Source organism: Emticicia sp. CRIBPO, from assembly GCF_009905725.1.
Lineage (GTDB): Bacteria > Bacteroidota > Bacteroidia > Cytophagales > Spirosomataceae > Leadbetterella.
Map to the genome: position 1 here is coordinate 519,042 of NZ_JAAAKV010000002.1, position 115,343 is coordinate 634,384.

Annotated in this window: 93 protein-coding genes (2 of these 93 cut by a window edge); 45 read left to right on the top strand and 48 right to left on the bottom strand. The window is 43.3% G+C overall.

Annotated features, from left to right (window positions below; genetic code table 11):
- Nucleotides 1–391, bottom strand: the 5' portion of a protein-coding gene (locus GVN16_RS06155) for a hypothetical protein (RefSeq protein ID WP_166562970.1). It extends 311 nt beyond the left edge of the window; the window shows 391 of its 702 coding nt (coding positions 1–391); its start codon is at nucleotides 389–391; its stop codon lies off the left edge, out of view.
- A 220-nt stretch (nucleotides 392–611) separates the two neighbouring features.
- The gene (locus GVN16_RS06160; RefSeq protein ID WP_166562971.1) at nucleotides 612–1,247 is read right to left on the bottom strand and encodes a Crp/Fnr family transcriptional regulator; all 636 of its coding nucleotides are present in this window, start codon (nucleotides 1,245–1,247) and stop codon (nucleotides 612–614) included.
- 237 nt (nucleotides 1,248–1,484) lie between these two features.
- Between GVN16_RS06160 and asnS the strand changes: the two genes are divergently transcribed.
- The 4 genes from asnS to proB all read left to right on the top strand — a co-directional run bounded on the left by asnS (nucleotide 1,485) and on the right by proB (nucleotide 5,685).
- Nucleotides 1,485–2,912 carry an asparagine--tRNA ligase gene (gene asnS, locus GVN16_RS06165; RefSeq protein ID WP_166562972.1) on the top strand — a complete coding sequence of 476 codons (1,428 nt, stop codon included), beginning with the start codon at nucleotides 1,485–1,487 and terminating at the stop codon, nucleotides 2,910–2,912.
- A gap of 76 nt (nucleotides 2,913–2,988) precedes the next feature.
- Nucleotides 2,989–4,077 carry a complex I subunit 1 family protein gene (locus GVN16_RS06170; RefSeq protein ID WP_166562973.1) on the top strand — a complete coding sequence of 363 codons (1,089 nt, stop codon included), beginning with the start codon at nucleotides 2,989–2,991 and terminating at the stop codon, nucleotides 4,075–4,077.
- A gap of 11 nt (nucleotides 4,078–4,088) precedes the next feature.
- Nucleotides 4,089–4,649 carry a hypothetical protein gene (locus GVN16_RS06175; protein ID WP_166562974.1) on the top strand — a complete coding sequence of 187 codons (561 nt, stop codon included), beginning with the start codon at nucleotides 4,089–4,091 and terminating at the stop codon, nucleotides 4,647–4,649.
- A 1-nt stretch (nucleotide 4,650) separates the two neighbouring features.
- Nucleotides 4,651–5,685: a glutamate 5-kinase gene (gene proB / locus GVN16_RS06180; protein WP_166562975.1), complete on the top strand. Its 1,035-nt coding sequence runs from the start codon at nucleotides 4,651–4,653 to the stop codon at nucleotides 5,683–5,685.
- Here proB and GVN16_RS06185 read toward each other — a convergent pair.
- Complete coding sequence (locus tag GVN16_RS06185) at nucleotides 5,682–6,296, bottom strand: YigZ family protein (protein ID WP_166562976.1); 615 nt, start codon at nucleotides 6,294–6,296, stop codon at nucleotides 5,682–5,684. The genes proB and GVN16_RS06185 overlap by 4 nt on opposite strands.
- Nucleotides 6,297–6,441: 145 nt before the next feature.
- Between GVN16_RS06185 and GVN16_RS06190 the strand changes: the two genes are divergently transcribed.
- The 16 genes from GVN16_RS06190 to GVN16_RS06265 all read left to right on the top strand — a co-directional run bounded on the left by GVN16_RS06190 (nucleotide 6,442) and on the right by GVN16_RS06265 (nucleotide 24,536).
- The gene (locus GVN16_RS06190) at nucleotides 6,442–7,122 is read left to right on the top strand and encodes a response regulator transcription factor (protein WP_166562977.1); all 681 of its coding nucleotides are present in this window, start codon (nucleotides 6,442–6,444) and stop codon (nucleotides 7,120–7,122) included.
- Nucleotides 7,119–8,534 carry a HAMP domain-containing sensor histidine kinase gene (locus tag GVN16_RS06195; RefSeq protein ID WP_205748793.1) on the top strand — a complete coding sequence of 472 codons (1,416 nt, stop codon included), beginning with the start codon at nucleotides 7,119–7,121 and terminating at the stop codon, nucleotides 8,532–8,534. Before GVN16_RS06190 ends, GVN16_RS06195 begins: the two co-directional genes overlap by 4 nt.
- A gap of 114 nt (nucleotides 8,535–8,648) precedes the next feature.
- Nucleotides 8,649–9,593 carry a hypothetical protein gene (locus GVN16_RS06200; RefSeq protein ID WP_166562978.1) on the top strand — a complete coding sequence of 315 codons (945 nt, stop codon included), beginning with the start codon at nucleotides 8,649–8,651 and terminating at the stop codon, nucleotides 9,591–9,593.
- Between the two features lie 31 nt (nucleotides 9,594–9,624).
- Nucleotides 9,625–10,809, top strand: coding sequence for an endonuclease/exonuclease/phosphatase family protein (locus GVN16_RS06205; protein WP_166562979.1), 1,185 nt, complete (start codon nucleotides 9,625–9,627; stop codon nucleotides 10,807–10,809).
- A 75-nt stretch (nucleotides 10,810–10,884) separates the two neighbouring features.
- Complete coding sequence (locus GVN16_RS06210) at nucleotides 10,885–11,256, top strand: hypothetical protein (protein WP_166562980.1); 372 nt, start codon at nucleotides 10,885–10,887, stop codon at nucleotides 11,254–11,256.
- Between the two features lie 240 nt (nucleotides 11,257–11,496).
- Nucleotides 11,497–12,306, top strand: a complete 810-nt coding sequence (locus GVN16_RS06215; RefSeq protein WP_166562981.1) for an MbnP family protein — start codon at nucleotides 11,497–11,499, stop codon at nucleotides 12,304–12,306.
- On the top strand, nucleotides 12,290–13,342 hold the full coding sequence (locus tag GVN16_RS06220) for a cytochrome-c peroxidase (RefSeq protein ID WP_166562982.1): 1,053 nt from the start codon (nucleotides 12,290–12,292) through the stop codon (nucleotides 13,340–13,342). Before GVN16_RS06215 ends, GVN16_RS06220 begins: the two co-directional genes overlap by 17 nt.
- Before the next feature lie 20 nt (nucleotides 13,343–13,362).
- Entirely contained in the window at nucleotides 13,363–14,271 is a 909-nt protein-coding gene (locus GVN16_RS06225) for a hypothetical protein (RefSeq protein WP_166562983.1), read from the top strand.
- 49 nt (nucleotides 14,272–14,320) lie between these two features.
- Complete coding sequence (locus GVN16_RS06230) at nucleotides 14,321–15,112, top strand: MbnP family protein (protein WP_166562984.1); 792 nt, start codon at nucleotides 14,321–14,323, stop codon at nucleotides 15,110–15,112.
- Nucleotides 15,113–15,118: 6 nt separating this feature from the next.
- Nucleotides 15,119–16,219, top strand: coding sequence for a cytochrome-c peroxidase (locus GVN16_RS06235; protein WP_166562985.1), 1,101 nt, complete (start codon nucleotides 15,119–15,121; stop codon nucleotides 16,217–16,219).
- On the top strand, nucleotides 16,185–16,808 hold the full coding sequence (locus tag GVN16_RS06240) for a DUF2911 domain-containing protein (RefSeq protein ID WP_166562986.1): 624 nt from the start codon (nucleotides 16,185–16,187) through the stop codon (nucleotides 16,806–16,808). Before GVN16_RS06235 ends, GVN16_RS06240 begins: the two co-directional genes overlap by 35 nt.
- 187 nt (nucleotides 16,809–16,995) lie before the next feature.
- The gene (locus GVN16_RS06245; RefSeq protein ID WP_166562987.1) at nucleotides 16,996–17,550 is read left to right on the top strand and encodes a DinB family protein; all 555 of its coding nucleotides are present in this window, start codon (nucleotides 16,996–16,998) and stop codon (nucleotides 17,548–17,550) included.
- A gap of 256 nt (nucleotides 17,551–17,806) precedes the next feature.
- Nucleotides 17,807–19,486: a tetratricopeptide repeat protein gene (locus GVN16_RS06250; RefSeq protein ID WP_166562988.1), complete on the top strand. Its 1,680-nt coding sequence runs from the start codon at nucleotides 17,807–17,809 to the stop codon at nucleotides 19,484–19,486.
- Between the two features lie 172 nt (nucleotides 19,487–19,658).
- Nucleotides 19,659–22,358: a TonB-dependent receptor gene (locus tag GVN16_RS06255; protein ID WP_166562989.1), complete on the top strand. Its 2,700-nt coding sequence runs from the start codon at nucleotides 19,659–19,661 to the stop codon at nucleotides 22,356–22,358.
- 48 nt (nucleotides 22,359–22,406) lie between these two features.
- Entirely contained in the window at nucleotides 22,407–23,402 is a 996-nt protein-coding gene (locus GVN16_RS06260) for a hypothetical protein (protein WP_166562990.1), read from the top strand.
- Nucleotides 23,403–23,438: 36 nt separating this feature from the next.
- A complete protein-coding gene (locus GVN16_RS06265) occupies nucleotides 23,439–24,536 on the top strand; it encodes a phytase (protein WP_166562991.1) in 1,098 nt (365 codons plus the stop codon).
- A 110-nt stretch (nucleotides 24,537–24,646) separates the two neighbouring features.
- On the opposite strand, the gene GVN16_RS06270 is transcribed toward GVN16_RS06265, so the two are convergent.
- Nucleotides 24,647–25,846: a porin gene (locus tag GVN16_RS06270; RefSeq protein WP_166562992.1), complete on the bottom strand. Its 1,200-nt coding sequence runs from the start codon at nucleotides 25,844–25,846 to the stop codon at nucleotides 24,647–24,649.
- 283 nt (nucleotides 25,847–26,129) lie between these two features.
- Here GVN16_RS06270 and GVN16_RS06275 point away from each other — a divergent pair, with 283 nt between their 5' ends.
- The gene (locus GVN16_RS06275) at nucleotides 26,130–26,957 is read left to right on the top strand and encodes a DUF2911 domain-containing protein (RefSeq protein ID WP_166562993.1); all 828 of its coding nucleotides are present in this window, start codon (nucleotides 26,130–26,132) and stop codon (nucleotides 26,955–26,957) included.
- Nucleotides 26,958–27,012: 55 nt separating this feature from the next.
- Here GVN16_RS06275 and GVN16_RS06280 read toward each other — a convergent pair whose 3' ends face one another.
- The 5 genes from GVN16_RS06280 to GVN16_RS06300 are packed head-to-tail and all read right to left on the bottom strand — an operon-like array spanning nucleotide 27,013 to nucleotide 30,966.
- Entirely contained in the window at nucleotides 27,013–27,675 is a 663-nt protein-coding gene (locus GVN16_RS06280; RefSeq protein ID WP_166562994.1) for a DUF2490 domain-containing protein, read from the bottom strand.
- A 1-nt stretch (nucleotide 27,676) separates the two neighbouring features.
- Nucleotides 27,677–28,300: a DUF4956 domain-containing protein gene (locus GVN16_RS06285; protein ID WP_166562995.1), complete on the bottom strand. Its 624-nt coding sequence runs from the start codon at nucleotides 28,298–28,300 to the stop codon at nucleotides 27,677–27,679.
- Complete coding sequence (locus tag GVN16_RS06290) at nucleotides 28,248–29,066, bottom strand: polyphosphate polymerase domain-containing protein (RefSeq protein ID WP_166562996.1); 819 nt, start codon at nucleotides 29,064–29,066, stop codon at nucleotides 28,248–28,250. Before GVN16_RS06290 ends, GVN16_RS06285 begins: the two co-directional genes overlap by 53 nt.
- On the bottom strand, nucleotides 29,056–29,538 hold the full coding sequence (locus GVN16_RS06295) for a hypothetical protein (RefSeq protein WP_166562997.1): 483 nt from the start codon (nucleotides 29,536–29,538) through the stop codon (nucleotides 29,056–29,058). The genes GVN16_RS06290 and GVN16_RS06295 overlap by 11 nt, the downstream gene beginning before the upstream one ends.
- Nucleotides 29,539–29,544: 6 nt before the next feature.
- Nucleotides 29,545–30,966: a CotH kinase family protein gene (locus GVN16_RS06300; protein WP_166562998.1), complete on the bottom strand. Its 1,422-nt coding sequence runs from the start codon at nucleotides 30,964–30,966 to the stop codon at nucleotides 29,545–29,547.
- A gap of 289 nt (nucleotides 30,967–31,255) precedes the next feature.
- Here GVN16_RS06300 and GVN16_RS06305 point away from each other — a divergent pair, with 289 nt between their 5' ends.
- Both GVN16_RS06305 and GVN16_RS06310 read left to right on the top strand, forming a co-directional pair.
- Nucleotides 31,256–32,080 carry a UDP-2,3-diacylglucosamine diphosphatase gene (locus GVN16_RS06305; protein WP_166562999.1) on the top strand — a complete coding sequence of 275 codons (825 nt, stop codon included), beginning with the start codon at nucleotides 31,256–31,258 and terminating at the stop codon, nucleotides 32,078–32,080.
- Nucleotides 32,081–32,089: 9 nt separating this feature from the next.
- The gene (locus GVN16_RS06310; protein ID WP_166563000.1) at nucleotides 32,090–33,202 is read left to right on the top strand and encodes a glycosyltransferase family protein; all 1,113 of its coding nucleotides are present in this window, start codon (nucleotides 32,090–32,092) and stop codon (nucleotides 33,200–33,202) included.
- A gap of 70 nt (nucleotides 33,203–33,272) precedes the next feature.
- On the opposite strand, the gene GVN16_RS06315 is transcribed toward GVN16_RS06310, so the two are convergent.
- The 3 genes from GVN16_RS06315 to GVN16_RS06325 form a co-directional block, all read right to left on the bottom strand.
- The gene (locus GVN16_RS06315; RefSeq protein WP_166563001.1) at nucleotides 33,273–34,970 is read right to left on the bottom strand and encodes an AMP-binding protein; all 1,698 of its coding nucleotides are present in this window, start codon (nucleotides 34,968–34,970) and stop codon (nucleotides 33,273–33,275) included.
- Between the two features lie 296 nt (nucleotides 34,971–35,266).
- On the bottom strand, nucleotides 35,267–37,225 hold the full coding sequence (gyrB, locus tag GVN16_RS06320) for a DNA topoisomerase (ATP-hydrolyzing) subunit B (protein WP_166563002.1): 1,959 nt from the start codon (nucleotides 37,223–37,225) through the stop codon (nucleotides 35,267–35,269).
- 120 nt (nucleotides 37,226–37,345) lie between these two features.
- On the bottom strand, nucleotides 37,346–38,242 hold the full coding sequence (locus GVN16_RS06325) for a LysR family transcriptional regulator (RefSeq protein ID WP_166563003.1): 897 nt from the start codon (nucleotides 38,240–38,242) through the stop codon (nucleotides 37,346–37,348).
- Nucleotides 38,243–38,380: 138 nt separating this feature from the next.
- Here GVN16_RS06325 and hppD point away from each other — a divergent pair, with 138 nt between their 5' ends.
- The 4 genes from hppD to GVN16_RS06345 all read left to right on the top strand — a co-directional run bounded on the left by hppD (nucleotide 38,381) and on the right by GVN16_RS06345 (nucleotide 42,653).
- Nucleotides 38,381–39,475, top strand: a complete 1,095-nt coding sequence (hppD, locus tag GVN16_RS06330) for a 4-hydroxyphenylpyruvate dioxygenase (RefSeq protein ID WP_166563130.1) — start codon at nucleotides 38,381–38,383, stop codon at nucleotides 39,473–39,475.
- A 166-nt stretch (nucleotides 39,476–39,641) separates the two neighbouring features.
- A complete protein-coding gene (locus tag GVN16_RS06335; protein WP_166563004.1) occupies nucleotides 39,642–40,796 on the top strand; it encodes a homogentisate 1,2-dioxygenase in 1,155 nt (384 codons plus the stop codon).
- A complete protein-coding gene (fahA, locus tag GVN16_RS06340; protein ID WP_205748795.1) occupies nucleotides 40,793–42,022 on the top strand; it encodes a fumarylacetoacetase in 1,230 nt (409 codons plus the stop codon). Before GVN16_RS06335 ends, fahA begins: the two co-directional genes overlap by 4 nt.
- 1 nt (nucleotide 42,023) lies before the next feature.
- The gene (locus tag GVN16_RS06345) at nucleotides 42,024–42,653 is read left to right on the top strand and encodes a flavin reductase family protein (RefSeq protein WP_166563005.1); all 630 of its coding nucleotides are present in this window, start codon (nucleotides 42,024–42,026) and stop codon (nucleotides 42,651–42,653) included.
- Between the two features lie 13 nt (nucleotides 42,654–42,666).
- Here GVN16_RS06345 and GVN16_RS06350 read toward each other — a convergent pair whose 3' ends face one another.
- The 4 genes from GVN16_RS06350 to GVN16_RS06365 form a co-directional block, all read right to left on the bottom strand.
- On the bottom strand, nucleotides 42,667–44,145 hold the full coding sequence (locus GVN16_RS06350) for a DUF4301 family protein (RefSeq protein WP_166563006.1): 1,479 nt from the start codon (nucleotides 44,143–44,145) through the stop codon (nucleotides 42,667–42,669).
- A gap of 158 nt (nucleotides 44,146–44,303) precedes the next feature.
- Entirely contained in the window at nucleotides 44,304–47,243 is a 2,940-nt protein-coding gene (locus tag GVN16_RS06355) for a DEAD/DEAH box helicase (protein WP_166563007.1), read from the bottom strand.
- 92 nt (nucleotides 47,244–47,335) lie between these two features.
- Nucleotides 47,336–47,830, bottom strand: a complete 495-nt coding sequence (locus tag GVN16_RS06360; RefSeq protein ID WP_166563008.1) for a dihydrofolate reductase — start codon at nucleotides 47,828–47,830, stop codon at nucleotides 47,336–47,338.
- Nucleotides 47,831–47,860: 30 nt separating this feature from the next.
- On the bottom strand, nucleotides 47,861–48,298 hold the full coding sequence (locus GVN16_RS06365; RefSeq protein WP_166563009.1) for a hypothetical protein: 438 nt from the start codon (nucleotides 48,296–48,298) through the stop codon (nucleotides 47,861–47,863).
- Nucleotides 48,299–48,495: 197 nt separating this feature from the next.
- Between GVN16_RS06365 and GVN16_RS06370 the strand changes: the two genes are divergently transcribed.
- Together GVN16_RS06370 and GVN16_RS06375 are read left to right on the top strand one after the other, a co-directional pair.
- Complete coding sequence (locus GVN16_RS06370) at nucleotides 48,496–48,831, top strand: PadR family transcriptional regulator (protein ID WP_166563010.1); 336 nt, start codon at nucleotides 48,496–48,498, stop codon at nucleotides 48,829–48,831.
- A 29-nt stretch (nucleotides 48,832–48,860) separates the two neighbouring features.
- Nucleotides 48,861–51,296 (top strand): PspC domain-containing protein, encoded by a 2,436-nt coding sequence (locus GVN16_RS06375; protein ID WP_166563011.1) that lies wholly within the window; start codon nucleotides 48,861–48,863, stop codon nucleotides 51,294–51,296.
- A gap of 56 nt (nucleotides 51,297–51,352) precedes the next feature.
- On the opposite strand, the gene GVN16_RS06380 is transcribed toward GVN16_RS06375, so the two are convergent.
- From GVN16_RS06380 to GVN16_RS06435, 12 genes are all read right to left on the bottom strand, one after another.
- Nucleotides 51,353–52,258 (bottom strand): TIGR01777 family oxidoreductase, encoded by a 906-nt coding sequence (locus tag GVN16_RS06380; protein WP_166563012.1) that lies wholly within the window; start codon nucleotides 52,256–52,258, stop codon nucleotides 51,353–51,355.
- A 349-nt stretch (nucleotides 52,259–52,607) separates the two neighbouring features.
- Nucleotides 52,608–54,311 carry a glycosyltransferase family 39 protein gene (locus GVN16_RS06385; RefSeq protein ID WP_166563013.1) on the bottom strand — a complete coding sequence of 568 codons (1,704 nt, stop codon included), beginning with the start codon at nucleotides 54,309–54,311 and terminating at the stop codon, nucleotides 52,608–52,610.
- Nucleotides 54,312–54,459: 148 nt separating this feature from the next.
- Nucleotides 54,460–56,208, bottom strand: coding sequence for an aspartate--tRNA ligase (gene aspS, locus GVN16_RS06390; RefSeq protein WP_166563014.1), 1,749 nt, complete (start codon nucleotides 56,206–56,208; stop codon nucleotides 54,460–54,462).
- A 153-nt stretch (nucleotides 56,209–56,361) separates the two neighbouring features.
- The gene (locus GVN16_RS06395; RefSeq protein WP_166563015.1) at nucleotides 56,362–57,114 is read right to left on the bottom strand and encodes an RluA family pseudouridine synthase; all 753 of its coding nucleotides are present in this window, start codon (nucleotides 57,112–57,114) and stop codon (nucleotides 56,362–56,364) included.
- 24 nt (nucleotides 57,115–57,138) lie between these two features.
- Nucleotides 57,139–58,185, bottom strand: a complete 1,047-nt coding sequence (locus tag GVN16_RS06400; RefSeq protein WP_166563016.1) for a cell wall metabolism sensor histidine kinase WalK — start codon at nucleotides 58,183–58,185, stop codon at nucleotides 57,139–57,141.
- A 61-nt stretch (nucleotides 58,186–58,246) separates the two neighbouring features.
- Complete coding sequence (locus tag GVN16_RS06405) at nucleotides 58,247–58,930, bottom strand: response regulator transcription factor (RefSeq protein WP_166563017.1); 684 nt, start codon at nucleotides 58,928–58,930, stop codon at nucleotides 58,247–58,249.
- Between the two features lie 94 nt (nucleotides 58,931–59,024).
- Complete coding sequence (locus GVN16_RS06410; RefSeq protein WP_166563018.1) at nucleotides 59,025–59,858, bottom strand: hypothetical protein; 834 nt, start codon at nucleotides 59,856–59,858, stop codon at nucleotides 59,025–59,027.
- A 1-nt stretch (nucleotide 59,859) separates the two neighbouring features.
- Nucleotides 59,860–61,416, bottom strand: a complete 1,557-nt coding sequence (locus GVN16_RS06415) for a putative maltokinase (RefSeq protein WP_166563019.1) — start codon at nucleotides 61,414–61,416, stop codon at nucleotides 59,860–59,862.
- Nucleotides 61,417–61,442: 26 nt separating this feature from the next.
- Nucleotides 61,443–63,794, bottom strand: coding sequence for a prolyl oligopeptidase family serine peptidase (locus GVN16_RS06420; RefSeq protein WP_166563020.1), 2,352 nt, complete (start codon nucleotides 63,792–63,794; stop codon nucleotides 61,443–61,445).
- A gap of 223 nt (nucleotides 63,795–64,017) precedes the next feature.
- Nucleotides 64,018–64,812, bottom strand: coding sequence for a ferritin-like domain-containing protein (locus tag GVN16_RS06425; protein ID WP_166563021.1), 795 nt, complete (start codon nucleotides 64,810–64,812; stop codon nucleotides 64,018–64,020).
- A gap of 14 nt (nucleotides 64,813–64,826) precedes the next feature.
- Nucleotides 64,827–65,531: a ferritin-like domain-containing protein gene (locus GVN16_RS06430; protein ID WP_229244084.1), complete on the bottom strand. Its 705-nt coding sequence runs from the start codon at nucleotides 65,529–65,531 to the stop codon at nucleotides 64,827–64,829.
- A 281-nt stretch (nucleotides 65,532–65,812) separates the two neighbouring features.
- The gene (locus GVN16_RS06435) at nucleotides 65,813–66,475 is read right to left on the bottom strand and encodes a hypothetical protein (RefSeq protein WP_166563023.1); all 663 of its coding nucleotides are present in this window, start codon (nucleotides 66,473–66,475) and stop codon (nucleotides 65,813–65,815) included.
- Nucleotides 66,476–66,691: 216 nt separating this feature from the next.
- On the opposite strand from GVN16_RS06435, the gene GVN16_RS06440 reads away from it, so the two are divergent.
- From GVN16_RS06440 to GVN16_RS06460, 5 genes are all read left to right on the top strand, one after another.
- Nucleotides 66,692–67,489 (top strand): SDR family oxidoreductase, encoded by a 798-nt coding sequence (locus GVN16_RS06440; RefSeq protein WP_166563024.1) that lies wholly within the window; start codon nucleotides 66,692–66,694, stop codon nucleotides 67,487–67,489.
- 320 nt (nucleotides 67,490–67,809) lie between these two features.
- Nucleotides 67,810–71,001, top strand: coding sequence for a SusC/RagA family TonB-linked outer membrane protein (locus GVN16_RS06445; protein ID WP_166563025.1), 3,192 nt, complete (start codon nucleotides 67,810–67,812; stop codon nucleotides 70,999–71,001).
- 27 nt (nucleotides 71,002–71,028) lie between these two features.
- A complete protein-coding gene (locus tag GVN16_RS06450) occupies nucleotides 71,029–72,456 on the top strand; it encodes a SusD/RagB family nutrient-binding outer membrane lipoprotein (protein ID WP_166563026.1) in 1,428 nt (475 codons plus the stop codon).
- A gap of 210 nt (nucleotides 72,457–72,666) precedes the next feature.
- The gene (locus GVN16_RS06455) at nucleotides 72,667–73,911 is read left to right on the top strand and encodes a metallophosphoesterase (protein ID WP_166563027.1); all 1,245 of its coding nucleotides are present in this window, start codon (nucleotides 72,667–72,669) and stop codon (nucleotides 73,909–73,911) included.
- Nucleotides 73,912–74,082: 171 nt separating this feature from the next.
- Complete coding sequence (locus tag GVN16_RS06460; protein ID WP_166563028.1) at nucleotides 74,083–75,441, top strand: MATE family efflux transporter; 1,359 nt, start codon at nucleotides 74,083–74,085, stop codon at nucleotides 75,439–75,441.
- A 33-nt stretch (nucleotides 75,442–75,474) separates the two neighbouring features.
- Here GVN16_RS06460 and GVN16_RS06465 read toward each other — a convergent pair whose 3' ends face one another.
- The 3 genes from GVN16_RS06465 to GVN16_RS06475 all read right to left on the bottom strand — a co-directional run bounded on the left by GVN16_RS06465 (nucleotide 75,475) and on the right by GVN16_RS06475 (nucleotide 77,377).
- A complete protein-coding gene (locus GVN16_RS06465; RefSeq protein WP_166563029.1) occupies nucleotides 75,475–75,999 on the bottom strand; it encodes a YceI family protein in 525 nt (174 codons plus the stop codon).
- 92 nt (nucleotides 76,000–76,091) lie between these two features.
- On the bottom strand, nucleotides 76,092–76,886 hold the full coding sequence (locus GVN16_RS06470; RefSeq protein ID WP_166563030.1) for a M48 family metalloprotease: 795 nt from the start codon (nucleotides 76,884–76,886) through the stop codon (nucleotides 76,092–76,094).
- A gap of 119 nt (nucleotides 76,887–77,005) precedes the next feature.
- Nucleotides 77,006–77,377 carry a Rid family detoxifying hydrolase gene (locus GVN16_RS06475; RefSeq protein ID WP_166563031.1) on the bottom strand — a complete coding sequence of 124 codons (372 nt, stop codon included), beginning with the start codon at nucleotides 77,375–77,377 and terminating at the stop codon, nucleotides 77,006–77,008.
- A gap of 329 nt (nucleotides 77,378–77,706) precedes the next feature.
- Between GVN16_RS06475 and GVN16_RS06480 the strand changes: the two genes are divergently transcribed.
- Both GVN16_RS06480 and GVN16_RS06485 read left to right on the top strand, forming a co-directional pair.
- Nucleotides 77,707–80,544, top strand: a complete 2,838-nt coding sequence (locus tag GVN16_RS06480) for an outer membrane beta-barrel protein (RefSeq protein WP_166563032.1) — start codon at nucleotides 77,707–77,709, stop codon at nucleotides 80,542–80,544.
- Between the two features lie 28 nt (nucleotides 80,545–80,572).
- Entirely contained in the window at nucleotides 80,573–81,325 is a 753-nt protein-coding gene (locus GVN16_RS06485; protein WP_166563033.1) for a GLPGLI family protein, read from the top strand.
- A gap of 80 nt (nucleotides 81,326–81,405) precedes the next feature.
- Here GVN16_RS06485 and GVN16_RS06490 read toward each other — a convergent pair whose 3' ends face one another.
- From GVN16_RS06490 to GVN16_RS06510, 5 genes are all read right to left on the bottom strand, one after another.
- The gene (locus GVN16_RS06490) at nucleotides 81,406–82,083 is read right to left on the bottom strand and encodes a GDSL-type esterase/lipase family protein (RefSeq protein ID WP_166563034.1); all 678 of its coding nucleotides are present in this window, start codon (nucleotides 82,081–82,083) and stop codon (nucleotides 81,406–81,408) included.
- Nucleotides 82,084–82,180: 97 nt separating this feature from the next.
- Entirely contained in the window at nucleotides 82,181–84,343 is a 2,163-nt protein-coding gene (recQ, locus tag GVN16_RS06495) for a DNA helicase RecQ (protein WP_166563035.1), read from the bottom strand.
- A gap of 31 nt (nucleotides 84,344–84,374) precedes the next feature.
- Nucleotides 84,375–84,728: a hypothetical protein gene (locus GVN16_RS06500; protein WP_166563036.1), complete on the bottom strand. Its 354-nt coding sequence runs from the start codon at nucleotides 84,726–84,728 to the stop codon at nucleotides 84,375–84,377.
- Nucleotides 84,729–84,813: 85 nt separating this feature from the next.
- Nucleotides 84,814–86,691, bottom strand: a complete 1,878-nt coding sequence (locus tag GVN16_RS06505; protein WP_166563037.1) for a monovalent cation:proton antiporter-2 (CPA2) family protein — start codon at nucleotides 86,689–86,691, stop codon at nucleotides 84,814–84,816.
- Nucleotides 86,688–87,278, bottom strand: coding sequence for an NAD(P)H-dependent oxidoreductase (locus GVN16_RS06510; protein ID WP_166563038.1), 591 nt, complete (start codon nucleotides 87,276–87,278; stop codon nucleotides 86,688–86,690). The genes GVN16_RS06505 and GVN16_RS06510 overlap by 4 nt, the downstream gene beginning before the upstream one ends.
- 250 nt (nucleotides 87,279–87,528) lie before the next feature.
- Here GVN16_RS06510 and GVN16_RS06515 point away from each other — a divergent pair, with 250 nt between their 5' ends.
- The 3 genes from GVN16_RS06515 (at nucleotide 87,529) to GVN16_RS06525 (ending at nucleotide 92,964) form a co-directional block, all read left to right on the top strand.
- Nucleotides 87,529–88,788 carry an aminotransferase class V-fold PLP-dependent enzyme gene (locus GVN16_RS06515; protein ID WP_166563039.1) on the top strand — a complete coding sequence of 420 codons (1,260 nt, stop codon included), beginning with the start codon at nucleotides 87,529–87,531 and terminating at the stop codon, nucleotides 88,786–88,788.
- Between the two features lie 106 nt (nucleotides 88,789–88,894).
- On the top strand, nucleotides 88,895–90,622 hold the full coding sequence (gene menD, locus GVN16_RS06520) for a 2-succinyl-5-enolpyruvyl-6-hydroxy-3-cyclohexene-1-carboxylic-acid synthase (protein ID WP_166563040.1): 1,728 nt from the start codon (nucleotides 88,895–88,897) through the stop codon (nucleotides 90,620–90,622).
- Between the two features lie 11 nt (nucleotides 90,623–90,633).
- Nucleotides 90,634–92,964 (top strand): metallophosphoesterase, encoded by a 2,331-nt coding sequence (locus tag GVN16_RS06525; RefSeq protein ID WP_166563041.1) that lies wholly within the window; start codon nucleotides 90,634–90,636, stop codon nucleotides 92,962–92,964.
- Between the two features lie 4 nt (nucleotides 92,965–92,968).
- Here the strand turns inward: GVN16_RS06525 and GVN16_RS06530 are convergent, their stop codons facing one another.
- From GVN16_RS06530 to GVN16_RS06545, 4 genes are all read right to left on the bottom strand, one after another.
- Entirely contained in the window at nucleotides 92,969–93,682 is a 714-nt protein-coding gene (locus GVN16_RS06530) for an AAA family ATPase (RefSeq protein ID WP_166563042.1), read from the bottom strand.
- Between the two features lie 2 nt (nucleotides 93,683–93,684).
- Complete coding sequence (locus tag GVN16_RS06535; protein WP_166563043.1) at nucleotides 93,685–96,003, bottom strand: BamA/TamA family outer membrane protein; 2,319 nt, start codon at nucleotides 96,001–96,003, stop codon at nucleotides 93,685–93,687.
- A complete protein-coding gene (locus tag GVN16_RS06540; RefSeq protein WP_166563044.1) occupies nucleotides 96,000–100,853 on the bottom strand; it encodes a translocation/assembly module TamB domain-containing protein in 4,854 nt (1,617 codons plus the stop codon). Before GVN16_RS06540 ends, GVN16_RS06535 begins: the two co-directional genes overlap by 4 nt.
- Nucleotides 100,854–100,970: 117 nt before the next feature.
- Nucleotides 100,971–101,702, bottom strand: a complete 732-nt coding sequence (locus tag GVN16_RS06545) for a hypothetical protein (protein WP_166563045.1) — start codon at nucleotides 101,700–101,702, stop codon at nucleotides 100,971–100,973.
- A 330-nt stretch (nucleotides 101,703–102,032) separates the two neighbouring features.
- Here GVN16_RS06545 and GVN16_RS06550 point away from each other — a divergent pair, with 330 nt between their 5' ends.
- The gene (locus tag GVN16_RS06550; RefSeq protein WP_166563046.1) at nucleotides 102,033–102,569 is read left to right on the top strand and encodes a hypothetical protein; all 537 of its coding nucleotides are present in this window, start codon (nucleotides 102,033–102,035) and stop codon (nucleotides 102,567–102,569) included.
- A gap of 37 nt (nucleotides 102,570–102,606) precedes the next feature.
- Here GVN16_RS06550 and pruA read toward each other — a convergent pair whose 3' ends face one another.
- The 4 genes from pruA to GVN16_RS06570 form a co-directional block, all read right to left on the bottom strand.
- Complete coding sequence (gene pruA, locus GVN16_RS06555) at nucleotides 102,607–104,232, bottom strand: L-glutamate gamma-semialdehyde dehydrogenase (protein WP_166563047.1); 1,626 nt, start codon at nucleotides 104,230–104,232, stop codon at nucleotides 102,607–102,609.
- 117 nt (nucleotides 104,233–104,349) lie between these two features.
- Nucleotides 104,350–104,742, bottom strand: coding sequence for a thiol-disulfide oxidoreductase DCC family protein (locus GVN16_RS06560; RefSeq protein ID WP_166563048.1), 393 nt, complete (start codon nucleotides 104,740–104,742; stop codon nucleotides 104,350–104,352).
- 90 nt (nucleotides 104,743–104,832) lie between these two features.
- A complete protein-coding gene (locus GVN16_RS06565) occupies nucleotides 104,833–105,267 on the bottom strand; it encodes a hypothetical protein (protein WP_166563049.1) in 435 nt (144 codons plus the stop codon).
- 118 nt (nucleotides 105,268–105,385) lie between these two features.
- Nucleotides 105,386–107,659, bottom strand: a complete 2,274-nt coding sequence (locus GVN16_RS06570; RefSeq protein WP_166563050.1) for a TonB-dependent receptor — start codon at nucleotides 107,657–107,659, stop codon at nucleotides 105,386–105,388.
- 269 nt (nucleotides 107,660–107,928) lie between these two features.
- Here GVN16_RS06570 and GVN16_RS06575 point away from each other — a divergent pair, with 269 nt between their 5' ends.
- Together GVN16_RS06575 and yidD are read left to right on the top strand one after the other, a co-directional pair.
- On the top strand, nucleotides 107,929–108,948 hold the full coding sequence (locus tag GVN16_RS06575) for a GTP-binding protein (protein WP_166563051.1): 1,020 nt from the start codon (nucleotides 107,929–107,931) through the stop codon (nucleotides 108,946–108,948).
- Between the two features lie 7 nt (nucleotides 108,949–108,955).
- The gene (yidD, locus tag GVN16_RS06580; RefSeq protein ID WP_166563052.1) at nucleotides 108,956–109,210 is read left to right on the top strand and encodes a membrane protein insertion efficiency factor YidD; all 255 of its coding nucleotides are present in this window, start codon (nucleotides 108,956–108,958) and stop codon (nucleotides 109,208–109,210) included.
- Between the two features lie 5 nt (nucleotides 109,211–109,215).
- Here yidD and GVN16_RS06585 read toward each other — a convergent pair whose 3' ends face one another.
- The gene (locus GVN16_RS06585; RefSeq protein ID WP_166563053.1) at nucleotides 109,216–110,373 is read right to left on the bottom strand and encodes an FAD-dependent oxidoreductase; all 1,158 of its coding nucleotides are present in this window, start codon (nucleotides 110,371–110,373) and stop codon (nucleotides 109,216–109,218) included.
- Nucleotides 110,374–110,529: 156 nt separating this feature from the next.
- Between GVN16_RS06585 and GVN16_RS06590 the strand changes: the two genes are divergently transcribed.
- Nucleotides 110,530–111,006: a Rid family hydrolase gene (locus GVN16_RS06590; RefSeq protein WP_166563054.1), complete on the top strand. Its 477-nt coding sequence runs from the start codon at nucleotides 110,530–110,532 to the stop codon at nucleotides 111,004–111,006.
- Between the two features lie 40 nt (nucleotides 111,007–111,046).
- Here GVN16_RS06590 and hemA read toward each other — a convergent pair whose 3' ends face one another.
- Nucleotides 111,047–112,312 (bottom strand): glutamyl-tRNA reductase, encoded by a 1,266-nt coding sequence (gene hemA, locus GVN16_RS06595; RefSeq protein WP_166563055.1) that lies wholly within the window; start codon nucleotides 112,310–112,312, stop codon nucleotides 111,047–111,049.
- A 177-nt stretch (nucleotides 112,313–112,489) separates the two neighbouring features.
- Between hemA and GVN16_RS06600 the strand changes: the two genes are divergently transcribed.
- Both GVN16_RS06600 and GVN16_RS06605 read left to right on the top strand, forming a co-directional pair.
- Nucleotides 112,490–113,686 carry a HAMP domain-containing sensor histidine kinase gene (locus tag GVN16_RS06600; protein WP_310587416.1) on the top strand — a complete coding sequence of 399 codons (1,197 nt, stop codon included), beginning with the start codon at nucleotides 112,490–112,492 and terminating at the stop codon, nucleotides 113,684–113,686.
- Nucleotides 113,687–113,708: 22 nt separating this feature from the next.
- Nucleotides 113,709–114,701: an FAD:protein FMN transferase gene (locus GVN16_RS06605; RefSeq protein ID WP_166563056.1), complete on the top strand. Its 993-nt coding sequence runs from the start codon at nucleotides 113,709–113,711 to the stop codon at nucleotides 114,699–114,701.
- A gap of 1 nt (nucleotide 114,702) precedes the next feature.
- Here the strand turns inward: GVN16_RS06605 and GVN16_RS06610 are convergent, their stop codons facing one another.
- Both GVN16_RS06610 and GVN16_RS06615 read right to left on the bottom strand, forming a co-directional pair.
- The gene (locus tag GVN16_RS06610; RefSeq protein ID WP_166563057.1) at nucleotides 114,703–115,050 is read right to left on the bottom strand and encodes a VOC family protein; all 348 of its coding nucleotides are present in this window, start codon (nucleotides 115,048–115,050) and stop codon (nucleotides 114,703–114,705) included.
- 95 nt (nucleotides 115,051–115,145) lie between these two features.
- A protein-coding gene (locus GVN16_RS06615; protein ID WP_166563058.1) for a hemin-degrading factor crosses the window boundary here: on the bottom strand, nucleotides 115,146–115,343 show its 3' end. 819 nt of this gene lie beyond the right edge of the window; the window shows 198 of its 1,017 coding nt (coding positions 820–1,017); the start codon falls outside the window, past its right edge — the gene reads right to left on this strand; the stop codon is at nucleotides 115,146–115,148.

The window sequence follows — 115,343 nt, forward strand, 5'->3', positions numbered from 1 at the left end:
TTTCAGAACCAGTAACTGAACTTTCTCTAATAAATGATGTAACTAAGTCAGGCGTGCTGGATTTATAAGCAACCACCAATTCTCTTTTATATGGGCCACTTTCTGGTAAAGCTATTATTAGAAATCTTACAGAGGTATCACTAAATGCAATTTTTTGTATTTTATTAAATTCCAAATTGGGAATATTTGATTTTAAAATTTGAAATGACTCTGAATTTTTAAAATTGACAAATACCTCGTCGTTCTCTGAAACATTACTGGTTTCCAAGATTGTTATTTTCTTCGACTGTTGAACTTCAGAAGGTTTCAATTCTTTTCTCTCTCCAGAACAACCCAAAATAAAAAAAATCAAACATGAGAACATTAATAGACTAATTCTGACATTTTTCATAAATTTACACCGTTTAATTGTTATAAATTGAACATTAAAGCCTCCGACGGTCCGCCAAGATTTGACGGAGGCTTTATACTTTGCAAAAGTCAAAATACTTTGTGATATTATAAATAGACGATTGTCCATTTGAATGACCCCATATATAGACAATTGTCCATATATGTAACTACAAGAATTCCTTATTATTTAAAGTAATAGATCTCAACTCTTTCAACTATTACTTTCTCACAGGCTGGCTCCTGATTCTACTCAAATGCCTTGGGCTGATATTCAGGTAGGTGGCGATTTTCTTAAGCGAAATGCGGTTCTGAAGATTTGGATATGCTTCTATAAACTTCTGATATCTCAGCAATGTATCTTTCTCTCTTAAAAGTTCAAGTCGGCGTTCATATTCCATAAGACCTCTCTCCTGCAGCATTCTAACTATTCTTTCCATTTTAGGAATAGTCTCCAGTAAATATGTTAGGTCTGCTTTTGAAATGATTACAACCGTTGAGTCTTCTTCTGCTAAGATATAACACTTCGAAGGCCTATCTTCCAGAAAACTTCTGACATTATAAACAAAGTTACCCTCGCCCATGATCCATGAAGTGCAGGCATTATCTTCATAAGTGTTATTGCCGTCTGCAAGGTGAAATGAAGTATCAGAGTCATTTTGAGAAAGATGATAATATTCTCTTAAGAGCCCGGTTGTAATAAAAATAATATGTTCTGAATATTCTCCTTCTTTAAGTAAAAATTCACCCTTAGAATATTTCTTTACTTCCAGGCACCTTTTTATAAGGTCTAATTCAACTTCATTGAAACTAGTAAACAAAGAAAGGGTTTCAAGATATGCAGATTTCGGATTCATTTTGTCTATCAATAGTTTTGGATTTAAATCGCTGCAAATTATAATTTTTCTAAAAAATTTCAAACTTTTTATTCTTCAACAAGTTTTAGATGAACTATCAAGATACCGGCGTTAAAAAAAAGAACACATACCCAAATTATAATAGCATAAACCCCTGAAAATCTATAATTTTGCAGAATTCTCTTTTTTGAAAAATCAGGAAGGGAAAAATATTGAAATTAAAGCGAGTATTATTTTATGCAGATCAAAGAATTACTGGAACAAAAACCTGAGGGACAACAAGTTACCATCAAAGGATGGGTAAGAACAAAAAGAGGACAGGCAACCATTGCCTTCATTAATATCAATGATGGCTCTACGATAAATAATATTCAGGCTGTAGCAGAAGAAGGTAAAATTGACCAGGAAATACTTAAAAAAGTAACTACAGGAGCATGTGTGGCCATAAAAGGTGCCCTTGTAGCTTCCGCAGGATCAGGTCAGGCCGTTGAGGTGATTGCCGATTCCATTGAGATATACGGTACAGCCGACGAGACTTTCCCTATGCAGCCGAAAAAGCACAGCATGGAGTTCCTTCGTGAAAAAGCCCACCTGAGATTCCGTACCAATACATTCGGTGCGATTTTCAGGATCAGACACGCCCTGGCATTTGCTGTACATAAATATTACAATGATAACGGATTCTTCTATCTGCATACTCCGATCATCACGGCTTCTGATGCTGAGGGAGCAGGTGAAATGTTCAGAGTGAGTACCTTCGAACCCAACAAAGCTCCGAAAAACGAAGCGGGTGAGGTGGATTTCAGCCAGGACTTCTTTGGCAGAGAAACTTCCCTGACTGTTTCAGGACAACTGGAAGGAGAACTCGGAGCTATGGCTTTGTCAAAAATCTATACGTTCGGACCAACTTTCAGGGCTGAAAACTCGAATACGACCCGTCACCTGGCCGAATTCTGGATGATCGAGCCGGAGGTGGCTTTCTATGAACTGGAAGACAACATGAACCTGGCGGAAGATTTCGTCAAATATGTTATTAACTATGCCCTTGAGAATTGCGTAGATGACCTGAACTTCCTTGAAAAAAGACTTCTGGAAGAAGAAAAAAGCAAGCCTCAGAACGAGCGTTCAGAGTTATCGCTGCTCGAAAAACTGCGTTTTGTGGTTGAAAACAGTTTCGAAAGACTGACTTATACCGAAGCCATTGATATTTTACTCAAATCAAAGGCTAATCAGAAGAAACAATTCCAGTTTCCGGTAAAATGGGGCATTGACCTGCAATCGGAACATGAAAGATACCTGGTGGAGAAACACTTTAAAAAACCGGTTATCCTGACCAACTATCCAAAGGAAATCAAGGCTTTCTATATGAAGCAGGACGAAGACGGAAAAACGGTCAGAGCCATGGACGTGTTGTTCCCTGGCATCGGAGAAATTATCGGCGGCTCGCAAAGGGAAGATGATTATGAAAAACTCGTGACCCGTGTCAAAGAAGTAGGTATTGATCCTGAAAACATCTGGTGGTACCTTGACACCCGTAAATTCGGTTCAGCCCCGCACGCAGGTTTCGGACTTGGATTTGAAAGGCTGGTCTTGTTTGTGACCGGAATGGGTAACATCAGGGATGTGATACCTTTCCCGAGAACTCCGAAAAACGCGGAATTCTGATTTAAAATGCTATATCTCATTAAAAGTTCTCCCGAAACAGGAGAACTTTTAATGAACCATCAATATAAACGGCTGAATGTTTCTTCCCTTACTCATATTTCTTGCAGTAGTCAGTGCCAATGTCATTGTAAGCGTTTACCTAGAACGGAAGGTATCTGCTTTTATACAAGACAGGCTTGGCCCGATGGAAGTAGGAAAATGGGGTTTGCTGCAGTTGTTCGCCGATCTTATCAAATTACTCCAGAAAGAAGACATCATTCCTTCGGCAGTTGACCGTAAATTATTCAAATTTGCACCTTACCTGATTTTTGCAGCCATCTTTGCAGGATATGCCCTGATTCCTATCAGTTCAGACATGCAGGGGGCACATCTCGAAACCGGGGCATTTTTACTGATGTCTGTCATTTCCCTGGATATTATCGGGATTCTGATGGCCGGCTGGTCATCCAACAACAAATACTCACTCATCGGTGCCATGCGTTCTGTGGCCCAGATCATCTCTTACGAAGTACCGCTTGGTCTGTGTATTCTTTGCGTGGTGCTGATATCCCAGTCACTTGACCTTCAGGAAATCAGTTTTCAGCAGGGTATTTTCTCGGCTGATGCCAATTATCTTTTCGGAATTAAAGCCCTGGACATAGAAACAACGGAAGTAGGGGGATTTCTGACCTGGAATATTTTCAGAAGCCCGTTTCTGCTGATTGCCTATGTCATCTTTTTTATAGCCACGCTGGCTGAAGCCAACAGGGCTCCTTTTGACCTTCCGGAAGCCGAATCTGAGCTTATTGCCGGTTTTCATACCGAGTATTCGGGTTTCAGATGGGCCATTCTCTTCCTGGCAGAATATGGCATGATGCTCCTCGTTTCATTTTTAGGGGCGGTGCTTTTCCTGGGCAGCTGGAACTCCCCGCTGCCTAACATCGGCCCCATAAAACTGGCCTACTGGACTTCCGGCGATCCCGGCACCTGGCCGGCTCATTTGTGGGGAGCTTTCTGGATATTCTCCAAAGCTTACCTGGGTGTTTTGATCCAGATGTGGGTCAGATGGACATTACCCCGCCTACGTATCGACCAGCTGATGTACCTTTGCTGGAAAGTGCTGACACCGATCGCACTGGTTTTAGTAGTGATTTCTGCAATATGGAGAATCCTGATGGTTCTTTAATCCATTGAACTATGCCTAAAAACATCTCAAAAGAACTGGAAAAAGAAATCCTGGGCCTTGCCGTCAAGGAAAAAGACAAACTCCTGCTCAGGCTTATCAGTAAAAAACAATTGCTGGTAGATCAGCTCACTTATAAGCTGCTCGAAGATGAGGCTTTTGACCTGAAAGAAAGAAGAAATGCGGTGGCGGCTAAAGTAGAGATGATCTCAGAAACACCGTTTTTTCACAACCAGGAAATATTCAATGCCATCAAATCCCTTAATACGGAAATCGCTTATCACAAAAAGGTAACTTCTGATAAATACGGGGAAGTGGAATTGACCATCTTCATGCTGGTTTCGTTTTTCAGGAAACAACCCAAACTACTGATTCAGAATCAGTTCTCCAGATACAATGAAAAAATGGCCCTGTACCTGGTCAAAAAGATGGTAACTGTGTTGTCAAATATCGAAAAGTTACACGAAGATTACAGGATTGAATTCAATAACGACCTGGAAGAACTCTCTGAATATCTGTATCAGGGCATTACCGGGTTGTATGCCAGACAATTCAATATACCGAAACATTTTTGAAATGAAAAAAGACCTTATTGTCATAAAGTTCGGAACGGCGTCTATCACCAAACCAAACGGTGAACCGGACCAGAATATCATTGCGGATATCGCAGAGCAGGTGGCCGAACTGGCTAAAAAGAACCGAATTGTCATCGTTTCTTCGGGAGCTGTGGGAGCAGGAAAGCATTTTATCAAAAACTACGAGGGCGAGATAAGTCAGCGTAAAGCGGCAGCGGCTATCGGCAACCCCTTGTTGCTGAGCATGTATTCACAGCATTTTGCCAAATTCGGCACCCAGGTGGCTCAAAGTCTGTGTGAGAGGCAACACTTTGCCAACAGGGGGCAATTCCTCCAACTGAAAGAAACTTACCAGGAATTGTGGAAAAACAACATCATCCCTATAGCCAACGAAAATGACGTGGTCAGTAACAGGGAACTCCGGTTTTCGGACAACGACGAGCTCGCTACCTTAATTGCCGGGGGATTCGGGGCCTCTGTCCTGATGATCTGCACAGTAGCCGGTGGTTTACTGGACAAAGAAAAGAAGGTAGTGCCTGAAATCAAAAGCATTAGCGAAGACATCATCGGATTGGTAGATTCTTCCAAATCATCACTCGGACTGGGTGGGATGGCGTCCAAGCTGACATTCACCAAACTGGCCACTAAAATGGGCATCAAGGTGATCATATTCGGTATGGCTAAACCTCAGGGCATCCCGGAGGCCTTAAGTCAGAATTCAGGAAGCACGTTCCTCCCTGAAACCGTCAAACTTTCGGCGAGGAACAAATGGCTGGCCAGTGGTGGCCTGTCTGTAGGTAAACTCATGCTCGACAGCGGGGCTTCAAAGGCCATATTATCCCGGAAGAGCCTCCTGGCTGTGGGCATTAAAAGCCTGGAAGGTGATTTTGGTAAAGGAGAAGTAGTCGAACTTTTAGACGACAAGCTCCAGGTCATTGCCGTAGCCAGGGTCAGAGAGTCGTCAGAAGCCCTCAAAGACAATCCGAAAACACAAAACCTCGTGGTGGCTCATGCCGATGACATTGTGATGCTTTAAATGGTCCGGAGATATCCGGCTTCTATTTCCCGGATATCCTCTATTCTGGCCAGCACTTTAGAAACCATGCTTTGCCTTATTTCCACCTCAAGGCCGCATAAATCATCATAAGTCTGGCTGAGTACCTTCAGTTCGTTTTCCTTAACGACCCTCATGATTTCGTTCATCTTTTCGAAAGTAAACCTGAAAAGATATACCTCTCTGACATATCTGGTAATAATGTCCGCGTCTTCCAGAGCGATCAGGCTGGCTGATTTATAAGCATTGATCAATCCCGGTACGCCGAGCAATGTTCCCCCGAAATAACGGGCCACGACAATCAGCACATTCGTAAGCTTTTTAGATAATATTACGTTCAGAATCGGCTTCCCTGCTGAGCCCGACGGTTCTCCGTCATCATTAGCCCGATAATGGTCTCCTGAAACCCCGATCTGATAGGCATAACAATAATGCCTCGCCTTGGGATACAGCGATTTAGTCTCTTCAATGAGGTCCTTTAGTTTGGTTTCGTCTTCAAACGGGAAAACACAGGCCATAAATTTACTTCCCTTGTCTTTAAACAAACCTTCGTATTTCCCGTTTATGGTAAAATAAATATCATCGTCCGGCATAGCTGCAAATTTAAAAGTATAATGTGATTAATCGGCAAATTTTAAGATTGTACCGTCATTATTCCGGATTTATGTACCATAAACGTTAATAAAGGTCTATGTTTAAATATATTTTTCTAATTTTGAAGTCACAGAAGAGAACTCCATGAAAATATTGGTAATAGAAGATGAAGCGAGAACTGTTCAGTTAATCAGGCAAGGATTAGAAGAACAAGGCTGGGATGTTGATGTAGCCTATGACGGTAATATGGGTTATCAGCTGGCTACAAGGAATGCTTACATTCTTATTATTTCAGACATTATCTTACCCGGCATCAGCGGCCTGGATCTCTGTAAACAGCTCAGAGAAACAGGTGTAATCACGCCTATACTGCTTTTGACTGCATTGGGGACTACAGATGATAAAATTACGGGACTTGACGCCGGAGCAGATGATTACCTGGCCAAACCATTTGAATTCAGGGAATTAATGGCACGCGTCAGGGCTTTAACACGCCGGAATACAGGCTCTTTGCAAACGGAAAACACCCTTAAAATAGCTGACCTCGAGCTTAATCTTGACACCAAGTCGGTAAGCAGGGGCGACAAGGAAATTACCCTGACAGCGAAGGAATTCGGTTTGCTTGAATATTTTATGAGAAACCAGACCCGGGTTATCTCAAAAGCTGAGCTGGCTGAAAAAATCTGGGACGTCACTTTTGACACGGGCACTAATGTCATAGAAGTGTACGTTAATTTTCTCAGGAAAAAAATTGACAGAGATTTTGATCAAAAATTACTTCATACCCAGATCGGCCTGGGGTATGTCTTAAAAATTCCATCATGATAAGTAGTATAAGAACGCGACTTACTTACCAGTTTATTCTGCTGGTGACAGCTATTCTGTTATTTTTCTCGGCAGGGGTCTACTTTTTCAGTAAGCTTTACCTCGAAAAGAGGTTCTATAAGCGACTTCAGGACCGTGCGATTACTACTACGACATTGCTGTTTGACCTTAAGGCTCCCGATACCACGGTTTTGAAACTGGTAGATGTGCCCAGTAAAGAACTGCTGATTGACGAAGCCATTTCAATCTACAATGAAAACTCCAAACAGATCATCTTTTCTACGAATAACCCCGGCTCCGATTTTCATCAGCGGTTTATCCAGGGCTTTAAACCTGACCAGGAATCAGTATTCAGAACCATTGGTGAGTACCAGATCCTTGGCATACGCCTGAAAAGGGGTAAACAAAGCAATTGGGTGATCGTCAGTGCAATCGACATCAACGGCATAGAAGCCCTCGAAGATCTGAGGAAAATCCTGATCGTCATGGTCATCGCCGGGGCTTTGCTCCTGGCCATTCTGGGTTGGTTGTTTGCCGACAGGGCCATCTCTCCTATTGCGGATATTATTACACAGGTCAATTCCATCTTTCCGAATAACACCAAAAAACGACTGAAATATCCGAATCAGCAAGATGAGATCGGTGCTTTGGTACGGACCTTCAATGAAATGCTGGAAAGGGTGGAACAGGCCCTGGTGACCCAGAAAATGTTTATTGCCAATGTTTCTCATGAGCTCAAAAACCCGTTGACTAAAATCTATGCCCAGATCGACCTGACGCTTCTGAAAAGACGCAGTCCGGAAGAATATGAAGGCAACCTGGCTTCGTTGAAAGACGATACCAAAACGCTTATCCAGCTTACAAATACTTTACTCGACCTGGCTCAGACAGTCATTAATTCAGATACCCTGAAGTTTGCCCCGGTCAGGATTGACGAGCTGCTTTGGGAGGCCAGGTCTCAGGTCCAGAAATGGCATGAAGGTTATAAAATCCAGTTGATTTTCAATGATTTTCCGGAAGACGAAAATACTTTACTTCTTCATGGCAATGAAGCTTCTCTTAAAGTAGTCCTGATGAATCTGATTGAAAATGCCTGTAAATTCTCCAGTAACAATACGGCCATTGTTGAATTTTCTGTAAAAACGGATCAGATTGTTATATCTGTGTTTAATGAAGGCCCTGAAATACCTGTCGAAGACCTTAAACACATTTTTCAGCCTTTTTACAGGAGCCGTGCAACAGCTGATGCCAACAAAGGCCACGGAGTCGGTCTGGCGATCGTGCTGCACATTACCAAAGTACATCAGGGAGAAATCATTGTGGACTCAACAGCCAAAGGGACGACTTTTACCCTGAAGTTTCCGGTCCGCAAGCCGCCAGTAGCGGTAGAAGCACCCACAATAAAAATATAACTAACTCATTATCAATCAATAAAATGCATTTTCTGAATTTTAAGGTAAATTTAAAGTCAGATTAATGTCTGTTTAATATCGTTTTCATTAGTTTGTACTTAATAGCTGGCAGTCATGGAGAATAAAAATAATAAACAAGGACTTTTCAAGATCACTTCCGGGATCATGATCGGAGTGGTGACCTTGCTGGGGTACTTGTTCATGGGAGCACGAAATGAGACGTTCGAGCTTCAGAAATCATTAACTACAAAGGTCGAAGAGCTATCATCCACACAAATAAAACTCGACTCTATAATCCACACACTTGATAATAAAATGGCTGAAATTATTCAGCTTGGCGGAAATATCGCCGAATTGCAAACCATCAAAAAAAGTGTGGAAAGCGATAAAGCGAAACTGAAGTCAGACCTTAGTTTTTCAGTGAAGAAATACAGTATCAAGATCAGGGAATACGAAAAATTTCTGACACTGAAAGACAAGGACATTTCGAAACTCAAAGAAGAATACGACCGTTTGCTGGTTTTGAATGAAGCTTTGAAGGCCGAGAAACAGGAAATAGTGGATGAAAATACAGGACTCAGATTTGAAAAAGAAACTTTGAGAAGTGCAGTAGCTGAGTACTCTGCTCAAAACGAAGATCTGAGAAGAAAGGTAAATTTAGCAGCTGCCATGAAAGCCATAAATGTCCAGGTTACCGCCTTATCATCTAAAGGCAGGGAACGGGACGGGGGAGCCTACAGGGCTTCCAGAATTTATCGCCTCAAAGTCAGCTTTATGCTCCCTTCCAATCCTCTGGCAGCTCGAAATAACAAAGATATCTACGTCAGGATCATTGACTCAAATGGCGGGGTAGTGAATGAAGCTGCAAGGCCCGGCACCTTCTGGTTTGAAGGTAGAGAATTGGGCTACAGCACTCATCAGATTGTCCCGTTTGAGAACAACGATCAGAAGGTTGATATTATTTATGGTAAGGGTAATGCATACCAGCCAGGCAAATATAGCGTTGAATTATATACAGAAGGCTTCAAGATTGGTAATGGCCAGTTTGTTGTCAACTGATTCCGGAAGGAATTAAACAGCTGGAAGCGTCATGAAAACATTGAATATAATACAGAAAATAGCCCTTGAGGTATTGCATTTATTTATAGATTTTATCTCGTTCTATGGTAAAATCGTCCTGAATGAATTCAGCAAATTCCCGCGGTCTTATGCTGCCCTTATTTACTTGTTTTTATCCATGGCGTTCTGTTATTACCCGGTTTTTGACCACTGGCTTACGGGATTCATCATGATGAGTCTGCCACTTGCGATATTATCGGGATTTATTGCCAGTTGTTATCTGTTCTTCAAAAAACAGAAAGTATTTGCTACCGCAGGGATCATCTGGGTATTGTTTACCCTGCCTGTTGTTCAAAGACTTGTGGGAAGCGGCAAAATTGACGCTCCTGATGCCCCCTCTCTCAGGGTACTGAGTTTTAACGGGGAGTGTTTCCAGGAACCTGACCATAATAAAAAAATTGACTTCGCTTCGTTAAGATCCGACATAGCCTGTTTCCAGGAGTATTCGCACAACGAAGAGATAGAAAAACAATACCAATCCAAAACAGTAAATTTAACCGATTTCGATCACGACAGGGCCATCGGACTGGCCCTGTTTTCTCAGTATCCCATAGTCAAGGAGTACAGCAAAATATGGGACCGCCAGGGACAACCTAATATCAATGGCTACCTTTGTGCTGATATTGCCTACGGCTGTGATACCGTCCGTGTGGTCAATGTACACCTTTGGTCCATGGGTGTCAGAACCGAGAATGCGTTCCAGGCCTTTGTCAATGCGGACCTTAAGACCTTTACGTATGAGATTTTTGACACTTTCAACCGTCTGAAAAAGGGATTTGAGAAACGTAAGGAACAAATTGAGGAGGTAGAGTCCTTTGTGGCCGGCAGCAGGTATCCTGTCATCATCTGCGGGGATTTTAATGAAATACCTTTCGGATATTCCTACGGAAAACTTAAACTGAACTTCAGAAACGCCTTTGAAGAAGCCGGACAGGGTCTGGGTTTTACCTTAAACAGGCATCCGTATTTTGTCAGGATCGACCAGCAGTTCTTCAGTTCCGACTGGTACATCCAATCCTACAAAACCATGTCTGACATCACTTTTTCCGATCACTTCCCGGTGATCGGCGAGTACACCCTGAAAAAGTCCATCGATTCTCCGAAGAACCTGCTTTCCCAGCAGAAATCGAGGTCTATCTTCCCTATCAATCTTTAAAACTTCAATCATTAAAATATTGGGGTTTGGAAATTGGGATGTAGCTTTGCAGTTCTGAAAACACTGTCTCGCATATTGACACTTTCTCTTATTGGTCTGATGCTTACCAAGACCATGATTGTGCCTGTGTTGTTTTTAGACTACGAACTGCGTAAGGATTTTATCATCAAAAACTATTGTGTTAACAAAAACCGTCCTGAAATGCATTGCGACGGTAAGTGTTACCTGGCCAAACGCATCAAAAGTGCCGAGGAGAAAGATGAAAAACAAGCCACGGATCAGTTTGTCCACCAGTTGTTTTCACAGGAAAGTAACACCCACTCTGCTGATTATTCGGTAGAGTTTTCGGTTGTCACCATATCGATTGAGCCGGTCAATAACTTTAACTACCAGTCTCCGGCTTTCCAGCAGTCTTTTTGCACGATCTTCCACCCTCCTCAGTCCTGAGTCACTCTTCTTCTTGAAATCAATTTTAGCAGCTTTCCTTTAAGGGAACAAGCTCAGTGTATCCATTTTCAAGATTTCCATGTCAAAAAAGTATAAAAAGGGTCTTCCAAAGATGGCCCAAAAAACCTTGTTGAAAGAAACGAGGAAAATCCGGTTTGAGGGAGACCGCCAAAGAAGTGTGCCTCCGCAAAAATCGGTCATTAAAAAATTGGTATCAAAATTCTTAAAAATATTCAGAAAATGAATTCTTTCAAAATAGCTCTCCTGGGTCTTCTGTGGATGACCCTCCTGTTTTCATGCGATTCTGCAGCAGAAACGATCAGCCCCGGCGATAAAAATAACATGATCATTGAGTTTGACCAGTATGTCGGAAATGAAAAACTGGTACTCAATTCAAAAACCTACAAAAACACGGCCGGGGAAGATTTCACGATCAGCACCCTCAATTTCTTTGTGAGTAACATCGCACTGAAAAAATCAGACGGAACAGAAGTTACTTTTCCGGATCAGTATTTCCTGGTTCGCCAGGCAGATGCAGCAAGCCTTAAGCTCACCCTGAAGGATGTTCCGGCAGCTGATTATACTTCTGTGCGATACACCATCGGAGTAGACAGTCTCAAAAGTGTATCTGACCTGTCGCAGCGGAAAGGGGTTCTGGATCCGGCAAGTTACGGGAATGACAACATGTACTGGTCATGGAACTCCGGGTACATTTTCTTTAAGATAGAAGGCTCTTCACCCCTGTCTTCAGATCCTGCCAAAGTCTTCATGTACCATGTGGGAGGTTATGGGGGGTATACCGGCAAAACACCCAATAACCTGAGGACCATTACTGCGGATTTCGGAGGAAATACAGCAACAGTCAGAAAAGACATCTCTCCTACCGTGCATATCATTACAGATGCGGGCCAGGTATTTTCGGCGGGTCTGAGAATTTCAACGACCAGTATGATTCACAGCCCGGCAGCGGCCAAACCAGTGGCCGACGGCTACGTTAATATGTTCAAAGTTGATCATGTTCATAATGACAAACATGACCATAAAGAATAACCCAAAAAGGCTGGGAGTCTGCCTCACGATTAGTTTTGGCATATGGCTGGTCTCTTGTACCCTTGCGGGAAAGGAGACCGGCCCTTCCGGATTGTTTTCTGTTCCTGAAGGTTTTCCTGAGCCGGTTTATAACCTGGCGGTCAACCCTGTGACAGAAGACGGTTTTCAGCTGGGGAAAAAACTGTTTTTTGACGGGCGACTTTCAAGAGACGGCACGATCTCCTGTGGTGAGTGCCACAACCAGGCCCATTCTTTTACCCATCATGGCCATGGTTTCAGTCATGGGATTGACGGCAAAGAAGGTTTCAGAAACGCTCAGCCTATTGTCAATGTAGCCTGGCAGAACAGTTTCTTCTGGGATGGCGGGGTCTTTAACCTCGACCTTTTTGCCATTGCCCCCATTGAAAACCCGGTGGAAATGGATGAGAAGTTTCCGAATGTCATCGAAAAACTGAAGAAGTCGGAAGACTACCCGAAGCTGTTTAAAAAAGCTTTCGGAACAGAAGAAGTGACTTCTGAAAGGTTCCTGAAAGCCCTTTCCCAGTATATGCTCAGCCTGGTCTCCGCCAATTCGAGATATGATCAGTACCTGGCCGGAAAAGCCCGACTGACAGAAACTGAGATGAAAGGGCTGGCCCTGTTCAAGGAAAAAGGCTGCAACACCTGCCACAGCGGAATCCTCTTTACCGATCATAGTTTCAGAAGCAACGGCCTGGCTGCTGAATACACCGGGGACCTCGGCAGATTCCGGATCACAGAAAATGAATCGGATAAAAACAAGTTCAAAGTGCCGACGCTGAGAAATATAGAGGTCACTTATCCTTATATGCACGACGGTCGTTTCAGAAATCTGGAGGGGGTACTGGAACACTATGCGGATGGTGTTCAGGAGGTTGACAATCTGGATCCGGCCCTGAAAAAGAATCCAAAACCAGGTATAGCGTTGACAAAAGAACAGCAGGGACAAATCATTGCTTTTCTGAAAACACTGACCGATACAGAATTTCTGAATAACAAAAGGTTTTCCAAATTCTGATCATATAAACAAACATCAAAATGAAAAAAATACTATTTCTGCTGATGCTTCTGGGCCTGACAAGCCCGGAAGTTTCGGCTTGTGACATCTGCGGATGCGGAAACGGCGGCTCTTTTTTTGGTATCCTGCCTCAATCCCACCTGAGGTTCGGAGGAGTCAGGTACCGGACCAAAAACTTTGACTCTCATCTTAACAGCGAGTTTCTGAGGACAAAGGAAAACTTTCAGACAGCAGAGCTCTGGACACGCTTTTATCCGCTGAAACGGACCCAGTTGATGGTTTTTGTACCTTACAGTGTCAATGCCCAGACCATCATGCGAACCAGCGAAACCATCAGGATACATGGACTGGGAGACATGTCGGCATTGATGCATTACAGCATTCTGAATACTTTTTATGACACCACAGCCCATCAGCTGGATCAGATCTGGTTGCTTGGCGGTGGCATTAAACTGCCCACCGGGAAATACAAATTTGATGAAAACGGTTCAGAAGTAGCCAACGCCAATTTTCAGCTGGGCTCAGGCAGTACCGATTTTATGATTAACTCCATTTATACGCTCAGAAAAAGCAGTTACGGAATCAACATGGACGTTACCTATAAAATCAATACGACCAACCGGAATGATTACAGGTTTGCCAACCGCCTCAACGGCTCTTTGTCGTTTTTCTACACCAGGTATTTCGGTTCATTAACGCTAATGCCAAATGCAGGATTCTATGCCGAACATGCCGGCTACGATCAGAAAAACGGGACAGATAATACTTTTACCGGGGGCACGATGGCTACCGGGAACATCGGGATGGAGACTTATTATAAAAAGTTTTCCGCGGGATTTGTGTACCAGCTGCCTGTCTATCAGAACCTTTCGGATGGAGATCTGAAGCTAAAAAACAGCTTTTCAGTGCACATTACCAGACTTTTTTAGTTAGATTAACCAATCGGAATGCTGAAACATGCGTTTAATAAGTAATAAGATGAGTAAATCAATGAAATTTCAGGTGCTGTTGTGTTGTTCAGTCTTTCTTTTTTGTGGTTTTTCAAGGTATGAAAAACCGAAGAATACAGAAGGTACGGTGATATTGAAATTTAATAACCTGTTCAATAAAGAAGCCCTCGATTTTGAAAAGGCATATACCAATGCTCACGGAGAAAAGGTAAAATTTACTTTACTCAACTATTTTATCAGCAATATCAAACTGACAAAAGAGGACGGTTCTACGTATGCAGTTCCCCAGGACAGCTCCTATTTTCTGGTTAAACAATCTGATCCGGCCTCTAAAGAGATTACACTGAATCATATTCCTTCCGGAAAATATTCAGCCCTTACTTTCACCATCGGAGTGGACAGCCTCCGCAATACCATGGGCATCGGCAGCAGAACCGGGGCTCTGGATGTAGGAGCCACGGCCAAAGGGATGTACTGGGTCTGGAATTCGGGGTACATTTTCTTCAAGCTGGAGGGGACTTCACCTGCTGCACCCGAGAAGCAGAAGAACGTGTTTAATTACCATATCGGCGGCTTCGGCGGGTACAGGTCAAAGACCATGAATAATATCAAAACAAGAACGCTGGCGTTTAAACCCGTGGTGGTCTCCAACAGAAAAGGGCCAGTTATTGATATCAATGTGGAGATAGATCATTTCTTTGACCAGGTCAACCCCATTAAAATAGCCGAGAAGTCGTCTGTAATGTGGGGAGAGTTTTCGACAAAGATTTCAGAAAACTATGTTTCCATATTTAACCTCGGCAATGTCTCATCAAAGTAAACAGCGATGTTCAAGCATAAAAAAGTATTGATTTCATTGTGTATATCTGCTTATCTGGCAATCAGTGCCTTTCAGATAAGCAATATACAACGTACTTTTTTTAAGCCGGAGATTCCTTCCAATTTCCCGCCACCGGTGTATGAACTCAAAGCCAATCCCCTGACAGAAGAAGGCATCGAACTGGGCAGGACTTTGTTTTATGACCCCATCCTTTCAAGCGACGGCTCTACTTCATGCGGCTCATGTCATCAGCAGTTTGCGGCTTTTGCCCACCAGGACCATCCGATGAGCCATGGGGTTGACAACCAGTTTGGCCGCAGAAATGCCCTGCCCCTGTTTAATCTTCTGTTCAGCAAGACTTTTTTCTGGGACGGAGGCGTGCACAGCCTGGACTTCTCTCCCTTAAATGCCCTCGAGAACGAAGTGGAGCTCAATGAACAACTTGATAATGTCCTCAAAAAACTCAATGACTCAGAAGAATACAGGGACAAATTCAAAAAGGCTTTCGGCGTAAGTGAAATTACTTCCAAAGTGTTTTTACAAAGCCTGACCCAGTTCATGGCTACCCTGGTATCGGCCAATAGCCGTTATGATAAGTTTATCAGAAACGAAGGCGGTCTACTGACAGCTGAAGAAAAAGAAGGGCTGGAGCTTTTCGAACAAAAATGCAGTTCATGCCATGCCACCGGTTTATTTACCGACGGTTCATTCCGGAACAACGGCGTACCCAACAATTACCGTTTTGACAAAGGTCGTGAGGAGATTACACTGAATGCGTCTGACAGGGGTAAATATAAAGTACCCAGTCTCCGGAATATTGAATTTACAGCCCCTTATATGCATGACGGCAGCATCTCAAGCCTTGAAAAAGTACTGGATCATTATACTTCGGGAGTAGAACAAAGTGCAACACTTGACCCTCTTTTAAAACAAAACAATCAGCCCGGTCTGGCCATAACGGACCCGGAAAAGAAGAAAATCATTGCTTTTCTGATGACCTTGTCAGACCGGGAATTTATCACTGATAAGAGATTCTCCGAGCCGGAGTTATTCTTAAATACACCAAAACCAAATGAAAAAAATCATTCTCATACTAATAACAGGTAGCTTCCTGATGTCCTGCGGTAAGTCTTCGGAAAAGAAAGAAGCGGATACAGGTCATGAAATGCATCATCAGAAAGGATCTTCCGCTGGAGGGTACATCGACAGCCTGAATACCGGGCTGATCAAAGAAGATACCCTGAAAGGCAGTCCTTCAAGGGTGGTGATGAATACGGTGGGCAACGCACACCTCCATATCACCTATCATTCGCCGGGCGTCAAAGGCCGGGTAATCTGGGGTGGGCTGGTTCCTTATGACCAGGTGTGGGTCACCGGGGCACATGATGCCACCAGTTTGCAGATCATCAACCCGGTCATGATAGACGGCCGGAAAATAGAATCCGGGACCTACGCCATTTTCACCATTCCCGGTAAGCAGGAGTGGGTATTTATCCTGAATAAAAATTACAAACAGCACCTTGCAGATGATTATAAAGCTGCTGAAGATGTGCTTCGGGTAAAAGTAAGTCCACTTATTTCCCCTATGACACAAAGGCTGGCCTATGCCGTAAGTGCTACAAGTGACAGCACCGGGATCATCAGCATGAGCTGGGAAAAACTCAAAATCGAAGTCCCTTTCAGTACGATAAAGTAACTTACCCGGAAATTCCCTCTTTCAGTCCTCTCAGAAATTTCTGAGAGGACTGTTTTTATATGGCAAGGTATCTCCGGCAAACAACAATTCCCTGCCCTTCAATAAATTACTTATTATAAATAGATGCATGATCCGCCGGATGTTTTAAATTTGTGTGTTTAAAACCTCAGTATCAACAACAATACCAATGAAAATAACCCGTAAAACCGCCCTCAGCTCCATATTCGGAAGTCTTTTAGCCATTCCTTCTTTCGGTAAAAAACCGAAGAGCAAAGACCTGGAAGAATTCAGGACAGAGTTTCTGCAGGCCTGGGCACGATCAGAAGAATATACCCTTAAGCTTTTCAACCAGGTTAAGCCGGAGTTGCTTGACTATAAATACACACCGGAATCATTTTCTTTCAGGACGCAGTTTGTACACTGCATCGTTTTCAATTCCCTTCAGCTTTGCGGCAGACTGAACGTTCCGAATCCTTATAAAGATAAAAACAACTCTCACTGGTCAGCCCTGAGCAAAGAACAACTGGCTGAGGAACTGAAAGGATTCTATCAGTTTGTAGGCACCCTGGTCAAAAACGCTGATGATAAAACTCTGATGAAAGAACATGGTTTTTCCGGCGGACCGATCCCGATGTGGCGATTATTTTATGCGATGGAAAACCACATCATCCACCACCGCGGCCAGGCCCTTTGTTACCTGCGGTTAAACGGCATCACTCCCGAAGGATTTGTGGGCTGGTAATACAGCTCCTTAATTTTTTGGCTGATAAATATCCGGACAGCATAATACAGCCCTGTGTACCTGTCCGGATATTTTGCGTTCTACCCATTCAATTACCGGGTTGGAGCCCCTCCGTACCAGCTCAAAGCCACTTCGTACCGGCTCGGGACCACTCGAGACCGGCTCCAGGCCACTTTACACAAACTTAACATAGCGGCTTGATTTTTCTTCGTAATTTTCGCGGTCATAGTCAATATTCAGTATCATTGAAATCCGTATGGGAATAATCAGAAAACCTGATTTATGGTTACATTTCCTGCTATACCTGCTCTTTTTCCCGGCGGTTTCACAGCAAAAGACCGCTTCAAAAAAAGAAGCATACCAGGCTGAACTACTCCGGTTAAAAGACGAAAAACAGAAAAGCAGGGTTTTGAATGATCTCGCTGCAGAATTGCTGAACAATGCCCCGGATTCTGCTTTCAAATATGCCAGACAAGCCCAGAAAATCGCTTTAAAGCTGGAACAGAAAGATGAGCTGGCCCGGAGTTTTATGATTTCAGGGAATGTCTTTTACAACCAGGGGATTTTCAGCAGGGCCATTGAAGACTTCATCAAGGCACTTCAGCATTATCAGATCACCAACAACAAAAAGGGCCTGGCTGAAATTCACCAGGACCTCGGGCTTGCGTATCACTATTCTAAAAAACCGGACGTAGCCCTGACTCATTACCGGAAATCACTTTCACTCTTTCAAAATCTTAATGATGAAACCGGTGTTGCCGGGACTTTAAGTTATATAGGACACATTTTTGAGAAAAACCTTCAATACCAAAAGGCCCTCGAATACCAGCAAAAGGCCTTAAAAACCTACGAAAAACTTAATAACAATGCCGGAATCGCCAAAGTTATGGATGACATCGGCAGCATTTACGAAGACTGGCAGGACTACGGCAAAGCCTTTCAGTATTTTTCAAAAGCCCTGGAAATCAATCTGAGAATAGACAACCAGATAGCCGCCATCATCGACCTTAACAACATCGGGGATATTTACCAGAAACAGGGGAAGTATGCCGAAGGCCTTAGCTACACCTTCAGAAGCCTGGAACTCTCCAGGAAACTTCATCAGAAATACCAGCTGAGGAGTGCCTACCGGGACGTCTCTCAAACCTACTTTTTCCTCAAGGATTATCAGAAAGCCTATGCTTATCTTGATTCTTCATACACCATCTACGGTGAAGTTTATAATGTGGAGACCGCACAGCAGATTGCCCAGATGCAGATCATTTATGAAACCCAGGAAAAGGACAAGGAAATAGCCCTGCTTGAAACCAATAAGAGATTTAACAGGCTGCTCATTTATATTTTTATCGGGGTAATCATCATCATCTGTTGTTTCAGCCTGGTGATTTTTAACCGGCAAAGGCTCCTCATCCTCAAAAATAAAAAGATCCTGGAACAGAATCAGCGGATTTATGCAGCTGAACTGGAGAACACACAATTGAAAGAACAGAAACTGCAGGGTGAACTTGAAATGAGGAGCCGTGAACTGACAGGACGGACCTTGCTCATCATCCAGAAAAATGAAATACTGGTAGAACTTCTTGACAAAATCCAGTTAACTCTACGCAAAAAAGACGAAGAAAAAGATGCCGAACTGAAAAAACTCATCCGGCTCATAGAACACAGCACCCAGCTGGAAAAAGACTGGAACGAATTTAAGCTGGCTTTTGAACAGGTGCATGGTGAGTTCTTTGCCAAACTGCAGGAAAAATACCCGGATCTAACGTCAGGAGAACTACGGCTGTGTGCATTACTCCGGTTGAATATGGATACCAAAGACCTCATCACCACCCTCGGAATTTCGCAGGACAGCCTCCGCGTAAACCGCCACCGCCTGAGAAAAAAACTCAGCCTCAGCCAGGGTGACAGCCTCACACATTTTATCATGAGCATTTAAATACCCTTTATATTAACTGAATATTAAGCCCCGCCATTCAATATTATCTAACTGTTATTGCTGCCTTTTTGTAACGCCCGTTTTCGGCTTATTCGCAGTTCCTCCGTATAATTTTGCCTCCATCGGTGAACGGTTCAATCGCTCACCTGGCAATTTTAACAAACCAGTATTTATGGAAAAATTATTCATTACCGTACTTCTCATGCTGACTATCTGTGGATTTGCCGCAGGTCAGAACGCCAGACTCAGCGGAAAAATCACAGACGAACAAACAGGCGAACCATTGCCCGGAGCCACCATCCTTGTCAAAGGAACAACCAGCGGAGCCGTTTCAACTTTGGTCGGAGAATTCTCCTTATCTGCCACAGAAGGTAAACAAACTTTAGTGGTCAGTTTTATCGGGTATGCCACCAAAGAGGTTCCGGTGGAAATTACCCGCGGAAAAACAAACAGTGTAGACATTCAATTGACAAGTGCTGCTTTCGAGATCGGAGGCGTCAGGGTGGTTGGCCAGCTCGAAGGGCAGGTCAAAGCCCTCAACCAGCAACTCAGTGCCCTGAATATTAAAAACGTGGTATCGGCAGACCAGATCGGCCGTTTCCCGGACCCGAACGTGGCTGAAGCTTTGCAGCGTGTACCTGGCGTGAACATCGAAAGAGACCAGGGCGAAGGCCGCTATGTGCTCGTACGCGGACTCTCACCAAAGTTTACCAATATCAATGTCAATGGCGAACAGATTCCGTCACCTGAAGCCGATGTACGTTATGTGGCCCTTGACGCCATTCCGGCAGACCAGCTGTCTTTCATGGAAATTTCAAAAGCCCTGACACCTGACATGGACGGTGACGCCATCGGCGGATCAGTCAACCTGATTACCCGCACCGCTACCAGTGCTACGCCTCAGATCAAAGCCTCAATTGTCGGCGGATACAACGCCCTTATGAAACAACCTAACGCCCAGGGTTCATTACAATACGGACAACGCTTAGGTAAAAACCGGAAATTCGGACTGATGCTCAACAGCTCTTACTATCAGAATAATTTCGGATCAGACAACTGGGAAAGAGAGCCTTTTGACAACGAGTTTGAACTGCGTGACTACCAGCTGGTCCGTACCCGCCTGGGCTTAAGCAGCACGATGGATTATAAATTCAACAGGAACAATGAGATTTACCTGCGTAGTTTATATTCCAGGTTCTCTGACCGCGAATGGAGAAGAACCTATCTTTTCAAACCGGAAGACGAAGAAATAGAAAGATCAACCAAAGACCGGTATGAATCGCAGTCGATCATGAGTTTCAACCTCGGAGGGAAACATACTTTGCCAAAAATCAACATTGATTACGAACTGGCTTATGCCTACGGTGAACAGGACACTCCTTATGATTATGAATCTACTTTTATTGCAGGCATTCCGAGTACTGTAGACTTCGGCAACGGGGCAAATTTCCCCTCACTCAAAGCTGACGGCTATCTTGACAACAAATCTTATGAGTTTGACGAGCTGGCTACCGGAAACACCTTTGCCAAAGACAAGAACATTACCGGTAAAATCAACATTGGTTTACCGTTTAAGATCAATGAAGTAAGCGGTCTGTTCAAATTCGGAGGAAAAGCCCGTTTCAAAACCAAGTCTTACGACATCACAGAAAACGTGTACGGCAACCTGGGTGGTGTTCCGAATCTGAACGAATTTGAAGGCGGCACACTTGACAAAAACTTCCTGAAAGGTAAATACCAGTTGTCCAGGAACACCGATGTTCAGAAACTGGTCGGGTATCTGAACGCCAATCCTGAGAAATTCGAACTGCAGATAGAAGACAAGGCCATCGCCGAAGCTCTGGAAGCTTTTCAGGCAGAAGAAAATGTATATGCAGGCTATGTGATGGGACAATTCCAGATCAAAAAGCTGACCGCCGTAGCCGGTGTGCGTTATGAAAGAACCGTGGTTAACTACAAATCAAAGGACGTGATCATTGCTCCTAACGGCGATCTGCAGGAAATAAAACCGGTAAACGGCGGAACTGATTATGATTTTGTGCTGCCCCAGTTAAACCTGAAATATGCGGTTAACGACCTCACTAACATCAGGTTCGCTTCCACCCTTTCTTACGCAAGACCTAATTTCGGAGAGATCATCCCTGCACAGGAAGTCAATCGCGAAGACAACGAAGCCACCGTCGGGAACCCGCTCCTGAAACCTGTCAGTGCCTTAAACCTGGACCTTTTAGGAGAGAAGTATTTTAAAAACGTCGGAGTCATTTCAGGAGGAATTTTCTATAAAAGACTGAATGACTTTATCTTCCCAAGGGTATTCTTCGGCTCAAATTATCCTTTGAACGGCACTCCTACCATCACTGATATCGACATCATCCAGGTTCAGAACGGTGAAGCAGCCGACCTGCTGGGCTTTGAAGCGGCTTACCAGCAAAACCTTACTTTCCTGCCTGGGGCTTTGTCAGGACTTGGTGTGTATCTTAATTATACCTACACCAGATCAAATGCAAAAATCCAGAGCCGCTCCGCAGATTCGGGTACAGAAACCATCAAGTTGCCAGGTCAGGCCGAACACGTGGGCAATGTTTCCCTTTCCTATGATTACAAGAAATTCAATGCCCGTTTGTCATTCAACTTCAACGGAAAATACCTGCAGGAAGTAGGTGGCAACCAGGAAGAAGACCTTTACACCAAAAGCCGCATGCAGATGGACTTCAGTACTTCCTATGCCATTCAGAAGAAATTCCGTGTCTTTGCCGAATTCCTGAACCTGACCAATCAGCCGTTCCAGGCCTACATGGGCAAAGAGAATGTTGTGGTCCAGAGAGAATTCTACTCCTGGTGGTCGAGGGTCGGTCTCAAATTCGACTTATGATCTACTGCTCACTAAATGCGTCAGATAAACATTAAAAACAAAGTCAAGATGAAAAGTATATTCAGTTACAAAACCGCAGGACTGGTCTTTCTGGCCTTCCTGTGGTCATGCGATCAGAAAAACGACGGAGTGATAAGCCCGATCGATCCCGAAAAAATCCCCCAGGTCATTCTCTTTGATGACGAAGAAGCCGGTGAGGAAGAAGATAGTGATGAAACAAGTTTCAAATTAACATTATTAGACAAGATTGATCCTGAAGGTAAGGAACTCGGCGGAAAAATAATTCCGCTGACGGCCAATGTCACAGTGAATTTCAAGGTAACAGACATCGAAGGCTTCAGTAAAATCTCAGATTATATCCTCAGTGCAGAAGGTTCTTATGAAAAGGACGAATGCAATGACGAAGATGTTGCTGCTACTTTCAATACCTCCACAGGTGAGGGCACCGTCGTTTTCCCGGCCGGAGCAGAAGAAGTGGAAATTAACTTCGAACTGAACGACAAGCTGTTTGATGATATGATTGTCAACAAAGACGACAGGTCGTTCAAAGTACAGATCACGGGCATAACAGGTGGTAACGGAGTCGTGGTAGCCAACAAAGACCTCGAGTTTGAACATAAAGTACTGGATGATGACGTCATTTTTGCAGAATGGGAGCTGGATACCAAAAAAGATCTCAAAAGTTTCCAGAATCTGTTCGGATCATTGCACGAAGATATCGCAGGGCTCAAAGAAAATGAGATCAAGGGCATCAAGTTCCAGTTTGGTTTAAACCAGCTCGAAATTGAAGTTGAGCTGGAGGAAGAAGAAGAGAATGATTGTGGAGAAATGGAAAACAAAACCATCGAAATCGAAGCAGAATACGATGACCTGACTGACGACAAGAAAGAGGGCGACATTAAGTTCATTGTTGAAGTGGAAGATGAAGCCGGGTACGTGGAAGAAGTGGAATATGAAGGCTCTTTTAAAATCAGCGGAGAGATCCTGACCATCACACTCAGCGTTGACGGTGTCGAAAAAACGCTCACACTTAAGCTCGATTAAACACTGTTATAACTTAAAATCTAAAAATTATAATTGATGAAAAAAACAAATCTCATACTGAGTGGCTGCCTGCTGGCAGGGTTGATCTCATGCCATTCCGGAGAAACAACTAAAACGGCGGCTAATCAACCCGATTCTTCAAGCGGAGAAGTAGTAAAACCGGTTTTCATAACAGACACCACATTGCATGACACCGATGATCCTGCCATCTGGATCAACCCGGAAAACCCGGCAGAAAGCCTGATTCTCGGAACAGACAAAGATGAAGACGGAGCTTTGTATGTTTTTGATCTTCAGGGCAAAATCATCCATGACAAAGTCATCAGAGGATTGAAACGCCCTAATAATGTGGATGTGGAATACGGTCTGATGCTCAACGGTAAACCAACCGACATCGCCGTTGTAGCCGAAAGATTTACCCATAAAATCAGGATCTTCAGCCTGCCCGATATGAAACCCGTTGACAATGGCGGAATAGAAGTGTACCAGGGAGAAAAAGGCGAAGATTTCAGAGACCTGATGGGCATTGCCTTGTACAAACGTCCTTCTGATAAAAAGATCTTTGCCATTGTCGGCCGTAAAAACGGCCCGGCAGAAAACTATCTGTGGCAATATGAACTGGGAGATGACGGCAAAGGAAAAGTAAAGGCTACTCTGGCCAGAAAATTCGGAAAATACAGTCAGAAAAAGGAAATTGAAGCCATCGCAGTAGATGATGCCCTGGGCTATGTCTACTATTCAGACGAAAATGTTGGAGTCAGAAAATACTATGCCGATCCTGAAAAAGTCAATGATGAGTTAGCTTTATTCGCCACCAAGGGCATCAAAGAAGACCATGAAGGCATTTCCATTTACAGCCTGACAGATTCCACCGGTTACATCCTGCTTTCTGACCAGCAAGCCAATCAGTTTCATGTTTTCCCGCGTGAAGGAGCCAGCGGTAAGCCTCATCAGCACGAGGTAATCAAAGTGGTGAAAGTTTCAACGAATGAAAGTGACGGATCGGAAATCTGCAGCATTCCGTTAAACAAAACTTTCCGGAAAGGCCTCTTCGTAGCCATGTCAGACAACAAGACCTTCCAGCTTTACAGATGGGAAGATATCGCAGGGAAAGAACTTAAGATGATTAAGTAGCATTTACGGGACGAGGAAGAAAGGAAAAAGCCCGTCCGACACGGCCTTCCGGCCAGGCAGACTTTTTCCTTTCTTCCTTTCTCCATTCTCCTTTTTCCTTCCCTCATAAATTATATCCCCATCTCCACCTGGAACCTCAGGTACCAGCTGCCTTTTTCTGTTCCGTCGTAGTATTCAAACTGATCAAAAGTAAGTTCGGATTGTATTTTAAACGCGTGCTCCCACATGTATTTGGTTAAACCCAACGTAAATTCTGTCTGATCAGGATATTTAAGAGAAATTTTCTCGGCCGACAGCAACTTCGAATACCTGCCGATCAGTTCAAAATTATTTTTAAATAGATAGCTCGATTCCAGATCATAGCCGTGCCCTACATAAACGGTCCGTTTACTTCCGTCTTCCTCACTGACTGTTTCAGGATCATCCGTATCCCTGCTCATATAAGCCGCCTGGAAAGCAAAACCGCTGTATTTGAACATCGCATCAATAAACACGGCTTTTAAATCTCTCTTTTCATAAAGGTCTTTGCCTAATACACCTTGCTCTCTCCTGGCGTTTTTGTTAAAATGATACGCTCCCGACAACATCACCTTAGGCTTTTTTTCCCGTGCCTGGTCGCCCTCAAAATAGATACCGTCTTTGGTAAAAGAACCCAGAGGCAAAAGCTCTATTTTACCGGTGTAAGCCAAGCCGTCATCCGGATCTTTCGTCCAGTTTCTGCCTTCTCCCGAACTGATGGCCGTTTTAACATTATAGGAGAATTTACTCTTTTCTTCGTGAAGATAATTGACCTGTACACCAAAATCGCGGTCAATATTGAATTTGGCATTGTTGATGGAACGGTCGGTCAGCTGCAAAGCCCCGCTCGAATTTACCCTCTGCCGGTTACCCGGTAACTTGGTTTGCCCGAATCCGAAATTCCAGTGTTTGTTCGGTCTGTAAAATACAATGGCATCCCTGATGATGTTAAGGTTCTGGCCTTCCACCACCTCTCCCACATCGCCGGGAGCAAATGAAAGCTGCATGACGTAAACAAACCTCGGATCCCCGACAAAACCGTCAAACCTCAACCTTAGTCTTCTTACCTGGGCATCAAACGAAGGGTTTCCGTTTTCATCCCGGTTATAACCCATTCTGTTCTGAATCCTGAACCTGATATTGAATTGGAAAAGACTGTCAGGGGAAGTCAGCCCCAGGCCTTTGCCATAATTATAATACGGTAATGATGAAAGTTTGATATCATTTCCGCCCTGACCAAATGATTGAAGTATGATGAAGGATAAAAATAAAGTTAAGAGGCTTTTCTTCATGTAATGAATTTTGACGAATGTCTCCGGTTTTATAAAACAAAATACAAAGGAATGAAAATTAGGGCTGAAATTCATGAAAATGACCTGAATTATTCGGTTTTAGCCCGAAATTTAAACCGGAAGTCCATTTCTCAGGCTATAATTTTAAACAACACTGCCCTGCCCACCCCCTGAATTATGAGTATTCCTGATCCGTATCTGCAGCTTCGTACCGTCTGCTTTTTTATCCCGGCCATAAGGTATATCTTTGCAGCAACAACAAAATTTTAAACTCATGTTCAAAATGAAAAACCTTTTATTTGTATTTGCTCTTGTGATCAGCCTGGGAGCCGGTGCCCAGGGAATTAAAACTCCTTCTCCAAGCCCGTCCCAGACCCTTAAGCAGGAATTTGCCCTGTCTTCTATCGAAATCAACTATTCACGCCCACTGGTTAAAGGCCGTAAAATTTTCGGAGACCTTGTACCATACGGCAAAATGTGGAGAACCGGAGCTAACGGAGCTACAAAAATCACCTTTGGTGAAGACGTTAAAGTGGGTGGTGTAGCTGTTAAAGCCGGTTCATATGCCCTTTATTCCATTCCTAATAAAGGCGAGTGGGAGATCATCCTCAACAAAGGTGTCAACAACGGCGGCCTGAGCGGCTACAAAACCGAAGAAGATATAGCCCGCTTTAAAGCAAAGGCAGAAGAGCTTCCGTTTTCAATAGAATCATTTACGATCGACATCGCAGATGTTAAAGCCAATACCGCTTCTATTGACCTGCTTTGGGATAATGTCCTGGTAAGTATCCCTGTGGAAGCTGATATCGACAGCAAGATCATGACGCAAATCGACAATGCCATCAATACCGACAGCCGCCCGTATTTTCAAGCTGCAAGCTACTATTTTGACAATGGTAAAGATTTGAAAAAAGCATTGGAATGGGTTAACAAAGCGATAGAGGCTCAGCCTGATGCTTTCTGGATTGCCCATCTTAAAGCAAAAATCCAGGCTAAATCAGGAGACAAAGCCGGTGCAAAAGCTACCGCTCAAAAATCAATCGCATTGGCCAAACAAGCTAAAAATGATGATTATGTAGCCCTCAACGAAAAGTTGATCGCTACTTTATAATTTATCGTTCTTCATAAAAAAGCCACTTCAGTTCCATGAAGTGGCTTTTTTATGCTTAAAATTTGAATTTGTATCCCACCAGTAAAGTCAGATCTTTGACCGGCGTCACAGTCCCCAGTTCCTGTGAGGTGAATGCCCCCGCGGTAATGCTGTGTTTCTTTGTCAGTTTAACATCCACCCCGGCCCTGTACCTGATCTCATCAAACTCACCTTTGATCTGGTAAAATAAATCAGCTGAAACAAACGGCGTAAACCTTGATTTGTTGGGATACGAAACCTCCAGTTTATTCCTGACATAACTCTTATCGTTCTCTATACTTCCCTCGTCATCTTTAAACTGGTTCTGGTACCTGATCCTGTAATCAAGCTTTAAAAGGCTGAATATCTTGCGGTCGTAAGATATGTCTCCATAGAAACGGTGATAAGGCCGGTAATAGTAAGAGGCTTCACTTTTATCGTATTTCCTCCTGCCAATGTACCTGTAATTCAGCTCAGCCCTCCAATGCTTGTTAATTTTGTACCCCACACCGGCTTCTGCTATATATGATCCTAGGGTGGTAAAGTCTTCCGTAAATCTCCACTGGGCATTCAGATTCGCGGAAAACCCAGCCCCCAGGCCTTTGGTAACACCCACTCCCGCCCACAGGTTGGTGGTCCTCTCCTGGGCCAGGATAAAACCCGGTGTCATGATCAGTAAAATGCTCAGGTATTTTTTCATATCAGTTTTCATCAGGGTAATAATAAATGGTCATCAGCGTGGCATCTTTCAGAAAATCAATCTCTTTGATCTCCACCCGGTGGATATTCAGTCCGGTTCTTGTTTTCAGGTCCAGAATCAGCTCTTCAGACTTGTCCGGTGTAATCAGCTTTATATTTTCGTAGGTAATTGACTTGTAATGCTCCTTTTTTATCAGCAGGCCGCTTTCCAATAAATAAGTCACCACCAGGATAATGATGGCAAACAAAGACAGGTCATCCCACCCTCCTTTGCTGATGGCCGCAATGAGCCCTATCGCAATAGACAGGAAAAGATAAGTCATGTCTTTTGCCGAAATGCCCTCCGTACGATACCTCAGCATTGAGAAAACAGCAAATAAGCCAAACGCCGCCCCCATCGACATCTCCACTTTGTTCAGTAAATAAGTGATCAGAAAAATGACCACATTGAAGACAAAAAAGGTCAGGAAGAGGTCTGTCCGCTTATAATTTCTAAAATAAATAAACCGGATCAGGATAAATAAAGACGAAAGATCAATGACCAGGCGTATAAAAAGTCTGGAAGACATTTTGTCAAACCACTCCAACTGATCTGACAGGATGAGTCCCTGGATGTACATGCTCATGGGTTTTAATGATTTTGTTTAGTTTTTGAATCTGGGGTTTAAAACTGTTTTGTTTTACGCCGTCAAAAAGGCTGATGATCCCAAAGCAATATTTGCTGATCGATCCCTTTTTAAGCTGAAATTTCTTCATGATATCTGTAAAAGGTGACCCTTTCATTTTATCCTGCTTGATTTCTACAATGGCCAGTTCCGGGTATTTTTTTTGCTTGAATTCATTCCTGAACGTCAGCTGGAGGTCAATCGTGATCCTCTCCGGAATACACTTGTGTACCAGGGTCATTCTTTTGTAATCCACCCACATGATCCCTGAAAACGCGAGAGGGTCTAATGTGGTAGTAGCACTCAGGAATTGAGAGGCATGAGCATCCATCGTATGTTCAATTTCACCACTCACAATCCTGCTTTTCAGTGTCCTTCCTTTATTGCTTTTAAATTTGATCTCGAAAAACTTGAGCCCGGATTCCACATAATTCCTTGACCGCACCTTGTACCTGTTCTTTTTTCCCTGGTGATGCATATGATACAGCATCAGGTCAGGTGTATCATAGTATAAGGTCTCATAGGCAGACAACCGCTTGTCATCAATCTCCATCAGCCGGTAATCAGCCAGGGCTTCATCAAGGATCGCCGGTAGCAACTTAAGCGGAACCAGGTATTTTATATCCGTCCTGTCCATCAGTCTGACACTTTCCATCTCTTGCAGCGACACAGGCTCAAAGCGACTGATCTTCTCTCCGATCAGGTCCAGATAATGTTCAGTGTTCATATATGTATTTCTTCATTTGGATAAGCTGCCCACCACCATCATAAACCTTCATCTCAGACTTGAGGCCCTGTTTATTATAAGTATACACCGACTTCCGGACCGGCTGGTTCTGGCGGTCAAACTGCACCTCCCCGTTTTTACGCCCCCGGGTATCGTAAACATAAGTCCGGCGTTCGAGCAACAAACCCTTTCCGTCGCAGGTCTCCTCTTCTGTTTTCTCATTATTTTTATTATAAACCGACTTTATGTTCCGGTAAACCTCCCCGGTTTTGTAAAACAGGGACTCTTCAACCACATCCCCGTTTTTATTGAATTTCTGAATTGATTCATAATACACCTCTTCTTTCCCATCTTCGTAATTGATCAGGATTTCGTTAAGGCACTTAATACGGTTACTATTTAATTCCTTTTTGCTTTGAGCCAGGAGCTCCGGCGTAAACATCATAATAAGACAGATTAATAAACGGTTCATTCAGCATTATTTAAGAAAATCTTTAGCGGCCTGATTCCTCGTGATGACCTTTTGCTTCAGCTGATTCATCGCCGTGGTAAAAGCCGCCGCATTGGTCAGATAAGAGTACTTGGTCTGTTCAGGCTCACTTCCGATCACATAAGGAGATATCAGGTTATAGTTTTTGTCGATCATCGGGTCGATTTTCGCACTCGTAAAATAATTATCTGTAAAATCCTTTACATAAGACTTGTATTTGGCATAATACGTTGCATCATCAGCCAGATAACGGATCAAAGGCCACGAATTAGCTACACTCTTCATGTCCAGTGCCACCGCTGAGCGGCCGCCGCCTCCGACACCTCCGGTAGTGGTAGTGCCTGACATGGCCTCGTTAAAGTCCCAGGGTATCCACATCAGTTTCTTCGACGAGTGATTATAAAGGTAATGATTATGAGCCATCGCCCCGTAAGCATCCCAGTTGACAATCGTATTGTTAACCGCAAGATATTTCAGAAAATGGTCTACATTAAAGGTTTTTTCCAGCTCAGCCCGCCATTGTGCCGGATTGGAAGTCCTGGTACTGCTGTTCAACGTCGCAATGGTAGTTTTCACATCACTATAATCAGCTACATCCTCATTATTTTTCTTCTCAAAATTTGCCTGTGAAAAACTCTGGAAGGTAGACTCGGGTTTATAGATATTCCCCTCATCTTCTCCGAACTGATCTTTCACCATGGTATCGTCAATCACCTCTACAATGGTGTAAACACCGCAATATTTCAAACTGGCCCCATAATCAATATAGATTTTACAAAACGCCGTTCTGGCTGCAGGCACTCCCGCCATTCTGAAAATATCTGACACCATTTTATCTTTCATCAAAGAGTTGTCATTGAATGCCGGTGACATCGAAAACTCCTTAAAACCGTAAAACCGTTGGTTCTTTATCTCAGGATAGGTATCCTCAAATTCGTCAAACTGGATTTTAAAAGGCAACTTATAATTTCCCTGTCTCCAGGCTGATGAAAGGCTCGAATTACCTTTCAGTCTGAAACCCACTTTATACCACTCTTTTCCCGCGTATTTCAATGATACAGGTACATAGACCGGATCACCGGAAACGATGTCGAGGCCACCTCCTGCTCCACCTCCGCCACCTATACCACCACCTCCGCCTGTGCCGCCACTTCCGAAGTCATTCCCGGTGCGGGTCTTCATATCATCCCGGATCGTTTGCCAGGCTGCAGCTGTCATCGTTATTTCAAAAGAAAGGACCTTATCCTGTGGAAAAGCTACTGAATAATCAGGCTCCGCATCATTTCCATGACTTGTGGCTGTCCAGTCATCCAGACTTTCGGCAGGAGCGACATCACTGTCCTTATCTTTACAGGAAACCTGCCACAAAAAAGTAATACAAGTGAAAAGAATCAAAAGGGTTTTATTCATATTGGTATTGGGTTCGATCTATTTGTATAGACGGCAAACGAAGGTTAAAATATCCTTATGCGTCGATGAAACAAACAAATGAGTCGACAAAATAAACCAATATTAAGGTTTTGTTAAGTTTTCAGACTTTTACCTCTGAAATTACTCCCGGTCAACCGCTCCACACTATACTCTTATTCACGTTTTCGCCCCAAATGCTCTCAAAAGGCTGAAACACAACGCTTTCTTAATATTCCGGAAATATTCTGTTGATCTTATAAAAGTACTTTTGTATTATTTAAATAAGCAATTGAAAAAAGATTACAAGTATCGCACCATCATCATTTCGGATGTCCATCTGGGATCCGGGGGTTCAAAGGCCCATGAGGCTACGGCATTTTTAAAACAAAACCGTTGCGAAAAGCTGATTTTAAATGGCGACATCATAGATGGCTGGCAGCTTAAGAAATACGGCTCGTGGCAAAAGAAACACACGGCGTTTTTCAGAGTAGTCCTCAAAATGATGGAAAAAAACGATACCAAAGTGATCTATATCAGGGGCAATCATGACGATTTCCTGGATCAGGTAATGCCGTTTGTGATCGGCAGAAATTTCCAGATCAGAAGAGATTATATATTGAGATCGGGTGACAAGAAATTTTTTGTGACTCACGGAGATGTTTTCGACTCCATTACCTCCGGCATGAAATGGCTGGCACACCTGGGTGATGTGGGCTACACCTTCCTGCTCTGGCTTAATAAAAAATACAATCAGTACAGAACCTGGAGAGGGATGCCTTATTACTCCCTGTCGCAGTCAATCAAACATAAAGTCAAACTGGCGGTCAATTACGTCTCGGATTTCGAAGAAAAACTGGCCGAACTCGCCAAAAACAGGAACTGCCAGGGGATCATCTGCGGGCATATCCACCATGCTTCCATCAGAGACATTGACGGGATTACTTACATGAACTCAGGCGACTGGGTTGAAACCATGTCAGCCCTGGTAGAAGATTATCGCGGCAACTGGAACCTGGTTTATTATCATGTCGAAAAACCGGAAGTAAGCCAGGTATCTGACCTTGAGGTGGTAAAAGAAGAGCCTGTTCCAAAACGCTTTGTAGCTTCATTCTAAGTAAATCATATGAAATTTGTATTCATTATTCAAGGCGAAGGCAGAGGACACCAGACCCAGGCCATGGCCATGCTCGATTTACTCAAACGCTATGGCCATGAGGTTTGCCTGGCCCTGATCGGATCAAAAGACGGGCGTTCGGTGCCCTCAATGATCGCCGAAAATTTTCATGCTCCCGTAGCCATGTTCAAAAGCCCGGCACTGATCTATTCAAAAAAGTCAAAAGCCCTGAGTGTTTCAAAAACCATCCTGAATACCGTACCTAATTTCTTCTCTTATTTACAAAGTCTCAGGACCATTAACAGAAAAATCGAAGAAGTAAAACCGGATGCCATCATCAATTTCTATGATGTGCTGGGGGGGATTTACAACTGGCTCTATCGTCCCAATGCCCGCTTCTATGGCGTAGGGCATCAATACCTTTTACTCAACAAGCATTTCATTCATCCGGACTCGCTTTTTGTTGACAGGTTCCTGGTCAACACCAATACCCGTTTAACCTGCCTCGGTGCCTATAAAAAACTGGCTTTGTCATTCTCTGCCTTTCCTGATGATGAAGAACAGAATATTGTGACGGTTACCCCACTCCTGAGACCGGAACTGAAAAACCTGAAAAGAAAAACAGAAGACCGCGGATTTATCCTGATTTACCTCACCCAGCAGAGCATGTCTGACGAAGTCATCACCTGGTGCGAGGGGCACCCTGAAACTGAGGTTCATTGCTTTACAGACAAAAAGCAGGAGAAAGAGGTTGTTCAGATCAATGACAATCTGTATTTCCACCGGATCAACAGCCGCAAGTTTCTTGAAATGATGACCAAATGCCGTGGACTGGTCACCACAGCCGGGTTCGAATCCGTGTGTGAAGCCATGACGTTGTCAAAACCGGTGATGATGATTCCTGTCCGCAAACACTATGAGCAGCTTTGCAACGCCTCAGACGCCAGACGTGCCGGAGCCGGAATCTGGAGAAAAGAACTGGAAATCGGAACATTTATTTCTTACCTCGACGGGCTTTCACCTGAGAAAAACACTTTCAACAAATGGTTTTCCAGAAATGAGCTGAAGATTCTCAAAGAAATGGACGCCCTGCACCTGAACGAAAAAGAATTCGCTTTTTAATACCTGAAACCTTCTGCAAAAAAAAGACGGGTACCTTGCAGTATCCGTCCTTCGGTTCTAACCATAGGTTTTATTCATCTCTCAAGGCCCTTCTCAAAATCTTACCCACATTCGTTTTAGGTAATTCGGTCCTGAATTCTATATGTTTGGGGCATTTATAGCCCGTCAGGTTATCTTTACAATAAGCTCTTACCGCTTCTTCAGTAAGTGACGGATCTTTTTTAACGATAAAGACTTTCACCACTTCATTCGATTTTTCATCCGGTACACCCAGACAGGCCACTTCAAGAACGCCCGGACATTGTGCCACCACTTCTTCTATCTCATTAGGATAAACATTGAAGCCTGAAACAAGGATCATGTCCTTTTTACGGTCTACTATTTTGAAATAACCATCTTCGTCCATCATGCCGATGTCACCGGTTTTGAACCAAATTCTTCCGTCAGCCGGATCGGTATACATCACCAGGGCAGTTTCATCAGGTCTGTTGTAATAGCCGGACATGACCTGCGGGCCATGGGCACAGATCTCACCCACTTCACCTACACCTCCCCAGCTCTGATCATCTTTCATGATTTTGATGTCTGTACTTGGCCATGGCAACCCGATGGTGCCGATCTTATTAACACCCACCAGCGGATTGGAAGTCAGCACCGGAGATGTCTCAGAGAGACCATATCCTTCGGTAGGCATAACACCTGTACGCTCCTGCCACCTCTTAGCCACAACCGACTGAAGGGCCATGCCTCCGGCGGTGGTAATGACCAGTTTGCTGAAATCCACCTCTCCGATTTTAGGATGGTTAAGCAAACCGTTATAAAGGGTATTTAAGCCCGTAAAAATATGCGGCGGGTTCTTTTTCAGATCCTTGATAAAGGCCTCCATATCTCTCGGGTTGGTGATTAGCAGGTTCATCACCCCGGTTTTCAGGGCAGATAAAGCATTGACCGTCAAGGCATAAATATGATACAGCGGAAGAGCCGCTACTGCGATTATTTTTTCATCACTCACCGTATCGGTAAGAATCCCCTGCCAGGCATCATTTCCTTCCACGTTAGCCACGATATTGCGGTGGGAAAGCATAGCTCCTTTGGAAACGCCGGTCGTGCCTCCGGTATATTGTATGAATGCCAGGTCCGAACCTTTGAGTTCAGGTTTCTTATAGGCATATGATTTACCTTGGGCAAGGGCAGAGTTCAGGTCAATAGTACCCGGAATATTAAAAGGAGGTACCATCTTTTTAACAGTCTTCACCACGAAATTGACGATCTGCTTTTTCGGGAAGCTCAGCATATCACCCAGAGAAGTGATAAACACATGTTTGATATCTGTTTCAGCCAGGACTTTCTCCAGGTTATAGGCAAAATTAGCTACAATAACGATGGCCTTTGCTCCTGAATCCTTAAACTGGTGTTTCATTTCTCTCGGAGTGTACAAAGGATTGGTATTAACCACCGTAAGGCCCGCTCTGAGGGCTCCGAACATCACTACAGGGTATTGCAGACAGTTGGGCATCTGAATGGCCAGCTTGTCGCCTTTTCCAAGGCCCAGGTGTTGCAGGTAAGCAGCAAAAGAAACGGAAAGCCTGTCGAGTTCTCCAAATGTCATTTCCTTTCCAAGATTAGAGTAAGCCGCATTATCACTGAATTTGGTAAATCCGTCTTCAATCATTTCAACCAGCGACGGGTAAGCGTCTGCATTGATCTCATGCGGAATCCCTTCCGGATAATGTTTGAACCAGGGATGATTTTCTATTGTAACAGGCATCGAGTTTTTAGTTTATTGTATTATTACACGTAAAAATAAGACGAAATATTGAAATATAACAATTTGAAACGGCTTAAATTGCAGAAAAACGTCAAAATTTTACGCTATTCCTCTTTTTTTCAAAAGTTAACATTTTATCCTGAAATTTCGCAGTATTTATCTGGTCTTCCCATGATGATCATCATAAATTAATGCACAGGAAGCACTTCGGCCGGGAATTTCATATCTCACGTGGCCAAAAATAAAAAAGAGCAGACCCTCCGGCCTGCTCTTTTTATTATGACTATCTTCAGTGATTATACATCCACATTAGCATATTTGGCATTCTTTTCAATGAACTCTCTCCTCGGAGCTACTTCATCGCCCATCAGCATAGAAAACAGGTGATCGGCCTCGGCAGCCGAATCAATAGAAACCTGCTTCAGCATCCTGTTCTGAGGTTTCATGGTGGTATCCCACAATTGCTCCGGGTTCATCTCTCCAAGACCTTTGTAACGCTGTACATGAACATTGTCTTCCTTACCTCCGGCCGCAAGTTTCTTCACGGCATCTCTTCTCTGGTCTTCTGTCCAGCAATATTGCTCTTCTTTACCTTTCTTAACCAGGTACAATGGTGGCTGAGCAATGTACACATATCCCGACTCTACCAGCACTTTCATGAAACGGTAGAAGAAAGTCAGGATCAGGGTACGGATGTGACTGCCGTCAATGTCCGCATCGGTCATGATGATGATTTTGTGATAACGAAGTTTGTCTATATTCAAAGCTCTGTCATCTCCGTCCTTACCCATTTGCACACCCAGGGCGGTAAAGATGTTTTTGATCTCATCATTCTCATAAATTTTATACTCCTGGGCTTTTTCCACGTTAAGGATTTTACCTCTCAACGGCAGAATAGCCTGGAAAGCCCTGTCTCTTCCCTGCTTGGCAGATCCACCTGCCGAGTCACCCTCTACCAGGTATACCTCACAGATAGCCGGATCGGATTCAGCACAGTCAGCCAGTTTACCCGGCAAACCTGAACCTACCAGGACATTTTTACGCTGCACCATTTCACGGGCTTTTTTCGCCGCGATCCTGGCCTTAGCTGCCAATATAACCTTCTCAACAATCGTACGGGCATCCTTAGGATTTTCTTCCAGGTAATTTTCAAGCATTTCCTGAACACATCCGCTCACGGCAGAAGTTACTTCAGAGTTACCTAATTTCGACTTGGTCTGGCCTTCAAACTGCGGCTCGGCTACTTTAACAGAGATAACAGCGGTAAGTCCTTCCCTGAAGTCGTCACCCGCGATCTCAATTTTCTCTTTCGCCAGTATCCCTGATTTTTCGGCATAGGTTTTAAGCGTACGGGTAAGGGCCATTCTGAACCCTGAAACGTGCGTACCACCTTCATGCGTGTTGATATTATTGACAAACGAAGATACGTTCTCAGAATAAGAAGTATTATAAGTCAGTGAAACCTCTACAGGCACACCGTCTCTTTCACCTTCCATATACATCGGCTTGGTGATCAGCTGCTCACGGCTCTGATCCATATATTCAACGAATTCGATCAAACCACCGATAGAAAGGAATTCATCATATTTAGGCTTGCCGTCTGCATCAAGATCTCTCAGGTCTGTAAGTGTCAGCTTAATTCCCTTATTCAGGAAAGAAAGCTCTCGCAGACGGGTGGCTACCGTTTCATATTTATATTCCGTAGTCGTGAAAATACTGTCATCCGGCTTGAAATGTACGCTGGTTCCGCGGTCGGTTGTCGTACCGATTTCACGGGTCGGATAAAGCGGCTTACCGATGCTGTATTCCTGCTCAAAAATCTTTTCGTCTCTGTGTACCTCCACTCTCAGGTGGGTAGAAAGGGCGTTAACGCATGAAACCCCCACACCGTGCAAACCGCCGGAAACCTTGTAGGTATCTTTATCGAACTTACCACCGGCGTGAAGTACGGTCATAACCACTTCCAGAGCCGATTTTTGTTCTTTATCATGCCAGCCTGTGGGAATACCACGGCCGTTATCTCTTACTGTTACTGAATTGTCTTCATTGATGGTTGTGTGAATGGTATCGCAATACCCTGCCATGGCTTCGTCAATCGAGTTATCAACTACCTCCCAAATCAAATGATGAAGCCCTTTTACGCCAATATCGCCAATATACATGGCTGGTCTCTTCCTGACGGCTTCCAAACCTTCTAAAACCTGAATGTTATTTGCTGAATAATCTGCTTTTGAGTTACTCTGATTTTCTGACATATGCTATCTATCTTTGTTGTATAAATGTCTACTTATTAGACTGATAAAACTAATATTTTTTCGATTTAAATAATCTGTAAAATTACAAAAAAATATTCGCTTTTCAGTCATATTTTCTTTTTAGTTTACAAAACTGATCATGGCTTTAATCAGGGGACTGTTGCGGTCATCTTTATAGATTAATGCCTGCTCAATTTCGACATCGGTGAACAGGCTGAGATCTTCATTTACCAGCTTCCTGCAGACCACCTGACCAAAATGAGACAGGTCCAAAAGTGTTGGTACGAAGGCAATTCCGACACCCATACCCACCACACTGCACAAGAGCTCGAGGGAAGGCAATTCCTGCACAATATGCCGTTTAAGACCGTTCCGTTCGAAAAGAAGATTGATCTGACTGATGTAAGGATTCAGGGTATCTGATATTTCCACCCATTTTTCATCTTTCAGCATATTGACGGTCAGGTAAGGCTCGTTTGCCAGCGGATGAAACTCAGGCAGCAATATCTCCAGATGCCCTACTTTGAGTATCTTGCTCGAAAGGCTTTCGTCGTGAAGGGGAAGCAGTGAAATCCCAAAGTCGAGCAGCCCCTCGGCCATCGCTTTCTGGACTTCCGCAAACGTCTGAAATTCAACAATTTTCACCTCCACATCCGGGAAATTATCAGCGAAAACTTTCAGCAATGTCACGATGCTTTCACGCAGGGAAGTTTTATAAACGCCGAATCGTATACTCTGCTCTCCATGGCCTATTTTTTTGGTCAGTTCAGCTGCCCGGGCGGTGGCATCCAGTATCTTACGCACCTCTGCCGCAAAGAACTTCCCGGCCTCCGTCAGTTCCACTTTCCTGATCTTTTTTCTTTTATAACGGTCAAATAATTCAAGACCCAGTTCATCTTCCAGCAACTGGATCTGCTGGCTCAGAGCGGGCTGCGACACAAACAGTTTTTCGGCCGCTTTACCAAAATGAAGGGTGGTGGCAACTTCTGAAAAATACTTCAACTGGCGGAGTTCCATAATCTGTTCTGATAAGAAATTCTTATTACAATATTAGCAATTAATATTGGACAAATGGTATTTTTTCCTGCTTTTTTGCAATTACAAACTGAACTTCAAAAGCAAATGATACAGGAAGCCATTCTTACAGATGACAACATCACAAAGGACATTCTCCCTTTGAAAGGGACAGATTATATAGAATTGTATGTAGGTAATGCCAAACAATCCGCTCATTATTACGAGAAAGTGTTCGGCTTTAAGATCGTGGCTTATGCAGGTCCGGAAACCGGGGTCAGAGAAAAAGCTTCGTACCTCATTGAACAGGGAAAAATCAGGTTTTTACTCACCTCAGCTCTTTTTCCTGATTCCGATATTGCCCGGCAGGTCCTGAAACACGGCGATGGGGTAAAAACACTGGCTTTGTGGGTAGATGATGCCACAAAATCATATCACGAAACCGTGGCCAGAGGAGCTCTGGGTATTCATCCTCCTGAAAAAACTGAAGATGAACACGGATATATCATAACCTCTTCCATCAAAACCTACGGCGATACCATTCACACTTTCGTGGAAAGAAGCCACTATCATGGTGCTTTTATGCCTCATTTCAGGGCGTTTGAAAGTGTTTCTTTTTCCGGCCATGTGGGTTTGCAGTACGTTGACCACTGCGTCGGCAATGTAGAATTAGGACATATGGACGAATGGGTATCGTTCTATGAAAATGTCATGGGCTTTAAATTACTCCTGACTTTTGACGACAAAGACATCTCAACGGAATACTCCGCCCTGATGTCAAAAGTGGTTTCGAACGGCAATGGTTATATCAAATTCCCGATCAATGAGCCGGCGAAAGGCAAGAAAAAATCGCAGGTGGAAGAATACCTGGATTATTACAATGGCCCCGGTGTGCAGCATATAGCCGTAGCTACGCATGATATTATCCACACGGTAAGCGAGCTTCGCAAGCGTGGGGTGGAGTTTCTGGAAGTTCCTGACACTTACTATGAAGGCCTGAAAGCCAGGATCGGGGATATTGATGAAGAAATGGAAAGCCTCAAAAACCTCAACATCCTGGTAGACCGGGACGAGGAAGGCTATCTGCTCCAGATTTTCACCAAGCCGGTCAGTGATCGCCCTACCTTATTCTTTGAAATCATCCAGAGAAAAGGGGCTCATTCTTTCGGAAAAGGTAATTTCAAAGCCCTTTTCGAATCAATTGAAAGAGAGCAGGCTTTGAGGGGAAATTTGTGATGTATCCGGATAAATTTCTATGAATGACCGACAATGTTTTCCGGCCGGAGAAAGGTTAAAGAACTTAAGAACTTAAACAAGACATGTTCATTGTCCAGGGATTCAAAGAGGGTGAATCACTAATTCAGCAATTGCAAATACTTATTCAATCATTGAAAATTCTGCCATGCCTATTTACCATAAACTCGGAAAAATACCAGCCAAGCGGCACACGGTTTTTGAGAACCCTGCAGGCGGGCTTTACTATGAGCAGTTATTCGGCACGATCGGATTTGATGGCATGTCAAGCCTTTTATACCAGGTCCACAGGCCCACCATGGTCAAGGAAATATTATCGCAACAGAATGCTGAGCCTGAAATAGCCGAACACAGACACCTGAAGGCCCGGCTGCTGAAAGGTTTTGAAATACAACCAGAGCAGGATTATATAAAGAGCAGGATTCCTTTACTCGTCAATAAGGACATCCATATCGGCCTGGCCGCTCCGCAAGGAACACTTCATCAATATTTTTATAAAAATGCTGATGCGGATGAACTGCTCTTTATTCATGAAGGCACCGGGACTTTACGGACGCAGCTTGGAAACATAAAATTCGAACCAGGAGACTACCTGGTCATTCCGAGGGGCATCATTTACCAGATCAGTTTTGACCAGGCTGCCAACAGTCTGCTTTATGCGGAGTCATTCAGGCCTATTTATACCCCAAAGAGATACAGAAACCATTTTGGTCAGCTACTGGAACAATCGCCTTATTGTGAAAGAGATTACAAACTCCCTGAAGAACTCGAAACTTATGATGAAAAGGGAGATTTTGTGATGAAAATAAAGAAACAGGGGGTTATGTATGAGGTGCTTTACCCAACGCATCCATTTGATGTAGTCGGGTGGGACGGGTACAATTTTCCTTATGGTTTCTCAATTCATAATTTTGAGCCCATCACCGGCCGGATTCATCAGCCGCCACCGGTACATCAGACCTTCGAAACTTCGGCGTTTGTGGTTTGCTCGTTTTGCCCGAGGCTGTATGATTATCACCCGAAATCTATTCCTGCTCCCTATAATCATTCCAACATTGACTCGGACGAGATGATCTATTATGTGGACGGGGACTTTATGAGCCGGAATAATATCGAGAAGGGGCACATTACCCTGCATCCGGGGGGAGTACCGCACGGTCCTGCCCCGGGAGCCTATGAAAGAAGTATCGGACAGAAAGAAACGCATGAACTGGCGGTGATGATTGACACGTTCAGCCCGTTGATGCTGACAACAGATGCCCTGAAAATTGATGACGGAAAATACTATAAATCCTGGCTATGATGTTGTTTGAAATAGATAAAAACTCTGATTTCAGTATCCATAATGTTCCTTTTGGGATTTTCTCCACAGAAAATTCCCAAAAAAGGCTTGGCACGGCCATCGGAGACAAAGTGCTTGACCTGAAGGGATTGGCAGAGCTTGGATTTTTCAATGCCCTGGACATCCCGCTTTCTGTTTTCGGAAACGATTACCTGAACAACTTTATAGGTCTCGGCAAAACCAAAACCAACAGCGTGAGAACATTGATACAGTCACTGTTCCAGTCAGACCGGCTTAAAGAATACCCTCATTTGTGGTATCACCTGAAAGATGTAAAGCTTCATCTTCCCGTCTATAGCCGCGATTACACCGACTTTTACAGCAGCCAGGAGCATGCTACCAACGTAGGCAGAATGTTCAGAGACCCGGCCAATGCCTTGCTACCTAACTGGAAACACCTTCCAGTGGCTTATCATGGAAGGGCCTCGTCATTGGTGGGAACAGAGGTCGGCATTTACAGGCCAAAAGGACAAGTGCTTCCTAAAGGTGCTCAGCAACCGGTTTTCAAAGCCACAGAGAGACTGGATTTTGAGCTTGAAACAGCCTTTATCATCGGGAAAGACAGCGAACAGGGAAGTCCGGTTTCTACTGCGGAAGCGGAGGACTATATTTTTGGTATGGTATTACTGAACGATTGGTCGGCCCGGGATATCCAGCAGTGGGAATATGTGCCGCTGGGGCCTTTCGCGGGGAAAAATTTTGCCACTTCTGTTTCTTCCTGGGTGGTCACGATGGAAGCTCTCGAGCCTTTCCGTGTCCGGGGGCCCGTACAGGATCCGGAGGTTTTACCTTATCTGATGTATGAAGGAAATAAAAATTTCGACATCCGTCTTCAGGTTTCTATCCGGGATCAGGGCGGCATAAAAACGGAAATCTGCCGTTCCAATTTTAAATATATGTACTGGAATATGGCCCAGCAACTGGCACACCATACTGTTAACGGCTGTAATGTGGCTACTGGTGACCTGATGGGCTCAGGTACCATCAGCGGACCGGAAAAAGATTCTTTCGGCTCCATGCTGGAGCTGACCTGGAACGGCACGCAACCACTTACACTGAATGATCAGTCGGAAAGGAGCTTTCTTTTGGACGATGATACAGTCTGCATGACCGGATATGCAGAAAAAGAGGGTGTCCGTGTAGGATTCGGAGAATTGAGCAATACCGTCTTAAGTGCAAAGGGATAAGATGGAAGATGTTTTACAGATTGACCCGGACAAAATTCCGGCCCAGGAATTACAAACCTATTTGCAGGCGGCCGTTGCTCCACGCCCCATCGCGTTTGCCAGCACCATTGATCTTGAGGGGAACATCAACCTGAGTCCGTTCAGTTTTTTCAATGTTTTCAGTACCAACCCTCCCATCCTTGTATTTTCACCATCCAGACGGGTAAGAGACAATACCACCAAACACACCCTTGAAAACATCCTGGAGGTACCTGAAGTGTCGATCAGTATGGTAACTTATGACATGGCAGAAAGAATGTCTTATGCCAGCAGTGAGTTTCCGAAAGCGATCAATGAATTTGAAGCTGCAGGATTTGCCGCCTCCACGTCTGTAAAAATCAAACCGCCCCATGTGGCCGAATCTCCCGTTTCTTTTGAATGTGTGGTGGAGCAGGTCATTCCGCTGGGCAACGAGGGCGGAGCCGGCAACCTGGTCATCGCCAGGGTGGTTTATATGCACATCCGGAAAAAACACCTGGACCATCAGTATAAACTGTCAAATACTTCTTTAGACCTCGTGGCCAGAATGGGCGGGGACTATTACTGCAGGGTGATTCCAGAATCTCTTTTTCAAATAAAAAAACCGGGATGACCCCGGTTTTCATTTATTTTGGCTGGTGTTCTTTTCTCAATAAATCATTAACGGTTTTGACCGGATTGAAGGTAATCAGCGGCACTTCCACAAAGAGGGTGTTCCAGTCTGACATGGCCCCGTTCCAGAGACCCGGCAATTCCTGGGCTTTTAATGTTTTACCGCTTTGCGATTTCTCCGTGATAAACCCGGTTTTCGGGTCTCTGAATTTCAGGAGGTCGAACTTTTCTTTTTTATGGTTTTTGGTAGAACAGATCAGGTCAACGGGGTTAAAGTGAGTTGCTTCTTCAAACAATTGCTTTTGTTTGGCATTTTTCATGTTGATCTGGGCAGATTCCACCACCTGTAATGAAAACGATCCATCCGGGTTTTTAGCCCAAAACGGCCCTCCACCAGGCTCACCAACGTTTTTAACCATTCCGCAAACCCTCAAAGGCCTGTTGAATTTATGACGGGCATAGGCCAGTTTATCTTCAGGGCTCCAGTTTCTGAATCCTTTAGGCGGCTCTACCGAAAGTTCCTGACGCAGGAATCTCAGGGCTTTATTGACCATATAAGCACTCACATCATCTTTTTCAAGCCTTTTAGCGAAAGTGAATATTTGTTTTCTGTAAGCCAGCAATACCCCGGCAAGGGCTTTTTTGTAAGCAATAGTTTCAGCTTTCAGGTGATCAGGCACGACATTATCAATATTCTTAATGAAAGTCACGTCGGCTTCCTGGTCATTCAGGTTTTCAAGCAGAGCTCCGTGCCCTGCCGGCCTGAACAGAATACTTCCGTCGCCACTTCTGAACGGTTCGTTGTTCATATCCACAGCAATGGTGTCTGTAGAGGGCTTCTGTTCTGAAAAACCTATATCAAACTTTACATTATAAGCCGTTTCATATTCAGATAAAACACTTTTGATCAAAGCCTTGAATTTCTTCCGGTGCTCAGGCGAAACGGTGAAATGAAGCCTTACCTTTCCTTTGTTATTAGCATACAAAGCTCCTTCTACCAGGTGTTCCTCCACCCCTGTCCTGACTTTATCAGCGTAAGTATGAAATTCGAGCAAGCCTTTCGGAAGGTTACCGTAATCAAGGCCTTTGGTAGTAAGCAAACCGTCCAGTACGGACTGGCGGTCATCTCCTTCAACGACATTTTTAAGGCTTTTATAAAAGGCAAACTGGCTCAGTTGATCAAAAAACTGATCAACGGACTTATCTGTTTTGCCTTCATCTTTGGCAGAAAAAAGAGATTTAAACATCCTGCTGGCAGCTCCTGAGGCAGGTACAAACTTCAATAGTTTTAATTTCGGAGCCTGTGCGTCAAAAAGAGCGATATACTGCTCTTTGGCAGCTTCATCCAGCCTGATCAGGCCATCTCCTACAGTTGCAGCTTTAAGAACCTGCATAAACGGAAAGCCTGACTTGAAGTCTTCGATCTGTTGTTTTACGGTTTCAACATCACTTCCTCTTTTTTCTATCTGACTAAGGTCTTTGTCTGTGAACATATCTGAGGTTTTATTACGGGTTTTTTATTTCTTCACCAAAATTCGAAAAAGAAAACTCAAAAGCAAATGAATCTAAAATTATTATTCACTTACCCGGCTTAATTGCCGGTACGGGAGCATTAAAACCCGCTTTTATCACCTACCTGAATGGTTTTATCCTATTCCAGCAGCGACAGTATATCATTCTGGGACAATGACTTCATGAAGCTTTCCTCTGTTGTGATGAGGTCGTCAAAAAGTTGTCTTTTTGAATTCTGCAGGGCAAGGATTTTCTCTTCTACAGAATTGCGGGTAATAAACTTATAGGTAAATACCGTATTCTTCTGACCTATCCGGTGGGCCCTGTCTACTGCCTGGGCTTCAATCGCCGGGTTCCACCATGGATCGAGCAGGAAAACATACTCAGCGGCTGTCAGGTTCAGACCGACCCCCCCGGCCTTTAATGAAATCAGAAAGACTTTAACAGAAGGGTCATTCTGAAACTTATTGACCACATCCTGCCGGTTTTGTGTGCTGCCGTCCAGGTAACAATAACTGATACCTTCTTCATCCAGCTGTTTCCTGATCAAAGTCAGGTGTTTGACGTACTGGCTGAATATGAGTGTTTTGTATCCTTCTTCCACTACATCACGCAGTTTGTGCATCACGTCATGGTCTTTGCCGGAATCTCCTTCATAGGCTTCATCCACCATCAGCGGGTTATTGGCCAGTTGCCTGAGCTTATTAAGCCCCTGCAGCACGAGGATGTGCGACTGGTTAACGCCTTTCTTTTCTATACCTTCCATGATCAGGTTTCTGAAGTAAGACTTGGTCTCTTCATACAATTTTTCCTGGGTCTCAGTCATGTTACAATAGTGAACAGACTCGATTTTCTCCGGCAGTTCCGTTGCCACCTGCGACTTGTGCCTTCTGAGCATAAAAGGCTTTATTTTACTGAAAAGCCTCTTCAGAACCTCCTCGTTTTTCTGCTTTTCGATCGGATTCTGATAAAAAGACTTAAAAAACTGCAAAGTCCCGAGCAAACCCGGATTAATAAATGTCATCTGACTCCAAAGGTCAAGCGTACTGTTCTCCAGCGGCGTACCTGTCAGGATCAGCCTGTTGGAGGTGTTCAGGTCCATTACTGCCTTAAAAATATTGGAAGTAGAGTTCTTTATCGCCTGGGATTCATCGAGGATGGCATAATTAAACCTGAAATTCCTGATGAAATCAATATCCAGTCTCAGCACACCATAGGACACAATAACAAGGTCATATTTAGAAAAATTATCCGTGTTTTTGGCCCTGAGGGTTCCGAAATGGATCAGTATCTTGAGTTTGGGAGCAAATCTCCTGGCTTCCAGCTGCCAGTTGTAGACCAACGACGTCGGCATGACGAGTAAACTCGGATGTTCCGGTTTTTCTTCTTTAATAGACTGAAGGAAAGCCAGGGTCATCACCGTTTTCCCAAGGCCCATGTCATCAGCCAGACAGCCTCCCAGTTTAAAGTCTTTCAGGAAGTGCATCCAGTCATAGCCTGCTTTCTGATAAGGGCGGAGTGTCCCAACAAATCCGGCCGGCAGCTTACGGTTTTCAATTTCCTCAAAATGCCTGAGCCTTTCCAGCTTGCGGCTGATCACCGTTTTGGCGTGGCCTTCGCTGTCAAGGTTCTGCACCAAAGCCAGGTGGTGTTTTTTTAGAATGACGTTTTCGTCTTCTTCGAGCTCTGCAAAGTCAAAAAGCTCAGAATAACGCGTAAACCATTCTTCAGGAATAACGGCTATCTGCCCGTTGGGCAATAAAAACTCTTTCTTGTTCTCTATAATAAGGTTGCGAAGCCTGATAAAAGGTATCTCAAATTCACCGAACCTCACAAGGGCATTGATATCAAACCAGTCGTTTTTTTCTTCAATTTTGATATCAATATAAGAATACCCCAAAAAGTATTGCGTAGGATTGGATTCACTTTGCTTTACATTGATCCCTTCCTGCTCCAACTGTATGGCATTTCTCTGAAGCCACGAAAATATCTCATTGCGGCTGCGGGCCACCCTGCCGCTTTTAAGATCAAGTCCGAGTTCTTTTAAATAGACCAGAATCCTCCGCTCTTCTTCCAGGTCTCTTTTTATTTTATGGAAAACCCAGCTATCCTCGCTTTTTTCAAGATAAACGTAAGCGGGTGCAGCAAAACTGTCAAACCTGAAATTGTAGGTGTTATAATTAAAGGAAAGGTCCAAAGCCACAGTGCTTTCTTCATCAGACTCCGGCGGCTCTTCTTCCTGTTCATCAAACAGGCTCAATACAGTATTGGTCCTGCCGGTCAGTTCAGACAATAATAAGGTAGGTGAAGATTTGAACTCTTCTTTCTTGATCTCAAAGCCTTTGGCAAAAACATTGAAGTTGGCTACCAGCGGAACAATGAATTTCTCATAATAAGTCTCTTCTATTTTCCGTGGGATAATGATATTGGGCTTGGCCAGGAAAGGTTTAATCTTTTTACCATCCACATATTTATCGAAGAAATAGAGTTTATCCTCCACCAGCAGGCAGGCCGGAAAATCGCACAGGATCTTGGCGTTTTTGAACTGGAATTTTACTTTTTCTCCCGCACATTTAATGATCGGGTAATAAACGGTATGGTCTTCTTCTCTTTCAAAATGAAAATAGGCTTTGGCTTCCTCACGCACGATATCCACTTCTTTCCAGGTAGGTTCACCATCCTTACCCATGATAAAGAGCCTTTTGCCTTTCAGTCTGCTCAGAATTTCGCTCCTGTATTTTTCGAGGTAACCATTAATGACTTCCTTCAGTGCTTTATCACCTTTTTCGTTGTCAAATACTTTATAGAAGAATTCTACAGGTCCTGATTTCTTTTTGTTGAATTTCTTGAGGATTACATCCTGCTGGATATTGTCAAGGAGCTTGACAAGTTCAAAGTCAACTTTGTCAAGTTTAGAAGAAAATTCGCTAACATTCTTAGTGGAAACACTTTGTGACTGAAAAGTGAGTTGATTTTTGTGATTGAGTTGAACGGCATAAGCTTCAAATAAAAAACCTAAAAATTCATGCTCATACAAACTGTAAATTACCTCAAACGGCTCTGTATTCGAAACTATCATTTATGAAGCAAAAAATATAAATAACCTTAATCTGATAATCAAAAGACCTTAAAGTTACTCAAATTTTAGTTCATGACAAACAGGTAGGCTGATTAATTCTTTTGCAGTTCTATAATTTCAAAATCGTACTGATTTTTGTCATCCGCTTTAAAAACCTTTCTTGAAATTTCTTCCCAGTTATTATAAGGAGAGCTGTCAAAAAAGGCATCGCCTTCAGGTTCAGCATCTATCACAGTGAGGTAAATCTTATCAGCCACCTCATGGGCCTGTTTAAATATTTCTCCCCCACCGATGACAAACACTTCATCATTACCCTCGTTTTCAGCAGCTTTTTCAATGGCTTTAGTCAGTGACCCGGCCACCTCACAGCCCGGAATTACCAGGTCTTTGTTCCTGCTGATGACTATACTGGTTCTGCCCGGCAGCGGCTTCCCGATCGAATCAAAGGTTTTCCTCCCCATGATGATCGAATGCCCCAGGGTCAGTTTTTTAAAATTCTTCAGGTCCTCAGAAAGCCTCCAGATGAGTTGATTGTCTTTACCAATCACCCCGTTTTTGGCTACCGCCACTAAAATTGATACAATCATCCTGTTATATAAAGATTATAAACCCCGATATCAGAAAATCAGGTCTTTCACGTAAAAGAAAAAGAGGCTCTGGACAATCCCCGACGCAACAGCACTCACCGTCATCTTGAAAATAATGTCCCAGGGCTGGTATTTAAAAGCGACCGCCAGCACACTTCCGCCGATCGGGGTAAACAACAAAGGCGTCATGATGGCAATTCCCCATAAACCGAGGCTTCCTTTTATTTTGACGGCAAACCTTGTGGTCTTGGTAAATTTCTTAGAAGCTTTCGGTTTTCTGAATTTATCGGAGAGCCTCCCCACCTGCTGCCCGGCAAACACAATAATAAAAACAGTCAGCATCATTCCTATAGCAGAGCAGATCGCGGTTTCATACCAGGAGAGTTGAAGAGCCAGTCCGGTCAAAGGACCACCTAAAAACTTGATCATTGTTGCGGTGATCACGGCCACGTATTTTGAGAACATCATATAATTTATAAGGAATTTTATTCCACTTAGCAAACCTAATCAACCATTCATACATATTCAAGAAAAATTTTCATATAGTATCTTGCATTACAAAGTACCTTTGTTTATATTTGCATCAGAATTATGAGAAGGCAAAAATAAAGAGCGTCATAAAATCAACGGTTTACGCCGCTCATCATACAAAACAAGTAAAAATTATGAATGTAGAGAATGCCCAAGTGCAGATGCGGAAGGGAATTTTAGAGTACTGCATATTACAAATTATTTCGAGGAGTGAGATCTATGCCTCAGAAATTTTAGAAGAACTGATCTCGGCTAAGATCATGGTGGTGGAAGGCACCCTTTACCCTCTGCTCACCAGATTAAAGAATGCAGAATTACTGGACTACAATTGGGTTGAATCAACTTCAGGGCCTCCGAGAAAGTACTACGTCCTTACTGAAAAAGGCAAGTTATTTCTAGATGAACTGGCAAGTACCTGGACAGAATTATCTGGCTCCGTGGAAACCATTATTAACAAAACCAGTAATTAAAACGCTGTTTTAAGATAAAAAAAATTATCATGAAAAAGACATTACAAATCAATCTTGCGGGAATCACATTCAATATTGAAGAGGACGCATATTCTAAACTAAATCAGTATTTAAAATCTATCCAGCAATATTTTTCGACTTACGAAAGCAGTGAGGAGATCATTAAGGATATAGAAACCCGTATCGCGGAGAAATTCTTCGCCAAAACAAAGCCGGAAGGCACCCAGATCATTGAGATGGAAGATGTAAATCAGATCATCAAATCAATGGGTAACGTTTCAGACTTTGAAGCGATAGAAGAAGAGGAGGATTTATCAAAAAGTAAAGCGGATCAGTCTGCCAAAACAGAATTCGGGGCTCCGAAAAATCCTGAATCAGTCAAAACCCAATTCTACAGGGATTCAAAACGCAAAGCCCTTGGCGGTGTACTGTCCGGGTTTGCTCATAATTTCTCAGTAGACGTGGTCTGGCTGAGGGTTATATTCATCATTCTGGCTTTCGGTCTTATAGGGGCTGAGGGAGCCGGCGGGTTCTTCTTCATTGCCTACATCATCTGCTGGATTGCATTTCCGCAAAGAGATGACCTCGAAGAGAATGAAAAAATCAAGAAATTTTACCGAAACCCTGAAAACAAAGTTATCGGTGGTGTTTCAACCGGCCTGGCGTCTTATTTCGGTGTAGATCTTTCTGTCATCAGACTTATATTCGTAGTATCCGCGTTTTTCGGAGTAGGTATCCTGATCTACATTATTCTCTGGATTGCTGCTCCTACAGCGGTGACCCTGACCCAGAAAATGGAGATGAAGGGACAGCCTGTAACCCTCGAAAACATCGAAACCAATATCAAAAGCAGTCTTAATACCGACCCAAGCAAACCTGAAAGCAGCCTGACCAAAATCCTGTTGTTCCCTTTCAGATTAATAGGTATGATCCTTAAAGGCCTTGGACAAGTATTGCAAAGCCTCGGACCATTGGTCAGAATCATTGCGGGCTTGATCGTGCTTGTGCTGGGAGCCAGCTTATTGTTTGCCTCTCTTTTAGCTACGGCGGTTTTCTTCGGAGTAGCTTCGAGTTCTACCTGGCTGGATAATAATCACTTCTTTGGAGCGATCAGCAACGATCTTCCACAAATAGGCGGGTTCTTCGGCTTCCTTGTGACGGCCATTCCTGCAGCAGCCATCACGATCGTAGGTATTTCGCTACTTACCAATCAGCGTCAGGGAACACGTAACTTCTGGCTTTCGGGCTTGGCCCTCTGGTTTGCAGGTATCGTAGGTATAGGTGTGGTAGGTTCTAAATATGCTATGAATTTCTCCAGAAATTACAAAGAGCAGGTAATCGAGAAATACAATACTCCGGGACAGATTCTTTTCCTGGATGTAATCAACAACGAAGATGATTTTGATGATGATTTCAACTTCAGATTTGACGTGGATGTAGACCTTGAAACAGCTGACGGCCAGGACCTGGTATTGGAAAAGTACATTTCGGCGAAAGGCAGCACCAAGAAAAATGCGATGGAAAACGCCAAAAACATCAGTTACAAGATTACACAGAAAGATTCAGTTCTTTATTTCCCGAGATCTTTAACCCTGACGGGCAAAAAGGTCATCAGAGACCAGAGGGTGAGCATCGACCTGGCGATTCCGAGAAACAAGAAGTTTAAAATGTCGGAAGAATTTGTGAACAGCATGCTGAGAAACCACTGGGACCTTGCGGGAGCCAATGGCATCAACAACTCAGAAATTGAAGATTTCACCTTTATCATGGGTGATGACGATAAAATCGAATGTCTGGATTGCCCTAAGCTGACAGAAGAAGAAAGAGAGGCGTTGAGAAACAACGACTTCAATGATGCAGAAGTGATCGATAACAATGATTTCAGCGAACTGGGACAACACCATAAGACCTATGAGTTGAAAGACTTCAAAAACATAGAAGTGGGAAGTGCCATCAGGATCATGGTTAAAAAAGGAGCCAATTACAGTGTGGAAGTTTATGCACAACGTGAAGAAGACCTTAAAGATCTGGTAGTTAAAACAAAAGGCAATACGCTGAGTGCCGAATACGATGACTCGTTTATCAACAACAGGGACCACATCAACATGATCGTGACCCTGCCTGAAATCGAAGACCTGTATTTCTCAGGAGCGTCTAAAGCCAAAGTGATCGGTTTTGACAATGAAAACAAAGTAGACATTTCACTTTCAGGGGCCTCTAAAGCTGCCGTAGACATCGAAACGAGGGAATTGGTGATCAACCTGTCAGGAGCATCCAAACTGGAAGCCAGGGGCAAAGCAGACTACCTGCATGTGGAAGCCAACGGAGCCAGTAAATTTGAAGGTAAGAGACTTGAGGTGAAAAAAGCCAAAGTATCGGCAAGCGGTGCGAGCAAGGCCAACCTGGGTAAAGTCGACGACCTTGACTCAGACACCAGCGGAGGTAGTAAAATTAGTAGAGAATAATAGATACAGATTAAAGCCAAAAACCTGCCGGAAATATCCGGCAGGTTTTTTTTATATCAGATAAGATCCGTAAGGGCCTCTTCAATATTTTCGAACTTCAACTCGAAAATCTTTTCTTTTTCATTGCGGCGGTTTTTCACAAAACTGCTTCCCAATACCACCACCGACATTTCACCCAATACGATTTTAAGAAGAAAAGCAGGAACCGCAGGAAGCCAGATTTTCTTCCCCAGCTTTGATGCAATTTCAACAGTAAATTTCTTATTGGTAACCGGATTAGAGGATACGGCATTGTAGGCTTCTTTCATCTCGCTGTTTTCGAGGGCATAGTAATAAAACTCTGTCAGGTCCTCGATATGTATCCACGAAATCCATTGCTTGCCCGATCCCAGCGGAGAGCCCAACCCTAATTTTATAGGTTTCATCAGTTTGGACAAAACGCCCCCTTCTTTGCTGAGCACAATACCCGTCCTGATTTTAACAACACGGCATTTGTTCACTTTTCCAAAGGCATCAGCGGCTTCTTCCCATTTAACGGTGCACCGGGCCAGAAAATCACTTCCGGGCTTTGACCGCTCCGTCATGATCTCTTCGAAAGTATCTCCCCCATAATATCCTATGGCAGACGCGGTGACAAAAACCCCTATCCTGATTTTGTTTTCGCTGACATACTTACTTAAAACTTCTACAGGACCAACGCGGCTTTCTATGATTTCCTCTTTGCGTTTCCTGGTCCAGGGCTTGTCCGCAATCCCCTCTCCTGCCAGATGAACAATGGCTTCAACACCTTCGAAAGCCCCTTCTTCGATCCAGTTTTTGGCGAGGTTCCATTGAGAAACTTTTACTCCATGGATTTTTTGTTTGGTGCGGCTCAAAATAACGATCTGGTGACCGGCATGTAACAGCTTGGCGGTCAAAGCACGACCTACCAGGCCGGTGCCTCCGGTAATCATAATTTTCATAATTTTCTTAAGTATGGTCGTTTTTCACTTCAATAATAAATCGGCAACCAGCCTGACAACCATCCACTTAGCTACCGATAATGACAGAAATCACATTTTGTCATATATAGAACCGGTAAAAAAACCGAATATTGCATACCTGGCTACAGCACAACAGAAATAATCAACAAAATGTTTGGACATTAACATTTTGCTACGCTTTAATCATTACTTGTTTCAAAATATTTTTTTAAGATGAAAAAAAGCCCCTCCCCGGTGTATCCGGAGCGGGGCTTATGGCCTGAGCAAGAGTATATTTATCCTAAGAAGCAGGCTACTTTTCCTGCAGAAAAATGGATCAGAAAAACGGTTATTGTTTCTCCAGCAAATAATTTTTAGTGACCGCTTTATATCTTGTATCCTCCCGGAGAAAAGTAATCTTAAGACTTGAAACATGGAAGTCGTCATAGCTTTTCAGTACTTTGAATTCTGTCTTTTTGTCATCCATGATTTCCTTCCGGCCTTCTTCAGTGGTAAAGACCAGCGTTCCTTTTTCATACCGGTCTATCTGCTCAGGCTTGAATTCAGGCACGATACGCCTGGCATAAAAATCCATGCTGCTGCCGGGGGCTTTGTAGAAGTAAAATTTATCCAGGGGCACTTTCTGCTCGTGTATCTCTTTACCTACCACACTTTCAGACTGGTATTTCAACAGGGATGGATAAAAATAAGTACTCAGCACCAACCCAAAAGCCATGATGGTCAGTATGGTCGGAATAATGATTTTATCGACTTTGTTCTGAATGGAGACGAAAGAATACCAGAACAATAAAAACAAAATCACCAAAGCTACCGGAAGAAATAACGACAATACTGGAAAAAAGAAAATAAAACTCAGCAAAGGAATGAGAAAGAACAAATTCATCAACCCGAAATGCACTTTACTCAGAATCCTGTAAGAACGGATCACTATCCTTTCCTGTCCTTCTTTACATAACCAGACGATAAAATCTGCGGTAATGATGGCAATAAACGGAAACAAAGGAAAAATGTAATGTGGCAGCTTATAGGAAGAAGCCGACAAAGCCGCAAAACTCAACAGGAATCCACCCAAAGTAAAATACTCGGGAGAAGGCCTTGTGCCCTTCATAAACAAAGCCATGAATAGATTCCTGACGTTTCTGATCAGAGCCGGGAAAAGAAACAGAATCCACGGCTGAAAATCCCAGAGGATGGTATTGATAAAATATAAGTAGCCGGTATTGTTTTTCCAGTAAATCTCGCCGGTGATCCTGCCGAAACTCTGCGTCCAGAAGAAAAACCGCAAACCTGAAGGGCCTTTCAGCCCATACACTTCTTTCTCAGGATGAAGATCAAACTGCTGATAGAGTCCGTAACACATCGGGATCAGCAAGACCGCGATAATGAGGATCATCAGCAGCCATTGGGGCTTGAATATCGCTTTGAACTGTTTTTTCAACAACAGATGACTTCCGATGGCAAAACAAACGATGGCCAGCCCCAAAGGCCCCTTGGCCATCAGAGCCAACGCTGCCCCTACCGATCCGATAACCAAAGGCAGGAGTTTTCCCTTGTCTAAAAACAAACTGAGCTGCCAGACAGAAAGCATCACAAAGCCCATCAGAATACCGTCAGTACGAACGTCATTGGTGATCAGTAACAAGGCCTGGGTAGAGGCAAGCACCAGAACTGCGACGTAAGCCCTTTGTTTGTCGTACCAATGCAAGGTAAAACGATAAGTGGCGTAAATACCCAACAGGATCACAAGAACAGCTGGCAGCTTGTAGGTAAAATTACTGACACCGAAAAGCTTAAATGAGAAAGAAGACAGCCAGAATAACAAAGGCGGTTTGTCAAGGTAGTCAAGGCCCCTTTGAAAAACCTGCAGGTAGCTGCCGTTTTCAAGCATCTCCCACGAAATGGCTGCATACTGTGAAGCATCGGCTTCCATGACATCCGGAAACATATTGAGAAAATAAACAATGCCTAATGCACCTAAGCAAAATATATACCGGTATTGATACAGGAGCGACTCCCAGTCTTTGTCTTTCATTCGAATAAGTTTGACTCCCAAAGATATGGGATATCTGTCAATAGAATAACCTGAATTTTAAATTTACCACTCAAAAGAATGGCAAGGGGCTATTTACCAAGAAGTCCTGCTTTTAATGGCAGGACTTCTTTATTATTTATTGGTAAAATCAAACCGTCGTTCTGATGTTCAGTTCCTTTAACTGATTATCAGCGATGGTAGATGGAGAATCTATCATAACGTCCCTTCCGCTGTTGTTTTTAGGGAAGGCAATAAAGTCACGGATGGTATCTGCTCCGCCGAACAGTGAACACAAACGGTCAAATCCAAACGCCAGCCCTGCGTGCGGCGGTGCTCCGTATTCAAAGGCTTCCATCAGGAATCCGAACTGTTTCTTAGCTTCTTCTTCCGTGAAACCTAATATTTCGAACATTTTCTGCTGCAATGGCCTCTGGAATATCCTCACAGATCCTCCACCCACTTCAGTCCCGTTGATGACCATGTCATAAGCATTGGCTCTGACAGCACCCGGGTTGGTTTCCAGGAGGGCAATATCTTCCGGTTTAGGGCTCGTAAACGGATGGTGCATCGCAAACCACCTGTTTTCTTCCTCGCCATACTCCAGCAACGGAAAATCAAGTACCCATAACACTTTATAATCATCAGGATTTCTGAGACCCAGACGGGTTCCCATTTCCAGTCTCAGTTCATTCAGCTGCTTTCTGGCTTTATCACCATCTCCGGACAAAATCAGGATCAGGTCACCCGGTTTGGCATCAAAACGCCCGGTGATCTTTTTAAGGTCTTCTTCAGAATAAAACTTATCTACTGAAGATTTGATCGTTCCGTCAGCATTGTACCTGATATACACCAATCCTTTGGCTCCGATCTGAGGACGTTTTACCCACTCGGTCAGCTCATCCAGTTGCTTGCGGGTATATTCCGCACAGCCGTCAGCTTTAACACCGACAATCAGCTCGGCAGCGTCAAATACCGGAAAATCTTTACCTTTCACCAGGTCGTTAAGCTCTACGAATTTCATATCAAAACGAATATCCGGTTTGTCAGAACCATACCACTTCATGGCATCAGCATAAGTCATTCTCGGCACTTCCTGCAAATCGATTGATTTAACAGTTTTGAAAAGATGCCTCACCAGCCCTTCAAACATATTCAATACGTCTTCCTGCTCCACAAACGACATTTCACAGTCTATCTGCGTAAATTCAGGTTGACGGTCAGCACGTAAGTCTTCATCCCTGAAACATTTCACAATCTGGTAATAACGGTCAAATCCAGACACCATCAGCAACTGCTTGAAGGTTTGCGGTGACTGTGGCAAAGCGTAGAACTCGCCCGGGTTCATGCGGCTTGGCACCACAAAATCCCTGGCTCCTTCAGGCGTTGATTTGATCAGGACAGGGGTTTCAACCTCCACAAAGTCCTGGGAATCCATATAAATACGGGTTTGCTGAGCTACTTTATGTCTCAAAAGCAGGTTCTGGCGAACCACGTTACGACGTAAATCGAGGTATCTGTATTTCATTCTCAGCTCATCACCACCGTCAGTTTCGTCTTCGATCAGGAACGGAGGTAATTTAGCCGGGTTCAGTATTTCAAGTGAACTTACTTTCAGTTCAATCTCACCTGTAGGTATTTTGTCATTTTTAGAAAGTCTTTCCACCACAGATCCAATGGCTTTCACCACGAATTCTCTGCCCAGGGTCCTCACTTTTTCAATGACGGCCTGGTCTACCTTCCCCTCTTCGAAAATCAACTGAGTAATGCCATAGCGGTCACGAAGATCAATCCAGATCATACCCCCTTTATCACGGACACGCTGCACCCATCCGCAAAGGGTAACTTCCTGATTCACATTCGAAATTCTCAATTCGCCACAAGTATGCGATCTCAACATAATATATTAATTTTCAATATTTTAGATCTGACTTCCTACTCCAAACAGAAATCAGGGTGCAAAATTACGTAATTGTTTAGTATTCGTGCAGAATGATTGCAAATAAAATTGGATAAATCCGCAAACCAGCACAGGAATTCTATGTTTCCGGCCTTATTTGGCGAGTTTATTCAGTTGTTTTACCAACACATCAAAATCACGGGCATAAGGAGCGGTGACATCAATCAGTTGTCCGTCCACATCCAGGAACCGGATGGAATGAGCATGCAGGGCCACTCTTTTGATCAGCGGCAGTTCTTCCGTATTGTTTTTCAGATTGAATTTCTTCTTGAGCTGCGACAGATAAATATCCTCTCCTCCGTAAGTCGGATCACAGACAATCGGGGCCTTAAGACACTGAAGGTGTACCCTGATCTGGTGCATACGCCCTGTGATCGGGATGCATTTCACCAAAGTATGTCTCGGGTATGATTTTAAGGTAAAGAATACCGTTTCAGCTATTTTACCTTTCTGCTTATCTATTCGCACGGCGGTGCCGTCTTTGATCGGTGCTATCGGAAGAAAAACGGAAATACTGTCGAAATCATGTACCCCGTTTACCACGGCATGGTATTCTTTTTCCACTTCCCTGTGTTCAAACTGCATGGCCAGGTTACGGTATGCCTCCGGGTTTTTAGCCATCACCAGGGCTCCTGAAGTTTCTTTGTCCAGGCGGTGACAAAGCTGTATGTCGTCAAACATTTCCCTGGCCAGGCGTAAAATACTGACGGATTTATCCGGCGTACGTTCATCCAGGCTGGCCACAAACGGGGGTTTATTGATCACCACATAGTTATCGTTTTCAAAAACTATGTTTTCCTTAAGCTCCAGCTTTTTGGGTGGTTTTTTGTATCCTGTTAAATCCATTCTTTCCTATTTAAAAACACAAAGTTAATGGATTTCTTTTTCTGCTTTAGGTAGTTTGAAGGTAAATCTTGTTCCTTTGTCCACTTTAGAGGTAACATTGATGCCGGTTTCGTGGGCATTCAGGATATGTTTGACGATGGCGAGGCCTAATCCGGTGCCTCCGGTTTCTCTCGAACGGCTTTTATCTACACGGTAAAAACGCTCGAAAATACGATAAAGATGCTCCTGGGGAATCCCGGGGCCGTTATCTTCTATGGAGATGGTGAAAGATTTTTTGTCTTCTTCAAATTCAATCTCTACTTTACCTTTATCTTTCCCGTATTTGATTGCGTTATCAATAAAATTAGTCATCACCTGCGTAATCCGCTGATAATCGGCAATCACCCGGCACTCTTCCAGGTTTTTCGGCTTGATAACGATCTTTGTTTCTCTTTTTTTAGCCTTTTCTTCCAACTGCTCAATAATCTCTTCCGTGATCTGCAGCAAATCAACTTCTTCAAACTGCATCTTCAGATCGCCGGATTCTACCTGGGTAAGTACCACAAGGTCGCGGACAAGGGCATCGAGACCGTCAAGGCTTTTAGCCGCCTTTTTAAGAAATCTTGTAGCCACAACAGGATCGTCCTTGGCTCCGTCAAGGAGCGTATGCACAAAACCCTGGGCCGCAAAAATCGGCGTTTTGAGTTCATGCGAAACATCGGCCAGGAATTCTCTCCTGAAAAGTTCCATTCTTTTCAGTTCTTCAATCTCTTCCTGTTTTCTGCTGACATAATTGGAGATTTCCCTGTTCAGTTTTTTAAGTGGATTGACACTCTTCAGAAGGCTTTTCCGCGGAATGTGGAAATCCTGTATCTTCAGTTTCTGAATCGACTTATAAATCAGGTTTACTTCCCTGAATACCAGGATATCTATGGTATAAAAAGTAAAAAAGAAGGAGCATCCGAAACAACTGATACCTGCCACAAACAGCATACCCATGCTTACCTCCGGCACAAAACTCAAAAAAGCTAAGGTGATGGAAGTAATTAATGTGGCAAGAAGCAGGGCAATCCATCTGGGTGAAAGGAACATTTAAAACTGGATTCTTTACAGGATTCAAATTTGAGCAAAAAAAGCTGATTATCAAAAGTTTTTATGCTTCGTCAGAAAACATATACCCTACGCCTTTGAGCGTTTTGATAAACTTCTCCCCTATTTTCTCCCTGACTTTACGGATGTGAACATCAATGGTACGTTCCACCACGAAAATATCCGCACCCCAGATTTTATGCAAAAGATCGTCTCTCGACTGTACTTTGTTTGGCATCTGGGCCAGGTGAAACAGCAGTTCAAATTCTTTTTTCGGCAAAATCACCACATTTCCGTCTCCTTTGATCACCGAATAATTTTCACGGTTAATCGTAAGTCCGGCGATTTCAATGATATTTTCCGACGAATTTTTCTGGGTCTCCTTTCTGAAAAAGGCATTGATACGGCTCATGAGAGCCCTTGGTTTGATGGGTTTGGTGAGATAATCGTCCGCTCCGGCATCAAAGGCCGCTACTTCTGAAAACTCTTCTGCTCTTGCTGTAAGATAAACCACATGGATGTGTTTGAGACTTTCTGTTGTCTTGATGACTCTCCCCGCTTCAATTCCGTCCATCAAAGGCATCATGATGTCCATGAGAATCAGATCGGGTAAGAACGACTTTGACAATTCCACCCCCTCCAGGCCATTGTGTGCAGCTTTTACTTCATAACCTTCTTTCTGCAGATTGTAAATGAGTAATTCCAAAATATCTTCATCATCATCTATGACTAGTATTTTATTGGCCATGTTATCGATTCTAAACTAAATGATAAAATTAAAGCACAAAATTACGCTAAGCATTCCGCTTCCATGTTAAGCCATTGTTAAATTTTGACCGGGGTCAAAACCGGAAAGAATAGATCTTTCCCTGTTCATTCGTGAATATAATTGTCTGATTATCATCAAAAATCATGCCTTCTGTCTGCTTGCGGCCGGTTTTTAAACAAGCCAGCGGTTTGTCAAAACTGATTACACCGTGTTCAATTGAAAACAGGTAAAGTTTACCGTACGTTAACAATGCAAACTTGGTTTTGTCAGGGCTGATGTCAGCCGCTGTCACTTTCGTGTCCAGTTTGAAGGTTTCGACCGGACTCAATTCATAAACACCCGGCTGGTCAGACACCTTATACATCCTTGTTGATTGCTTTTTCTTTGCCCAGCTTTTGGTGAAGAGATAAAGATTGTGATCATACCAAAAGAAAGCTTCACAGTCAAATTCAGGCTTTGAAGAAGGAAAATCTTCCTGGTCAGCATAACTGAACCTGATTTTATCCAGTTTTCCTTCGGGGGTTCTTTTATAGATCGTCAAATCTCTCCGGTTTTGACCGTTGTTGCCGAAATCCCCGATGTAGAGGTTCCCTTTATCATCTTCTGCCAGGTCTTCCCAGTCCACATTTTTAGCTCCTTCTATCACCAAAACACTATCGAGCTTACCTTTTGAGTTGATTTTATATAATTCCGGTTTTCCTCCGCTGTCGTTATGCGTCCAGTAATATCCTTCTTCCTTTGCTTTGGCCAGGCCGGAGTTTTCATCCACTTCAGCAGGCATTTCCCCGATTTTCCAGATGTCGGTTTCACCCTTGATGTTGTCAAAACCTCTGCGGCTGTCCGGATTGCAGGAACAGGTGACTGTTTTGATGGCCACCATCAAAAGATAGAGTTTATAAAAGGTCATTTTATCTTTGTAGTTTTTCAATTTCTCTGATGACGTCTACAATACCTTTCAGGGGTATTTTAACCCATCCGGGTCTGTAATTGATCTCGTACCCCAGTTCATACACGGCTTTTTCGAGCAAATGGAACTGCAGCAGGTAGTTGATCTCATTATTATTTTTCAGTAAAGGGTGCAAAGGTCCGAAATAATCCAGGTATTCTTCCAGGTAAGTATCCCTGATCAGTTTATACCACCTGTCGGAAGCCCTTTGCAATACCACATCCTCCAGGTTATTGGTTTCCGGCGAGTTAAACAGTTTCGCCGATACCGCATAATGATAGGACCTGATCATCCCTGCCACATCTTTGAGGGGTGAGTGCTTGATCTTCCTTTCATCAATCGGGCTTTCGGGCTCACCCTCAAAATCTATAATGATCAAATCTTCGTTACAAACCAATACCTGCCCCAAATGGTAATCACCGTGTATCCTTGTCCTGTAGGACTCAATTGGCCGTGTCAGAATCTGGTCAATAAAGTCGATGATAATATCTTTGGACTCCATAAAGTCCCAGGCCAGCAACTGGGCCTGCTCATCCAGCTTCAGGTAATTATCAGTTAACAGATTATACCTTTGCTCCAGCAGGTTTTCCATTTTCTGATGAATATACCTTCTGTAGGGCCTGTCAAACATATCTGCCCTGAACGCTTCCTCTCCTCTTATGGCAAACAGGGCATAGTGCATTTCGGCAGTCCTTGTACCCAGCAGAGCTACTTTTTCAAATACATTTTCCTTGATCTGGAAATTACCTTCCACAAACGCAAACATAAATTCATTGAGGTAATCTCCCGTCTTCGACCAGTCGTCTTTTTCATTATCGATCACCTCCACCATCATCCCGAAAGTGATATGTTCCTTCTCCTTTCTCTGCCAGGTCACGCTGCCGCAAAACCTCGGTATATTCCTGAAGTCAGAGTTCTGGGTGATGTATTCGACCATCTCCACCTCAGGATTGGTGGCTGTAAACAGTTTCCTGTAAAGCTTAAAGAAATACCGCTCATCGTAGATAAAGGCCGAGTTACTGGAATCTATATTGGGAATAAAACTGGCTTCAATAGGTTCGTCTGTCAGACCTTTGCCCCTGACAAAAGAAAGGGTATCCTGGTTTTTCTGTAACGTTGAGGCGTTCTGTGCTATATGATAAAGGACGGCTTCTCTGAAATTGGCATCATAGATAGCGTCGACCAGCACTCCTTCCTTGTCATCCAGGTTGGCATCTGCAATGATCGCTTTTTCACAAACTTCCTGCGTCCCTTTCTCCACAAAAGAAAGAGGCAGAAGATAGCTCTCTTTATCTCCCTGGGGATATTTCACTTCAATGATCGTAAAGAAAAACTGCAAATCACCGTGTTCCATCCGCACTGCGGAAGTAACCTTGGGTCTCCACCCGTTCCTGGCCTTGCCGGCAAACCAGCGGCAGGAATTCATAAAGTCAGGCAAAAGGTTATCTTCTAAAACAGTATGGACGTATTTATCTTTTTCAAAGCCTTCCCAATCGAGCGACAGAACAAAAGTTGACATATATTTAATGTATTTATGTGTATTTTTTATTTAAGTTTTTCTTCAAAAAGCTTCAGGATTCTCTTGTATTCATCAGCCCAGGAAGAAGGTTCCACAAAACCGTGGTCTTCCATAGGATAACTGGCCACTTCCCAGTTTTCTTTCTTTAATTCGATCAGCCGCTGCGTCAGTCTCACCACGTCCTGATAATGAACGTTGACGTCCACCATGCCGTGACAAATCAACAGGTTATTTTTGAGCCCGTCTGCAAAATAGATCGGTGAACTTCTGCGATAGGCCAGGCTGTCTGTATGAGGCTCATTTAATATGTTTGCGGTGTAGCCGTGGTTATAAGCTGCCCAGTCTGTTACCGGTCTTAATGCCGCACCGGCTTTAAAAACATCAGGCGTAGTGAAAAGTCCCATCAAAGTAATGAATCCACCGTAAGAACCTCCGTAAACACCGATTTTCTTAGCGTCAATTCCGTAGTTTTTCACCAGGTAATTAGCTCCGTCTACATTGTCTGTCAGGTCTTTTCCTCCCATGTGGCGGTAAATCCCGGTCCGCCAGTCCCTACCGTACCCGGCTGAGGCACGATAGTCAATATCCAGTACAGTATATCCCTTTTCTATCAGCAGGTTATGAAACATGTATTCTCTGAAATAACTGCTCCACCATTTGTGGGCATTCTGAAGATACCCGGCTCCGTGTACAAAGATTACCGCTTTCTTGTTTTTCAGTTTAGCAGCCGGTTCATAAACCCTGGCGTAAACATCCTTGCCGTCAGCGGCTTTGAAAGTAATGATTTTAGCTTCCTTCCAAGTATAGGCGTTAAATTCTTCGGTTGTCGATGAAGTTACTTTTGTAGCTGCCGCCCCGGCTTCATTGGCCTGGATATACAGCTCCCATGGCTTGTTGATGTATGAATATCTGATGGCCAGTGTTTTTTCATCGGGAGAAAGCGTTACTTCATTGGCTCCGGTCATTGAGGTTATTTTGATTCTTTCGCCTCCTTCCACAGCCATTTTATAGAAATGCTGTTCCCCTGGATGCACCTCGTTGGAGATCAGGTAAAAATATTTTCTGTCTTTTGAAAGTTCCGCTTTCTGAATTTCAAAATTGCCTTGTGTCAGTTGCTTTTTCTCTCCGGTCAGAACATTTACGGTATAAAGATGCGAGTATCCGCTGGCTTCTGACTGAAAATAGAATGTCTGATCGTCTAACCAGCCTGTAGATCCGCCTCCGCCGATGCCAGGTCCGCCGATCCAGGCTTCGTCATGCTGACGGTCCAGTAAGGTCAGTTTGCCGTTTTCAGGGTTCAGACGCATGATCCAGCGGTCTTTGTTGTCAGCAGCCCTCACGATCGCTACCGCATTTGATCCGGTGAGTGACCAGTTGACATCCTGAATCATCACCTGTCTGGCTTTAGGCTTGGTTTTAGCAGTGTCTTTTTTAGCATAATCTTTCAGAAACTCCGGTTCATCATTGATTCCCGGAAGATCTTTTACAGATATCTGATATACTGTATCCTTTTTAATATGATAAATAAAACTCTGATAGGAAGCCGCCGGAGAACCCACTTTCGTCCTGGCGGGAATATCCTCAGTATAACCCGATTCTGTTACGTAATTAGGTACAATCGTATTTTTAGCCGACTTCGCAGCTTCTATTAATGTATAGGTCACAAATCTTCCGTCAGGACTCAGTTGCGTAGCCACCTGTCTTTTGTCATCCAGGTATATTTTTTTCGGCTGCTCCGGCTTGTTGCCGTCGGCTATTTTTTTGGCTTCTTCTGTTTTATCTTTCCGCTCTTTCAATACTTCAAACATGGACAGCTGATCTTTCTCAAGCCAGCCCTCCTGACCCGTCTTCTTCCTTTCCGGCTTTTTGCTTCCGGCTTCAAAATCCGTAAGCTGGGTCGTCACACCATCTCCTACAGATAAACTGAACAAATTCCCACCTTTTGAAAAAATTATACTCTGCTCATCCAGGCTGAAGCGGGGATTCGATTCCCGTTCAATGGTTTTGGTCAGTTGTTTTATTTTAAGACTGTTGAGGTACTGGATATATAAATCGCCGTTTTTTTCATAGGTTTTCATAGATAAACTACCTGAAAAACTACCGTCAGCGGGCAACTTCTGACGTTCAGCCTTGAGCACTTTAGTGATTTTCTGATCTGCTACACTTACTTTATATAAAGAGTCTCCTTTGTTTTTGTCGGGGTTCCATGAGAAATAGATGGTTTTATTGTCGTCAGCCCAGAAGATGTTGGACGGAGAGGTTCCGATCCATTTCGGATCTCTCATGATATGGTCAACGGTCAGTCTGGCAGGTGCCTGGGCTGATATTTCAAGGATCGCAAAAGCGAAAAACAACATCAGGAATACATTTCTTTTCATAATTTAACGGTAAGTTTTTGAATGAAGTCAATCTAAGAGAATGCAAAATAATTAATAATTTCTTCACCGGAAAGCCTCATTTTCAGTGAATGCCCGCCATCTCTTATTCTTCAAATCACAAAACCCCGTTAAAGCCGGAAACCCGGCAAAAAAAGAAAGCCCGCACCACTATTATGCGGCACAAGCTCTCTTTGGGTCAAAATTATATGGCTATAAAATTATATCAGGCTAAAAACAGTGTGGCAATAGCTAAAACCTGTTCCTTGGTTAGCGGTTCGTCAAAAGCTTCCGTAACAGCCGCCTTCGATTTACCGGATATCCCATCTATATTTACCCCACCCTGTATTGTATTGTCGTCACCTGCATAAACCGCTGCAGGGCTTCCTTCATTTAAAGTAATCCATCCTTTTACTCCCGGAACAAACCCTTTGGTATTCAGCAATCTTCTTACCACTGAAGCGTGACGGGCTTCAACAGAGTGGATCTGAAGTGCATATTCAAGCAATGGTTTGTCCTCGGTAGCCATCAGGTTACCCGCCTGGCCTTTGTAAGCTCTTACACCGGTATCTTCCAGGGCATGTGAAACCACAGCAAAGGTTTTAAAATTGGTAAACACATCTGCAAATGCACCTTTTCCTGTGAAGTCGAAGTTCGGTTTAGCTACGGCTTTAGCTCCCAAAGCTGCCAGTAAAAAAGCAACGTGCTGGGTTTCATGTTTTCCGATCTGTGCAAAAACAGGTTTATCTGTCGCCGGAATAAGATTGGCAGTGCCGTTCCCTTTGATATAAAACTCATTTTCAAGGTACTCCAGTGTCAGAGCGTAGTTCAGGACATCGATGGCCGCGGGTGTGGCAGCATAAGCCTTGCTGATGCTTGATGCTACAAGAGCAGGAACAGCAAAAGCAGAAACTTTCTTACCTAATGTATTGAACAAACTACGACGTGAGTAGTATCCAAGTCTTTCGTGAACGTCTGCGTCCACTTTCTCAAGTTCTGATATGATATTGAAGATATTCATGATGATTATTTGGTTTAAGCAGTTGGAAGATTTGCTCCTGATACTTTAGTTTTAATAAATGGTGCCACAGCGGCAAGAATGTCAGCAGGCTTTTTAGCCCCGTCCAAACCATTGTTATCAATGATATCATCCCCTGCAAAGAAAGCAGAATTAGGCATCAGCATGTCACGGATTGCCGCGGCATGTCTGGCTTCCACAGAAACAATTTTACCGGCAATCAAAAGATAAGCGGGCTCTTTGATCAGTTTACCTGCTCCATTATACGCCAGGACTCCGGTGTCTTCAAAAACTTTCGCTGTTCCCAGCACGCTCGCACGGCTTGAAAAATCAATCGCTGAGAAATTTACTTCCAAAGCCGGGATGGCATTGGTACTCAAAGCTGCCTTGAAAAAGTCACGGTGTATGATTTCGTGGTCCCTGATTTCGGTAAACAGAGTCTTTTCAGCGTCTGTCATTCCTGAAAAAGGTGTGGCTACTACCTGGATATAGAAAGCAGCTTCCAATTGTTCGAGTGCGTAGGCATAATTCAGGATTCCAACATCACCTGAGCCCAGATCAACAGTACTGCCCGTTGAATCCGGGGCATCGTCATCACTACATGCAGCTAATACTACAGTTCCTGCCATGGTTGCCAATCCGGCGTTGCGAAGAAAATTCCTTCTGTTTACAGATTTTACAGGATCGACTGTGTGTTCAATTTCGGAGGATCCGACATTCATTTTTTTCATGAGAATTAGTTTTACATTGACTTAATAGATCTTATTCTGCGTTTCGGGATTATCTACGGCGACCATCCTTTTTTGGATCAAAAGAAAATGAAAAAAAAGATTTCACCTCATGAATAAAAGGCATAAAATACATTACAATCAACTGATTATAAATCACATACAAGACAATAAAAAATACCAAGAAAACATTTACCCGGAACAGTATCAGACAGAAAAGCAAAAAAAAAGCCGGCAGTTTTCATTTGCCGGCATTGAAAAAATGATGAAAAGAATCAAATCCCTTCTGTGAAATTCAGGACGGTGACGACATCGTCCCAGTCTTTAAATTTCAGATTTTTGCTTTCTATAAAAGCATCGAGGTCTTTATTTTTGAAATATTCGCTTACAGACTTTTTATTATTTTTTATCCTGGTCATTTTACCATCCTTTGTTGCAAAATAATAAGTCTCATACAAATCAAAGTTTACCGTTACATTCGCATCATTAAAATTCCTCTTTTCACGTGTTTTAAACTTCACATGTTTCAGTAGTTTGGTTGTTTTTCCTTCGAACATTACCTGGTAAAATGACAGCACCCCCTGGCCGTCAATCGGCTCAAATCCACATTTAAAAAGAAACCCTTTAGCTGCCGAGGTGTCTCCCAATACAAACTCCCTTACCGTCTGATCTATGGTATAAGGCTGTCCGTTACTCCACCTTTCCAGCCTGTTATCATATCCGTTATAGTTAATCGGCAGATACTCCGTTTTGCCGTTCTGAAAAACCACTTTCCCGGTGTTCCAGTCTTTCAGCAGGTATGCTTTCTCCTCGTCATAAACCCTTATTGACTTTGAGTTGATCCGTCCGACGGTAGTGGCTGTAGAAAGATTGGTGTTCTGACCAAATAAAAAAGTGGTATTTAAAAGCAGTACAAGAATTGTGAATATTCTTTTCATAGTTTAAGCTTGGTTTAAATTGTTTAGCTAAGTAAAGTAAAAAAATTGTTTTCCCCAACTTGTACACGTAAAATTTGGGGTCGGTAATAATTTTAAACACAACGCACCGGAATTTTGCTTATTTTAATTTTATTTACATTAAAATAGCCTGATAACTGAGGTATGTATTCAGGTTTAAATGTGAATTAATTTTTCAAAAAACAATAAGCGTCAAAAATGAGCGATTTAAAGGGTAAAGTAGTTTGGATTACGGGTGCATCTGCTGGTATTGGTGAAGCTACAGCCTATCTGGCTGCTCAAAAAGGAGCAAAACTGGTCATTTCAGCGAGAAGAACAGAAGAGCTTGAAAGGGTTAAATCCAACACAGGCCTGACAGAAGAAAATATTATGGTCCTACCCATTGACGTAGAGAAAATTGATACTTTTCCAAGATTGGCAGAACAAATTATTGAGAAATTCGGAAGGATCGATATTCTCTTTAACAATGCAGGAATTTCTCAAAGGGGAAGTACCCTTGAAACGGATTTTGAGGTTTACCGTAAACTGATGGAAATCAACTTTTTCGGGGTAGCGGCCCTCACCAAAACCGTACTTCCGTACATGATCAGCCAGGGCTCGGGTCATATAGCTGCCACAAGCAGTGTTTCAGGTAAACTGGGCTCTCCGATGCGATCAGGGTATTGTGCCTCAAAACACGCATTACATGGCTTTTTTGATGCTTTAAGGTCTGAAGTAAGCCGTAATAATATTTTTGTGACCATGGTATGCCCCGGTTATATTCAAACGGACATTTCAAAAAACGCCCTCGCCCCCGACGGAAACAAGCATGGAAAAATGGATCAGAACCAGGCCCAGGGTATGCCGGTGGAAGTTTGTGCCGCAAAAATCATCAGGGCAATTGAAAACAATAAAGCGGAAATCTATATTGGAGGAAAAGAAATTATGGGAATCTATCTGAAGCGTTTTCTTCCGGGATTACTTAACAGAATCCTCGTAAATCAGGCCCCAAAATAAGCAAAAAATTATTATATTAATAATTAAAAAAATATAAAGAATCCAAGTCAGCCAAAACCCTGTTTATGTTGAAAAACCCAAATATCACACAATAATATTTGGGCAACATACCCTTTCCCTACTCTGCAAACACCGGAATTTCAAATCAAAAAAATATTCTCCGCTTTAATACCCTCAAACTTATTTACCTTTTCTAATATTTTATTAAACTTTTCTCATTTTATTTAAGATTTTTTAACAAAAAAATTATTTGTATTCCTAAATACTCCTACATTAGAATTTTAAAAACTATAATTAAAAACCTAAACGATTAATTAAGAATGAGGAAAGTTTTATTTACCTTTCTGTTCTTTGGTATGGGATTAATTTCCATTGCCCAAAGTGCCAAGGTTACTGGAAAAATAACCAGTGCCGATGATGGTTCTGCTCTCCCTGGTGTTAGTGTCCTGCTCAAAGGATCATCTACAGGAGCCCAATCTGATGCTGATGGAAATTATTCAATCGTTGCCCCTAAGGGCAGTGTGCTTGAATTCAGTTTCATCGGGTTCATCAAAAAAAGTGTTACAGTAGGCAGCGAGTCAGTGCTGAATGTAGCTTTATCTTCTGACGAAAGGTTACTTCAGGAAGTCGTCGTAACGGGTCTTGGCCGCCAAAAAGAAGAAAAGGCCGTAGGAACTGCCATGCAAACGGTAAAAAGCGACAAACTTACATTTGCTAAAGAAACAAACGTAGCAAGTGCATTAAGTGGTAAGATTGCCGGGGTTAAATTACAGGGTGCTCCATCTACTTCATTCCGCGAGCCGAACTTATTGATCCGTGGTGCCACAGGTCTGTCTGTTTATGCCAACCCGCTTTATGTACTGGACGGAACTCCGGTAAGTTTAAGTGCCGTTAACATGGACAATATCGAAGCTATCTCGGTTTTGAAAGGTGCTGCAGCGACTGCCATATATGGACAGCGTGGATCTGAAGGTGTGGTTGTATTGACCAGTAAAAAGGCCAAAAGAGGTAAGATCCAGATAGACGTAAACTCGGCTACTACTTTCTCTAAAGTGTACAACCTTCCTCCTTACCAGAATGAGTATGCGGGTGGTTATTCTCAGGACTGGAGTACGTTTGAGTACAATCCTGCTATTCACCCTGCTGACTGGGCTGCATTTGATGGCCAAAAAATGATCGAATACTATGCTGATGAGAGCTGGGGGCCAAAAATCGATGGTACAATGTATCGTCCTTATTACTCATGGATCAGAACTCACCCGGGCTACGGAAAAGAAGTTCCTCTGACAGCTCAGCCTAATAACGTAAAGGACTTTTTCGAAACAGGTGTTGATTTGAACAATAACATCACCATCGGTGGTGGTAGCGAAAACGGTACTTACAGATTGTCGTATACAAACATCGACCGTTCATTACCTGTTCCGAATACGAAACTTTCAAGAAACTACATTACACTGAATACTACTTACGACCTGACTAAAAAAATAACGGCCTCTGCCAATATCAACTATCTGATCGAAGGTCAGAATGGTAGACCGCTGGAAGGTTACGGACAAGGTCTTTCAGGTAGCTTTAACCAGTGGTTCCAACGTCAGGTGGATATCAATATCCTTAAAGAATACAAAAACCCGGACGGAACATTCAATTCATGGAACATAAAAGGCCCTGAGGACCTTAAGCCGTTGTACTGGGATAATCCGTATACTGATGTTAACGAAAACCTTTACAAACATGGTCAGGACAGAGTATATGGTGACCTGAGTCTGAAATACAAGATTTCTGACAAATTCAATGTTCAGGGCTGGATAAGAAACAGTTCAAACTATTTCAACAGCAATTTCAGAATATCGTCAGGAACTCTTAATCAGTCTGCGTTCTTCAACTCTACAGACAAGGCAATTGAGATGAACTACGAATTTCTGGCTGATTATAAAGACAAAATCGGAGAATTGTTTACGATTGATCTGAGTGTCGGTGGTAACGTTAGAGATAACAAAAGATATACTACTGCCCAAAGTACATCAGGTGGTCTGACCATTCCTGGTTTATACAACATCAGTGCTTCCAAAGACCGCCCTATCGTTGCTTACGGATATTCTGCAAAGAAAGTACGAAGCATTTACGGTTTGGCTTCCCTGGGTTTCAAAGGATTCCTTTACCTGGACGCCACACTTAGAAATGACTGGTCTTCTGCCCTGCCGATTGAAAACAACAGCTATATGTATCCTTCAGTAGCCGGTAGCTTTGTATTCAGCGAATTCCTGAAAAACCAGAACATCCTTTCTTTTGGTAAATTGAAAGCTTCATGGGCTTCTGTTGGTAGTGATACTGATCCTTACAGAACCAATCCTATTTTCCCTTCAGGAGCACAAGGCAGCTATACAGTGCAAAACCTGCCGACTCAGTTACCGAATACTACTTTGAAGCCTACATTATCCAAATCTTATGACTTAGGTCTTGAAATGAGATTCCTTAAGGATAAAATCGGATTTGATTTCAACTATTATACCCGTCAGAATACCAACCAGATTCTTCCTTTGACGGTACCGTCAACCAGTGGTTACAATACTGCTTTGGTTAATGCGGGTAATATCACAAACGAAGGTTATGAACTTGCCATTACATTGAAACCGATCAAAACCAATGATTTTGACTGGGAAATCAACTTCAATGCAGCGAAAGCCAATACTATCGTTAAAGAACTTGCCCCTGGTATTACCAACTATGTACTTCCTACCTTTGCGGCCTACAGTGTTGGTACCAACGTAAGTGGTGGTGTAAACTCTTTCGGACCGACAGTAAACGCCAGAGTAGGTGAGAAATTCGGTTTGCTTGTTGGCCGTGCCTTCAGAAGATTCCAGGCAGTAGATGCTCAGGGCAACCCTGTTGACAACCCTAGCAACGGCAAATTCATTGTGAACGCCAACGGTACTTATGCTTATGATTCTAATAAAAACCTGGGTTCAATCCTTCCTGACTTCACAGGTGGTCTTGTAAACACGTTGAGATATAAGAGCATCAATCTTTCATTCAACATTGACTTCCAGAAAGGTGGTAAGGTATGGTCTACTTCAAGAATGTTCAATGCGTACTCAGGCTTAGGTGCTGAAACTGTTGGTAACAATGCCAAAGGTAAGCCGCAAAGAGACCCTGTAGCTGATGGTGGCGGACTTGTAGCCGAAGGTGTATTGGCCGATGGTACTGTAAACACCAAGTACATTGAGTCTGCTACTTACTGGACTACCATGCAGCCTATCCACGAGCGTTGGATTTATGATGCTACTTACATCAAACTTCGTGAAGTAAGTTTAGGTTATGAACTTCCGAAAAGCCTTTATGAAGGTAAATTGCCATTCAGAAATATTTACATCGGAGCCGTTGGTAGAAACCTTTGGTTAATCAAACAACCGGTAGTAGGTTTGGATCCGTCTGAATTGGAAGGTGTATGGTCTGAAGGTGGTCAGCTTCCTGCTGCCCGTTCGTATGGATTCAACATCAAATTCGGTTTATAATTGTAAAGAATTAAAATGTATTTAAGAATGAAAAATATAAAATATTTAGTTTCTGCAGTTGCTTTATCGATGATGACGAGCTGCGATCCTTCAGATTTCGGAGACATAAATAAAGACCCGAACAACGCTTCTACTGCTATCGCTTCATTCCTTTTGACTGGTGCTGAAAGAGGTTTGGTTGGCCCTATTACTGATGTGGAAGGCTCTCTTTACACTCAGCAGATTGCCAATAAGCAATACACCGGTGCTGACAGATATGAAACCATTAACTTCAGCTTTAACGGTTTCTACGCAGGCCCGCTGGTAAACCTTAATGAAATCATCAAACTGAACACTGATGCTGCCACAAAAGGTCCTGTTGCTCAATACGGTTCTAATAACAACCAGATTGCAGTAGCAAGAATTCTCAAAGCGTATTTTTATTCTCATATCACAGACAGATGGGGTGATGTTCCTTACTCAGAAGCTCTGCAAGGTAATACGGACTTTACACCCAAGTTTGATTCTCAGGATGCTATCTACGCAGGCCTTTTCACAGAACTGAAAGCTGCTGCTTCTCAGATCGACGGAGGTGCCGCGGTTCAGGGTGACTTCCTTTTAGGTGGTAACATGGCCAAATGGAAGAAGTTTGCCAACTCTTTAAGAGCTATACTGGCATTGCGTCTTTCTAAAGTTGATCCTGCTAAAGGAAAAGCTGAATTTGCTTCTGCTCTTGCAGACGGAGTGATTCTTACCAATGCAGACAACGTGGTTTACAAGTTCTTAGCCGAAGAAGCTAACGACAGCCCTTGGGAAGATCGTTTCGAAACCCGTCTGGACTGGACTGTAAGCAAGCCGATGGTAGATAAACTGAAAGAATTCGCAGACCCGCGTCTTCCTATCTTTGCTGACAAAGCATTGCTTGTTCAGGATTACGTAGGTATGCCATATGGTTTGGCTCAGGCTGATGCAGGTGGAATTCCTAACGGTCAGGTATCTTTCCTTGGTGCCGCTATGCGTAAGCAAACCAGCCCAAGCTTTATTATTACTGCCGCTCAGGTGCATCTGGCTATCGCTGAGGCAGCTACTTTAGGATGGGTTGCTGAAGACGCCAAAGCTCACTACGAAACAGGCATTACTGCCTCTATCGAACAGTGGGGTGCTACAGGGGCTCCTGCTTACCTGGCCGGTGCTGCGGTTAAATTTGACGCTTCTAAAGCAATTACTCAAATTGCGACCCAAAGATGGATTGCTCTATTTACCAACGGTTATGAAGCATGGGCTGAGTGGAGAAGAACAGGTATCCCTGCCTTATCTCCTCCGCCGGTTAACTCTAACCCGGGCGGCAAAATCCCTCGCCGTCAGGCTTACCCGACTTCAGAGCGTGATTTGAACGGAGACAACTACAAAGCTGCCCTTTCTTCTAAGCTGGGTGGTGTAGATGATCTTAACGGAAAAGTATGGTGGGATAAATAACCCCTGCCCGTTTCTATAATGAAAGAGGCTGTCTGCGGACAGCCTCTTTTTGTTTTAAATAAGGCCATAAATCCATGTTCAAAATGGCAGTCATCATGATTATATAAGACCGGGCATCATCAACTTTTCCAATACAAAATTTCAAATCCTGAAGACCAGAACCTTTTACCTAAAAATAAAGTTCTTATAAAAATTAACAGCATTTTTTTAATGAACAGATTATTTACTCTTGGGATCCTGATACTATTCTTTTTGTTAGTAGACTATTACTTATTTCAGGCTGTTAAGACCATCATCAGAAACTACAATCCCAACACACAAAGGATAATAAAAATCGTTTACTGGTCTATTCCCGTAGTAGCCATGGTGATCATTGTCTCGGGTCTGGTTTTGTTCCCGGCTTACCTGAATTTCAAATTCCGGAACCTGCTTTTCGCTACAGTGTTCATCCTTTATTTATCAAAACTTCTGGCTGCAGTTGTTCTGGTACTCGGAGATATCGTCAGATTTTTCAGATGGGCATTGTCGTATGCGGGCAGTTCACCTTCTGCCGATACCAACAGCCATACCATTCCAAGATCTGAGTTTATTGCCAAAACAGCATTGGCTGTGGGAGGAGCACATTTCGGTGCAATGGCCTACGGCATCATCTCAGGAGCCCATGACTACAGGATCAGAAATGTGGTGCTTAAACTTCCGAATCTGCCCAGACAATTCGAAGGATTAAAAATAGCCCAGCTTTCCGACATACATTCAGGAAGCTTCTTTAATAAAACGGCGGTTCAGGGTGGCGTTGAAATGCTCATGAGCCAGAAACCCGATGTTTTCTTTTTTACCGGCGACCTTGTAAACAATGAAGCCAAAGAATTCGAAGATTATTTCAACGTTTTCAATAAAATCAAAGCTCCTTTAGGGATGTTCTCCACTTTAGGAAACCATGATTATGGTGACTATACCTCATGGGCAAGCCCCCAGGCGAAGATCAAAAACCTTCAAACCCTGCAGGAAGCCCACCGTCTGATGGGTTGGGACTTGCTGATGGACGAAAGCCGTGACCTCAAAGTTGACGGAGAATCCATAGGTATCCTTGGTATTCAAAACTGGGGAGCGGGTAATTTTGCCAAATACGGCAGCCTTGAAAAGGCCCTTAAAAACACCGATCAATATGCAACAAAGCTGCTCCTCTCACATGATCCGAGCCACTGGAGAAACCAGGTTTTGAACAAGACAAATATTGATGCTGCTTTTGCCGGACACACACACGGTATGCAATACGGTGTAGAAATAGGAGGCATCAAATGGAGTCCTGTTCAATACCGTTATAAAGAATGGGCAGGGCTTTATGAAGAAAACAACCAGAAGCTCTATGTCAATCGCGGATTCGGATATATTGGCTATCCCGGCAGAATCGGCATACTACCTGAAATCAGCGTTTTTGAATTAAAGAGAGCATAGGAGTACACCCTCTTCCATTCATTAGCCCTGAATCTAAAGTTCAAGGCTAATTTCTATTGATGCCCTGATCAGATCATCAGGCAGGATCATTTTAATTTCATATAATTATAATGCTCATTCCGGTGGGCTTTACGGCAGATTCATGACATTTGCCTTTATATCACATTTATTATGTTTACAGACGTCTTCAAGAAAGAACTTGGTATTACCTTAAAATTGGCCATACCCATCGTCGTAGCCCAGCTGGGAGTGGTTTTAATGGGGGTAACTGATAATATTATGGTGGGCCGCCTGCTTGGTAAAACAGCCCTCGGAGTTTCCGGTATTGCCAATTCCATTGCTTATCTGATCTCATCCATAGCCGTAGGCGGAATGGCGGTGGTGGCACCGATGATCTCAAAAGCAAAAGCAGAATCAGATATTCCGAAAATCAGGAATCTCTTTACATCAAGCTTGTGGGTGGCCCTGGGTTTCAGCATTATCCTGACCATCCCCGGCATCATTGCCTACTTTAATTTTGAGAAATTAGGCCAGCCCGAAAACATCAATCAATCGGCTCCTGAGTTCCTGTTTTATATCTTGTTATCTAATATTCCTTTATACTTCTTTGTATCTGCCAAGCAGTTTACCGATGGTTTGTCAAAACCCTATATAGCCATGAGCATCACTTTGACAGGATTGATCTTAAACATTACTGGCAACTATTTACTGATCACGGGTTCTTTCGGGTTTCCGAGGTTGGGTCTTCCCGGAGCGGCCATTTCTACTTTAATGTCCAGGATCATCATGGCCATTGTCCTGATCTGTTACATCAGGTATTCAGGAAAATTCAAAAACTATTTCGAAAATTTCAAAGTGAACTTCAATACAGAACTGGTTAAAAAAATCAGCAGCCTGAGTGTCCCAGGTGGTTTTCAGTTCTTTTTTGAGATCGGAGCCTTTTCTTTTGCTGTTATCATGATGGGCTGGATCAGTGAGACAGCCCTGGCCGCTCACCAGATCGCCATCAATATTGCTTCTACCACTTACATGATGGCATCGGGCATTGCCTTCGCCGGTGGCATCCGGGTAGGTGAAGCCTGGGGCATGCGTAGCCCGAAAAGAATCAGGACTTCGGGTTATGCCGCTTATTTGCTGGTTTTTTCTTTTATGACCATCTGTATGCTGATCATTTTTGTTTTTAAATCGCAGCTTTTGTCGGTTTATATCAATGACGACGATGTACTTGCCGTAGCGATTCCCTTATTGGTGATTGCTTCCATTTTCCAGCTGTCTGATGGTTTACAGGTGGTGGGACTCGGGGCCCTGAGGGGGCTTTCAGATGTAAAAATCCCGACTTTCATTACGTTCATCGCTTACTGGATTATCGCCCTCCCTTTGGGATACATCCTCGGTTTTATTTTTGATTTTCAATCTATCGGGATATGGATTGGTTTGCTTACCGGGCTGAGTGTTTCTGCCGTATTGCTCTATTACAGGTTTTTTCAGCTCATCAAACCATCTAAACTGAAAAACCGTCTGAGTGTTTAACACTTCAGACGGTTTTATTATAGTTTGTTGAAATTAAGCTTTCGCTACCTGGATGTTCAGATGCAGTTTCACATCATCACTTACCACAACTCCACCGGCCTCAGTTACGGCGTCCCATGACAAACCGAATTCTTTACGGCTGATTTTACCCTGGATGTCAAATCCGGCTTTGGTGTTGTTATAAAAGTCTACCATTTCTCCACCGTACTCAGCTTTAAGTTCTACGTTCTTTGTAGTTCCTTTGATGGTCAGATCACCCTTAAGAGAGAAAGTATCATCTCCGGTTTTTTCGAAAGAGGTAGACTGGAAAGTTAAAGCCGGGAAATTGGCTGCGTCAAAAAATTCAGGAGATTTCAGGTGACCGTCACGCTGATCATTTCCTGTAGTAATAGAATCGATGGCGGCTGAGAATTTGATGTCAGCCCCTTCAAAACCTTCTCCTGTAGTGTTTACTTCACCTTCATAAGATTTGAAATCTCCGGTTACAGTTGAGATCATTAAGTGTTTTACTTTGAATTGCACTTCTGAGTGCAAAGGATCAATTGTCCATGTTGCCATTATTTCTGATGTTTTATATGTTTCTACATTAATTGTAATTACATAGATAACTATAAAAAAAACGGATTAGTTTCCCATCCGTTAATTTTTTTTCAATATCTGTATCTCGCGATATGTTCCTTTATTTTAGCGATCCTGTTATCAGGACTTGGGTGCGTACTCATAAATTCGTCCTGGCTCCTTCCCCCACTGGCTTCAGCCAGTATCTGCATCACATCGATAAGGGCGTTGGGGTCATATCTTGCGGAGATCATATTCCTTACTCCAAATTCATCAGATTCCAGTTCATCATTCCGGCCAAACTTCATCAGTCGCACCTGAGCCACATAATTAGCAATCTGCCCGGTACCCATATCTCCTGAAGCCGCCGTAGCAGCACCGGCAAGTCCCTGGTAAAACTCCGACTGTGCCATCTGCTCAGCGGAGTGCCTGTGCACCACATGCCCGATTTCATGGCCCAGAACGCCTGCCAGCTGATCTTCTGTCTTCAGACGACCAAGTAAGCCTTCTGTAATAAAAACCTGACCACCCGGCAATGCAAAGGCATTGACAGTACGGCGGTCGTTTAACACATGAAAATCAAACCTGTAAGGAACATCTACCCCACTATTCTGCATTTCCCTTGAAAAAGCGGTGACCAGTTTATTTCCAACGCCTTTTACATACTTCTGAACTTCCTGATCAGGATACAAACCTCCGTATTCTTCGGCCATCTGGGGGGCAGACTGCATACCCATGGCCATTTCTTCTTCAGGTGTAATGCCTATCTGTTGTTTTTCACCCGTCAGCGGGTTTTCCTGGGTTTTGCTGTAATAACTAAACAAAGCCATCAAAGCCATTACTGCCCCGATGACCAGTCTCAGTTTAAAACCTCCTGAATTATTCATTGGTCTTTATTAAAGTTTGGGATATCTTCAAACCGTTAGGATTAAAATTCAGGGAAATTTAAATAAAGTTTGATAATATTTCAAGAAATAATTTCTGAAGAAAACCCGGATTTCAAAAATCAGAACTTAACCGCTATTACAGAAATCTCCACATTCACATCCCTCGGTAATTTAGCCACCTGAACGGTTTCTCTTGCCGGCGGATTTTCCTGGAAAAACTGGCCATATACTTCATTGACCAAAGCGAAATCGTCCATGTTTTTCAAAAAAATACTGGATTTAACCACATTCTCATATCCCAGTCCTGCTGCAGACAGGATATTGCCCAGACTCTGCATAATGGCCAGGGTTTCGGCTTTAATGTCTCCGGACGGTGCAATTTCCAATGCAATCTGTCCTGAAACATATAAGGTGTTTCCTGCCAGCACCGCCTGGCTGTATGGCCCAATAGGTAAGGGGGCTTTATCTGTTAAAATGATTTGTTTGCTCATCTGTTTCAATAATTAGTCGTTGTTAAATTTCATACAAAGGTAAAAACTAATCAGCAGAAGAACGGGAAAAGGCAGGCTCAAATTATCTTATACGGATACTCCTCTCTAAATCAATTCGGATCAATTTTACACCAGCATGCAGCTTTTCTGAAATAAATCATTCTTTAAGTAAGACTAACGTAACATTTATATATCCGGGACAAAAATATTTTTATTTCTAAACAATATTGTTCAATAAACTAAGTTTTTAGTTAATATTTCTTAATTTTGTATTCAAACTTTGATTAACAACCATTTCCTGTACAAATTGCCAAAAAAAATCACGAAAAATGAAAAAACTATTACCTTTACTTTTGCTGTTTTTCTCGGTCACAATCCTGAAAGCCCAGCAATCTCCAAAAATTAACATCAAGGGAATCGTGGTAGACACGGCCAAAGCCGTTATGCCCTTTACGCCTGTTTTTTTATTGCAACCTGCCGACTCTTCTCTTGTGACCTTTGCAAGATCCAATGAAAACGGGGAGTTTGAATTCAAAGGTGTAAAGCGTCAGAACTATCTGCTGAAGATCACTTACATGAGTTACCTTCCGCACCAGGAGCTCATTAAACCCAATGAGTCTAATGTCATTGATGCAGGCACTATTCAGCTCAAGCTGCTCCAGAAAGAGCTGTATGAGGTGGTGGTAAAAACCGCCAAGGCCCCCATCAGCATCAAAGGTGATACCGTAGAATATGACGCCAGAAAATTCAAAGTGCCGCCGGGATCCTCTGTGGAAGACCTTTTACGAAAACTTCCGGGCTTTCAGCTGGACAGCGAAGGAAACATCAAAGCCCAGGGAGAAACTGTTAATAAAGTATTTGTAGACGGTAAGCGTTTCTTCGGAGACGACCCGAAGCTGGCAACCAAAAACCTTCCTGCTGAATCTATCAATAAAGTCCAGGTATTCAATGACAAATCTGAACAATCAAAATTAACCGGAGTAGAAGATGGCAAACGCGAGAAAGCGGTTAACCTGGAATTAAAAGAAGAATTTAAAAAAGGTGGCTTCGGAAAACTGACTGCGGGTGTAGGAACGGACCAACGTGTAATGGGTAAGGGTAATTACAACAAGTTCGATTCCAAGAACCAGTTTTCTATCATCGGCTTCGGAAATAACATCAACCAGACAGGTCTTTCAGGTAATGACTACGAAGATTTTAAAGGCAGTCAGTCATACAACTGGAATAATAATGCTGACTTTGGTTTTTCAGGAGGAATGGTAAGGTTTTCATATGGGTCAGATGAAGAATCTGAAAGCATAGGAGTACCACAATCCTGGGGTCCGGGAAGCGGTTTATCTAAAAACTATGCCGGGGGAGTCAACTATAACTATGACACCAAAAAGACGAAGTTCAGTTCTAATTATTTTTATAATCAAAGCACTCAGAATTTGTCGGTATTTCAGAATTCTCAGAACTTTATCCCTGACAATTCGTTTTTCCTGAGAGATTCAAGCCAGAGCGGCAACTTCACAGCCAATCACCGCTTAAGCTTAAGATTTGAAAAAGAAATCGACTCTCTTAATACCCTCGTGCTTAACTTTAACGGCAGACTAGGGGATCGTTCGACAGACTATAACAGTATGAAGAATTACCTGACTCCCGGTGAATCGGTTTTCAGAACCATGAAAGCATTGAACGTAAACGATGCCACTACAGGGGTAATAGCAAGCTCGGCTATATACCGTCATAAATTCATGAAAAAAGGCAGGAGTTTTGCGGCCAGTGCTTCTTACAACCTCAACAATATCGACAAAGATGCCAGGCAGAATTCAGTTATCAGAGACTATCCGGTAGCAGGCTGGGATTACAACATCGGCGGAAGAAATTTTGATATCTTCCAGAATGACCTTGGCCTTGTTAACAGTAATCAGATCAAATCAAGCTTGTTATTTATAGAGCCTCTGAGCAAGAAATTCAATATTGAAGGTTTTTATAACTTCAGCAATACCCGTTCACTGGTTGACAGGGATGTTTACAACTTATTCTCTGACGGCAAGCCGAGAATTGATTCACTGAGCCGTTATTATGAAAATACGATCAATTATAACAGGCTGGGAACCGCACTTAGATACAACTATAAAGGTCTGAATATTGCTTTAGGTGCAGCCGGGCAGCAATTTAATCTGAAAGGTAAATTCTATAATGACCAGAACAAGCCCCTGTTGGGTTCTGTAGACAGAAAATACTTTGCCCTGGTGCCTAATTCTAGCATCAACTATGCTCTGAAAAACAACAGATTCCTGTTTGTTAATTATGATGTAGGTGTTCAGGAGCCGAGAATGAAAGATATGCAGCCTTTCCAGGACAACTCCAATCCGCTTTATATTACGAGTGGTAATCCTGACCTTTTACCACAAACCACTCATAATGCATTTGCCGGATTCAGTATGTTTAACCCTGTCTCCTTTATTAATATTTTTGCCAACGTCAATTATACTTACAGCGTTAATCAGATCATCTATAACCAGACTATTGATCAAAACCTGGTCACTTATATCAAACCTGAGAACATTTCGGGAGGAAAGAGATATGGTTATTACTTCCAGTTTGGTTTCCCGATCAAAAAAACCAAAATATCAGCTAATGTTTCTTCTAATTCATATTTTGCCCAGAACCTTATCTATATTAACAGCAAATTGAATGAAAATAACACAGAGAATTACAATGTTAACTTCAGATTGGACCTTACACCGGTTGATTGGTTCTCATTATTTATCAATGCAAGTCACGGCATAGGTAAGGCTCAGTACTCTATCAATACCACCCAAAACCAGAGGTTTATCAATCAAAACCTGAGTGCCAATATGGTCATTCAACTACCTAAACTCATATTCTTTACTTCTGACTTTAACTATATGGGTTATAAAAATGAAAGATTCGGCTTTGATCAGAAAATTCCCATCCTCAATATGGCTGTTTATAAAGTGCTAGGTAAAGCTAAAAAATCCGAGGTGAGGGTAACCCTTTACGATGCTTTCAAGAAAAACCAGGGTATAAGCCAGGGGGCTTCTTCAAACCTCGTTTCTCAAACACAAACGGTAACACTTTCAAGATACCTGATGTTTACTTATACCTATAATATGAGAGGTATTTCAACCAAAGTGAAGAAAAACCGTTGGGAATAATTTATTAAAACAAAATTCAAAGATTAAAATGAAAAAGTATTTTTTGATAGTCCTGTCTTTATTATTTCTCAATGTGACAAAATCAAATGCACAGGAAGTCTTCGGAACCGTCGACTATGATTATACCTCAGACTGGGTGAAAATTTATAACCGGGCGACCTATCTTACCAAAGAAGAAAAAGAGAGAGAAGCAATGACATCCAGAAACTGGACTCCAAATGCTGAAAAAATGAAACTTTTCTTTGATGGAACAGGGAGCTACTATACTTACGAAAGTCAGGATGCGGGATCACCGGGAGGCTATTCATGGCAAAAAGCGGACTATTTCATTACCCGTGATTTTACCACCAATATGCTTACCGAAATTCACAATGTCCAGGGAAGAACGTTCACTGTCGTTGATTCTATCAGGGCTCCGAAATGGAAAGTTCTCAACGAATTGAAAGACATCGGAGGATATATGTGCATGAAGGCTACCACTTATGACGACGTCAAAAAACAAAATGTAACAGCCTGGTTTTGTGCAGATATTCCGGTGTCCATCGGGCCTGAGCAATATACAGGTCTTCCGGGACTAATATTGGAGATATCTGTGGATGATGACGCAGTTCTGATCACTGCCAAGCGTATTGACCTGAAAGTCAAACCGGAGATACCTAAATTGTCAGCCAAAAAACTAAAAGGTAAAAAGTCTAAAATGGCAGACTTCAACAATTTTATCACCCAGCATTTGAAAGATTCAGCCTATAAGCATGAATTTGCCTGGGGTTTAAGATATTAATCTTCTTGTTTTAATTGTTTTAACATAAATCAGAAAGCACGATCCATTCAATTGGACCGTGCTTTTTTCTATTGTCCTGCTCAGATCCCCAATCCTTTGAGCATCAGTTCAGCTACAAATTTATTACCTTTCTCATTCAGGTGAACCCTGTCTGTCGTAAGAATACCCCTGTCTTTGTTTTCCGGGTTGTTGGCAAGATTATAGGCCAGGAACTCTTTTCTCAGATCAATCAGGTTACAATTTAACTCAATAGCCAGTTTTCTGATAATACCTGCATAATAATTAAGGTCACCATCCTGCTGATTGGAGAAATCTGTTCTTTCACCGATGGCCGCCGGGGTACACAACATCACAGTGATGCCTTTTGCCTGAAGTTTCTTTACCAGGGTAGTGTAGAATTTGGTAAACTTATCAGCATCAGTACCTGTGCCGCTGCTGGCCTTGTGCCAGACGTCATTCACCCCTACGAAAATAATGACGATGTCCGGGTTTTTAGCAAGTACATCCTCTTCATATCTCAAATAAAGATCATAGATTTTATTACCCCCGATGCCTGCACCCACCAGTTCAAAATCAGCTCCTTTTCCGGCCTTGTCCAGCATTTCTTTCATCATGGTGATATAACCACCCGGTCCTACTCCCGCCTGGGTAATGGAATCACCAAATAAAACAACTTTTTTAGGCTTGATCTGAATAAAGGAGAAAAGTGCCATGACCGAAAAAAAAGCAAAAATAAAAAGTCCGTTCCGAGATTTCATCTTAGAATAATTTATGGTTGAATATTAATTAAAGCCCCTTCAAAAAGAGCGACTAAAATTAACAATTAAACCCATCAAATTCACAAAATTTTTATTTTTAGTACGAATCAGCCTGTTCTTCTTTTGCTTTTTTGGACAAAGCCATGGCTATCCTGATTTCTTCATAAGAAATGCCTTCCCGGAAATGCTCATAAACAGCCCTGGCCGAAAAGGTCCCCTCTGCTTCAAACGTCTCCATGGCCTCCACTACCTTCCGATAAGTCTTCTTGTCGATAAACTTCCAGAGGTCAACCCCCTGGCCTTCTTCAAACAGTTTGATCAGGTGCTGATAAACGGTATTCCTGCTGAGTTTTCGTCTTTCAGCAATTTCTTCCACAGAAAGGCCTTCATTATACAGGTCAAGGGTTTCGATGTAGGTCAGACCTTTCGCAAGCTTAACGCCCTGATCGGAATTGCCTTTGACAAAAGATAAAATCTCTGTAATGAAGGTGTCTCCATATCTTCTGAATTTCTCCTCCCCCACACCTGAAACGTTTAATAGCCGGGCTTTCGTAATCGGTCGTTCATGAGCCATTTCCAACAATGTAGCATCATTAAAAACGATGTATGGCGGAATCCCCAGTGAGTCGGCTATCTGTTTTCTGAGTAGTTTAAGCTTATCAAACAGCTCATTCTTAATAAACTCTTTCTTCGTCTTTTTAGGATCAGCGAAAACCTCTTCTGCTTTTTTGCGTTCTTCGAAAGTAATGTAATGGGAAAGTTCTATTTTTCTTTTCCCTTTGAGCAGCTGCCAGCTGACTTCATTCAGCTTGAAAACATGGCCTTCATCATAAGCAATGTCCAAAGCACCATAGTTGAGTATCTGGGACAGATAATCGGCCCATTCTTCATACTTCAGGTCTTTTCCGATACCGAAAGTCGTCAGTTTGTCATATCCCAGCCTCAGAAGGTTCTGGTTACGGCTACCCCTGAGGATATCAATCAACATACCCATCGCGACTTTCTCCCCTGTCCGGGCTACGCCTGAAAGAGCCTTCTGAGCCAAGATTGTGGCATCAAATCTTTCTCTCGGATGAAGACAAACGTCGCAGTTGCCACAGTCCTGCCCCACTTCTTCATTGAAGTAACTCAACAAAATTCTCCTGCGGCAGATATTGGCCTCAGCATATTGCTGCATCCTGTCCAGTTTGGCATTCATGAGTTCTTTCTGGTCATCATCCAGGTTAGATTTCTCAATCATGCTTTTACGGGTCATAATATCTGCATAAGTATAAAACAAAGCCGTTCTAGCCTTAGTCCCGTCTCTTCCTGCCCGGCCGATCTCCTGGTAAAAACTCTCGACATTTCCGGGAAGGTTATAGTGGATGATCCACCTGACATTAGACTTGTCGATCCCCATACCGAAGGCAATCGTGGCCACGATAATCTGCAGGTCGTCTTTGATAAAAGCCTCCTGTACCTTGCTTCTGCGTTGGGAATCAAGGCCTGCATGATAAAAATCGGCTTTATAGCCATTCTGAATCAGAGAAGCTGTAAGCGATTCCGTACCATTCCGGCTGAGACAATAAATGATACCGGATTGCTCAGGCACCGTTTTCAGAAAATCCATGATCTGTTTCAGGCGGTTTCTTCCCGGCAATACCTCAAGACTGATATTAGGGCGGTCGAATCCTGAAATAAAAGTATTTTCTTCAGGTATCCCCAGCTGCCTGCAAATGTCTTTTCTCGTCACTTTATCGGCTGTGGCTGTCAGAGCAATCACCGGAACTTCCGGAAAAGTGTCTTTCAAGACAGACAACTGCCGGTATTCAGGCCTGAAATCATGTCCCCATGAAGAAATACAGTGGGATTCATCCACGGCGATCAGGCTCAGCTTTATTCCTTTCAGAAACTCAAGCATATTGCCTGCAAATAACTTCTCGGGAGCTACATACAACAACTTCAGTTCACCCAGCTTGGCTGCCCAAAGCACGGCATCCTGCTCAGACTGACTTAAAGAAGAATTGATAAAAGAAGCTTTTACGCCGTTTCCGCGAAGGGCTTCGACCTGGTCTTTCATCAGAGCGATGAGCGGAGAAATGACAATGGTCAAGCCTTCAAAATACAGGGCCGGAACCTGGTAACACAGTGATTTACCACCGCCGGTCGGCATCAGAACGAGGCTGTCTTTACCTTCTATGACAGCATCAATGATGTTCTCTTGCAAGGGTCTGAAGGTTTCATACCCGAAAAATTGTTTTAAGATGTGATGTGTGGTCATTGGATTGATAAATTAAAAAGAAGGAATGTGGTTACATTCCTTCAAACTCCTGTTTATATTTTGCAAATTGAGCAGGTGTCAAAACGCCTTCCAACTCCTTCAAGTAATTCTCGCGGGTGGCAGGTAATTTATCAGCCTGGTTACTTTCTCTCAAGCTCTTGATCAGTTTTAAATTAACGGTATTGATCAGCATCACCTTACTTTCCTGATCCGCTGTGAGTCCAAGAGCGGCTTTCATCTTCTGTGTCTTTACCCTGGCTTCCGACTCAGGACTTACACTTTGATTAGATGACGGAGTACTTGAAGTGCCGGTGGTTGGTGTGGTTCCGGGTGCACATGATAACAAAACAAAAACGATCAGAAATGATAAGCCAATGGTTTTCATGATTTCTAAGATTTAAATTGAAACGCAGATTTAACTGTTACAAAAATTGAAATAATAATTCACGAATCAAAATTTTTATCCGCGATCAGGCTGTTTTCTGAAAATTATCCTTTAAAGCATCACTGTCCCACGATTTATCACTCAAATCCAGGTTTTGCTCAAGGTCATTATAAAGTAATTGCTCCTGCCATTCCATTTCATCTTTCATCGACAGCACGTATTCTTTCATATTGTGGCGTTTTTCTCCCAATCTTTCCAGTGCGTCTTCATCAAACTTAATAAAACGCTGTCCTTGTCTGTGGGCTGTATATTTCCTGAATCCCATTTCTACCAAAGCATCTTCCCCGAGATGAACGGCACTGTAAAGAGTTTCCCTGTATACATTTTTTACTCCGAGGTCTAACAGGTCATAAGCATCAAAGCGGTTTCTGGCCCTGGAGAAAATCTTTATCTTCGGAAAATTCTCCCTGACCATATCTATCAGCTGACGGTTGATGTCAGGCGAATCAATGGCCGCAATCAGTATGCTGGCTTCTTCGGCCCCTGCTGCTTTCAGTAATTCGGCCCGTGTAGCATCTCCGTAATAAACTTTAAAGCCCATATTTCTAAGCAATTCAACCCTGTCAGAGTTGTTATCCAGAATGGTGGCCTTAATGCCATTGGCCCTCAGCAGCCTGCCGATGGTAGAACCAAAATGACCAAACCCGGCAATAATAATTTTGTGTTTCTGTTCAAATTCTGCTATTTCTCCTTCTTCATCTGTCTTGGTTTTCACTCCGAAAAAAGGGTCGATCAGTTTTTCATTCAGCATCATCAGCAGAGGTGTGATGGTCATCGTAATCGCCACCACAGCCATCAGCTTGGCATTGATTACTGTATCAATCAGGTCCAGCTGGTTACAGAATGAAATCAAAACGAACCCGAATTCACCTACCTGACTCAGGCCAAATGAAAAGAGAAAATTCTGGTCCTGACTCATTTTGAAAAACCTTCCGATCATAAACAGTACCCCGAATTTGACGATCAGGACACCTACGGCCATCACGACAATGGTAACCGGATCCATAAAAATGACGGCAAAATCTATCGTTACGCCTACACTGAGGAAAAACAAACCTAACAAAAGGCCTTTGAAAGGATCGAGGTTACTTTCCAGCTCATGCCTGAACTCGCTGTTGGCCAGGACTACACCCGCCATAAAAGCTCCCAGGGCAGGGCTGAGCCCTACAAACTGCATCAGGGCTGACACACCTATCACCAGGAACAGAGAAGCGGCTACCAGAAGCTCACGCATACCTGCTTTGGCCACAAACCTCAGGAAAGGCACCACCAGGAAACGCCCTACCACCAATATGACTCCTACCGCTCCTACCACCGAAATAGCCTGAATCCAGGCGGGCTGGTCAGCAAAAAAAGAATGGTGCTGATCCTTGGCACTTTCCGGTTGTCCTTCTGTCAACAGAGGCAGCAAAGCAAGAATAGGGATAACGGCGATATCCTGAAACAACAGAACAGAAAAAGAGGCTTGCCCGGATACTGAATGCGAGAGGTTTTTCTCTTTCAGGGTTTGAAGGACAATCGCAGTGGAAGACATCGAGAAGGTCAGAGCCACCGCCAGTGAAGTTTGCCACGACCAATCTGTGAAATTAAGTAAGCCGAACAGAAGAGCAGTCGTAAATAACATCTGCGACATCCCGAGTCCTGCAATCGACTTACGCATCTCCCAGAAAGCCTTAGGCTCCAGTTCAAGACCTATCAGGAAAAGCATCATCACCACGCCAAACTCAGCAGCGTGCATGATGTCCTGGCCATTGCCCCCTACCAGGCTCATACCAAACGGCCCTATGATCACTCCGGCAAGTAAATATCCTAAAATGGAGCTCAATCCCAGTTTTTTAATAAACGGGACAATGAGAATAGCAGCTCCTAAAAATATGACTGATTGTAATAAAAAAGTACTCATGATGATTTAATCCATTTATTGAGACAATTTGAGTTGTCGGTTTCGCAACCGGGAAAGCCTTCGTTTTTCAAAAACCGGAGACCTTCTTTCAAATTGGTGATGTGTTCATTTAATTCTTCCCGGCTCAGCCTGTGTGTTCCGAATACCACATAAGGCGGCAGGTACTTCATTCTGCATAACCTGGCTGTCTGCTCAAAAGGCCTCAGGTATTCCCGGATAGAATAGCGGTTGTGTCCTTCAGGATTATACGCCTTTTCCATTCCTCCGGCTGAAATCACCTGGAACCACATTTTGTTTTGCAGGGCAAATCCTCCGTTTCCATAAGCCCAGCCCACTTCGAGCACCATGTCAATCCATTGTTTCATCAACGGCGGACAACTGTACCAGTAAAAGGGATGATGAAAAATGATCAGGTCGTGTTCAACCAAAAGATTTTTCTCAAATTCAATGTCTATATCGAATTCAGGATAACGCTCATAGAGGTCATGAAATGTCAGCTGTTCAATATCAGCATAAACTTTCACCAACTCTCTGTTAATATGTGACTTCTCCAGCAAGGGATGTGCAAACAACACCAGTATTTTCATAAGTTTCAGGGCTTTGTAAAATATCACTATGTAGTATGGTCCGGGTACATAATGATCATGTATCGCTATTAATGCAACGACGAAACTTTTATTTTAAGTTCATCATTTATAAAAATTTGGTCAAAAAAATTAACATTCCGGGAAAATTTATGATAAAAAACAAGCAAAATGTATCAGAAAATATAAATTCTGCTTTATGATTCTAAAATTGAAGGATAACTGTTATATTTTGAAAAAAAAGCATAAAAAGATGAAAAAACGTGACTTTTTGAAATCACTTTCGGGCTTGGGACTTTCTGTTCCGGTGATGGGCAGGAACTTTGAAAGGCTACTCACAGAGCATGAGGGCGTTTCTCCTGAAGCATTGGCCAAAAACGAAGAATTCTGGGGTGAAATCCGCTCCGGATATGTTCTGAAGCCTGATTACATCAACCTTGAAAACGGTTATTACTGTATCACACCACAGCCGACTTTCAACGCTTTTGTGGAAAATATCAAAAAAATCAATTATCACGGTTCTTACTATATGCGTAACGATCGCTTCCCTGAAAACACGGAAGTGAGGCATGCCCTGGCCAAAGCAGCAGGTTGTCTGCCCGAAGAAATTGTGGTTACCCGGAACACCACCGAGTCGCTGGACACAGTCATTTCAGGCTATGACTGGAAGCCAGGTGACGAAGCAGTCATGGCAGTACAGGATTATGGTGCCATGCTTGACCACTTTGACCTGCAGGCTAAAAGATACGGCATGGTAAACAAGAGAATTTCAGTGCCTCTGAATCCGGCATCTGATGAGGAAATCGTGGAAGTCTATGAAAAAGCCATCACTCCGAAAACCCGGTTGCTGATGGTGTGCCATATCATCAATATCACCGGGCAGATACTACCCATTAAAAAAATCTCAGACATGGCTCACAAACACGGGGTCGATGTTCTGGTGGACGGGGCCCATGCTTTTGCTCATTTTGATTATAAAATTTCAGACCTGGGTTGTGATTATTATGGCACCAGTTTACATAAGTGGCTCAGTTCTCCGCTGGGCGTAGGTTTTTTGTATGTCCGCAAAGGCAAGGCAAAATCCTTGTGGCCGATATTCGGAGACAATGGATATGCAGATGACGACATCAGAAAACTGAATCATACCGGCACTCCGGCCGTGCACACGGATATAAGTATTCTGAATGCCCTGGATTATCTGCAGAAAATCGGCATAGAAAAAAAAGAAGCCCGCCTGAGATATATCAAAGAATACTGGGTAAGCCAGGTCAGAGACTATCCGGGTATACTGGTCAATACCCCGGCAGACCCGAAACGCTCCTGTGGAATTGCCAACGTGGGTATTGCAAAAATGAAACCCGGGATACTCGGCAAAACACTTCTGGAAAAATACAAGATCTGGACGGTGCCCATTGACGGAGCCAATGTGCATGGCTGCAGAATCACCCCTAATATTTATACCACCACAGAGGAATTGGATGTTTTTGTCAAAGCTCTCAAAGAATTGGCGTAGGCCGTCATCATAGGCCCGTGCCTCGAGGCACGAGCCTATGATGACGGCAATTTGAGAATAATGCATTTCATGAGTATATTTGTCTGAAAAAAATCAAAGACAATCAATGGCCACTCTTCAACCGATTCATGACATTGCAGAAATCTGTTTTCAGAAAAACATTGAAGATGTAATTTTATGTCCGGGATCAAGGAGTGCCGCACTGACCATTTCTTTTGTCAGGCATCCCGGCATTAAAACCTACAGTTTGAGCGACGAACGCTCTGCTGCATTTACAGGAATGGGGATGGCCCAGCAGTCTCAAAAGACTGTTGCCCTGATTTGTACCTCTGGTTCGGCCGCATATAATTTTGCTCCTGCAATAGTAGAAGCTTTCTTCCAGGAAATCCCTTTGCTGATACTGACGGCAGACAGGCCACCGGAATGGATTCATCAATATGACGGGCAAACCATCTACCAGAAAGACATCTACGGAAAAAACATCAAGGCTTCATTTGAGTTACCGGCTGATTATTCCCATCCGGATGCTGTCTGGCAGATACAGAGGATCGTCAACGAAGCCATTAACCTTGCTCAGGCCGCCCCCAAAGGCCCTGTGCACATCAATGTACCGATACGCGAACCTTTTTATCCTGCTGAAGACGAATCTGTCCATTTCGATAAGCAGGTAAAAGTCATTCAGAACCTTTCACTTGAGAAAACACTCGGTACAGAAACGTGGATTGATCTTATCAGTATCTGGAATTCATGTGAAAAGAAATTAATAGCAGTCGGCCAGACCGAGGGAGATTTACATGCCTTACTTAAACCCTTCTCAGAAGAATTACTGATCCCGGTGGTGGGTGACAGTATTTCAAATATCCATCATGCCGGAGCTGACTTTATTGATGCCCATGATATCTTTACGGGAAGGATTTCTGACGACAGCCTGAGTCCTGATCTGCTGATTACCTGCGGGAAGTCGTTTATCTCTAAAAGTTTTAAACAGTATATCCGCAAAAACAAACCTTTGTATCACTGGCATATCCAGGAAAATCCGAATCTGATTGATCCGTTTCAGTCACTGACCCATAAAATCGAGGTTTCTCCTGCCTATTTTTTTCATAAATTATTTGAAGACCTTGATTTCCTGAAGTTCAAAGAAGGCGATGAGGAAGAAGACGCCTCTTATTTTAACCTCTGGCAAAAAGCCAATATCCTTTCTAAAAAGGTAATGGCGGAGTTTCTGGCGGATGTAAACTACGGTGAGTTTAAGGCAACTGATTTATTGCTCCGGAAACTTCCTGAAAATTCCATCATTCACCTGGGCAACAGTATGCCGGTAAGGTATGCCAACCTGCTGGGCATAGAAGCCCTGAAAAACATAAAAGTTTATGCCAACAGGGGCACCAGCGGCATTGACGGCATCTTGAGCACCGCCATAGGTCAAGCCATGAAGACAGATAAAATCGTTACATGCCTGATCGGGGACGTATCGTTCTTTTACGACCGGAACGCTTTATGGAATAATTATCTGCCCAAAAACCTGAGGATTGTCCTGGTCAACAACCAGGGCGGCAATATTTTCAGGATCATCGACGGACCGGATAAACAACCTGAACTGGAAGATTATTTTGTAACTTCACAAAAACATACTGCGGAGACCCTGGCAAAAGAATCAGGCTTTATATATCAAGCCGTTAAAAACATGAACGACCTGGAAGTCGCCTTTGAAACATTCTATAAAAATACAGATCAGGGGCAACTGATTGAGATATTTACAGACGGAAATGCTGATGCCGTTGTTTTTCAGGAGTTCAGAAACATAGCCAACAGAAAACTGTCAAATCTTTGACTCTTACTAAAATGAACAAAAAATTACTGCTGTTATTCCTGTCACTGATAACCTTCAAAATCAGTGCCCAGGAGCTTGCCAGGAATCCTTATCTGCAAGCCGTTACGACCAAAAGTATCGTCATCAGATGGAGAACGGATGTGCCTACCTCGTCCAAAGTGAGTTATGCCCTTGCAGGAACGGGTAATTTTATTACTCAGGTAGACGAAACACCCAAAACCGAGCACATCATCAAACTGTCGGACTTAAAACCGGACACTCGTTACGATTACAAGGTAGGAAACACGCAGAAGGACCTGGCTTCAGGTGAAGATTTTTATTTTACGACGGCACCCACAGCTGATACCCAAAGGCCCTTGAAATTCTGGGTGATGGGTGACTTTGGTGATTTATCTACCGCTAAATATATCAGTAACCAGACGGGCGTGAGAGATGCTTACCTGGCAAGAAAGAAAGCCCCGACCGACCTGTGGCTCTGGTTGGGCGATATGGGCTACGGAGCCAACCGCGACGGGATCATGCAGGCGGGTATCTTTAATTTTTACGGAAACAAAATTTTCGGGAATACCCCGATTTCATATGCTCCCGGCAACCACGAATATGATGATTTCGGGATGCCGGAATCTCAGAAAACCAGGCAAATCCATTATTTCGACATCATCAACCCACCGGTAAACGGCGAAGGTGGAGGAGTACCCTCGGGCTCAAAAGCTTATTTTTCGTTCAACATCGGCAATGTGCACGTCATATCCCTTGATTCTTACGGCATGGACGACGGAGTTTACAGGCTTTATCATCATTTCGGATCGCAATATCAATGGCTGGTCAAAGACCTGGAGGCTAATAAAAATATGTGGACGGTAATCGCATTTCATCACCCGCCTTATACCAAAAGATCGCACGATTCGGATAATGAAGGCGAACTCAGACTGATCCGGGAAACCCTGGTGCCTCTTTTCGACAAATACAAAGTAGACCTGGTCCTGACGGGCCACAGCCATGTTTATGAGCGGTCTTACCTGATAAAAGACCACCTTGGTCCTGCCACATCATTTGATTACAATACCCACGCCGTACAAAAAACTAAAGGGCTTTATACCGCCGCCGCCAAACCTTTTATAAACAAAGATGACGGGACAGTTTATGTGGTGGCAGGTTCTGCGGGCAGACTGGACGCACACGGCGACAGGATGTTCGATCCTCCACATCAGGCTTCTGCTTACGCCAACCTGGATATCGGGGGCTCGCTGATGCTGACGGTTCAGCAAAACAGGCTGGACGCTGAATGGATTTGTGCGGATGGCGTGATCAGAGACCGGTTTACCATGCTCAAGAATGTTAACAAAATCAATAAAATCGATCTGGAGTTTGGCTCTTCTGTTAAACTCAAGGCCTCATGGCCGGGCACATCGGTGTGGTCAAACGGGATTAAAAACCAACAGGAAATAGAGATAACACCGACCGCCAACACCGTCATTACTGTCAGAGATTCGCTGAGCTATCTTGAAGACCGCTTTGAAATCAACCTTACCCCAAGACCTGTTCTCGCGACATCGAATCTCACCGGCCAGAACATCTGCAGCGGAAAAGAAATTTCAGTTTCTTCAGACCTCAGAAATACAACGGTCTCCAAATGGTCATACATCCTGGAGCTCTCAGACATTAACGGCTCTTTTACCAATCCGCTTAAACTGGCTGAAGGTTCATCCAATAATCTGAAAGCCATTTTGCCGGAAAATCTTTCTGAAGGATCAGGATACAAAGTCAGGGTCAGGCCCAATGTCAACTTCTTTGAAGTGATTCCAAGTGCCTCATTTGCTATAAAAAAAATGGCGGAAGCAAAGTTTGAAGGACCGAATACGGTTCAGTTTGACACAACCATCAATCTTTCCCTGTCATTCAAAGGCAGCCTGCCCATCAGCTACCAGATCAATGACCTCGGAGTCAGGCAAACGAACAGCCTCACTGCTGAGGTAAAAATAAGACCTACTGCCCAGACCTTTTTCAGAATAACGCAGCTGAGCAATGCCTGCGGATCAGGGAAAATCGACCCGACCGAAATCAAAGTGCTGGCCCCCCTGGGCATGAGTCATGATGAACTGAAATACATCAAAGTATTCCCGAATCCGGTGAAAGATGAACTGACGATAGAAAATACCTCAGGACAGGCAGGTAAATATAAGTTCAGTGTGAGTGATTTGTCGGGCAGGAAATTCATTGACAAAAGCATTTACCTTGATAAAACGGAGGTTGTTTCTTTGCAGGAATTGCCATTCGGCATTTACTTCGTGGAGCTGAAGAGTAAAAAGAAAAGCCTGGTTTTCAAGATCCTGAAAGAGTAAATTTTCAATCTTCAAACATCATTTTCACCATATTTTTATGGTTGGATAAAAAGTGTTTGGTGACTTTGAAGTGCTCTGTTTCTTCATAACTTACTTTTTTAGGGCCATCTTCCGTTAGCTGGATGATCCTTGCTCCCGGATAGGCCATCAGGATGGGAGAATGGGTAGCGATAATAAACTGTGAGTTGTTTTTCACGTGTTCATGAATGGCGACGAGAGCCGATAATTGCCTGTTGGGCGACAAAGCTGCTTCAGGCTCGTCAAAAATATAGAGTCCGTTACCTCTTAGTTTTTCAGTGATGGTTTTCAGGAATGATTCCCCGTGCGAAAATTCGTGCAGCGAAAAAGGATTGCCGCCGGTCTGATCCATGTAGGTGGCTACATTGTAGAAGCTCTCAGCCCTGAGAAAATAATAATCATACGGTCTTTTCGGCCCCCTGGCCACCCGCAGATACTGGTATAATTCAGAAGTATTTTTGTTGGTTTCAAACTGCATATTGAGCGTTCCACCCTCCGGCCCGAAACCCTGACTGAGGGCAATGGCTTCGATCAGCGTGGATTTTCCGGAACCGTTTTCACCGACAATAAAAGTGACGTCAGAATGAAACTCTATCCTGTCGAGCTTACTGATCGCGGGGATGTTAAAGGGATATTGATTAAAGTCTTCAATATTGTCCGCCTTCAACGAAATCTCTTTCAGAAAGGGTTTGTGATTCATGATCAGAAAGGAAGGCCTACGGCGATGTTGAGTACCAGGTTTTCTTTTCTCCAGTCTTTGCTTTTCAGGCTGAACTCATCCAATACCCAGCGTTGACCCGCCTCTCTCCACGGCTTGGTTACCGGCGTAGCCAGGTCAAGTCTGAAGACCACAAAAGTAAAATCTATCCTTAGCCCTATCCCAGTCCCTACTGCCATTTCTTTGTAGAAGTTCTTGGAGAATAGTGATCCGGGACCATACAGGTTCTCATCCTTCGCCATCCAGACATTACCCGCATCAATAAAGAAAGCTGTCCCGAAGAGACTGTTTAACTTATATCTCAATTCTGTGTTCAGCTCAATCTTGATATCCCCGGTGTTGTTTCCGATGTATTGCAATGCCGCATCATCGGTTTGCTCATAGGTGCCCGGTCCCACTCCCCTTGCCCTGAAGGCCCTGATAGAGTTATTGCCCCCCACATAAAACTGACTTACCGTCGGCAACTGATACGAGTTACCATAAGGCAAACCCACACCCAGTATCACACGATTGGCAATTTTCAGATTCGGGGAAATATCATACCGGTATCTGAAATCATTTTCAAGACGGGCAAACTGAGAAAACCTCTCCCCAAGGAAAAATCCTTTTTCTTTTCCAGCCCCTTTAAATTTATCCAGCAAACCTGCAATATTACCTGCCAGGTCGATACGACCGCTGTAAAATACAGAATGCCGGCTACCGGCTTTTTGTGCAGGAGAATAAGTAATTGAGTAAGAACCGCTCGGTATAAACTGGTTTTCTAGGATATACAGTAATCTAGGATCAGCAAATATCTGGTCAATAAAAGCCGTGCTGATGTTGGTGGCCTTCACAAAAGTGAGATTAAGAGGGTACAGGGTGTGTTCTGTGGTCTCATTCCTTCTCCATGCGTATCCCACTGACCCACGATAAGAGTTCAGGTTATAAAGCCCCTTTTTGATAAAATTCTCGTAACTGAAATTAATAAGTGTTTTGGGCAGCACGCGGCTGTTTTCAGGATCAATTTTTATAAAAGGAAAAATAAACCTCGGAATCGCCAGGCTGCTCTCCACAGCCAGCCTGTAGTTGTCGCGGTATTCATTATCCTTATTACCTCCCACCTGGAGCTCAAGCCCCCCGTTAACAGCAATCCTGAATATCTCAGCCCCTTTAAAAGCGTTGATGTTCTGCCAGTTTAAACTCAGTTGTGACCCTGCCAGACCACTGGACCTCGAAATACCGTTGAGCTCAGCCCTCAGGGTCATTTTCTTTTGAGGCTGTAAATAGTAATAGACGTTCAGAAAGGTGGAATCGAGACGATTGACCACGTCAAAGCGGGTTTTCACAAACCGGAAGTTATTCAGTCCGACCAACCTTCTCGTTGAAATACTCTCCAGCTCACTGTTATAAAAACTACCTGGCCTGAATCCTATGGCGTCTGAAAATATTCTTTCTTTATATTTTTTGGCCGGATCTGTGAGGATAAGTCCCCTGAAGAGATCCGCATTCTCATCTACCTTTTCATTCATGTCTGTCCCGGAATTGACATCGGTATAAACAAAAATATCGTTGATCTGGTATTGCTTTTTCGCAATCTCCGGAACGGTTTCCCTGAGTTCAAAATAAAGATTGATCTTGTGGTTATTGTCCGTAGAGTCAGCCTTCAGGGCTACGTAGTCAGGTCTGAAATAATAATATCCGTTATTTCTCATCGACAAACTGACGTTATCGATTTCCTGCTTGATGATATCAAAATCAAACTGGGCATTGGAATCCAGGAGGCTTTTGGCTTCTGTAGCCAGGAAGTCCTTTTCAAATGTAGTGGCACCGGCTACGTAATTGATGGTATCCAGCAGGTAAGGTTTTGTTAACCCGATATCATAGATCGCGGTCGCCAGGTGTTTTTTGACTTTAAGACTGCCATTGATTCTGGATTTAAAATATCCCTTCGAATCCAGATATGCCCTCAGCGTAACGATATTTTTATCCAACATCGTTTGGGTAATAAAAACCGGTTTTTCTCCGAATCTTTTCCTGAACTTATTCTTTAGTCCTTTTTCGGATTTTGGTTCGCCAAACAGGTAATACCCGGCTACTTTAATAGGAAATCCCAAAACCCTGGTATTCGGCTTCGGACGAAGCAATGCCTCAAGATCGGTTTGCACAGTAGAAGGGATTTTCCGGGAGGAACTGTCGGCATTCACGACATTTACTTTAGCACCATTATACAGTTTCTCGCTTGCCGGAATATGCTTGCCGATGTTACAACCCGCTAAAAAACAGGCAAAAAACAGGAAATAAGCTATGTTGATTTTTCTGGTCATTTTTTCCTTTTCATCAGTTCTTTCCAGGTCTCATAATCAATGGCCACTACAAAACCAAGACCTGTTTCTACCACCGAGCCTTCTATCACCATCTGGTTAAGGTTTTTTCTGAAAACTTTAAACCGGTAACGGCCATCCCTGGTGATATTGTAACTTACCATGATGTTATCAAAAATCTCTTCTGATTTCTTATTTGAGTTTTCCAGTTCAAAGTTTCTTCCCACAGACACAGAGAGTCGGTCATTCGCAAAACTCTTACTTAATCCCAGGTTCAGGTTCGTATTTCTTTCATTGCTTAAAGAGTTAAAATCCGATTGCAGACCAAGATCAATGTCCACACCTTTGATAATATTGGAGGCAAACTGGTCCAGTTGTCCGGAGATTACTTTACTTAAGCTTTTCCTCGCTATATCTTCAGAATTGATAGATCCGGAAGATCCGTCGAAAGAAGCAATGTTGGACAGCTCGTTGCTGAACCGCTTGGTGAGCATCAGGAATATGGCCTGCTTTTTTATTTCTTCTTTATTCTTTTCATACCCTGTTCCATCACTTTCAGCTTCTCCCCGGTCATTCAATATGGTAAAGCCCAGCTCATCTTTTAGTCTCTGAACATTCAGACCATTGTTCTCTGCCACACTCTTTTCAATGGCCAGTTTAAACTCAGGAGTCTTCAGATTGCTCATCTCTCCTCCCAAAACCAGGTAAATATTAAACGGAATATTCTGTTTTAATTCCTTCAGCTCTGTATACAACTCAGTGGGATAATCGCTCAGCGGCCTCTCAAAAGGAAGGGCGGCGGTAATGTCAAGAATGGCATCAGTAGGCTTACCGTTAAAGGTTATGCTGCTCCCTTTCAATATGCGGAACGTCTTCTTCAGGTAAATATATGTCAGTTCATAGGTACCTTCTGTGATGTCGTAGCGGCCTACCATGAACAGGTCGCCCTGCTTGTCGATTCCGGTCGTCAACAAGGCTTTTCCTTTGACTGTAATATAGTCGCCGTTCAGTTCATCCAGGATAATGGTCAGTTCAGACTTATCATCCACCTCAACATTCAGACTGATCGGCCTCGAAAATGTGGTGGGTTTCTTTTTTGTTTTATCCGCAGTCGCCTTTTCGGCCAGCTTGGCCTTGTCTTTCATATTGACGAAAGTGATCACGTTTTCCATCTCGCCCGCCACCCCGGTGTCATCAGGCAGAAGCATACTCAAACGCGTTCTTTCATCTACTTTCACATTGCCGTCCACCGAGAAATTGGCATTCTCTCCCTTGATTTTAAGATCGGCATTGATATATCCCTTTCCGTAGAAATAGTCATTATCAGCCCGCACTGCGTCTACGATCAGGAACTTATCTGCTTTGACTCTCAGGTCATATGAAAAATCCGGAAGCTTGTCAATCTTCACCAATCCGTTGGCGGTCATTTTCTGATCCAGTGAATCCGTCACCACGAAGTTATTCAGGGCAATGGTTTTATTTTCTATTTTCAGGGTCTGCTTGTCTATTCCCAGCCTCGCCCCTATCTGCGAAACCCTGGCTTTAAACTTGTCAAAAGTAATGCTTCCGAGTACTTCGGGCTTTTCCGCAGAGCCTTTTAATCCCAGGCTTCCTCTTATATTCCCCTGGGTATTGGTGATGCTCCCGAAACTGAACGCTTCTATCGTTTTGGCACTCAGATTTTTGATGTCCAGAGCGAGGTCAAACGGCGATTTTGAATTCAGGGCATAAACACCTTCCAGGTACACATCATTGCCTTCGCCGGTCAGTTCAGCTTTTACGTCAATATTGTTTTCTCCCTTATTTTCTGCATTTGCCGTAAGGTTCCCTAACATGATCTGCGTAAAAGCCAGGTCTTTGACGCTGAAGTCGCCTTCAAACGCCAGTTTCCCTTCCATATAGTTCCTCAGCTCCAGGTCCGAATTGAGTTTTCCTGAAACAAAGGTGGAATCCTGGAAAACAGCAGTGCCCAAAAGCTTAAGATCGATGTTTTCAGTTAATATTTTTAATGGTGAATTCAGCTCTTTGCTGGTGCTGTTCACACTCAGGTGCTGGTCTTTTGATTTAAAGTCAATGGATTCAACGTAGATACCCTGTGGAGAATATTCCACAAATCCATCGGAATCCACTTCCCAAGGGATATAATTCAGGATGGTCCCGGAAGGGGCAAAAGCAATTTTTACCTTCTTATTCTCACTTCTCAGGTTTCCTGCCACACCGTGAATATCTTTATTAAGCGAGTCTTTAACCGTAAATCTGAAATTAGCCACATTGTCTTCTACCTCACCGCCCAATTGTGCCTTCCTGATCCTGAAAGATGAATTCTGCACTTCTGCAATGGTGGTATTGTATGTCAGTCTATTTCCATCTCCCGACATCCTCAGTTCTGCATTCGTGACTTTTGTGGAATCATACATCAGCGACGGCACCTGCAACCTGGCGAGAAACGGCCTCTGCCTTCGGCTGTTCAGTGAAGCACGCATCGATATATCACTAAAGCCCTGAACAGCTGGCACAAAGGCGGTCATGACCGGGTCATACTTGATTACCGCTTCCATCCTGAAAGTGTAATCCTGGTTGGTCATGGTGGCTTTATAATCCGGAAGTTCAAAATATTTGTGTATCTCGTTAAGCACCAGGTTATAGACCTGGTCATAATCAAACTTCCCGGATACTTTAATGTCTGCAAAATTAGAAAGGATGGTCGCCCGCTGCACCGTATCCTGGTTAACGGTATTAATGGCCAGGCGGGTAATCGGGTATTTCACCTTGTCTTTCGTGATCAGAAGATTCTGTCCTTTGATATCAGCCACAGGTTTTTTCGGATTCAGGTCTTTGATGTCCAGGTCCACTCCGCCCTGAACCTGTATGTCCTCCTTACTGAGTTTCAGGGCTTTAAAATTCAGGTTTTTCACATCGGCGTTGCCTTTCAGCAAAACAATATCCTGGGAGAAATCCATTTTACCATTCCAGGAGAAATCAGCATTAGGGTCCTGAAGACGGAGTTTGGAATCAAATTTCTGGTTTTCAAGACTGCCGTCAATCTCCAGATTCTTGTAATTATATCCTAAAATATTGGCTTCCGTTACACTTCCTTTGATCTTGGCAACAGCCGTTTCAGGGTCAAAACCAGTTCCTTCTGCGTCGAGGTTAAGGCTGACCTTGCCCAGACTGTCGTTTTTGATGATTCGGCCCACATCCATCTGGTTCAGCTGAATATTCCCGGCATATGACTGCCCTTTATCTGCCGTTATGTTTTTCAGATTGGCTTTTAATGAAGCCAGTCCATAATCTGAAGTCATGTTCAGATCGGTATTGAAGGCATCCAGCTTACCTTTAAGGGTGCCGGAGAATTTAAACTTTTGTGGCAAACTTATGCTGTTCGGCACGGTCTCTTTCGGCAAAACAGACACGATGGTTTTCGTTTTGCCGGACAATTCTCTCAGGTTTAAATCAAATTCAAGATTTTTTGGATCCGTCGCTTTTTTCAGTATTCCACTCAGACTCACCTTTGTCTCATCCATACCCGTAACCAGCAAATCTTTGATCTGAAGTGCATCTACCTTGCCTTTTGTATCTCCGCTGAGGGTAAATGATTCATTCTTAATCTTTGCAAAATATGGATTCTTCTCCAGCTCAGGCATAAAATACAGCACGTCTTTCAGTCCCAGTCTCGACCTCTCCAGGTGTATATCTGTTTCAATTTGTCCCGGGTTTTTGGAAAGTTCTTCCAGTGATGAGAATTTAAGATTAATCTCCTCTGCCAACACCGAATTACCTGATTGTATGTAGAATTTCTTAAGTGATATATTTTTCGGATCATAGAGCAGGTCCGCCTTGAAGTTTTTCAGCTCAAAACCACTTTGCTCCACCGCAGCAATCTTACCGATCTCGGCCTCCGTTTTTTCAGGGGAATAACTGACCGAAGGGATAATGATATTAACATTATTAAACAACAGATTCCCAAAATCCATCCCTTTCGGAACCCTTTTCGCAGCCAGGTCAGCATAAGACACAGAAGAAGCTTTCATCAGGAGGTCTTCAATATCAAATTGCTGTTTTTTCAGATCAAATGTATTGGTTTCAAATTCAAGTGAGGCCACATTCCCTTTCGAGGCGATTCCCGGCTCTCCGAATTTAATATTCCAGACCAGGTTTTTGGTGTCTACATCTGCGAGTTTCAGATCCAGCGTGCTCCCGGTTTTTGTGGTGTCTGATGTAATGTTCCCGATGTCGGCGAAAGCGTTTAAACCATCAATTTTAATGGTTTTTAAATGATATACAGATTTATCGAAATCAAGTTGATTAAACCCGGTGGAAGCCTTTTTCAAAATCACATCCGCCTTCATTTTACCTGGTTCATCCAGGTACTTCACCCTGATATTCTCAAGGTCAACGGCTGATAATTCGAAGGTAAGTGTGCTTTTGGCAGTATCGGTTTTTACCGCTGTTTCTTTCGAAGCAAAGGCGTCAACGATAAACTGGTAATTGAAGTCTTTCTGATTCCCTTTTTTATAGATGTTGGCATAAGTGTTCTTCAGGTCAATGGCATTTATTTTAACATCGCCATCTATCAGGGCCCACATGTCGAGGTCTATATTCAGTTTTTTGGCATATAAAAGGGTATCTCCCTGCTGGTCCTCCACATAAAAGTCTTCCAGCCCGATCCAGTCGGGTATTCCGTACGTTATTTTACCTTTGACAGGCGTCTTTATCTTTTTCTGAAGAAATGAAAATACCCTGTGGCTCAGGTATCCCTGGCCCTGAGGGGTCTTAAAAAACAAAAAAAGCCCACCGAAAAGCAGCACTAATCCTATACATAAGAATAGAACCCACCGGAGGACTTTTTTCATAAATTATTGAACAGTTTAGTGCTATAATGAAACGTTATATTTCAAATCCGGCAAAAAATATACCATACGGCCGGATTTTGAAATATAATGTTATCTGCTTACAAAAATAGGTCAAACTTACTTGATAAACAACGCCGCCGGAATTTCTGAGTTAAAGACCCATTCTGTCGTCAGATTGGTCTTTTTCTTATCCTTGCTGTTTACAAATATAGATACCGAAGGATACTTAATTCCCTTTTTAGAAGTAGAATAAGTTATATGGTCAATGGTATTGGTTACGCCGTTGTCTGTAGACACTTCCCTGTTTAATAAACCGGTCTCTTTATCAAAATAATATTCCAGTTTAAGGGTGTTTTTTACCAGGTTGATCTGATCTGTTTTTTTACCTTCAATGACTTTTTCTCCCACATAATTGGCTGTAAATCCTTTTTCACCGTAATTTACAAAAGGAAGCAAACCGGTTTTGATCTCGTCAGCCAGGTCAGCAGCTTCTTTATCACTCAGGTCTTTGGTAGTATAAGTCACCGCTTTGTCACGGCTTCCCATAGGTATTTTCAACCAACCCTCTTTTCCATCCACCACATAAAAGAAATCACGCTGAAGAATGGTTTTCTTTCTTGATAATTGTTTGTTTTTAACACTTACGTTGACCTCTTCGTCAAAGTCCGTGGCGGCATTGGCCTTATAAGAATGTTTTACGACATAGCTGTCAATTCCCTCCCATTTATCAAGTCCTCCTGTTGCTTCAAGATATTTCGCGATAATGGTGTCAACCGTCTGTGCCTGTGCAAAAGTTGTCATCGCCAGAAAGGCTATGATGATGGTGCAATAATTTTTCAGATTTTTCATGTGATCTATTTTATTTTGTATTACAAATAAACGCTAAATCCTGACCGGACAACACTTTATTTTGATTTTTAACGAATCATTAACTTAAGCTATTGCCCCCACATTGCCTTAAAAGCAACATTCCGGGCTAAAAAAAGGGCTAAAATCAATATTTCATTTTCTGTCCGGCCCGATTACATTGTTAAGACTAAAAAAATCATTCCATGGTTTAAGTTTTTGGCCGGAATATTTCAAAGCTTCACATTAAATACCATTTACACTCCAATAATCCATTATTTTTTTTAAATTTCGTTGCCTTTTACTTTTAACCAAAACCTAATTCTTAAAACTATGAAAAAAATTGCGGTCGGCTCTCTTGTCGGGGGCATCATCATCTTTTTCTGGCAGTTCCTCTCATGGGCTCTTCTTGACCTCCATCGTCCTATGCAGGAGCATACGCCAAAACAAACGGAGATTCTTGACTACCTGGGTCAGAACCTCGAAGAAGGCTTCTACTATCTTCCTACCTTACCCAAAGGAGCAGCACATGAAGAGTACGAAACCCTCATGAAATCATCAGAAGGCAAGCCCTGGGCACAGATCTATTATCACAAAAGCCTGAATACAGCGATGGGCATGAACATGGTACGCGGACTTCTTGCCGATATCATCGCGGTGGCCCTGCTCTGCTGGGTTTTGTTAAAAATGGGCAATCCCAGTTTTCAGACTATTGTTATCAGTTCAGTCGGTGTGGGCCTGATTTCATTTCTGACGGCAGTTTATACTATTCATATCTGGTATGAAATCAAAGTCTTCCAGGACCTTGTAGATGCGATATTGCAATGGGGAGTAACCGGGCTCTGGCTCGGCTGGTGGCTGAGAAAATAAAAAATAAAGGGCTTCTCAAACGGGAAGCCCTTTATTTTTATCCAAGAAACGGATATCTGTAATCCGTTGGTGAAACAAAAGTCTCTTTGATGGTCCGGGCATTGACCCATCTCAGCAAATTCAGTTTCGAACCTGCTTTATCGTTGGTTCCGGAAGCCCTGGCTCCGCCAAAAGGCTGCTGGCCTACCACCGCTCCGGTTGGTTTATCGTTGATATAGAAATTTCCTGCTGCGTCAACCAGTTTCCTGGTAGCCAGTTCAACGGCATACCTGTCCTGTGCAAAAATAGCCCCGGTTAAGGCATACGGTGACGTCGTATTGACTACTTCGATGATTTCCTCAAATTCATTTTCTTCATACACATAAATCGTCAGTACAGGCCCGAATATTTCCTCGCACATGGTTCTGTATTTCGGATCTTCCACCTGTAAAACTGTCGGCTCGATAAAGTAACCTTTGCTTTTATCAAAATTACCTCCGGCCACTACCGTTACACCTTCACTTTGTTTGGCCTCTGTGATAAATGCGGAAATCTTATCAAATGCCTTTTCATCGATAACCGCATTGACAAAATTAGAAAAGTCTTCAGTCGGCCCCATTTTGATACTTTTAAGGTCTTCAACGATATAGCCCTTTACCTCCTCCCAAAGATTGGAAGGTACATATGCCCGCGAAGCCGCAGAACATTTCTGTCCCTGGTATTCAAATGCCCCCCTTACCAGACCGGTGGCCAAAGCCTTTGCATTCGCAGACCTGTGGGCCAGCACAAAGTCTTTACCGCCTGTCTCCCCGACGATTCTCGGGTAAGCTTTATATTTACTGATGTTCTCCCCGATGGTTTTCCAGATGGTCTGGAACACGGCCGTGCTACCTGTGAAGTGGATTCCGGCAAAATCAGGATGTTTAAAAATTACATCGCCGGCTACTGGGCCATCAACATAAATCAAATTAATGACACCATCAGGTAAACCTGCCTCACGGAAAACTTCCATGATCACATGAGCTGAATAAATCTGGGTATAAGCAGGTTTCCATACTACTACATTCCCCATCAAAGCGGCACTGGCCGGAAGGTTACCGGCAATGGCCGTAAAATTAAAAGGCGTCAGGGCAAACACGAATCCTTCCAGCGGACGATACTCCAACCTGTTCCACATCCCCTTGGACGACTCAGGTTGTTCAGAATATATTTCCTGTAAAAAAGCAACGTTGAATCTTAAAAAATCTATCAGCTCACAAGCGGCATCAATTTCCGCCTGATAAGCATTTTTCGACTGCCCCAGCATCGTAGCGGCATTGATCTTGGCACGGTAAGGACCAGCCAGCAGATCTGCCGCTTTTAAAAACACGCTGGCTCTGTGTTCCCACGGCATAGAAGCCCAGTCACCTCTGGCTTCCAAGGCAGCCTCAATGGCAGCCTCCACGTGTGTTGAATTTCCTTCAAACGCATAACCCAGGGTGTGTTGATGGTCATGAGGCGGAGCAAGCCTGATTTTGGTATCTGTGTGAACGATCTGGTCCCCGATGTACATAGGAATTTCTACCTGCTGAGCCCTTGCTTTTGCTAAAGCTTCCTGTAAAGATTCTCTTTCGGGTGTGCCGGGGGCGTATGACAAGACCGTTTCATTGATGGGTTCCGGTGTATTAAAAAAAGCATTATGCATGACTAAGAAGTAGTTTATTGATTGATGATGCAAGTTCAAAAAAAAGGATCAATTTCGCAACTCCGTGCCCTTTAGGCACGGAGCCCCCATTGTAACCGCGTGCCTCGAGGTACGGCCCTACAAAAATCGCCCGAGCAATTCTTTGCTCGGCAACATGCACGAATCCTGGCGTCCGAAAAGCCTGTACCTGTTGCGGGCAACCAGCTCGTATATAAAATCTCTGAAAAAACGGGGTAAAATCTTAAAAACAGTGAGCCACTTGTATCCGGGCAACCGGCGGGCAATTCCGAGAACGGCATCCGATTTCTGGAACACCTGTCCGTTCAGTAATAAAATGACTGAATAAAATTCGTCTGAGGGCAAATGGTGGGCTTTCAGGGTAGCCTGGCCGAATTCAGACTGAAGCGAAGAAAATCTGAAAACTTTCTGATGGTCGCGTTCGATGATAAATCCCACAAAACCGTTGCAGAGATTACACACACCGTCAAATAAAATGACAGAATTTTCCATATTGATGATAAACCATGATCTTTAAAAATAACAAACGGGATGAAAATTACATTCCATTTTCATCCCGTAAATGTCATAAAGATACGCTCATCAGAATAGTTTTTCCCAGGGCATTCTGCTCAGGATGAGGATCAGAGCCAGACCAAAGAAAATCATGGTTACTTTGAATCTCTTCCCGTTTCCGATGGCTTTTTTAGATTTTGCATTGCCGATAGTAGCCAGAACCACTGCAATGATATTCGTAGTAGGGTGTTCTATCACTGCTTTACGCAATACTGCATTTTTCATGGTCAGAGCCATGTCTGCAAAAGCAGTTTCAGCCAGAGGCGAAACAATAAGTAGAATAACACCCAACAAAAACATCGTGTGGGTGGAGATCAACGCAAAGACATTAATCTTGCGGTGAAAGTCTTCAAACACTTTGCCCGAATTAGACCCTATAATTCCATTGATCGTTGCAAAGGCAAGAAAAAATACCGCCGCAAACGCAATGTAATGATGTAATGAAAGGATAACGTTGTACATAATAATAGAATTAAACTGGTAATGATATCCAAATCTAAGGGTTTAATTCCAAATTACACAGACTAAGGGCTACTACGGTGCTTTTCAAGGCCCAAAAACCCTCATATTTAAACTCATTCTATTTTAGACTGTATCTCAGACCCAGAAATCCCCTGATGCCTTGCTGCGAAGCGTACACGTATGAAGGATCAAATGTGAGGCGATACGGGTTGTCAACGGTGGCCATGACCTGACCCTGTGCATCAAATTTCACGTTTTTGTCAAAGGGGTCATTGGCCCTGGCGATCAGGAAAGGGATATTGTTGGCAGGAGAAAAATTAAGCAGGTTTTTCACCCCCCCGTAAATCTCCAGGCCTGTTTTGAATTTCTTGGTCAGCTGAATATTCTGCACCGACCAGGTCGGCGAATATTCCGGACGCGGATCATCCTCACTCAGCAACGGAAGCAACATAGGCCCGGAAAGGTTTCCGGTATAATCCAGACTCAGACCGGTGCGTGGAATATCATAAGAAACCGTCCAGGTTCCTGTAATTCTCTCCGTCAGCAACTGCCTTGACTTCACCCCGTTTTCTACCTTTGAGACATCCATTAATGTAGCCCCGGTGAGGATTTTCAATCCTGAGTCAAACATAAAGTCAAGGTTAAGACTTATTCCTTTCGAAACGGCGTATCCGTTCAGGTTGCTGTAAATGATCTTATTCGGGTCAGAAGTATAGTCGGGCAATATCTGGTTGGTAAAATGGGTATAAAAAGCCGTGGCATCAATGCCGATGAAACCTTTGTTCAAAATCAGTTTCCTGACATAATTCAGGTTGGCGTTCCAGCTTTGTTCGGGCTTTAAAGATTCTGTGATCTCAACTTTTCTAGAGCCCGTCAGGGCAGCATGGTCTTCCGTAAACAAATTGACCACCCTGTATCCCCTGCCTATATTGAGCCTCACCACATCCAGGTTTTGATCGGAAGCGAGTTTGTAGGAAAATCTTGGCGTAAATATGCTTCCATGTACCGAATTGTAATCGTATCGCAATCCTGTCAGAATTTTGTGATGACGGTTGATTTCCCATTCGTCCTGGACGAACATACCCGGCAAGGCAATTTTATCCGGCTTGTTCTTCAACCCGTCATCTTCTGCGGTAGCGGGAGTATTGTCATCATACAGCGTAAATCTGAAAGGTGTACCTGCCAGGATGCTGTGTTTACCGAAAGTCTTGTCATAAATAAACTGACCGAAGGCCACCTGTTGATGGGCCATGTAAGGCGTGGTTCCGTAGTACGAATTCTGGTCGTGGTAATTATAGGAATACTGAAACACCACCTTGTCTTTAACCGGCAACTGGTAAGACCCGATCAGTTCAAAACGCTTGGTATAAATACTTTCTCCGTACAGATCATCTTTCCCCCTGTTTTTGGTAGTCCAGCTCATCTCCCCGCCCCAGCGGTCTTCATAGAACAACCGGGCGGCAATACTCGCCTGACGCCCCAGGTTTCTTTTAAAATTCCATTTATTGAATAAAGATATCCTTTTCTGGATGGTCAGGTCCGTAAATCCGTCCCCGTTTTTATCTGTAGGTGTGTTGAAACCATAGTAATTTATCCCGGCTAAAGCACTTGCTCCTGAAGTGTTAAATCTTATGCCGATATCCGCACTCAGCTCTTTCCAGGAAGTTGAAAACACATCAGCAGAAACCAAGGGTGCTTTTTCAGGATTTTTGGTGATAATATTGATCAGCCCGCCTACTGCTTCTGACCCATAAAGGGTTGATGCCGGACCTTTCACCACTTCCACCCTTTCAATAAGGCTGTTAGGGATACCCGAAAGACCGTAAACGGTAGACAGGGAGGATACAATGGGCATTCCATCAATCAGGACCATGGTGTAAGGCCCTTCCAGTCCGTTGATGTGGATATCACCGGTGCTGCAGATGTTACAATTGAGCTGGGGCCTTACGCCATTCACATTTTGCAAAGCATCGAAAATACTCGGCGTAGGGTTTTTCATCAGGAATTTGGGCGTGAGGATGTCCACCGGAACAGGGCTATCCAGCTTACTCATTTCTTTCATCGTGCCCGTCACTACCACCTCTTCGATCATCAGGGCATCATTTTCCATTTCGAAATCCAGGGTCTGACTGGCAGACACCGAAATTTTTTGCCTGTTGGTTTTCATAGATACCGTCGAAACCTGTAGTGTATAATTGCCCCTGGGAATACCCGTAATTTTATATGCCCCTTCCAGGTCGGCGGTGACACCTCTCTTTAATTCTACAACAAAAACTGTAGCCCCGATCATCGCTTCTTTGGTGTCTTTCTGAAGTACCTTCCCCGAAATCTCAAATTGTGCCAAGGCAGGCACTCCAACTAACACACTGATAAAGAATATAAAGTATTTCATTTTAGCATTTTCTTAAATAATTTTTAGATTAATCTAAATTTAATTCAAATGTAATCTAAAATTTTGAGTTATCAATACATATATCACATTAAATTATTTTTAAGTACGCCTAAAACTTATTTTAAGATCAATCAAAACATGAAGATACAAATAAATTTATTAAATGCAACAATGTTGCATTTAATAAATTATAATTACTGGTTATTTCCCGTTTCAGGATTTATTTTGCAGAATATGTGTTTCTATTAAAGAATTGTATTCAGAAAACTATGTCAAGACCAGTTACGATACTTACCGGATTTTTAGGTGCCGGAAAAACAACTTTCCTTAATGCCGCCATGTCGGCCAGAAAAAAGACCCGTTTCGCCATTATTGAGAACGAGTTCGGAGAAGAGGGCATTGACGGCGAATTAGTGATCAAAGCCGAAGATGACATCATTGAAATGAACAATGGCTGCCTTTGCTGTACCCTGAACGACAATCTTTTTGATATCCTTAACGAGCTTCATGAACGCGAAGAAAGCTTTGATGAACTGATCATCGAAACCACCGGCATCGCCGATCCGGCAGGAGTTGCGTCTCCTTTTTACACATATCCTGAAATCAAAGAGGCCTTCCCGGTAAAAAGAGTGATTTGCCTGGTAGATGCTCAACTGATAGAAGACCAGCTGGATGAAACGGAAGAAGCCATCAAACAGATTGCCTTCAGCGACATCATCCTCATCAACAAAACGGATATGGTTTCGCCGGACTACGTCCTGAAACTTGAATCAATACTTAAAACACTCAATCCTTTCGCCAAAATCCTGACGGGTTCTCAGCAAGATCTTCCTGTCAACCGGATATTTGATATGGAAAGAGACGGAGACTTTAAATCAGGCAAGCAGAAAACATGTAGCCACGGACACCATCATGACGATTGTGACCTGCCTCATGACGAAGAGCATGTGCACCACCATGACCATCATCAGCACGGTGATATTGTTTCCCTGAGTTTCAGATTCAGTGAGGCGTTTGATGACAAAGAATTGCATTACAGACTCATGGCCTTTCTTGTTTTCCAGGCCAAAGGTGTTTACAGGATAAAAGGGATTATCAATGCGAAAGGTGTAAATCACAGGCTGATCGTCCAGTCTGTCGGGCAAAGTCTTTCTATCAGCGGCGGGGCTCCGTGGAAAGAAGAGGAGGAAAGGACCAGCCGGATTGTCTTTATCGGTAAATTACTTAAACCTGAGGGCTTTGAAGAATTGCTGAGAAGCTGCCTGGCCAAAGAGGAAACCGAGGCCTGAATATCAAATGGCACAGATCAATAAAATATTCTCATTTCTGCTGATCGGGCTGGTTAGGCTCTATCAATACGGTATTTCCCCCTACCTGCCGAATGCCTGCCGCTACACCCCTACCTGCTCTCAATACATGATTGACAGCATCAAAGAATGGGGTGTGATCAAAGGAGGCTGGATGGGTCTGAAAAGGATAGGCCGCTGCCACCCCTGGGGAGGACACGGCTATGACCCTGTACCGAAAAAAGAATGCTGCGACAAGCATTAAGTACATTATCCTTTCATATCTTCCATTACTTTCTGCAGTATGCTCACTACTTTTTCTGTCTGTTCTTTACTCGGGGTTGTATCCCAGTTACCCACAATACCATTACTGCCCAGGTAAATGCCGTCTTTTCTTGAGACAAAGTTGGCTCCCTTAGTAGAAAGCTTGTACTGCACATCCGATTGAGGGATGAGACATGACAGCTGACCGGACACCGGCGTCAGTTCTTCGTCGTTAAATACAGGCTTGGCTCCCAGACCCATGCAGTTGACCACAACTCTTTCGGGCAAAGCGTCAATGTCTTCCAGTTTTTTGATTTCGTGAATCTTCACTTTGCCACCAAACATCACGAAGTCATTAAGATGATGACGGAGATATGTCGGGATGTTGAAAATCATATTGGACCTCCGGCTGACATACTCCGCTTTGAAAGGATGTTCTTTAGAAGATAACCGCACGCTGCCGGGAATCAACCCGTCCAGGTGATACACCTCTCCACCGTTATTACTTCTGGGCACCGATTTAGGGTCTTCGTTATAAACCCCGTACTCCTCCACCCAGGCGGCGATGTCGTTCATACCCAGCAGGAACTGAAATCTTCTGAAGGAAAAACGGGTGGCAGCTTCCCATTGAGCCTGGAACTCCGGTTTAGCGACTTTCGGATCACATACCCTTGAAGCCGGCGACCATGTTCCTGTAGCCAGGTTGGAAGTAATGTTAGGCGGTACGTCTTTGGTATAAATCGTGACCTCACAGCCACGTTCCTGCAGCAGGATGGCCGTTGCAATACCCACTGTGCCACATCCCAGCAGGGCTACTTTCTTTTCTTTAGTGGCTAATACCATTTCCCTGGCCATATTTCCGGTGCCCCACGACAAAGACCAGCCACTGCCGCCATGTCCGTAGTTGTGAACGATGGTTTTGCTTCCCAGTTGTTCTGTTTCGATCCTGGGGCCGGACGGCCGAAAGGGTCTAAGCCCCACCGTTTCCTTCACAATCCTGTCCATAGAGAGCCGGAGCTTTGGAATCTGGTGATAGCCTTTGTTGATGTGAAAGTTTTTATCTGCGTAGGTGCCGGGCGATTGGTTAACACAGGAGCCGGCCAAACCGGTACTCAAAGCCAGGCTGCCCAAACCGGCTTTTTGAAAAAAATCTCTGCGGTTCATAATTTTCTTTGGTCTAAGATGATTGTCATTCAAGCTAATGAAGAAAACCCTTGTTTCCAAATATTCTATTGACTAAGTTTATATCAGTAAAATTATATTTTTAAAATACAAATTTTATATCATTTATTATTAATATTATACAAAATAGCCAAAGAAATGAAAAAACTAACCTTTATTGTTTTCCTGTTTTCTGCCGTGAATTGCCTCGGGCAGGCCGTTGAGTTTTATGGTTCTCCCACTTCTATTATTTCTTCAGGGGCAGTGATTCCTGAAGGTAAGAAAATGTTGTGGACAAGCGGCATTGTAGCGGGGGTAGCAGACAGTTCGGCCGCTGTGGGAACAATGGCGAGATTCGGGGATACCAAAACACAAGCCCTGAATATTCTGAACAATCTGCAAAAAACGCTTAAAACAAAGGGGCTGACTTTTAAGGATGTCCTGATGCTGAGGGTTTATGTGGCTCCGGACATGATTACCGGAAAACATGATTACAAAGGCTGGAACGAAGCTTACCTTCAATTCTTCGGGACGAAAGAAAACCCGGTTAAGCCGATAAGATCGACGATCGGAATTGCAGGGCTGGTGGCGACGGATAAATTTATTGAAATTGAATTGGTGGCGGTTTACCCATAAACAAGAAAGGCGACCGCTGGTCGCCTTTCTTGTTTTCCCCTCAATGGGTCACTGTATCTTTTTCGAGATTAAAGAGGTCGTTCAAAACATCTATCAAAGTTTCGGCTTCTCCTCTTTTACACGCTGCTTTCAATTGAAGCACCGGAAGCTTGATGATTTTCTGCATCATGCTGCTTGTAATTTTATCTATCTTCTGAATTTCTTCTTCGTTCAATGACTTGACATGTCTTGAAAGCTCCTCTTTCCTGATTACTTCCAAAGCATTTTTCAATTTCTGAATGGTCGGCGAAACGATCATTTCCTTAGACCAGTCTTCCAGTTCAGCTACCAACTCCGCCACAATCGCTTTAACAGCAGGAATAGCCGCTTTTCTTTTTTCTACCGCCTGATTGGCTCTTTTCTGAATTTCATCCAGATCATACACCACCACTCCTGAAAGTTCCTCCACATCTGTCTGGATGCTTCTCGGCACCGACAAGTCAAGTAAATAAGTAATCGACTTGCGTTTTCTGGCACTCAGGTTCTGAATAGTGATCACCGGATTGTCAGATCTTACTGAAGAAATAACAATGTCAAAGTCAGATAGTTTATCTTCAAAGTCAGAAAAATTCAAAACTTCAAATCCGAATTCACCTGCCAGTTTTTCAGCTTTGCTCAGGGTTCTGTTCGAAATCGTAATGTTGTTATAACCTTTGCTGGCCAATGTCCTGCAAACATCTTCCCCGATTTCTCCAAGACCTAAAACCAGGATTTTAGGAGAATTGATCAACGGAAGAAATCCTTCCATCAGCTCAACTGCCGCGTAAGAAGTAGAAGCCGCTCCGTCTCTGAAACCTGTCTCCTGTACTATTCTCTTATTGGCAAAAAATATGGTGTGCATTACCCTGTGCAAAAACGGTCCGGCCATCTGCATATCAGCAGACCACTGGTAAGCATGTTTGATCTGGTTCGGAATCTGAAGGTCGCCGATCACCTGCGAGTGAAGACCCAATGATACTTCAAACAAATAATTGATCGCAGCAAGCTCTTCACCGATGACATCAAAATAAGACAATACTTCTTTGGCAGGAATGCCCTTGTGAGCAGCCAGCAAACTAATGATCTTACCCGGTTCGGTTTCCTCAGACTTATAATATATTTCCGTACGGTTGCACGTAGACAACACTAAAGCTTCCGAAATATCAAAAACGTCTTTTAGTTTAAGATAAAATGATTTGGTTTCTTCTTCGTTTAAAGCTATCAGCTCTCTGATCGCCAACGGAGCATTCACATGTGATATTGACAGTACCCTAAAACTACCTTCCATTTCCCGCTTTTAAAAATTTATGCAAAAATACACCCATAGAGCTATATATTTGTTATGACATTTGACAGTTTTTTTGAATTTAGAAAGCTTCTAAATAGAAAATCAAATCTTATAAATTATACGTATTTCCCTATATATTAATCAGTTACACTTCTATTGATTGAAATCTGAACGAAAATGATGAATAAAAACAAAGTTTTCTTTAATATCTATGAACAGCTGTCCATTAACCGCATCATTCTCATTGCAGTATTAATGCTTTTTGGGGCCGGTGTATTGTATTATTTTAAACAATTAGGAGAAGCCCTTGAAGAAAGAGAAGAGAAATATGCGACCCTTTATGCGGAAAGTATCCGTTTCATTATTGAAGAAGGGATCAACAGCACCTGCGATTATACCTTCGTCCAGGAAGTACTGGATGCCAATGAAACCGTCCCTACGATTCTTGTGATTGCCGGGCAACCGAGTTCCCATAAAAACATTCCGGAACTGGATGACTCTACCCGTAAATGGAGATCCGGAGAAAAAGAAAAATTTCTTTACCTGACCATCGCGGCCATGTCCGAAGAACACGCCCCGATCCAGTTCGGTACGGGCGACCAGACGGGATATGTATATTACAGCAACTCCATCATTGTGAAGCAGCTGCGGTATTTTCCGTACCTGTTGCTCGGTACATTCCTGATTTTTGGCTCACTGGCCCTTATTGCCTATTCTTCTTCGAGAAAAGCTGAGCAAAACCGGGTTTGGGTCGGACTTGCCAAGGAAACTGCCCACCAGCTGGGCACGCCGATCTCCGGCCTGATGGCCTGGGTGGAAGTGCTGAGGGCCAATCCGGACTTCGACCAAAGTGTGGGAGATGAAATGGACAAAGATATAGAACGCCTGGAAACGATCACGACAAGGTTCTCCAACATAGGATCTGTGCCTGCCATGAAGGATGAAAACCTGGCAGAACTCGTAGAGCAGACAACAGGTTATCTTAAAAGACGGATTTCGACCAAAGTGAACTGGGAATTTGTCAATAACCTTAATCAGCCCTATTATAAAAAAATCAACCGGCACCTTATTGAATGGGTAGTGGAAAACCTATGCAAAAATGCGGTCGACGCCATGGCAGGAAAAGGAAACCTGAAAATAGAGATCAATCCAACCTCACGTGGACAAATTACTATCGATGTTTCCGACACGGGGAAAGGGATCAGCAAAATGAATCAGAGAAAAATATTCAAAGCCGGATTCACGACCAAAAACAGGGGTTGGGGACTGGGCCTCACCCTCGCCAAAAGGATCATTGAAACCTATCATGACGGCCAGTTATTTGTCAAGGAAAGCACATTGGGAAAAGGCACCAAATTCCGTATCATCATCTGAAAAAGCATCTATTCAAAAACCAATGAGACATTTTTTTATTCTTTGTTTGCTAATTTCTTTTCAGGCCTTTTCACAAAAAGAACCGGTTTTCAAAAGCCTCCAGGGCACAGCACAGGGCACTACTTTCAGCATTACTTACGGCGATATTGAAAGAAGAGATTTCACCGCTGAAATCGACAGTTTATTCAAGTTTATTGACAGGTCCATGTCGCTTTGGGATAAAAATTCACTGATTACAAAAATCAATGAAAATCGCCCTTATAACACCCTAGACCCACATTTTATCAGGGTTTTTGACCGTGGGATGGAAATTTCAAAACTGAGTGGAGGGTACTTTGACATCACAGTAGGCCCGCTGGTGAAAGCCTGGGGATTCGGTGCAAAAAAAGGCCTGCCGCATCCGGACAAAGCACAGATTGACAGTCTGAAAAACTTTGTCGGCTATCAAAAAATCAAAAGAAAGGATCAGAAGATCATCAAGGCAAAACCTGAAATGCAGATTGATTTCAATGCCATTGCCCAGGGATATACCGTGGATGTGATGGCTGAGTTTATGAATTCAAAAAATATCAAAAACTACCTGGTTGAGATAGGAGGCGAAGTAAGAGCACAGGGCACCAACGCTGAGAAAAAAAACTGGAGGGTCGGCATTGAGAAGCCCGAAAAGGCAGAAGACGAAGAAGCCGATATGCAGATCGTGGTGAGCCTGAACGGTCAGTCACTCGGAACCTCAGGAAGCTACCGGAAATTCTTTGTCAGGGACGGCAAAAAGTATTCTCATTCCATCGATCCGTTTACCGGTGAGCCGGTGAGTCATTCAGTATTGAGCATTACCGTACTAACAAAGGACTGCATCTCTGCAGATGCCTTTGCCAAAGCTCTGCTGGTCGTTGGCCTGGATAAGGCCAGGAAAATGGCTCAGAAGCTGAATATTGATTTTTACTCGATTTATGAAGAAAATGGTGTTCTGAAAACCTATGCCACAAAAGGTTTTCAAAAAATAATTTCTGAATAAACTAGCTGATATCTTCTCCGAACTTATATAAAATCCCGTTGGAATCCTGAAGATAAAACTCTTTGATGCCCCAGGGCCTGGTTTCCAGCGACAAAACCACATGCCCGCTGTTTTTATATTTTTCATAAAAACCATCAATATCCCTGACCCTGAGGTAAATACTCGAGGCTTCAGGCAGGTTTTTGTTATCGCAAAGCCAGTAATGCAGCTCTATCCCGTTTATTTTATAAATCAGAAAATCGGGGTATTCGGCCAGGAGCTCTCCGCCGAGAACATCACGGCAGAATGTTTTGGTCGCCGGAAAGTCAATGGCGGGTAATTCTGCAACGATAGAAATTAATTCGGGCATAAATTCTGTTTTTTGTTTACAACGCGTAAAAGCTTGTCTTTTTTACAAAAAAAAAATTGAGACGTAACAACATTACGTCTCAATCTGAATATACATTACAAATTTCCAACAATTTCTCTCCACCCTTCCAGTTCCGGAGCACCTGGCTTCCGTTTTCCGAAGATGAGAGCTATCTGTTGTTTCTTCTCATCAAATAACTCAATGCTGGTTACGATGCCGTCAGCCGTTGGTTTTTTAACCACCCACGCGTTCGCAATATGATCTTCACGAAGATGCAGGTTGAATTTAGGATC

Coding starts and splice junctions, on each gene's coding strand:
- GVN16_RS06160 (WP_166562971.1), bottom strand. CDS start 1,247: ATGAATCCGAAATCTGCATATCTTGAAACCCTTTCTTTGTTTACTAGT.
- asnS (WP_166562972.1), top strand. CDS start 1,485: ATGCAGATCAAAGAATTACTGGAACAAAAACCTGAGGGACAACAAGTT.
- GVN16_RS06170 (WP_166562973.1), top strand. CDS start 2,989: ATGTTTCTTCCCTTACTCATATTTCTTGCAGTAGTCAGTGCCAATGTC.
- GVN16_RS06175 (WP_166562974.1), top strand. CDS start 4,089: ATGCCTAAAAACATCTCAAAAGAACTGGAAAAAGAAATCCTGGGCCTT.
- proB (WP_166562975.1), top strand. CDS start 4,651: ATGAAAAAAGACCTTATTGTCATAAAGTTCGGAACGGCGTCTATCACC.
- GVN16_RS06185 (WP_166562976.1), bottom strand. CDS start 6,296: ATGCCGGACGATGATATTTATTTTACCATAAACGGGAAATACGAAGGT.
- GVN16_RS06190 (WP_166562977.1), top strand. CDS start 6,442: ATGAAAATATTGGTAATAGAAGATGAAGCGAGAACTGTTCAGTTAATC.
- GVN16_RS06195 (WP_205748793.1), top strand. CDS start 7,119: ATGATAAGTAGTATAAGAACGCGACTTACTTACCAGTTTATTCTGCTG.
- GVN16_RS06200 (WP_166562978.1), top strand. CDS start 8,649: ATGGAGAATAAAAATAATAAACAAGGACTTTTCAAGATCACTTCCGGG.
- GVN16_RS06205 (WP_166562979.1), top strand. CDS start 9,625: ATGAAAACATTGAATATAATACAGAAAATAGCCCTTGAGGTATTGCAT.
- GVN16_RS06215 (WP_166562981.1), top strand. CDS start 11,497: ATGAATTCTTTCAAAATAGCTCTCCTGGGTCTTCTGTGGATGACCCTC.
- GVN16_RS06220 (WP_166562982.1), top strand. CDS start 12,290: ATGACCATAAAGAATAACCCAAAAAGGCTGGGAGTCTGCCTCACGATT.
- GVN16_RS06225 (WP_166562983.1), top strand. CDS start 13,363: ATGAAAAAAATACTATTTCTGCTGATGCTTCTGGGCCTGACAAGCCCG.
- GVN16_RS06230 (WP_166562984.1), top strand. CDS start 14,321: ATGAGTAAATCAATGAAATTTCAGGTGCTGTTGTGTTGTTCAGTCTTT.
- GVN16_RS06235 (WP_166562985.1), top strand. CDS start 15,119: ATGTTCAAGCATAAAAAAGTATTGATTTCATTGTGTATATCTGCTTAT.
- GVN16_RS06240 (WP_166562986.1), top strand. CDS start 16,185: ATGAAAAAAATCATTCTCATACTAATAACAGGTAGCTTCCTGATGTCC.
- GVN16_RS06245 (WP_166562987.1), top strand. CDS start 16,996: ATGAAAATAACCCGTAAAACCGCCCTCAGCTCCATATTCGGAAGTCTT.
- GVN16_RS06250 (WP_166562988.1), top strand. CDS start 17,807: ATGGGAATAATCAGAAAACCTGATTTATGGTTACATTTCCTGCTATAC.
- GVN16_RS06255 (WP_166562989.1), top strand. CDS start 19,659: ATGGAAAAATTATTCATTACCGTACTTCTCATGCTGACTATCTGTGGA.
- GVN16_RS06260 (WP_166562990.1), top strand. CDS start 22,407: ATGAAAAGTATATTCAGTTACAAAACCGCAGGACTGGTCTTTCTGGCC.
- GVN16_RS06265 (WP_166562991.1), top strand. CDS start 23,439: ATGAAAAAAACAAATCTCATACTGAGTGGCTGCCTGCTGGCAGGGTTG.
- GVN16_RS06270 (WP_166562992.1), bottom strand. CDS start 25,846: ATGAAGAAAAGCCTCTTAACTTTATTTTTATCCTTCATCATACTTCAA.
- GVN16_RS06275 (WP_166562993.1), top strand. CDS start 26,130: ATGAAAAACCTTTTATTTGTATTTGCTCTTGTGATCAGCCTGGGAGCC.
- GVN16_RS06280 (WP_166562994.1), bottom strand. CDS start 27,675: ATGAAAAAATACCTGAGCATTTTACTGATCATGACACCGGGTTTTATC.
- GVN16_RS06285 (WP_166562995.1), bottom strand. CDS start 28,300: ATGAGCATGTACATCCAGGGACTCATCCTGTCAGATCAGTTGGAGTGG.
- GVN16_RS06290 (WP_166562996.1), bottom strand. CDS start 29,066: ATGAACACTGAACATTATCTGGACCTGATCGGAGAGAAGATCAGTCGC.
- GVN16_RS06295 (WP_166562997.1), bottom strand. CDS start 29,538: ATGAACCGTTTATTAATCTGTCTTATTATGATGTTTACGCCGGAGCTC.
- GVN16_RS06300 (WP_166562998.1), bottom strand. CDS start 30,966: ATGAATAAAACCCTTTTGATTCTTTTCACTTGTATTACTTTTTTGTGG.
- GVN16_RS06310 (WP_166563000.1), top strand. CDS start 32,090: ATGAAATTTGTATTCATTATTCAAGGCGAAGGCAGAGGACACCAGACC.
- GVN16_RS06315 (WP_166563001.1), bottom strand. CDS start 34,970: ATGCCTGTTACAATAGAAAATCATCCCTGGTTCAAACATTATCCGGAA.
- gyrB (WP_166563002.1), bottom strand. CDS start 37,225: ATGTCAGAAAATCAGAGTAACTCAAAAGCAGATTATTCAGCAAATAAC.
- GVN16_RS06325 (WP_166563003.1), bottom strand. CDS start 38,242: ATGGAACTCCGCCAGTTGAAGTATTTTTCAGAAGTTGCCACCACCCTT.
- GVN16_RS06335 (WP_166563004.1), top strand. CDS start 39,642: ATGCCTATTTACCATAAACTCGGAAAAATACCAGCCAAGCGGCACACG.
- fahA (WP_205748795.1), top strand. CDS start 40,793: ATGATGTTGTTTGAAATAGATAAAAACTCTGATTTCAGTATCCATAAT.
- GVN16_RS06345 (WP_166563005.1), top strand. CDS start 42,024: ATGGAAGATGTTTTACAGATTGACCCGGACAAAATTCCGGCCCAGGAA.
- GVN16_RS06350 (WP_166563006.1), bottom strand. CDS start 44,145: ATGTTCACAGACAAAGACCTTAGTCAGATAGAAAAAAGAGGAAGTGAT.
- GVN16_RS06355 (WP_166563007.1), bottom strand. CDS start 47,243: ATGATAGTTTCGAATACAGAGCCGTTTGAGGTAATTTACAGTTTGTAT.
- GVN16_RS06360 (WP_166563008.1), bottom strand. CDS start 47,830: ATGATTGTATCAATTTTAGTGGCGGTAGCCAAAAACGGGGTGATTGGT.
- GVN16_RS06365 (WP_166563009.1), bottom strand. CDS start 48,298: ATGATGTTCTCAAAATACGTGGCCGTGATCACCGCAACAATGATCAAG.
- GVN16_RS06370 (WP_166563010.1), top strand. CDS start 48,496: ATGAATGTAGAGAATGCCCAAGTGCAGATGCGGAAGGGAATTTTAGAG.
- GVN16_RS06375 (WP_166563011.1), top strand. CDS start 48,861: ATGAAAAAGACATTACAAATCAATCTTGCGGGAATCACATTCAATATT.
- GVN16_RS06380 (WP_166563012.1), bottom strand. CDS start 52,258: ATGAAAATTATGATTACCGGAGGCACCGGCCTGGTAGGTCGTGCTTTG.
- GVN16_RS06385 (WP_166563013.1), bottom strand. CDS start 54,311: ATGAAAGACAAAGACTGGGAGTCGCTCCTGTATCAATACCGGTATATA.
- aspS (WP_166563014.1), bottom strand. CDS start 56,208: ATGTTGAGATCGCATACTTGTGGCGAATTGAGAATTTCGAATGTGAAT.
- GVN16_RS06395 (WP_166563015.1), bottom strand. CDS start 57,114: ATGGATTTAACAGGATACAAAAAACCACCCAAAAAGCTGGAGCTTAAG.
- GVN16_RS06400 (WP_166563016.1), bottom strand. CDS start 58,185: ATGTTCCTTTCACCCAGATGGATTGCCCTGCTTCTTGCCACATTAATT.
- GVN16_RS06405 (WP_166563017.1), bottom strand. CDS start 58,930: ATGGCCAATAAAATACTAGTCATAGATGATGATGAAGATATTTTGGAA.
- GVN16_RS06410 (WP_166563018.1), bottom strand. CDS start 59,858: ATGACCTTTTATAAACTCTATCTTTTGATGGTGGCCATCAAAACAGTC.
- GVN16_RS06415 (WP_166563019.1), bottom strand. CDS start 61,416: ATGTCAACTTTTGTTCTGTCGCTCGATTGGGAAGGCTTTGAAAAAGAT.
- GVN16_RS06420 (WP_166563020.1), bottom strand. CDS start 63,794: ATGAAAAGAAATGTATTCCTGATGTTGTTTTTCGCTTTTGCGATCCTT.
- GVN16_RS06425 (WP_166563021.1), bottom strand. CDS start 64,812: ATGAATATCTTCAATATCATATCAGAACTTGAGAAAGTGGACGCAGAC.
- GVN16_RS06430 (WP_229244084.1), bottom strand. CDS start 65,531: ATGAATGTCGGATCCTCCGAAATTGAACACACAGTCGATCCTGTAAAA.
- GVN16_RS06435 (WP_166563023.1), bottom strand. CDS start 66,475: ATGAAAAGAATATTCACAATTCTTGTACTGCTTTTAAATACCACTTTT.
- GVN16_RS06440 (WP_166563024.1), top strand. CDS start 66,692: ATGAGCGATTTAAAGGGTAAAGTAGTTTGGATTACGGGTGCATCTGCT.
- GVN16_RS06445 (WP_166563025.1), top strand. CDS start 67,810: ATGAGGAAAGTTTTATTTACCTTTCTGTTCTTTGGTATGGGATTAATT.
- GVN16_RS06450 (WP_166563026.1), top strand. CDS start 71,029: ATGAAAAATATAAAATATTTAGTTTCTGCAGTTGCTTTATCGATGATG.
- GVN16_RS06455 (WP_166563027.1), top strand. CDS start 72,667: ATGAACAGATTATTTACTCTTGGGATCCTGATACTATTCTTTTTGTTA.
- GVN16_RS06460 (WP_166563028.1), top strand. CDS start 74,083: ATGTTTACAGACGTCTTCAAGAAAGAACTTGGTATTACCTTAAAATTG.
- GVN16_RS06465 (WP_166563029.1), bottom strand. CDS start 75,999: ATGGCAACATGGACAATTGATCCTTTGCACTCAGAAGTGCAATTCAAA.
- GVN16_RS06470 (WP_166563030.1), bottom strand. CDS start 76,886: ATGAATAATTCAGGAGGTTTTAAACTGAGACTGGTCATCGGGGCAGTA.
- GVN16_RS06475 (WP_166563031.1), bottom strand. CDS start 77,377: ATGAGCAAACAAATCATTTTAACAGATAAAGCCCCCTTACCTATTGGG.
- GVN16_RS06480 (WP_166563032.1), top strand. CDS start 77,707: ATGAAAAAACTATTACCTTTACTTTTGCTGTTTTTCTCGGTCACAATC.
- GVN16_RS06485 (WP_166563033.1), top strand. CDS start 80,573: ATGAAAAAGTATTTTTTGATAGTCCTGTCTTTATTATTTCTCAATGTG.
- GVN16_RS06490 (WP_166563034.1), bottom strand. CDS start 82,083: ATGAAATCTCGGAACGGACTTTTTATTTTTGCTTTTTTTTCGGTCATG.
- recQ (WP_166563035.1), bottom strand. CDS start 84,343: ATGACCACACATCACATCTTAAAACAATTTTTCGGGTATGAAACCTTC.
- GVN16_RS06500 (WP_166563036.1), bottom strand. CDS start 84,728: ATGAAAACCATTGGCTTATCATTTCTGATCGTTTTTGTTTTGTTATCA.
- GVN16_RS06505 (WP_166563037.1), bottom strand. CDS start 86,691: ATGAGTACTTTTTTATTACAATCAGTCATATTTTTAGGAGCTGCTATT.
- GVN16_RS06510 (WP_166563038.1), bottom strand. CDS start 87,278: ATGAAAATACTGGTGTTGTTTGCACATCCCTTGCTGGAGAAGTCACAT.
- GVN16_RS06515 (WP_166563039.1), top strand. CDS start 87,529: ATGAAAAAACGTGACTTTTTGAAATCACTTTCGGGCTTGGGACTTTCT.
- menD (WP_166563040.1), top strand. CDS start 88,895: ATGGCCACTCTTCAACCGATTCATGACATTGCAGAAATCTGTTTTCAG.
- GVN16_RS06525 (WP_166563041.1), top strand. CDS start 90,634: ATGAACAAAAAATTACTGCTGTTATTCCTGTCACTGATAACCTTCAAA.
- GVN16_RS06530 (WP_166563042.1), bottom strand. CDS start 93,682: ATGAATCACAAACCCTTTCTGAAAGAGATTTCGTTGAAGGCGGACAAT.
- GVN16_RS06535 (WP_166563043.1), bottom strand. CDS start 96,003: ATGACCAGAAAAATCAACATAGCTTATTTCCTGTTTTTTGCCTGTTTT.
- GVN16_RS06540 (WP_166563044.1), bottom strand. CDS start 100,853: ATGAAAAAAGTCCTCCGGTGGGTTCTATTCTTATGTATAGGATTAGTG.
- GVN16_RS06545 (WP_166563045.1), bottom strand. CDS start 101,702: ATGAAAAATCTGAAAAATTATTGCACCATCATCATAGCCTTTCTGGCG.
- GVN16_RS06550 (WP_166563046.1), top strand. CDS start 102,033: ATGAAAAAAATTGCGGTCGGCTCTCTTGTCGGGGGCATCATCATCTTT.
- pruA (WP_166563047.1), bottom strand. CDS start 104,232: ATGCATAATGCTTTTTTTAATACACCGGAACCCATCAATGAAACGGTC.
- GVN16_RS06560 (WP_166563048.1), bottom strand. CDS start 104,742: ATGGAAAATTCTGTCATTTTATTTGACGGTGTGTGTAATCTCTGCAAC.
- GVN16_RS06565 (WP_166563049.1), bottom strand. CDS start 105,267: ATGTACAACGTTATCCTTTCATTACATCATTACATTGCGTTTGCGGCG.
- GVN16_RS06570 (WP_166563050.1), bottom strand. CDS start 107,659: ATGAAATACTTTATATTCTTTATCAGTGTGTTAGTTGGAGTGCCTGCC.
- GVN16_RS06575 (WP_166563051.1), top strand. CDS start 107,929: ATGTCAAGACCAGTTACGATACTTACCGGATTTTTAGGTGCCGGAAAA.
- yidD (WP_166563052.1), top strand. CDS start 108,956: ATGGCACAGATCAATAAAATATTCTCATTTCTGCTGATCGGGCTGGTT.
- GVN16_RS06585 (WP_166563053.1), bottom strand. CDS start 110,373: ATGAACCGCAGAGATTTTTTTCAAAAAGCCGGTTTGGGCAGCCTGGCT.
- GVN16_RS06590 (WP_166563054.1), top strand. CDS start 110,530: ATGAAAAAACTAACCTTTATTGTTTTCCTGTTTTCTGCCGTGAATTGC.
- hemA (WP_166563055.1), bottom strand. CDS start 112,312: ATGGAAGGTAGTTTTAGGGTACTGTCAATATCACATGTGAATGCTCCG.
- GVN16_RS06600 (WP_310587416.1), top strand. CDS start 112,490: ATGATGAATAAAAACAAAGTTTTCTTTAATATCTATGAACAGCTGTCC.
- GVN16_RS06605 (WP_166563056.1), top strand. CDS start 113,709: ATGAGACATTTTTTTATTCTTTGTTTGCTAATTTCTTTTCAGGCCTTT.
- GVN16_RS06610 (WP_166563057.1), bottom strand. CDS start 115,050: ATGCCCGAATTAATTTCTATCGTTGCAGAATTACCCGCCATTGACTTT.